Source organism: Primorskyibacter flagellatus, from assembly GCF_900176485.1.
GTDB lineage: Bacteria > Pseudomonadota > Alphaproteobacteria > Rhodobacterales > Rhodobacteraceae > Primorskyibacter > Primorskyibacter flagellatus.
This window is the reverse complement of record NZ_FWYD01000009.1, coordinates 19,516-116,051: the sequence shown is the minus strand read 5'-3', so window position 1 is coordinate 116,051 and position 96,536 is coordinate 19,516. Positions and strand designations below refer to the sequence as shown.

General features: G+C 62.0%; 93 protein-coding genes, 1 tRNA gene and 1 riboswitch. Of the genes, 44 read left to right on the top strand and 50 right to left on the bottom strand.

Annotation, left to right across the window (positions count from 1 at the left end; all coding sequences use genetic code 11):
• Positions 1-347 precede the first annotated feature (347 nt).
• From B8991_RS12795 to B8991_RS12775, 5 genes are all read right to left on the bottom strand, one after another.
• A complete protein-coding gene (locus tag B8991_RS12795) occupies positions 348-842 on the bottom strand; it encodes a lipocalin family protein (protein ID WP_084353376.1) in 495 nt (164 codons plus the stop codon).
• Positions 839-1,474 carry an SGNH/GDSL hydrolase family protein gene (locus B8991_RS12790; protein ID WP_084353391.1) on the bottom strand — a complete coding sequence of 212 codons (636 nt, stop codon included), beginning with the start codon at positions 1,472-1,474 and terminating at the stop codon, positions 839-841. Before B8991_RS12790 ends, B8991_RS12795 begins: the two co-directional genes overlap by 4 nt.
• 376 nt (positions 1,475-1,850) lie before the next feature.
• Positions 1,851-2,564, bottom strand: coding sequence for an RlmE family RNA methyltransferase (locus tag B8991_RS12785; protein WP_084353390.1), 714 nt, complete (start codon positions 2,562-2,564; stop codon positions 1,851-1,853).
• 266 nt (positions 2,565-2,830) lie between these two features.
• Positions 2,831-3,943, bottom strand: coding sequence for a Ppx/GppA phosphatase family protein (locus B8991_RS12780; RefSeq protein ID WP_084353375.1), 1,113 nt, complete (start codon positions 3,941-3,943; stop codon positions 2,831-2,833).
• 75 nt (positions 3,944-4,018) lie between these two features.
• Complete coding sequence (locus tag B8991_RS12775) at positions 4,019-4,678, bottom strand: sulfotransferase family 2 domain-containing protein (RefSeq protein WP_084353389.1); 660 nt, start codon at positions 4,676-4,678, stop codon at positions 4,019-4,021.
• Positions 4,679-4,960: 282 nt separating this feature from the next.
• Here B8991_RS12775 and B8991_RS12770 point away from each other — a divergent pair, with 282 nt between their 5' ends.
• The 4 genes from B8991_RS12770 to B8991_RS12755 all read left to right on the top strand — a co-directional run bounded on the left by B8991_RS12770 (position 4,961) and on the right by B8991_RS12755 (position 8,616).
• A complete protein-coding gene (locus B8991_RS12770; protein WP_084353388.1) occupies positions 4,961-5,257 on the top strand; it encodes a virulence factor in 297 nt (98 codons plus the stop codon).
• 26 nt (positions 5,258-5,283) lie between these two features.
• Positions 5,284-6,207 carry a methylenetetrahydrofolate reductase gene (locus B8991_RS12765; RefSeq protein ID WP_084353374.1) on the top strand — a complete coding sequence of 308 codons (924 nt, stop codon included), beginning with the start codon at positions 5,284-5,286 and terminating at the stop codon, positions 6,205-6,207.
• Positions 6,208-6,217: 10 nt separating this feature from the next.
• Positions 6,218-7,291, top strand: coding sequence for a dihydropteroate synthase (locus B8991_RS12760; RefSeq protein ID WP_084353373.1), 1,074 nt, complete (start codon positions 6,218-6,220; stop codon positions 7,289-7,291).
• Positions 7,292-7,482: 191 nt separating this feature from the next.
• The gene (locus B8991_RS12755) at positions 7,483-8,616 is read left to right on the top strand and encodes a glycosyltransferase (protein ID WP_084353372.1); all 1,134 of its coding nucleotides are present in this window, start codon (positions 7,483-7,485) and stop codon (positions 8,614-8,616) included.
• A gap of 13 nt (positions 8,617-8,629) precedes the next feature.
• Here B8991_RS12755 and B8991_RS12750 read toward each other — a convergent pair whose 3' ends face one another.
• Positions 8,630-9,046 (bottom strand): DUF1810 domain-containing protein, encoded by a 417-nt coding sequence (locus B8991_RS12750; RefSeq protein WP_084353371.1) that lies wholly within the window; start codon positions 9,044-9,046, stop codon positions 8,630-8,632.
• A 517-nt stretch (positions 9,047-9,563) separates the two neighbouring features.
• Between B8991_RS12750 and B8991_RS12745 the strand changes: the two genes are divergently transcribed.
• From B8991_RS12745 to ptsP, 5 genes are all read left to right on the top strand, one after another.
• A complete protein-coding gene (locus B8991_RS12745; RefSeq protein WP_235866622.1) occupies positions 9,564-10,769 on the top strand; it encodes a 3-deoxy-D-manno-octulosonic acid transferase in 1,206 nt (401 codons plus the stop codon).
• Positions 10,770-10,993: 224 nt separating this feature from the next.
• Positions 10,994-11,350: an NUDIX hydrolase gene (locus tag B8991_RS12740; protein WP_412780836.1), complete on the top strand. Its 357-nt coding sequence runs from the start codon at positions 10,994-10,996 to the stop codon at positions 11,348-11,350.
• A 61-nt stretch (positions 11,351-11,411) separates the two neighbouring features.
• Complete coding sequence (locus tag B8991_RS12735; RefSeq protein WP_084353368.1) at positions 11,412-11,846, top strand: DUF1178 family protein; 435 nt, start codon at positions 11,412-11,414, stop codon at positions 11,844-11,846.
• Positions 11,847-12,066: 220 nt separating this feature from the next.
• Positions 12,067-13,302 carry an aspartate kinase gene (locus B8991_RS12730; protein ID WP_084353367.1) on the top strand — a complete coding sequence of 412 codons (1,236 nt, stop codon included), beginning with the start codon at positions 12,067-12,069 and terminating at the stop codon, positions 13,300-13,302.
• Between the two features lie 122 nt (positions 13,303-13,424).
• The gene (ptsP, locus tag B8991_RS12725; RefSeq protein ID WP_084353366.1) at positions 13,425-15,665 is read left to right on the top strand and encodes a phosphoenolpyruvate--protein phosphotransferase; all 2,241 of its coding nucleotides are present in this window, start codon (positions 13,425-13,427) and stop codon (positions 15,663-15,665) included.
• A gap of 6 nt (positions 15,666-15,671) precedes the next feature.
• Here the strand turns inward: ptsP and B8991_RS12720 are convergent, their stop codons facing one another.
• Together B8991_RS12720 and B8991_RS12715 are read right to left on the bottom strand one after the other, a co-directional pair.
• Positions 15,672-16,412: an EcsC family protein gene (locus B8991_RS12720; RefSeq protein WP_084353365.1), complete on the bottom strand. Its 741-nt coding sequence runs from the start codon at positions 16,410-16,412 to the stop codon at positions 15,672-15,674.
• A gap of 49 nt (positions 16,413-16,461) precedes the next feature.
• The gene (locus B8991_RS12715) at positions 16,462-16,947 is read right to left on the bottom strand and encodes a GNAT family N-acetyltransferase (protein ID WP_084353364.1); all 486 of its coding nucleotides are present in this window, start codon (positions 16,945-16,947) and stop codon (positions 16,462-16,464) included.
• A 75-nt stretch (positions 16,948-17,022) separates the two neighbouring features.
• On the opposite strand from B8991_RS12715, the gene B8991_RS12710 reads away from it, so the two are divergent.
• The gene (locus B8991_RS12710; RefSeq protein WP_084353363.1) at positions 17,023-17,628 is read left to right on the top strand and encodes a flavin reductase family protein; all 606 of its coding nucleotides are present in this window, start codon (positions 17,023-17,025) and stop codon (positions 17,626-17,628) included.
• A gap of 168 nt (positions 17,629-17,796) precedes the next feature.
• Here B8991_RS12710 and B8991_RS12705 read toward each other — a convergent pair whose 3' ends face one another.
• A complete protein-coding gene (locus tag B8991_RS12705; protein WP_084353362.1) occupies positions 17,797-19,431 on the bottom strand; it encodes a SulP family inorganic anion transporter in 1,635 nt (544 codons plus the stop codon).
• On the opposite strand from B8991_RS12705, the gene B8991_RS12700 reads away from it, so the two are divergent.
• Together B8991_RS12700 and B8991_RS22155 are read left to right on the top strand one after the other, a co-directional pair.
• On the top strand, positions 19,430-19,705 hold the full coding sequence (locus B8991_RS12700) for a hypothetical protein (RefSeq protein WP_084353361.1): 276 nt from the start codon (positions 19,430-19,432) through the stop codon (positions 19,703-19,705). The two genes, B8991_RS12705 and B8991_RS12700, sit on opposite strands and share 2 nt — an antisense overlap.
• 173 nt (positions 19,706-19,878) lie before the next feature.
• Complete coding sequence (locus B8991_RS22155; protein ID WP_268876739.1) at positions 19,879-20,013, top strand: hypothetical protein; 135 nt, start codon at positions 19,879-19,881, stop codon at positions 20,011-20,013.
• 526 nt (positions 20,014-20,539) lie between these two features.
• Here the strand turns inward: B8991_RS22155 and B8991_RS12695 are convergent.
• From B8991_RS12695 to tldD, 6 genes are all read right to left on the bottom strand, one after another.
• The gene (locus B8991_RS12695; protein ID WP_084353360.1) at positions 20,540-21,166 is read right to left on the bottom strand and encodes a 3-oxoacid CoA-transferase subunit B; all 627 of its coding nucleotides are present in this window, start codon (positions 21,164-21,166) and stop codon (positions 20,540-20,542) included.
• On the bottom strand, positions 21,166-21,870 hold the full coding sequence (locus B8991_RS12690; RefSeq protein WP_084353359.1) for a CoA transferase subunit A: 705 nt from the start codon (positions 21,868-21,870) through the stop codon (positions 21,166-21,168). Before B8991_RS12690 ends, B8991_RS12695 begins: the two co-directional genes overlap by 1 nt.
• A 98-nt stretch (positions 21,871-21,968) precedes the next feature.
• Positions 21,969-22,526, bottom strand: a complete 558-nt coding sequence (locus B8991_RS12685) for a L,D-transpeptidase (protein WP_084353358.1) — start codon at positions 22,524-22,526, stop codon at positions 21,969-21,971.
• A 125-nt stretch (positions 22,527-22,651) separates the two neighbouring features.
• On the bottom strand, positions 22,652-25,372 hold the full coding sequence (gene topA / locus B8991_RS12680; RefSeq protein ID WP_084353357.1) for a type I DNA topoisomerase: 2,721 nt from the start codon (positions 25,370-25,372) through the stop codon (positions 22,652-22,654).
• 158 nt (positions 25,373-25,530) lie between these two features.
• Positions 25,531-26,724 (bottom strand): DNA-processing protein DprA, encoded by a 1,194-nt coding sequence (gene dprA / locus B8991_RS12675; protein ID WP_143514594.1) that lies wholly within the window; start codon positions 26,722-26,724, stop codon positions 25,531-25,533.
• 224 nt (positions 26,725-26,948) lie between these two features.
• The gene (gene tldD / locus B8991_RS12670) at positions 26,949-28,370 is read right to left on the bottom strand and encodes a metalloprotease TldD (RefSeq protein ID WP_084353355.1); all 1,422 of its coding nucleotides are present in this window, start codon (positions 28,368-28,370) and stop codon (positions 26,949-26,951) included.
• Between the two features lie 179 nt (positions 28,371-28,549).
• Between tldD and coxB the strand changes: the two genes are divergently transcribed.
• The 9 genes from coxB (at position 28,550) to B8991_RS12630 (ending at position 36,035) form a co-directional block, all read left to right on the top strand.
• Positions 28,550-29,434, top strand: a complete 885-nt coding sequence (coxB, locus tag B8991_RS12665) for a cytochrome c oxidase subunit II (protein ID WP_084353354.1) — start codon at positions 28,550-28,552, stop codon at positions 29,432-29,434.
• 80 nt (positions 29,435-29,514) lie between these two features.
• A complete protein-coding gene (gene cyoE, locus B8991_RS12660) occupies positions 29,515-30,456 on the top strand; it encodes a heme o synthase (RefSeq protein WP_084353353.1) in 942 nt (313 codons plus the stop codon).
• Positions 30,453-30,614 (top strand): hypothetical protein, encoded by a 162-nt coding sequence (locus B8991_RS21480; protein ID WP_179141489.1) that lies wholly within the window; start codon positions 30,453-30,455, stop codon positions 30,612-30,614. Before cyoE ends, B8991_RS21480 begins: the two co-directional genes overlap by 4 nt.
• The gene (locus B8991_RS12655; RefSeq protein WP_084353352.1) at positions 30,614-31,198 is read left to right on the top strand and encodes a cytochrome c oxidase assembly protein; all 585 of its coding nucleotides are present in this window, start codon (positions 30,614-30,616) and stop codon (positions 31,196-31,198) included. Before B8991_RS21480 ends, B8991_RS12655 begins: the two co-directional genes overlap by 1 nt.
• A 22-nt stretch (positions 31,199-31,220) precedes the next feature.
• Positions 31,221-32,021 carry a cytochrome c oxidase subunit 3 gene (locus B8991_RS12650; protein WP_084353351.1) on the top strand — a complete coding sequence of 267 codons (801 nt, stop codon included), beginning with the start codon at positions 31,221-31,223 and terminating at the stop codon, positions 32,019-32,021.
• Positions 32,022-32,120: 99 nt separating this feature from the next.
• Positions 32,121-32,807 carry an SURF1 family protein gene (locus tag B8991_RS12645; protein WP_084353350.1) on the top strand — a complete coding sequence of 229 codons (687 nt, stop codon included), beginning with the start codon at positions 32,121-32,123 and terminating at the stop codon, positions 32,805-32,807.
• Complete coding sequence (gene thrC, locus B8991_RS12640) at positions 32,804-34,192, top strand: threonine synthase (RefSeq protein WP_084353349.1); 1,389 nt, start codon at positions 32,804-32,806, stop codon at positions 34,190-34,192. The genes B8991_RS12645 and thrC overlap by 4 nt, the downstream gene beginning before the upstream one ends.
• Positions 34,189-35,451 (top strand): M16 family metallopeptidase, encoded by a 1,263-nt coding sequence (locus tag B8991_RS12635; RefSeq protein WP_084353348.1) that lies wholly within the window; start codon positions 34,189-34,191, stop codon positions 35,449-35,451. The genes thrC and B8991_RS12635 overlap by 4 nt, the downstream gene beginning before the upstream one ends.
• On the top strand, positions 35,451-36,035 hold the full coding sequence (locus tag B8991_RS12630) for a GNAT family N-acetyltransferase (RefSeq protein WP_084353347.1): 585 nt from the start codon (positions 35,451-35,453) through the stop codon (positions 36,033-36,035). Before B8991_RS12635 ends, B8991_RS12630 begins: the two co-directional genes overlap by 1 nt.
• A gap of 241 nt (positions 36,036-36,276) precedes the next feature.
• Here the strand turns inward: B8991_RS12630 and B8991_RS12625 are convergent, their stop codons facing one another.
• Both B8991_RS12625 and B8991_RS12620 read right to left on the bottom strand, forming a co-directional pair.
• Complete coding sequence (locus B8991_RS12625) at positions 36,277-36,606, bottom strand: YnfA family protein (protein WP_218673226.1); 330 nt, start codon at positions 36,604-36,606, stop codon at positions 36,277-36,279.
• Positions 36,603-37,031 carry a MerR family transcriptional regulator gene (locus B8991_RS12620; protein WP_084353345.1) on the bottom strand — a complete coding sequence of 143 codons (429 nt, stop codon included), beginning with the start codon at positions 37,029-37,031 and terminating at the stop codon, positions 36,603-36,605. The genes B8991_RS12625 and B8991_RS12620 overlap by 4 nt, the downstream gene beginning before the upstream one ends.
• A 168-nt stretch (positions 37,032-37,199) precedes the next feature.
• Between B8991_RS12620 and B8991_RS22150 the strand changes: the two genes are divergently transcribed.
• The 6 genes from B8991_RS22150 to B8991_RS12595 all read left to right on the top strand — a co-directional run bounded on the left by B8991_RS22150 (position 37,200) and on the right by B8991_RS12595 (position 43,393).
• Complete coding sequence (locus B8991_RS22150; RefSeq protein ID WP_268876738.1) at positions 37,200-37,334, top strand: hypothetical protein; 135 nt, start codon at positions 37,200-37,202, stop codon at positions 37,332-37,334.
• 105 nt (positions 37,335-37,439) lie between these two features.
• Positions 37,440-39,743 carry a heavy metal translocating P-type ATPase gene (locus B8991_RS12615; protein ID WP_084353344.1) on the top strand — a complete coding sequence of 768 codons (2,304 nt, stop codon included), beginning with the start codon at positions 37,440-37,442 and terminating at the stop codon, positions 39,741-39,743.
• Positions 39,740-40,207, top strand: a complete 468-nt coding sequence (locus B8991_RS12610; RefSeq protein ID WP_084353343.1) for a DUF411 domain-containing protein — start codon at positions 39,740-39,742, stop codon at positions 40,205-40,207. Before B8991_RS12615 ends, B8991_RS12610 begins: the two co-directional genes overlap by 4 nt.
• A 353-nt stretch (positions 40,208-40,560) precedes the next feature.
• Positions 40,561-41,976 carry an FAD-binding oxidoreductase gene (locus tag B8991_RS12605; RefSeq protein ID WP_084353342.1) on the top strand — a complete coding sequence of 472 codons (1,416 nt, stop codon included), beginning with the start codon at positions 40,561-40,563 and terminating at the stop codon, positions 41,974-41,976.
• A 52-nt stretch (positions 41,977-42,028) separates the two neighbouring features.
• Positions 42,029-42,988 (top strand): hypothetical protein, encoded by a 960-nt coding sequence (locus B8991_RS12600; protein WP_143514593.1) that lies wholly within the window; start codon positions 42,029-42,031, stop codon positions 42,986-42,988.
• Between the two features lie 328 nt (positions 42,989-43,316).
• Positions 43,317-43,393, top strand: a tRNA-Met gene (locus B8991_RS12595).
• A 166-nt stretch (positions 43,394-43,559) separates the two neighbouring features.
• Here the strand turns inward: B8991_RS12595 and B8991_RS12590 are convergent.
• Positions 43,560-43,937, bottom strand: a complete 378-nt coding sequence (locus tag B8991_RS12590; protein ID WP_412780828.1) for a DUF2147 domain-containing protein — start codon at positions 43,935-43,937, stop codon at positions 43,560-43,562.
• 145 nt (positions 43,938-44,082) lie between these two features.
• Between B8991_RS12590 and hisA the strand changes: the two genes are divergently transcribed.
• Positions 44,083-44,805: a 1-(5-phosphoribosyl)-5-[(5-phosphoribosylamino)methylideneamino]imidazole-4-carboxamide isomerase gene (hisA, locus tag B8991_RS12585; protein ID WP_084353387.1), complete on the top strand. Its 723-nt coding sequence runs from the start codon at positions 44,083-44,085 to the stop codon at positions 44,803-44,805.
• Here hisA and B8991_RS12580 read toward each other — a convergent pair.
• Both B8991_RS12580 and B8991_RS12575 read right to left on the bottom strand, forming a co-directional pair.
• Positions 44,802-45,251: a DUF302 domain-containing protein gene (locus B8991_RS12580; RefSeq protein ID WP_084353339.1), complete on the bottom strand. Its 450-nt coding sequence runs from the start codon at positions 45,249-45,251 to the stop codon at positions 44,802-44,804. The genes hisA and B8991_RS12580 overlap by 4 nt on opposite strands.
• A 99-nt stretch (positions 45,252-45,350) precedes the next feature.
• Positions 45,351-46,460, bottom strand: a complete 1,110-nt coding sequence (locus B8991_RS12575) for a THUMP domain-containing class I SAM-dependent RNA methyltransferase (protein ID WP_084353386.1) — start codon at positions 46,458-46,460, stop codon at positions 45,351-45,353.
• 162 nt (positions 46,461-46,622) lie between these two features.
• Between B8991_RS12575 and hisF the strand changes: the two genes are divergently transcribed.
• Both hisF and B8991_RS12565 read left to right on the top strand, forming a co-directional pair.
• A complete protein-coding gene (gene hisF, locus B8991_RS12570; RefSeq protein WP_084353385.1) occupies positions 46,623-47,384 on the top strand; it encodes an imidazole glycerol phosphate synthase subunit HisF in 762 nt (253 codons plus the stop codon).
• On the top strand, positions 47,381-47,692 hold the full coding sequence (locus tag B8991_RS12565) for a phosphoribosyl-ATP diphosphatase (RefSeq protein ID WP_084353338.1): 312 nt from the start codon (positions 47,381-47,383) through the stop codon (positions 47,690-47,692). Before hisF ends, B8991_RS12565 begins: the two co-directional genes overlap by 4 nt.
• Before the next feature lie 60 nt (positions 47,693-47,752).
• Here B8991_RS12565 and B8991_RS12560 read toward each other — a convergent pair whose 3' ends face one another.
• The 5 genes from B8991_RS12560 to B8991_RS12540 all read right to left on the bottom strand — a co-directional run bounded on the left by B8991_RS12560 (position 47,753) and on the right by B8991_RS12540 (position 53,534).
• A complete protein-coding gene (locus B8991_RS12560) occupies positions 47,753-48,229 on the bottom strand; it encodes a CoA-binding protein (protein WP_084353337.1) in 477 nt (158 codons plus the stop codon).
• A 219-nt stretch (positions 48,230-48,448) separates the two neighbouring features.
• Positions 48,449-49,510 (bottom strand): DUF2235 domain-containing protein, encoded by a 1,062-nt coding sequence (locus B8991_RS12555; RefSeq protein ID WP_084353384.1) that lies wholly within the window; start codon positions 49,508-49,510, stop codon positions 48,449-48,451.
• Entirely contained in the window at positions 49,488-51,785 is a 2,298-nt protein-coding gene (locus B8991_RS12550; protein WP_084353336.1) for a xanthine dehydrogenase family protein molybdopterin-binding subunit, read from the bottom strand. Before B8991_RS12550 ends, B8991_RS12555 begins: the two co-directional genes overlap by 23 nt.
• Before the next feature lie 218 nt (positions 51,786-52,003).
• Positions 52,004-52,603: an inner membrane-spanning protein YciB gene (locus B8991_RS12545; RefSeq protein WP_084353335.1), complete on the bottom strand. Its 600-nt coding sequence runs from the start codon at positions 52,601-52,603 to the stop codon at positions 52,004-52,006.
• A gap of 28 nt (positions 52,604-52,631) precedes the next feature.
• Complete coding sequence (locus B8991_RS12540; protein ID WP_084353334.1) at positions 52,632-53,534, bottom strand: EamA family transporter; 903 nt, start codon at positions 53,532-53,534, stop codon at positions 52,632-52,634.
• Between the two features lie 84 nt (positions 53,535-53,618).
• On the opposite strand from B8991_RS12540, the gene B8991_RS12535 reads away from it, so the two are divergent.
• Positions 53,619-54,098 carry an MgtC/SapB family protein gene (locus B8991_RS12535; RefSeq protein ID WP_084353383.1) on the top strand — a complete coding sequence of 160 codons (480 nt, stop codon included), beginning with the start codon at positions 53,619-53,621 and terminating at the stop codon, positions 54,096-54,098.
• 52 nt (positions 54,099-54,150) lie between these two features.
• Here the strand turns inward: B8991_RS12535 and ftsY are convergent, their stop codons facing one another.
• Both ftsY and B8991_RS12525 read right to left on the bottom strand, forming a co-directional pair.
• Entirely contained in the window at positions 54,151-55,521 is a 1,371-nt protein-coding gene (gene ftsY, locus B8991_RS12530) for a signal recognition particle-docking protein FtsY (protein ID WP_084353333.1), read from the bottom strand.
• A 339-nt stretch (positions 55,522-55,860) separates the two neighbouring features.
• On the bottom strand, positions 55,861-56,130 hold the full coding sequence (locus B8991_RS12525; RefSeq protein WP_084353382.1) for a DksA/TraR family C4-type zinc finger protein: 270 nt from the start codon (positions 56,128-56,130) through the stop codon (positions 55,861-55,863).
• A 119-nt stretch (positions 56,131-56,249) separates the two neighbouring features.
• Between B8991_RS12525 and B8991_RS12520 the strand changes: the two genes are divergently transcribed.
• Positions 56,250-56,771 carry a glutathione peroxidase gene (locus tag B8991_RS12520; protein ID WP_084353332.1) on the top strand — a complete coding sequence of 174 codons (522 nt, stop codon included), beginning with the start codon at positions 56,250-56,252 and terminating at the stop codon, positions 56,769-56,771.
• Here B8991_RS12520 and B8991_RS12515 read toward each other — a convergent pair.
• Positions 56,768-58,405, bottom strand: coding sequence for a chloride channel protein (locus B8991_RS12515; RefSeq protein WP_412780841.1), 1,638 nt, complete (start codon positions 58,403-58,405; stop codon positions 56,768-56,770). The genes B8991_RS12520 and B8991_RS12515 overlap by 4 nt on opposite strands.
• 121 nt (positions 58,406-58,526) lie before the next feature.
• Here B8991_RS12515 and B8991_RS12510 point away from each other — a divergent pair, with 121 nt between their 5' ends.
• Positions 58,527-59,894, top strand: a complete 1,368-nt coding sequence (locus B8991_RS12510; protein WP_084353331.1) for an FAD-binding oxidoreductase — start codon at positions 58,527-58,529, stop codon at positions 59,892-59,894.
• A 136-nt stretch (positions 59,895-60,030) separates the two neighbouring features.
• On the opposite strand, the gene recN is transcribed toward B8991_RS12510, so the two are convergent.
• The 13 genes from recN to ftsW all read right to left on the bottom strand — a co-directional run bounded on the left by recN (position 60,031) and on the right by ftsW (position 74,652).
• Positions 60,031-61,680: a DNA repair protein RecN gene (gene recN / locus B8991_RS12505; protein WP_084353330.1), complete on the bottom strand. Its 1,650-nt coding sequence runs from the start codon at positions 61,678-61,680 to the stop codon at positions 60,031-60,033.
• 137 nt (positions 61,681-61,817) lie between these two features.
• A complete protein-coding gene (locus B8991_RS12500; RefSeq protein ID WP_084353329.1) occupies positions 61,818-62,672 on the bottom strand; it encodes an outer membrane protein assembly factor BamD in 855 nt (284 codons plus the stop codon).
• A gap of 130 nt (positions 62,673-62,802) precedes the next feature.
• On the bottom strand, positions 62,803-63,723 hold the full coding sequence (lpxC, locus tag B8991_RS12495; protein WP_084353380.1) for a UDP-3-O-acyl-N-acetylglucosamine deacetylase: 921 nt from the start codon (positions 63,721-63,723) through the stop codon (positions 62,803-62,805).
• Positions 63,724-63,953: 230 nt separating this feature from the next.
• Positions 63,954-65,624 carry a cell division protein FtsZ gene (gene ftsZ / locus B8991_RS12490; RefSeq protein WP_084353328.1) on the bottom strand — a complete coding sequence of 557 codons (1,671 nt, stop codon included), beginning with the start codon at positions 65,622-65,624 and terminating at the stop codon, positions 63,954-63,956.
• A gap of 423 nt (positions 65,625-66,047) precedes the next feature.
• On the bottom strand, positions 66,048-67,382 hold the full coding sequence (gene ftsA / locus B8991_RS12485; RefSeq protein ID WP_084353327.1) for a cell division protein FtsA: 1,335 nt from the start codon (positions 67,380-67,382) through the stop codon (positions 66,048-66,050).
• A gap of 3 nt (positions 67,383-67,385) precedes the next feature.
• The gene (locus B8991_RS12480) at positions 67,386-68,189 is read right to left on the bottom strand and encodes a cell division protein FtsQ/DivIB (protein ID WP_235866621.1); all 804 of its coding nucleotides are present in this window, start codon (positions 68,187-68,189) and stop codon (positions 67,386-67,388) included.
• 50 nt (positions 68,190-68,239) lie between these two features.
• The gene (locus B8991_RS12475) at positions 68,240-69,118 is read right to left on the bottom strand and encodes a D-alanine--D-alanine ligase (protein WP_235866620.1); all 879 of its coding nucleotides are present in this window, start codon (positions 69,116-69,118) and stop codon (positions 68,240-68,242) included.
• A gap of 127 nt (positions 69,119-69,245) precedes the next feature.
• On the bottom strand, positions 69,246-70,175 hold the full coding sequence (murB, locus tag B8991_RS12470; protein ID WP_084353325.1) for a UDP-N-acetylmuramate dehydrogenase: 930 nt from the start codon (positions 70,173-70,175) through the stop codon (positions 69,246-69,248).
• 26 nt (positions 70,176-70,201) lie between these two features.
• The gene (locus B8991_RS12465) at positions 70,202-70,510 is read right to left on the bottom strand and encodes a hypothetical protein (RefSeq protein ID WP_084353324.1); all 309 of its coding nucleotides are present in this window, start codon (positions 70,508-70,510) and stop codon (positions 70,202-70,204) included.
• A gap of 16 nt (positions 70,511-70,526) precedes the next feature.
• Positions 70,527-70,784 (bottom strand): DUF2484 family protein, encoded by a 258-nt coding sequence (locus tag B8991_RS12460; RefSeq protein ID WP_084353323.1) that lies wholly within the window; start codon positions 70,782-70,784, stop codon positions 70,527-70,529.
• Between the two features lie 139 nt (positions 70,785-70,923).
• Positions 70,924-72,324, bottom strand: a complete 1,401-nt coding sequence (murC, locus tag B8991_RS12455; RefSeq protein ID WP_084353322.1) for a UDP-N-acetylmuramate--L-alanine ligase — start codon at positions 72,322-72,324, stop codon at positions 70,924-70,926.
• Positions 72,321-73,418 (bottom strand): UDP-N-acetylglucosamine--N-acetylmuramyl-(pentapeptide) pyrophosphoryl-undecaprenol N-acetylglucosamine transferase, encoded by a 1,098-nt coding sequence (locus B8991_RS12450; RefSeq protein WP_084353321.1) that lies wholly within the window; start codon positions 73,416-73,418, stop codon positions 72,321-72,323. The genes murC and B8991_RS12450 overlap by 4 nt, the downstream gene beginning before the upstream one ends.
• Before the next feature lie 67 nt (positions 73,419-73,485).
• A complete protein-coding gene (gene ftsW, locus B8991_RS12445; RefSeq protein ID WP_084353320.1) occupies positions 73,486-74,652 on the bottom strand; it encodes a putative lipid II flippase FtsW in 1,167 nt (388 codons plus the stop codon).
• A gap of 249 nt (positions 74,653-74,901) precedes the next feature.
• On the opposite strand from ftsW, the gene B8991_RS12440 reads away from it, so the two are divergent.
• Together B8991_RS12440 and B8991_RS12435 are read left to right on the top strand one after the other, a co-directional pair.
• Positions 74,902-76,095 carry a BaiN/RdsA family NAD(P)/FAD-dependent oxidoreductase gene (locus B8991_RS12440; protein ID WP_084353319.1) on the top strand — a complete coding sequence of 398 codons (1,194 nt, stop codon included), beginning with the start codon at positions 74,902-74,904 and terminating at the stop codon, positions 76,093-76,095.
• Between the two features lie 98 nt (positions 76,096-76,193).
• Positions 76,194-77,090 carry an aminoglycoside phosphotransferase/kinase family protein gene (locus B8991_RS12435; RefSeq protein WP_143514592.1) on the top strand — a complete coding sequence of 299 codons (897 nt, stop codon included), beginning with the start codon at positions 76,194-76,196 and terminating at the stop codon, positions 77,088-77,090.
• A gap of 28 nt (positions 77,091-77,118) precedes the next feature.
• On the opposite strand, the gene murD is transcribed toward B8991_RS12435, so the two are convergent.
• The 8 genes from murD to mraZ all read right to left on the bottom strand — a co-directional run bounded on the left by murD (position 77,119) and on the right by mraZ (position 86,417).
• On the bottom strand, positions 77,119-78,534 hold the full coding sequence (gene murD / locus B8991_RS12430; protein ID WP_084353317.1) for a UDP-N-acetylmuramoyl-L-alanine--D-glutamate ligase: 1,416 nt from the start codon (positions 78,532-78,534) through the stop codon (positions 77,119-77,121).
• Between the two features lie 177 nt (positions 78,535-78,711).
• Positions 78,712-79,794, bottom strand: a complete 1,083-nt coding sequence (gene mraY / locus B8991_RS12425; RefSeq protein WP_084353316.1) for a phospho-N-acetylmuramoyl-pentapeptide-transferase — start codon at positions 79,792-79,794, stop codon at positions 78,712-78,714.
• 4 nt (positions 79,795-79,798) lie between these two features.
• Positions 79,799-81,244, bottom strand: coding sequence for a UDP-N-acetylmuramoyl-tripeptide--D-alanyl-D-alanine ligase (locus tag B8991_RS12420; RefSeq protein WP_084353315.1), 1,446 nt, complete (start codon positions 81,242-81,244; stop codon positions 79,799-79,801).
• Positions 81,241-82,725 carry a UDP-N-acetylmuramoyl-L-alanyl-D-glutamate--2,6-diaminopimelate ligase gene (locus B8991_RS12415; RefSeq protein WP_084353314.1) on the bottom strand — a complete coding sequence of 495 codons (1,485 nt, stop codon included), beginning with the start codon at positions 82,723-82,725 and terminating at the stop codon, positions 81,241-81,243. Before B8991_RS12415 ends, B8991_RS12420 begins: the two co-directional genes overlap by 4 nt.
• Positions 82,726-82,798: 73 nt before the next feature.
• A complete protein-coding gene (locus tag B8991_RS12410; RefSeq protein ID WP_084353313.1) occupies positions 82,799-84,583 on the bottom strand; it encodes a peptidoglycan D,D-transpeptidase FtsI family protein in 1,785 nt (594 codons plus the stop codon).
• The gene (gene ftsL / locus B8991_RS12405) at positions 84,580-84,924 is read right to left on the bottom strand and encodes a cell division protein FtsL (RefSeq protein ID WP_179141487.1); all 345 of its coding nucleotides are present in this window, start codon (positions 84,922-84,924) and stop codon (positions 84,580-84,582) included. The genes B8991_RS12410 and ftsL overlap by 4 nt, the downstream gene beginning before the upstream one ends.
• The gene (gene rsmH, locus B8991_RS12400) at positions 84,924-85,910 is read right to left on the bottom strand and encodes a 16S rRNA (cytosine(1402)-N(4))-methyltransferase RsmH (protein ID WP_084353311.1); all 987 of its coding nucleotides are present in this window, start codon (positions 85,908-85,910) and stop codon (positions 84,924-84,926) included. Before rsmH ends, ftsL begins: the two co-directional genes overlap by 1 nt.
• A gap of 3 nt (positions 85,911-85,913) precedes the next feature.
• Positions 85,914-86,417, bottom strand: a complete 504-nt coding sequence (mraZ, locus tag B8991_RS12395) for a division/cell wall cluster transcriptional repressor MraZ (protein ID WP_084353310.1) — start codon at positions 86,415-86,417, stop codon at positions 85,914-85,916.
• A gap of 670 nt (positions 86,418-87,087) precedes the next feature.
• Positions 87,088-87,296: riboswitch (cobalamin riboswitch) on the top strand.
• Positions 87,297-87,436: 140 nt separating this feature from the next.
• On the opposite strand from mraZ, the gene B8991_RS12390 reads away from it, so the two are divergent.
• Genes B8991_RS12390 through tolA form a run of 8 tightly spaced genes read left to right on the top strand, consistent with a single transcriptional unit; the run spans position 87,437 to position 94,298 of the window.
• On the top strand, positions 87,437-89,239 hold the full coding sequence (locus tag B8991_RS12390; protein WP_084353309.1) for a TonB-dependent receptor plug domain-containing protein: 1,803 nt from the start codon (positions 87,437-87,439) through the stop codon (positions 89,237-89,239).
• Entirely contained in the window at positions 89,226-90,053 is an 828-nt protein-coding gene (locus B8991_RS12385; RefSeq protein WP_235866619.1) for an ABC transporter substrate-binding protein, read from the top strand. The genes B8991_RS12390 and B8991_RS12385 overlap by 14 nt, the downstream gene beginning before the upstream one ends.
• The gene (locus B8991_RS12380) at positions 90,050-91,039 is read left to right on the top strand and encodes a FecCD family ABC transporter permease (RefSeq protein ID WP_084353307.1); all 990 of its coding nucleotides are present in this window, start codon (positions 90,050-90,052) and stop codon (positions 91,037-91,039) included. Before B8991_RS12385 ends, B8991_RS12380 begins: the two co-directional genes overlap by 4 nt.
• Positions 91,036-91,794: an ABC transporter ATP-binding protein gene (locus B8991_RS12375; protein WP_084353306.1), complete on the top strand. Its 759-nt coding sequence runs from the start codon at positions 91,036-91,038 to the stop codon at positions 91,792-91,794. The genes B8991_RS12380 and B8991_RS12375 overlap by 4 nt, the downstream gene beginning before the upstream one ends.
• A gap of 22 nt (positions 91,795-91,816) precedes the next feature.
• The gene (locus B8991_RS12370) at positions 91,817-92,440 is read left to right on the top strand and encodes a MotA/TolQ/ExbB proton channel family protein (protein ID WP_084353305.1); all 624 of its coding nucleotides are present in this window, start codon (positions 91,817-91,819) and stop codon (positions 92,438-92,440) included.
• The gene (locus B8991_RS12365) at positions 92,440-92,817 is read left to right on the top strand and encodes an ExbD/TolR family protein (RefSeq protein WP_084353304.1); all 378 of its coding nucleotides are present in this window, start codon (positions 92,440-92,442) and stop codon (positions 92,815-92,817) included. Before B8991_RS12370 ends, B8991_RS12365 begins: the two co-directional genes overlap by 1 nt.
• A gap of 25 nt (positions 92,818-92,842) precedes the next feature.
• On the top strand, positions 92,843-93,223 hold the full coding sequence (locus tag B8991_RS12360; RefSeq protein ID WP_084353303.1) for an ExbD/TolR family protein: 381 nt from the start codon (positions 92,843-92,845) through the stop codon (positions 93,221-93,223).
• A gap of 34 nt (positions 93,224-93,257) precedes the next feature.
• Complete coding sequence (tolA, locus tag B8991_RS12355) at positions 93,258-94,298, top strand: cell envelope integrity protein TolA (RefSeq protein ID WP_084353302.1); 1,041 nt, start codon at positions 93,258-93,260, stop codon at positions 94,296-94,298.
• Positions 94,299-94,362: 64 nt separating this feature from the next.
• Here tolA and B8991_RS12350 read toward each other — a convergent pair whose 3' ends face one another.
• Positions 94,363-95,433: an Mrp/NBP35 family ATP-binding protein gene (locus B8991_RS12350; protein WP_084353301.1), complete on the bottom strand. Its 1,071-nt coding sequence runs from the start codon at positions 95,431-95,433 to the stop codon at positions 94,363-94,365.
• 225 nt (positions 95,434-95,658) lie between these two features.
• Between B8991_RS12350 and B8991_RS12345 the strand changes: the two genes are divergently transcribed.
• On the top strand, positions 95,659-95,874 hold the full coding sequence (locus tag B8991_RS12345; RefSeq protein WP_084353300.1) for a DUF1127 domain-containing protein: 216 nt from the start codon (positions 95,659-95,661) through the stop codon (positions 95,872-95,874).
• The last annotated feature ends 662 nt before the right edge of the window (positions 95,875-96,536 follow it).

Genomic DNA, 96,536 nt, shown 5'->3' with positions numbered 1-96,536 from the left:
GGCGTCCCCTTGGTGCATCTCTGCGCCGCCGGTGAAGGGGGTTCTACGGCCAGTGCACAAAACCCGCAAGCACTTTCTTATAGAAAATATGGATTACCCCCATTTTTTTGCTATTAGGGTCAAATTTCGACACCAAAAACACGATTATCTTATTGATTTACAATAATAAATTGAAGTTCGAAAAGATCGTCTTTTTTTACGCGACACACTTGGATTTCACCATTTTCAGCCCAAGATCAGACGAATCCCCGGCGACTCCCGAGTGAATCAGCGGGACTTCCCCAAGGGCAACCGCCGACAATGACGGTCGACCGATTCATTCGCGGACTCTGGCGCTCGATTTGGCGTCATTGACGCCTTTTGAGTCGGGAGGAGTCGTAACCGTTGAACTCCAACAGGTCTGCTGCCGCATTATAGCGATCGGGCTGGATGCGTGGCCCACGGTTCACAATCCAGCCAAAAGCCCCCGATGGTGTACCCAACACGGCCGTTCCGAAATCTTCAGCAATCCACAACACCCAGATTGGATCCGTCCCCTCCGCCTCAAGGCGGCCGAACGGTGCGATCGCGTACTGCATAGCCGCCCCGGCCCCTTCTCCGCAGCTTCGTAGCGCCATTTTATTGTCGGGCAGCGGGGTGAATCGCAGCGTGCCGCAGCCTGCATCAGTATAGGGGGAGCCGAAGTCTGCCAGACGGGTCCAGTCGCCCGCGAACCTTTGCGGATCGAATCTGGTGCTCGAAGAGATTGCAACCGAGGTGTCGCGAAAGCTGACGGTAGGTTTGTCTGGCTTTGCTGCAATGCACCCCGCGAGCAGAAGCGGCCAGACGATTGCCTTTCTCATGTTCCGCTCTTCAGGCGCGCCGCAACAAGATCGGCCATTGACGTGCCGAAGCTCACATGTGCCGGGGCTTCCCAGTGGACGCCATCGACCATCGACACTTCTATATGTGTACTCGCATCGACAAAGCCGCAGCCCTGCGTTTCCGCAACCCGCGCCAGATGGGCAGTTAGCCCGGACTGGCGCGCCTCGGCCCCGACAAAGACATCCTGAAGCGAACCGACCTCGCGCACAGGGGCTGGTGCTATGATTATTATGTCGAGCCCTGGCAATTCGGTGCGCGCCGTCACGACCAGCCGCTCGATCGCGCGCGCGATTTCCCATGCGGTGATTGAGAAGCGCGACTTCAGGTCATTCGTTCCCAGCATCAGCACCAGCAGATCAAGCGGTGCGTGGCTGAGCAGGACCGCTGGCAACACGGCAAGCCCATTGCGCGCGCCGCCCTCGATCGGATCATCATGTACGGTGGTCCGGCCCGGCAGCCCTTCGTCGATCACACGGATCTCGGGGCCCAACCTGTCGGCCATAACGGCGGGCCAGCGATGTTGGGGCGCAAACCGCACCGCCTGTCCCAACCGCTGCAATAGTATGGTGCCGTGACTGTTGCTGTCGCCATAGACGAGGATGGTGGTCATCGCTTGCCTCTCTGCTTTGTCTTTGCGCAGCATTGGCGGAGAAGCACGCCCTGTCCAGTCAGCAATTTCGCCCTGCCCCGCCAGCGCCAATCGACCGACCAAGTCGATTGTGTCGCAAATGCACTGCAAACTGACGCTTTAAGCCGTTCCCAAGGATTGGCGGCCATCATGTGACTGCAAAGAAAACGGCATGCAACGTCGCAAGGTCTTCAGTGTCCCGTAAGGAGAAACGACGCTTGCGGGTGACACCCCTGCAAACGCGAGTTTTGCACATGCAGGGCGTGACGACATATGACGCCGAGTATGCCTGCGTCTCACCGCATGTTACGCGCAGCTTTCAGGCAAACGCGATCGCATCCTTGCGATGGATGCCGGATCAGCTTTCTTCGATGCCCCGAAACCCAGTGGCGACCACGAATTTCTCTGAACTGTCCGAGCGTGAGGATGGAGGTTTGACGTTCGCGACCTTGGTGAAGCGCTGTTTGAGCAGTTTCTGAAGGTCGCCCTCTGCCCCGCCTGCCAGAACCTTGGCGACAAACGTGCCGCCCGGCGACAGCACATCAAAAGCAAAATACGCGGCCGCCTCGCATAGATGGATGATCCGCAAGTGATCGGTCTGCTTGTGCCCCGAGGACGACGCAGCCATGTCCGACATCACCACATCGGCCGAACCGCCCAGCCAGTCGCGTACCTGCGTGTCGGCATTTTCATCCAGAAAGTCGATGACGTGGATTTCCGCACCCGGGATCGGCTCGACTTCTTGAAGGTCGATGCCCAACACCGTGCCAACCGCCTTGCCGGATTTCTCACCCATAGCGTTCACCCGCTTGACGGCGACCTGACACCAGCCGCCGGGGGCACAGCCCAGATCGACGACCCGCGCACCGGGCACCAGAAAGCGGTACTTTTCATCCAGCTCAAGGATCTTGAACGCGGCCCGGCCCCGGTAGCCCTCGGCGGCAGCGCGCTTGACATAAGGATCGTTCAACTGCCGCTGAAGCCAGCGCGTCGAAGACAGCTTGCGTCCGCGTGCGCTTTTGACTTGGACTTTCAGGTCGCGCTGCCCGCGCCCGGAGGTGTTCTTTGCCATGGGATCCGTTTCGTGCCGTTCCTGCGGGCGGCGCCCGTGTTGGGGCTCCGGCATCCGGTGGCATATCCTACGAGGGTTGGCGACGGGTTTCAATCCGGCGCGGCACAACGAAGGCTGGGGGCGGCATGGCCGCGACGGCAAAGACCTTGTGAACGCGCGACCCCCAGCCATATCCGGCTGACTCGCGATAAGCATTGCGCGGCGTCGGGTCGGGGCGAATTTCTGCGAGACATATAAGAGTCCAACCTCGCCCCGTCAAAGACCCGTCAGTAAGGCCCGTCTTCCAGAACGCCGTGACTGCACATCTGCGCGTATAGAAGCCCTTCGCGCAGGCCTCTGTCGGCCACGGACAGCCTGTCGGTCGGCCAACACCGCAGCAAGGCCTGCAAGATCGCAGAGCCGGACATGATCAGGGCTTGCCTGTCCTGACCGATCCGGGGATCGCGGTAGCGCCCCGCGGGCCCAAGCTCCAGATAGCGATTGATCACCTTCTCGATCTGGTCGGATGTCATGCGCAGCCCGTCAACTTTTGTCCGGTCATAGCGTTTCAGCCCCAGATGAGAGGCCGCAACCGTGGTGACGGTGCCGGAGGTGCCCACGATCTGAAACCCCTCGCGCGCCTGTTCATCTTTATAGGGCGCGAATTCGGCAAGGTTTTCCTCGAAGAACCAGCTCATCAAGGCATAACGCGCGGCATCGTCCTCGACGTCCGAGAACTGGTCGCGCAGGGTGGCCACGCCAAGCGGCACGGATATCCAGTCCACGACCTTGGCGGCCGTAAACGGGCTGACGCTGGTGTGGAACCCGGCATGAAGCCGCATGATGGCGCGGGGCCGTTCACGGTTCGGCACAGAGGACAGGTCAATCCAGACCAGTTCTGTCGAGCCGCCCCCGATATCGACCACCAGCAATTGTTCGGTTTTTGTCGACACCAGCGGCGCACAGGAAATGACCGCAAGACGCGCCTCTTCTTCCGGCTGGATAACCTCAAGGTCCAAGCCCGTCTCACGTTTGACTTGCCGGATGAAGTCGCGGGCGTTGGAGGCCCGCCGACATGCTTCTGTCGCCACAAGCCGCATGTGGCGCACCTCGTGGCGCGACAGTTTCTGGTGGCAGACGCGCAACGCCTGTATGGTCCGGTTCATGGACGCACGGCTCAGCCGCCCAGACCTTTCCAACCCAGAGCCGAGCTGCACCGACTTGGAAAAACTGTCTACAACGTGAAACTGGCTGCCCTTGGGCTGGGCAATCAGCATTCGACAACTGTTCGTGCCGAGATCCAGCGCGGCATAAAGCTCGGATGGATCTGGCGGTTTGGGCGCGGACCATTCAACCGGTTTAGGGAATGCGCCCGCACCTTTGGGACGCTTTGGCGCCATGTGATGCGCCTTTCCGATTTTCAACTTGCTGTCACGATACGCAGCAAGCGCATGACCTGCAAGATTGTCGTGACGCTACTTCAGTGGATTCTCGAAATACTCGGACAGATGCCGGTATTCCATCTCCAGCAGGGGCCGGATCGCGTCGATGGTTTGCGGTGCCAGATCATCCAGTGTCAGCTTCATCTCGGACGGGTTTTCGCGCCGCATCTCGACCGGCTGCCCGGTCCGGTCCGACAGATCACGCGCCAGTTGGCCCATCTCTTCGGTCTTGTAGACGCGGTCATATTGCAGCGGCCGCGGACCGATGAACAGCTTTGTCCCCAGACAGTGATGCTTGATGACCGATGACCCTTTCATGTATTCGGGCAGGTGCTGAAAGAAATAATCCGGGTCTGGATCACGGCTGAGATGGGCGAATTCGGGACGGTCGCGCAACTTGCGGCTCATATGAAGGTCGCGCAGTTGGACCACCCTGTTGGTGTAGACCGACAGCATCCGCCGTACCGGATCGCGCACCACGGTAAAGCGCCAGTGGTCCGACAGATTGTGCCACGCTCGCCGCCGATAACGCACCGTCGGATAGATCGCATGCCATGTCATCACCGTGATCTCGTCCTCGGGCGGGATCGTGACGCCGGGATCAAGATGCGCCAGCGCGGCCTTGACCGAAGAACACCCCGCCTTGGGCACAGCCATATAGGCGATCTTGTACGCTGGAATGGCGATGGCCAATGAATGTTCCTGCATGCTGCCTGACGGTGCGGCGGCTCCCGCCCACCGTTCTTCGCGCGGCACTATCCGCATATGGCGGCGCAGGGTCAAGCGGCGCCTGACCGCCTAACATGAGCGAGGCTCATCATTTGTCCCCGGTTATTTCATTGCCCCGCCACTGGCCCCTGCCCGCGCCCAGCCGTAAGGTGGCAGCGTCGCTCAAAGCGTCACAAATGTCGAAAAACGTCGCCGGGATGCTGCTCCGGTGAATTACAGATGCCTAACTGGTCCGAGGATTCGAAAATGCCCGATGTCACTATCGTCTACTGGCGCGACATTCCTGCGCAAATCATCGTTGGCAAAGGCCGTCGCGGGGCGAAGGCGCAACTGCCCGAAAGGTTCGAGCAGGCCATCGACCGTGCGGCGATGAAATCCGGCGCGGCGGGAACGGATGACTACCTTGCGGAATGGCGCAAGGCCGCCCCCTATCCCGTCGAGGGCGCATCGGAAGAGGTGCTGGCCGCGGAAGTGGCGCGTCTGGACGCCGAATATGACCGGGACCGTATCAAGCAACTGATCGACAACAATGGCCGGGCATGAGTCCAGCCACGCTTTGGGAGGCCGCGATGGCGCTTTTGAATTTTCGTAAGAAGGCTGACGCAGCCCCCGGAATCGCGCCCGAGGTTCAGTCTTTCCTGCAAGGCTACTCTATCGAGGTGATGCCGCGCACCGCCGAAAAGGTCGAGGACTTCCGCGATCTCCTGCCCGAAGGCACTCGCGTGTATATCGCCCATATCGACGGCACGGATATTGCCGACATGGTTGCGACAGCCGCACGGCTGGCGCGCGATGGCTATAACGTCATGCCGCATTTCCCGGCCCGGATCATCAAGGATCAGGCAACGCTGGCCGATTGGATCGCGCGCTATCAGGGCGAGGCGAACGTGACCCAGGCGTTGCTTCTGGCTGGCGGTGTCTCGCAGCCTGTAGGCGCGTTTGACAGTTCCATGCAGCTTCTGGAAACCGGACTGTTCGACAAGGCGGGCTTTACGCGTCTGCATGTGGCGGGCCACCCAGAGGGCAACCGTGACATTGACCCGGATGGCAGCATGAAGAACGTCGGCGATGCGCTTCGATGGAAACAGAAATTCAGCGAACGCACCGATGCCAGGATGGCGCTGGCCACGCAATTTGCCTTTGACCCTGATCCGATCATCGCATGGGCCGACGGGCTGAAGGAGGCTGGTATCGACCTGCCCATCCATATCGGCATTGCCGGTCCTGCAAAGCTTCAGACGCTTATCAAATTCGCCATCGCCTGCGGGGTCGGGCCGTCAATGAAGGTGCTTCAGAAACGCGCCATGGACGTGACAAAACTGCTCCTTCCCTACGAACCGACCGACGTGATCGCCAAGCTCGCCGCCCACAAGGCCGCACATCCCGATTTCAATATCGAGCAGGTGCACTTCTTCCCGCTGGGCGGGATCAAGGCAAATGCCGAATGGGCCACCCAAAACGGTGGCGACGCCACCAAACCAGCCAATAGCTGAAAGGTTAAGAATGACCCGTACCATCGTTGAATCCAAATCGAAAACCGCCGTCATAGGATTTGACGAACCGTTCTGCGTGATCGGCGAGCGGATCAATCCCACGGGCCGCAAGATCCTGTCCGAAGAGCTTGAGCGCGATGACTTTTCCCGCGTCGAGGCCGATGCGATTGCGCAGGCCGCTGCGGGTGCCAACATCCTGGATGTGAACTCGGGCGCGGTCTTTTCCAACAAGATGGCCGAAGATCCGCGCTATGCCGACAACAACTTCGTCGAGCCGATGCTGATGCCGGAAATGATCCGCCGCATTCAGGCCGTGACCGATACGCCGCTTTGCATCGACAGTTCGGTGCCCGGCGCCTTGAAGGCGGGGTTGGAGGCCTGCGAAGGCCGTCCGCTGCTCAACTCCGTCACCGGCGAGGAAGAGCGTCTGGAAATGGTGTTGCCGCTGGTCAAGCAATACAATGTGCCCGTGGTGGCGATCTCCAACGACGACACGGGCATTTCCGAAGATCCCGACGTGCGCTTTGCCGTGGCAAAGAAAATTGTCGAGCGCGCCGCGGATTTCGGCATCCCCGCGCATGACATTGTCGTTGATCCGCTGGTCATGCCGATCGGCGCGATGGCCACTGCCGGCCTTCAGGTCTTTGCGCTGGTGCGCCGTCTGCGCGATGAACTGGGCGTGAACACCACCTGCGGCGCGTCCAATGTCAGCTTTGGCCTGCCCAACCGTCACGGGATCAACAACGCTTTCCTGCCGATGGCAATGGGCGCAGGCATGACGTCTGCGATCATGAACCCGGTGGCATTGGCGGTGAACCAGACCAAGATCGCCGAGAAGAAGGCACAGGTCATGGCAGCAGGCATCATTCTGCCCGACGATATTGACGACGAAACCTTCGTGACGCTTTTCGGACTGGGCTCCACCCTGCCGCGTCCGGGCAAAGAGATGGAGGCGATCCGCGCCGCCAACCTGCTGACCAACAATGATGCGCATGGCGGATCCTGGATCCAGTTCAACAAGGTCGGTGCGACGGCAGGCGAGGCAACCTCGGGTCGTCGCGGGGGGCGCCGTCGCCGCGCTTGATCGGCAATCAGGATCGCAATCAAGGGGTCTGCGGGAATCGTCTCGCGGGCCTTTTGCAATCACGCACCAAACCGTCATACTGCGCCTATTGGACGGAAATCCGCCATGTCTGACGCGCACCCGACATTGCCCGCAGCCGCCCGCGCTGCTACGGACCTGAGCAGAACACGTTCAGCCGGAGAAAATGGCGCATGCGCACGGCAATTGTCACAGGCGAATATTATATCGGCGGCGAAACCTTCATCAACCGCCACATCCAGCACCTGTTTGGCGGCGATACCGTGGTCGTCTGCGGGCGTTTTCACGGTGAAAACCCCTATGACAAGGCATGGTTTGCGCGGCGCGAAAAACCCTCTACCGCTGACCTGCTGACGGCACCCTACTGGATGCTGCACAACCGGATCGTGCACAACACGTCCCGCCTGCCGTTCGGCAAGGCCAAGCGTGATCTGGCAGATTTTCTGCGTACCCAGAAAGTGGAATTGATCCTTGCCGAATTTGGCACTCAGGCGCTTGCAATGGCACCGATCGCCAATGAGTTGGGCCTGCCGATATTCACTTATTTCCGTGGCACGGATGCGTCCAAGGCCATCCAGACCGAACGTATGCGAGAGGCTTACAGACGGATGATGCCGCGCCTGGAGGGTGTGTTCTCGGTCTCGCAATTCTTGCTGGATAATCTGGCAAAACACGGCATCCGCCATCTCAACTCCACGGTGATCCCGTCCGGCGTCGATGTCAGGCAATTCGTGCCGGGGCAGAAACAGCCGCTCAACTGTCTGGCCGTCGGGCGCTTTGTCGAGAAAAAGGCACCGCTGACCACGCTGCGCAGTTTTGCCGAAGCGACGCATGATCTGCCAGACGCGCATCTGGATTTCATCGGCGATGGTCCACTTCTGGAAGATGCGAAAAAGCTGGCCAACGATCTGGATGCAATGCCCCGTGTGAGCTTTCACGGCAGCCAGCCACATGCGTTTGTTCGAGGAAAACTGGCCACCGCGCAATTCTTCCTGCAACATTCGATCACGGCGTCCAATGGCAATACCGAAGGCCTTCCAACCGCGATCCAAGAGGCGATGGCCTGTGGATGCGTCACTGTTTCAACCCGCCATGCCGGGATTCCCGAAGCGATTGACGAGGGCAGCACCGGCTGGCTGGTGGAGGAACACGACGCGGCAGGCTTTACCGCAGCCATTCGCCACGCAATGCAAGCCCCCGATCTGCCGGAGATGGCAATCCGCGCCCGTCAGGTGGCCGAGCAGCGTTTTGACAATGACGTTCTGCTTAAGAAACTGGAAGCTAGGATTCTCGCGACCATCGCCTGACGGTCCCGTTTGTCTATTCCCGCGACAATAACTTCAACGTCAGGGGACAAGGTGTGCCACCGTAGAACGCGCCGAGGATGTCATCAAACACAGCATGATCGTTGCTTTGGGCCGCAAAGAGCGTCGCCGAGGACCGAAGCTTCAGCGCGTCCACTTTTCCCAGGATCTGAATCGGCGGGGTGCCTTCGTGCTGCATCATCGCGCGTGAAATCTCTATCAGCCGGGTGCCCAACACCGGATGGGCCAGATAGGCCGCCGCTTCGGCTCCGTCGCTAATCCCGAAAATTTCCGATGTTTGCGACCGGCCCAAGGAGGCGAGCTGGGGAAAGATAAACCACATCCAATGCGTCATCTTCTTGCCGTTGCGAATCTCGGCCAGCGCGACGGGGTAAGTCTGTGCCTGTACTTTCAGGAACCTGTCCAGCGACATTGATGTCTTCCACCTATCCCACAATCTCCGGCAGAGTAACGCGATTGGCACCGCTGTGAATGGAAAAAATCGCGACATTTTGCAGATGGCGTGCGCCGACATTAAAAATTAGCTGTAGCGCCTTAAATTATAACAGCGAATTGTCAGTACTTATAAATCTTCATCGGCAGATTATGACCATGAGGGCAATATTGCGGGGTGAATGCAGCGTGCAACACATATCGGATTGCATTTGGCACTCTTGCTTCGCGCGGGTCGGCTCTGCTGCTCAACGGTACTTCATGTCATAGCACCAAACATCAACCCGGCGGCCAGGACAGGCAGACCTGCAACGACCCGTCAATTGTTCACGAATCCCAACGCCGGAGCAAGCCTGATGCGCAGTCCGACGTCCGCCCTTGGTCCGCAGGGGCATGTCAAAGACTTGCCAAGTACCGCACCGCGCCATAGGTCCCTAACATTCACGTCACTCACCTTACGAGCGCTTTGATCCTCTGTGTTCCTGTATCGAATTCTCATGACCCTTGCGTCAGTTGTGCTGTTGGTCCGCCCCTGCTTACGGGGCGATTGGGCCCTGGCATCTGACCGTCTTGGACGCGGCCCGGCGGCTTCTGGACCGCACCTGTGGTTGCACGCCGCCTCCAACGGAGAACTGGCATCGGCGCGCGGCTTGATTGAGCATGTTCTGACGGTGCGGTCCGATATGGGCGTGCTGATCACGTGCAACACCGCCACCGCAGCCACTCTCGCACGGTCCTGGGGGATCAGCAGGCTTCACGTCCGCCTAGCGCCTTTGGATCTTGGTTTCATCAATCGGCGCATGCTGCGGCGATGGAACATTCAGTTGCATATCACAATGGAATCAGAGCTTTGGCCCGACAGGGTGATCCGCTGCGCTGCCGCAGGCATACCAGTGGCAATCTTCGGCGCGCGCCTGACAAAACGCACCGCGCGGGGCTGGGCACGGTTCGGGGGCTTGGCCCGCAAGGTGCTGGGGCGTATCAGCTACCTTTCCGCGCAGGACAGCCGGTCGCTGGCACGACTGCGGGCTTTGGGGTTGCGCGCCTCTGCCGTGGGTCCGGTGCTGGATCTCAAGGCCAGCTACACCCCACCGCAAGATCTGACACCAGACGCCACGCTGCGCGCCTGCTTTCCACGCGCGCAGACCTGGCTGGCAGCTTCTACCCATCCGGGCGATGAGGCGGTGGTGATCGCAGCCCATCTCGCGGCCCGCGCGGTCCGTCCCGGTCTGCGCTTGATCATAGCACCACGACATCCCGCACGCGGTGCCGGGATTGCCGAAGCCCTGACAGCGGCGGGCCTGAAATTCGCGCAGCGCAGCCGGTCGGACGCAATCGACAAAGAGGTCTTGCTTGCCGATACGATGGGCGAAATGGCGCTGTGGTATGCGGTGGCAGGCACGGTTTTCATCGGCGGCACGCTCAGCGATCGCGGTGGACACACGCCATACGAACCCTCAGCCTTTGGCGCGGCATTGATCCACGGACCGGATGTCGACAACTTTTCGTCGGCCTTCGGTCGGCTGCAACGCGCACGCGCCTCGATCTGCATCGGCAATGCCGAGGAGCTGGCAAAGGCGCTTTGCGATCTGGACACGACCGCCTCACAGGCCGAATTCGGCGCGGCCGCTCGAGCCGCGCTGATGCAGGGCGACGCTTTGAAGAAAGTGAAAGCGGATCTCGGGCACCTGTTGACGGGCTGAGCCAAAACGCGGGTTTCGCTAAATATCGGGCGCGCCAAATCTCTGGTCTGGTCAAGTCGGAATTTGACCTCTACCCTTCCTTCAAACGCTGATACAATGGTCCCCGGATGACGCTCATCGGAAAGCCTCAGACAACGCCGCTTCACACTGTCGGTCCCGGCGGGCTGCATACACAATGCGCGGCGCTTTGTTATCGGGTCCGGAAAGGCAAGCCTCAGATCCTGTTGGTCACAACACGCGGGTCCAATCGCTGGATCCTGCCCAAGGGCTGGCCGATTCGTGGGCACACGCCGGGTGAGGCCGCCCGGCAGGAAGCCTGGGAAGAAGCCGGCGTTAGGGGTGATCTGTACGATGCGTGTATCGGCATCTTCACCTATACGAAGTCCGGCCCGCAACAGGCCGGGATGACCTGCGTCGCCATGGTTCACCCCCTGAAGGTCAAAACCCTGGAGCAGACCTATCCAGAGGCGGGGCAGCGCAAGCGCAAGTGGTTCGGTCGCAAGAAGGCCGCCGCCGCTGTGCGCGAGGCCGATCTGGCACAGTTGTTGCTGCAATTCGATCCCAAGGCGTTGCAGCTCTAGTCCGGCTTGATCTTGTCGGGCCAGTGCTTATCTTTGACGGGCAACGGTTTTTTGGTTTCACATGATCCAGTACACACTCAAATGCACCGACGATCACCGCTTTGACAGCTGGTTTCAGTCCGCGTCCGCCTTTGAAAAACTCAAGGCGGCGAGCATGATCGTTTGTGCCGTCTGCGGCTCGTCCAAGGTGGAAAAGGCGATCATGGCACCGCGTGTCAGCCAATCGCGCGAGACCGCACAGTCTTCCAATGACCGTCCACTTTCCAAGCCGGCAAACCCTGCCGAACAGGCACTGGCGAAACTGCGCCAACATGTCGAAGAAAACGCGACCTATGTGGGCCGCGATTTCGCGACCCAGGCGCGGGCGATGCACGATGGCGATGCGCCAGCCCGCCCGATCTGGGGCGAGGCCAAGGGCGAGGACGCCAGGAAACTGTTGGAGGACGGCGTTCAGGTGGCCCCCCTGCCCTTCATGCCTTCGCGCAAGACCAACTGATCGCAGCACGGTCCGATCAAGAGTTCCACCGCGCAAGCCGGGCGACGAACACCCGCGTTTGGCTTCTTCCTGTATGTGCGTCATGCCCGATTGGACACAGCCTTACACAACATAATGCGCACGAAAGCGGCGCTTTGGCGCGTCTGTCCGCGCGGGTTGGCCTTGCCTATGGCGCATTGCTTGCGTAAATGGCCCCAGAAGCTGATCCCGAGGGCACACCATGCCAGTTCTTGTGATGAAATTCGGCGGCACGTCCGTCGCCACGCTGGACCGTATTCGGCGCGTCGCGAAACGCGTGGGCGTCGAGGTTGCCAAAGGCTATGACGTGATCGTCATTGTTTCGGCCATGTCGGGCGAAACCAACAAGCTGGTAGGGTTTGTCAACGAAACCTCGCCACTGTTTGACGCCCGCGAATATGATGCCGTCGTCAGCTCTGGCGAAAATGTCACCGCAGGCTTGATGGCGCTGACGCTTCAGGAAATGGACGTGCCCGCGCGCAGCTGGCAAGGCTGGCAAGTCCCGGTGCGCACCACATCGGCCCATTCCGCCGCGCGCATCGAAGAAATTCCCACCGAAAATATCAACGCGAAATTTGCCGAAGGCATGCGCGTGGCCGTGGTCGCGGGGTTTCAGGGCCTCAGCCACGAGGGCCGCATCACCACGCTGGGGCGTGGCGGGTCTGACACCACCGCCGTGGCCTTTGCCGCCGCATTCGGTGCCGAACGCTGCGACATCTACACCGATGTCGATGGCGTCTACACCACGGATCCCCGCGTCAGTCCGAAGGCGCGCAAGCTTGAAAAGATCGCGTTCGAGGAAATGCTGGAACTGGCCTCTCTGGGGGCCAAGGTGCTTCAAACCCGCTCTGTCGAGCTGGCCATGCGGTATAACGTGAAACTACGTGTGCTCAGCTCTTTCGGAGAGCAATCTGACGACGCAGGAACATTGGTCTGCGACGAGGAGGAAATTATGGAAAATCGGCCCGTCTCTGGTATCGCCTTCTCTCGGGATGAGGCGAAGATGACCCTCGTATCGGTCGCCGACCGTCCCGGCATTGCCGCGGCGATCTTCGGACCGCTGTCCGACGCGGGCGTGAATGTCGATATGATCATCCAGAATATCGCCGAGGAAGGTCGTACCGATATGACCTTTTCCTGCCCCACCGATCAGGTCCTGCGCGCCGAAAAGGCGCTGACCGAAGCCAAGACACGCGGTGAGATCAACTTTAATGAGCTGATCGCCGACAAGGACACTGCCAAGATCTCGGCCGTGGGCATCGGGATGCGCAGCCAGTCCGGCGTTGCTGCCAAGATGTTCAAGACGCTGTCGAACGAAGGCATCAACATCAAGGTTATCGCAACGTCCGAGATCAAGATCTCTGTGCTGATTGATCGCAAATACATGGAACTGGCCGTTCAGGCCCTGCATGATGCGTTCGAGTTGGAGAAAGCCTGACCGAGGTCCTGCACCCGCATAACGTGAATTTCGTGTAACAGCGTTGCATTACACGTTTCTCTTCCGGGGTTCATGTGGTCTAAGGTCGAGCGACCGTAGAGATTGGGAACGCCAACCACACGATGGTGCAAACGACTGAATCCGAAAGCCGCAAACTGCTTGGCCGTTTGCGAGACACCATGGCCGAGGACGCTGCCGGGCAGGCGCGCCTCGACAAGATCACACATCTTACAGCCGATTCGATGAAGACAGAGGTGTGCTCTGTCTACCTGTTCCGCGACGAAGACACGTTGGAGCTGTGTGCGACCGAAGGATTGAAACCAGAAGCGGTCCATCAGACCCGCATGCGCCTTGGCGAAGGTCTGGTCGGGCGCGTGGCGCGCACCAGCAACGTCATCAATGCGGCCGATGCGCCTTCTGAAAAAGGTTTCCGCTTCATGCCGGAAACCGGCGAAGAGATCTATTCCAGCTTTCTCGGCGTTCCGATCCAACGGTTGGGGGAAACTCTGGGCGTTCTGGTCGTCCAGTCGAAACAGGCACGGCAGTTCACCGCCGACGAGACCTACGCACTGGAAGTCGTCGCCATGGTGCTGGCCGAGATGACAGAGCTGGGTGCCTTTGCGGGCGAGGGTGCAGCACTGTCTGCACGCCATCAGCATCAGGTTGTCGTGCGTGGCACCACCGGTCAGGAGGGCTCGGCAGAAGGCCATGTCTGGCTGCACGAACCCCGCGTTGTTGTCACAAATCTGGTGTCCGACGATCCGGAACGCGAATTGGAACGTCTTCACGAAGCTGTCGAACGGCTGCGCGTCGGGGTCGATCAGATGCTGGAAGGCGCGGTCGGCGGCGACAATGATCAGCTTCAGGTGCTCGAAGCCTACCGCATGTTCGCCAATTCCAAAAGCTGGATGCGGCGAATGGAAGAGGACATCCAGCGCGGTCTTTCCGCTGAAGCCGCCGTCGAGAAAGAACAATCCACCGCCCGGTCACGCATGGCACAGGTGACGGACAACTACCTGCGCGAACGTCTGAGCGACCTTGATGACCTGTCCAATCGCCTGTTGCGCCTGCTGTCGGGACAAGGCAGCGAGACTGGCGCGGAACTGCCGGACGACCCGATTCTGGTCGCGCGTAATATCGGTCCGGCCGAACTGTTGGATTACGGCCGGTCGCTCAAAGGGGTAGTGCTGGAGGAAGGGTCTGTCGGCAGCCATGCGGCCATCGTGGCGCGCGCGCTGGCGATTCCACTGGTGGTCCATGCGGGCCGCATCACGACCGAGGCCTTGAACGGCGATCACATCATGGTCGATGGCGATCAAGGTCTGGTTCACTTGCGTCCCGACGACACCGTCGTCACCGCGTTTCGTGACAAGATGGCGATGCAGGCCGAAGCGCAAGAACGCTATGCCTCGATCCGAGACAAGCCCGCAGAGACCTTATGCGGCAAGACCATTTCATTGATGATGAATGCCGGTCTGATGGCGGACCTGCCGTCGCTTCAGGGGTCCGGTGCCCAGGGCGTGGGACTGTTCCGGACAGAGCTGCAATTTCTGGTGCGCAACAAGATGCCCAAACGATCAGAGCTGTCTGCGCTCTATGCCCGTGTGCTGGATGCCGCTCAGGGTCAGCGTGTGGTGTTCCGCACGCTCGATATCGGGTCGGACAAGGTTCTGCCCTATATGAAACCCAATGACGAACCCAACCCGGCGCTTGGCTGGCGCGCGATCCGGGTCGGACTGGACAAGCCCGGCGTGATGCGGATGCAGCTTCAGGCACTTCTGCGCGCCGCCAACGGGCGGCCCCTATCCGTGATGTTCCCGTTCGTCGCCCAATTCGAAGAGTTTCGCGCCGCGCGTGCCGAAATGGACAAGGCCATCGCCCGCGAAGAGAAACTGGGCCATGTCCTGCCGGAACGGCTGGAAATCGGCGCGATGCTGGAAACGCCGTCGCTTGCCTACGCGCCCGACCAGTTCTTTGACGAGGTCGAGTTCCTGTCGATCGGCGGCAACGATCTTAAACAGTTCTTCTTTGCCGCAGATCGCGAGAACGAACGTGTGCGGCGACGCTACGATACGCTGAATGTCAGCTTTTTGACCTTTCTCGAACAGATCGTGGCGCGCTGCAAGAATACGAATACCCAACTTTCTTTTTGTGGCGAAGACGCAGGTCGCCCGGTCGAGGCCTTGTGCCTCGCCGCCATCGGTCTGCACTCCCTGTCGATGCGTCCCGCCTCTATCGGGCCAGTCAAACATTTGCTGAGACGGTCGGACCTCAATGCTGTCAAGGCAGCCATAAACGAGGCGCGAGAACGCGGCGATCAATCGGTGCGCGGTGCGGTGATGGACTATCTGCGCTCTGCGTGATGCGCGTTACAAACGCCTGCGCAAATCCTCGATCAGCTCTACCGGCGCACGCCCACTGCGCCGTGCAAGCGATTCCAGCCCGAACTGAACATGCGCCATTTCCTGGTAGTAGCTGGTATAGGCATAATTTGTCGCCGCCCCGGCCACCGCGCCCAACAACGGAATGGTCTGCGCGGCCAGCTTCTGGCCCAGCACGGTGGCCAGTCTTGGTGCCACACGGGCGATCACCGAATGCATCGTTGCACCGGTCAGTGTGACCCGCGCCGACAGAAAGGCCAGATCGGCCCCGTCATCGCGCTCCAGAGGACCCGCGCTGGAGAAAACCGTCAGGCACAGCTTGCGCACTTCGGGGTCATTCGGGTCCAGACCATGTTCGGCAGCGATGCCCTGGATCACACGCAGCAGCACGGTCGTTGTCACCGGAAGCTCTGTCAGCGCCGTGGGCAAGCCGCCAAAGCCGCCCGCAGCGCCCATAGCTGTCGTCACCGCCGTATTCAGCCAGCCGCGCTGGTCCGGCACCACGCCACGCGACCTTGCAGCCGCGTCCATTGCGACGGTCAACGCGCGCGTTGTCGTGTCCTCCAACCGATCCTTGATGCTGTCAGGCAAGCGTTCCAGCAGGTTTTCCGCCTGCCCACCCAGAAGGTTAAGAACCTGCATGCCCATGCCACCAGCAGCCTTGTGCCGACGTGCAAGCCCGTCAAGTTCGGCATCCACATCCGTGGAAATCAACGCGGTTCCGGTCATCCTGCCCTCCTGACAACTCTAGGTAACATTGGCCCTCGGGCGTCCGCTTTCAAGCGTCCTTCTCGACCATGCCGACAACACCCTCCCAGGCACCTGGCACCAAGGACATCACCAGAACCCGTTCAGGGTTAGTGGGCGGTGGCATCTCGACACCCTGCCCGTGCTCGAATCCGAACCGGCGGTAATAGGGCAAATCCCCCACCAACAGCACGCGCTCCCAGCCTTCCTCGGCGGCCCCCGCCAGACTGTCACGGATCATCGCTGCTGCCAGCCCTTCGCCTTGTGTGGTCGGATGAACGGCGACCGGTCCAAGCAACAACACGGGCTTACCCGCAACCCGCACCGGCCAATAGCGCAGCGCCCCGCCCAGAATACCGCCCTCGTCCCGCGCGGTGCGCGACAGTGACGCGACCGGGGCCACATCCTCGCGCAAACGATACGACGACAGTGCCGTTCGACCCGGCGCAAAGCACAGATCATACAGCGCCTCGACTTCCCACCAGTCGTCTGGCTTCTCTTTCTCAAGATGGTACACGGGCGGCCTTTGGACTTCGCGGTTGACATTGGCCTAGCACGGTCCAAGGTCCCGTTCAAACAGGAGAAAGCACATATGTTCTATCGACCCCAGGACGGCCACGGACTGCCTCACAACCCGTTCAATGCCATTGTCACGCCCAGACCCATTGGCTGGATCTCGACCCGCGGCGCCGATGGAAGCGATAATCTCGCGCCCTATTCCTTTTTCAACGCCGTGGCGTATGAGCCGCCGCAGGTGATGTTTGCCTCCACCTCTGCCAAGCCCGACCGGGACGGCACGAAGGACAGCGTTTCTAATATCCGTGAAACCGGCGTGTTCTGCGTCAATATTGTCGAATTCGCGATGAAAGACGTGATGAACCAAACATCAGGCCCGTGGGATCGCGAGATCGACGAATTTGAACTGGCCGGGATCGAGAAAGCCGCATGCGACACCATTGCCTGCTCTCGCGTCGCCGCAGCGCCCGCCAACCTTGAATGCAAGCTGACACAGATCGTCCAGCTTCCGGGCGAGGCGAACTTCACCGTGTTCGGAGAGGTAACCGGCATCCATTTGCGCGATGATTGCCTGATAGACGGAGAGTTTGACGTCCTCAGGTTCAACCCGCTGACGCGTATGGGATACCGGGACTATTCGGTGGTCCGCGAAAAGTTCAGCCTGAAGCGGCCCGGCGACTAGACCCCTCGCCGGGGCATCCTCAATCATCTCAAGAGGCGCGGCCTTGCCATTTGGCTCGTATCGCTTGCTGTGTTTCGGCCCTGAAACTTTGATTTCAGGCAGCCCCATCGGGCCTGATTATGCAACGCACATACAAGGGTGCCCGCGTGGGCACCCTGACGTGCCGTATCAGTGACCGCCCAGAATGCCGGTGCGCACGTTGTAATCCACCGCGATCTCGTAATCGGGATCATCATCGCTATCGACCACCAGATGCCCGGCCTTGTTCAAAAGGCGATGACAATCCCGGCTGAGGTGACGCAGCTTGATGATCTTGCCTGCGGCCTCATACTTGCCCGCGACGGCCTCGATCGCCTGTAGGGCTGATTGGTCCACAACGCGGCTGTCGGCGAAATCGACAATCACCACATCCGGATCGCCCTCGACATCGAAAAGCTCGGCAAAGCCGTCAGCAGACCCGAAAAACAGCGGGCCCTGGATTTCGTAGACTTTCGCGCCGTGATCCGTCAGGGATTCGCGGGTCTTGGCATGAATACGGCGCGCATTGTTCCAGGCATAGGCCAGCGCCGAGACGATCACGCCCACGACAACCGCAACGGCAAGGTCGGAATATACCGTCACGACCGTGACCAGCACGATCACAAACGCATCCATCAACGGCACTTTGGCGAGAATCTTCAGCGAGTTCCACGCAAACGTCCCGATCACCACCATGAACATCACACCGACCAGCGCCGCCAGCGGGATCACTTCGATGATCGGCGAGGCGAAGAGGATAAAGATCAGCAGAAACAGCGCGGCGGCAATGCCGGCAACACGGGTTCGGCCACCAGATTTCACGTTGATCATCGACTGACCGATCATCGCGCAACCGCCCATACCGCCGAAGAAACCGGTGACGGTGTTGGCAAGCCCCTGCGCCACACATTCTTGGCTGGCTCCGCCACGCTTGCCGGTCATCTCGCCCACAAGGTTCAGCGTCAGCAAGGATTCGATCAGGCCAATCGCTGCAAGGATCACGGCATAGGGCAGGATGATCCGGAACGTCTCATAGGTCAGCGGCACCACCGGGATGTGGAACGCGGGCAATCCGCCCTGGATCGAGGCGAGGTCCCCGACCCGTGGCACATCCAGCCCCAGCACGATCACGATCACCGCGACGATGCCGATGCCTGCCAGTGGCGCTGGAAACGCCTTGGTGATCTTGGGTGTCGCCCAGATGATCGCCATGGTCAGCGCCACCAGCCCCAGCATCATCGCCAGTTGCATGCCGGACAGCCACTCGCCCCCGCTCATGCCGTGACCGTTGCTGACGACCGAGCCGGGCACCTTGAACTGCGTCAATTGTGCAAGGAAAATCACGATGGCCAGACCGTTTACAAAGCCCAGCATCACCGGGTGTGGCACCAGTCGTATGAACTTGCCCCATTGCATCACGCCCGCGAAGATCTGCAACAGCCCCATCAGAACCACCGTGGCGAACAGGTATTCAACGCCGTGCTGCGCCACCAGAGCCACCATGACGACCGCCAAGGCCCCCGTCGCGCCGGAGATCATGCCCGGACGCCCACCGATCAGTGCCGTGATCAAGCCCACCAGAAACGCCGCGTACAGCCCGACCAGCGGATGCACCCCTGCGACAAAGGCAAAAGCCACGGCTTCGGGCACCAGCGCCAGCGCCACCGTCAAACCGGACAGAAGCTCTATCCGCATCCGCGTCGGCGTCAGTTTTTCCTCTGGCAAAAGGTTCAGGTCAGAGGCAGCAATACGACGGGCAAACGAAGCCAGCATGGCTCGGGGCATGGACAATCCTTCGGGAAGATGTTGGCGCTATCGCGCGCTCTTACTGCAATCCCGTGCGATTGGCTACCTCCGCGCCCTCAAAAAAACCGGCGGCGTGGCGCGCCCATGTCAGTTGTCCGCCAAGCGCTCTTCTCGCCTCTACCGGATTGGCGGGCCGGACAATGCGCAACGGCGCGATGAGGACAGCCCTTGGCGCAAGCCGTCGGATCAGCTACTGGCCGGACATACCTGCGCGCTGCAAGCTTGGTCGAAACAGCAGACATCGCCCATGTGAGCCTTGCGCGATCCGACCTGCCCGCATCTGACGAATACCTGTGCCAGCGCCGCGCGCGACAGACGCCACCATGTCTCAGGGCGGCACCTACCTGATCATAAAGGACCCGCAATTTTCAACCCGGACGGAATCACGGATATTTCGCGAAAGCTGGGTGTGCCGACGTGATCGGCATGACCAACATGCCCGAGGCTCGGTTCGCCCGCGAGACATTGTTGTGCTACGCCTCCGCCGTACTGGCAACGGATTATGAAAGGTGGTATCCGGAACACGGCGAGGTGAACTCTCTGACATTGTCACCACCATGACAGGTAAAGCCGACAACGCGCGCACGCAGATCACGAGATTACTGCGGTTCACGACAAAGCAAACTCCCTGCCCTCCTGGCTGCGGCCAAGCGCCGGACGCTTCATCCTGACACTCTTCAAAAGCCGGAACAGCCCCCCGCTGATCAAACGCGACGCCGTGCGGGGCGGCTTTTAACTTAAAGCGCGGCACACATGTCGAATCCATGCCTATCCTCGGCAACCTGACGAACGCCGTTGGCTTGACAGAAGCCGTTACCCTTGTGGTGGAGCCGCTGCATGGCAACATCACCGGCGGTGTCACAATCTTCGAATTATCGGGTCTTAAGGTCGCACCGTTTCGAAAGAAATCCGCAGGAATGTCCATGCGCTCTGCGCTTTCGACCGACTCTGACACCATTTCTTCTCGGTCAAAATACTCCGGGGGAGTCTGCCGCAAGGCAGACGGGGGCAGCGCCCCCATCTGCGTGTACGTCAAACCGACAGAGCGTGCGCGCAACGCGCACTCCGCCAGGTCAAGCCTGCGAGATCAGTTGACGATCGTGGCTTCCGTCGCCGCGCGCAGCTCGTCTTCGGTCACACCTGCGGCGGTCTCGATGATCTTCAGACCGCCGTCGACAACGTCCAGCACGCCCAGATTGGTGATGATCCGGTTCACCACGTTCTTGCCGGTCAGCGGAAGCGTGCAGGCTTTCAGCAGCTTGCTGTCGCCATGCTTGTTGGTGTGGTCCATTACCACGACCACCTTCTTGACGCCCGCCACCAGATCCATCGCGCCGCCCATGCCCTTGACCAGCTTGCCGGGAATCATCCAGTTCGCCAGATCGCCATTCTCGGCCACTTCCATGGCCCCCAGTATGGCTGCGGCAATCTTGCCACCCCGGATCATCCCGAACGAGGTCGCACTGTCGAAATAAGAGGTCCGGGCCAGCTCTGTGATCGTCTGCTTGCCCGCATTGATCAGGTCAGGATCCTCCTCACCCTCAACCGGAAACGGGCCCATGCCCAGCATGCCGTTTTCCGACTGTAGCGTGATATCCTTGTCGCCGACATAATTGGCCACCAGCGTCGGAATCCCGATACCGAGGTTCACATACATGCCGTCTTCAAGCTCTTCTGCCGCCCGTGCGGCCATCTGGTTGCGATCCCAAGGCATTATGCGTCCTCCCGCTTGCGCGTGGTGCGCTGTTCGATGCGTTTCTCGTGCTCGCCCTGAACCAGACGATGAACGTAAATCCCCGGCAGATGGATGTGATCAGGGTCAAGGCTGCCACGCGGCACAATCTCTTCGACCTCGGCCACGCAGACCTTGCCGCTCATGGCTGCCGGAGGGTTGAAGTTGCGCGCCGTCTTGCGGAACACCAGATTGCCGGTATCATCGGCTTTCCACGCTTTCACGATGGAAAGATCGGCGACGATGCCACGCTCAAGGATGTAGGTTTCCCCGTCGAAATCCTTGTGTTCCTTGCCTTCGGCGATCTGCGTGCCGACACCCGTCTTGGTGTAGAACCCCGGAATACCACTGCCGCCGGCGCGCATGCGTTCGGCCAACGTGCCTTGCGGGTTGAATTCCAGTTCCAGCTCGCCGCTCAGATACTGGCGCATGAATTCGGCATTCTCGCCTACATAGGACGAGATCATCTTCCTGACCTGACGGGTTTGCAGCAAAATACCGATGCCGAAATCATCGACACCCGCGTTGTTGGACGCGAATGTCAGATCTTTTGTTCCGGCCTCCTTGATCGCCTGCAACAACAGCTCGGGAATGCCACAAAGACCGAATCCTCCGGCCGAAATGAACATGCCGTCGAACAGCAGCCCGTCGAGGGCCTCTGCCGCCGATCCGTAGACTTTCTTCATAAGACGCTCCTTGACTGATCGCGTGAGTTGTCGCCCGCAACCCGCAGAGAGTCAACGCGAGCCGCACCACGACGTCGGAGTTTTCGGCCGGTTCTGGGTCAGATCAAGCGGACCTGTGTGCCAATCGGCGTGATCGCAAAAAGCTCTTCGACCTTGGCGTTGTAAAGACCGATACACCCATCGGAGGACCGCCGACCGATCTTGCGCGTGTCTTGCGTGCCGTGGATCAGATATGCTGGCCAGTCGAAATACAAGGCATGTGTGCCAAGAGGGTTGTCTGGCGCACCGCCAGCCACCGGTTTCCAATCCGGGAAACGTTCCATCTGCGAGGCTGTCGGCGTCCAGGAAGGACCAACCTTCTTGCGCACGATTTCCGTGTAGCCGCGCTTGGTCAACTCGTCGGTCTTGGGCACGGAGGTCGGATAGACACGGTAATCGCTGCCATCGGCATTCCAGTAATGCAGCGCCCGCGACCCGGTGTCGCAAACGATCGCGCCCTTGCCAAGGGTTTCGAAATGGTCGCGCCAATCCTGCCCCGTAAAACCGGAGATGTTGGATCTTGCCACGTCTGGTGCTGCGCGCAGCACGGCGGGCATACACAGGCTTGCGGCGGCGCTGATCATCAGGGTTCGGCGGTTTATCGGGCTTCGTGACATTTTCTGGCCTCATTCTTTGCTCGTTTCCAGCCTCTTCTGAGGCCAGTCCCGGCATTTGGCCAGTAACATATTCTTGAAATGTGTTATGTTGCGTGCCCCCGCCGAAACAGGGGCATTTGCGACCCTCAGTCGTCCGTCTTCGCCGCAGGCTTCTTGGCTGCCGGCTTCTTCGCCGCGGGTTTCTTTGCAGCGGCTGTCTTGGTGGTCGTTTTCTTGGCGGCAGGCTTTTTGGCGGTGGTCTTCTTGGCGGCAGGCTTCTTCTTGCCCTTCGCCTTTGCAGCGATCAGTTCCAGCGCGGTTTCCATCGTCAGCTGCTCTGGCTCTGTCCCTTTGGGAAGGGTCGCGTTGACCTTCTCCCACTTCACATAAGGGCCATAACGTCCCTCCATGACAGAGATTTTCCCGCCATCCGGATGATCACCCATTTCGCGCAATGCCTTGGCGGCTGTGCCCCGCCGTCCCGGATTCGCGCGCTTTTCGGCCAGCAATTCGACCGCACGGTTCATGCCGATCTCGAACACATCCGCCGGATCCTTGAGATTTGCGTAAACCGGCTTTGCTTCATCGGGCAGCTGATGCTGAATATAAGGACCGAAACGGCCGAAATTCGTCCTGATCTCACCGCCATCGGGATGCATGCCAATAGGGCGTGGCAATGACAGCAAAGTCACCGCCTTTTCAAGCGTCATCTCGTCCTTGTTCCAACCGCGCGGCAGCGAAGACCGCTTGGGTTTCTTGTTCTCCGGCGTGACCTCTCCGCGCTGAACATAGGGACCGTAGCGGCCGGATTTCAGCCAGATCTCGTCGCCCGCATCCTCGCCCAACAGCTTTTCTTCGCCATCAGCGCCCTCGCCTGAAATCGGACGGGTATAGGTGCATTCGGGATAGTTGCCACACCCGACAAAGCCACCGGTACGCGACGATTTAAGGTGCAACTGCCCCTGCCCGCATTTGGGACAGATACGCGGATCGGTTCCATCCTCGCGCGGCGGATATAGTTGAGGCGCCAATGCGTCGTCCAACACGTCCAACACCTCGGCGATGCGCAAATCTGACGTCTCGGAAATTGCCGCCGAGAAATCGCGCCAGAATCGCGCCAGCAGCTCCTTGTAGTCCTTTTCGCCTGCGCTCACGTCATCCAGTTCGCCCTCAAGCGCAGCGGTGAAGTCGTATTCCACATAGCGTTTGAAAAAATTCAGCAGGAAAATCGTGACGATCCGGCCCTTGTCTTCGGGGATCAGGCGGTTCTGTTCCTTGCGAACATATTCGCGTTCCTGAATCGTGGTGACAATGCTGGCATAGGTCGAGGGGCGCCCGATGCCCAGCTCTTCCATCTTCTTGACCAGTGTCGCCTCAGTATAGCGCGGCGGCGGTTGGGTATGCGATTGCAGCGCCAGAACAGCCTGATTTTCGGCCAGCACGGCGGCACTGTTCTTGAGCATCCCGGCAGTGGTGTCGACCACGCTGTCGTCGCCCTTGTCATATTGCGTCCGAAGCGCGTCGCCATTGCCGAATTTGGCAGGCTCGCCCTGATGGACCTGCGGCAGCCGCTTGTCGTCATCATCGGCGGCCACATCGTCGCGGCCTTCCTCATAGACGCGCAGAAAGCCGTCAAACAGGACCACTTGCCCCGTGGCACGCAGTTCAACCTGACCGTCCTTGCTGGCGACGATCACGGTCGTGCGCTCCATCCGGGCGCTTTCCATCTGGCAGGCCAGCGTGCGCTTCCAGATCAGATCATACAGTTTGCGCTGATCGGATTCGGTCAATTTCAGCGCCGCCGCGTCCTTGGTCATCTCGGTCGGGCGAATACATTCATGCGCTTCCTGCGCATTCTTGGCCTTGTTTTTATAGACCCGCGGGCTGGAGGGCACATATTCCGCGCCGTAACGATCCTTGATGGCGTCACGCGCTTCGGTCACAGCCTCTGGCGCCATCTCGATGCCGTCGGTCCGCATGTAGGTGATGTGTCCAGCCTCATAGAGGCGCTGCGCCGCATTCATGCATTGCCGCGCGCCCATGCCGAACTTGCGGCTGGCTTCCTGCTGAAGGGTCGAGGTCATGAACGGGGCCGAAGGGTTGCGGCTGGCCGGCTTGGCCTCAACCGAGGCGACCGACAACTCGCGGCTGGTGACCGCCTGCACGGCCAGTTCGGCCTGCGTTTCGTTCTCGATGTCATAACGGTCAAGCTTCTTGCCCGCGAGCGTCGTCAGCCTTGCCTCGTATTCCTGCCCGCGCGGCGTGGTCAGCAGCGCCTTGACGGACCAGTATTCGCGCGGGCGGAACGCCTCGATCTCCATCTCGCGCTCGACAATGAGCCGCAGGCAGACCGATTGCACCCGCCCGGCAGAGCGCGCACCAGGCAGCTTGCGCCACAACACCGGCGACAGGTTGAAGCCCACCAGATAATCCAGCGCGCGGCGGGCAAGATAAGCCTCAACCAGTGGCGCGTCGACCTGACGGGGGTTTTTCATCGCCTCTGTCACGGCAGCCTTGGTGATGGCGTTGAACACGACCCGGCTGACAGGTGTGTCCTTCTTGACCGCACGGCGTTTGCGCAGCGTCTCTTCAAGATGCCAGCTGATCGCCTCGCCTTCGCGGTCAGGGTCGGTTGCGAGGATCAGGGCGTTATCCTTGGCCAGCGCATCGGCGATTGCCTTGACATGCTTGCGGCTGTCGGCGCCGACCTCCCATTTCATCTCGAAATCATGGTCGGTATCGACCGAACCGTTCTTCGCAGGCAAGTCCCGGACGTGGCCGTAAGAGGCAAGAACCGTGTAGTCGGACCCCAGATACTTGTTGATTGTCTTGGCCTTGGCCGGGGATTCGACGACGACGACGGGCATGTTACGGACAACCTCACTGATTGGTTACTTGGGGCGTATGGCGGCGCAACATGTGTCCTGCAAGAAGAAAAAGTCAATGCGTCGGTCCGCGCATCGCTTCGCCAATCGCCCGAAACAGCCCCTGCAATGGCGTCATCCCGCCGACATTGCGTCACGGTTCACCCCCGCGACAGCAAACCGCCGGGCTGACGCCGGACCTTTCCGTCAAGCTCCAGATCTATCAGCACCGGCGCCACCGACTGGGCAGGCGCGCCAAGGTCACGGATCAGCTGGTCTTCCGCCACCGGGGACGGCCCCAGACGGTCAAGGATCAACTGGTGCAGCGCCGCGATTTGCTTCAGGCTGCGTTTGGGCTTTGGCTTGTCGGCTGGCTGCGCGCGCGTTGGCCGGGACGCTTGCTGTTGCGTCTTTTGCGCGACGGGCTGCAAGTCCAGTTCAGCCTGTTTAGGCGCTGCGTCAATCTGCGGCAGCGCCTCGACGATATCCTCGGCAGAGCGTACCAGCGTCGCGCCGTCGCGGATCAGCATGTTGCACCCGCCTGCACGCGCATCGAAAGGATGGCCCGGCACTGCCAGCACCTCTCGCCCCTGATCCAGCGCGCACCGCGCGGTGATAAGCGATCCGGACCGGGCAGCAGCCTCGACCACGACAACCGCGCGCACAAGCCCGGAAATGATCCGGTTGCGCGCCGGGAAATGCCGCGCCTGTGGTTGCAGACCCATCGGCATTTCGGACAGGCGCAGCCCGCCATTGGCCAAGATATCTTCGGCCAGACGAGTGTTTTCAGCGGGATACATGACATCCACGCCCCCGGCCTGAACGGCGACGGTGCCACCCTGAAGGCTGGCCAGATGCGCCGCCGTATCCACACCCCGCGCCAGGCCGGACACCACGACATAGCCAAGATCGGACAGATCGCCGGCCAGCTTTCGCGCCATGCGTGTTCCCAGGGACGAGGCATTGCGCGCGCCGACAAGCGCCACCATCGGACGCGCCAGCAATGCCGGATCGCCCATCGCCCACAAAAGCGGCGGCGCGTCAGACAGATCGGAGATTTCTTCGGGATAGGCCGCATCGCCCCAGCACAGCAGCTGCGCACCGGCCGCCCTGCCCGCGCGGTATTCGGCCAAGGCCACGCCTTCGGGGCAAATTGTGTAATTCTCAACACCGGCAGCGGCGGCGATTGACGGCAGTGCATCCAGTGCTGCTGCGGCAGAGCCATGTTCCTGCATCAGCCGGTGGAATGTGGTCGCGCCAACCCGGCGTGATCGCAAGAGACGGAGACACGACAGCCTTTCGGCTTCCGTGGTGGGTGGGAGTGGGGGGTGAGTGGAAGGTGCGTCCTTGGTCATCATGTCCCCGTCGTCTTGCTGATCCAATTGGTACGCACGGGTGGTTAATGGGCCGTGAACGGTTGGTCGTCTCAGCCCTCAATCTTAAAATATAAATGCAACCAACTGAAAATAAAGGATAGTCTATTGACCCAAGGTGATGAGCAGACACCTGCGTCAGCCTGCGGTCGCACTGTCTCCGACCGGGCACCGCGAATCGACACGCCTCGATCGTTCAGTTCGACTCAGGCCGCAGCGCCACCGACCGTCAGTCCGCCGATCATGACCGTTGGTTGGCCCACGCCCACCGGCACCCACTGCCCGGCCTTGCCGCAATTGCCCATGCCCGGATCCAGCGCCATGTCGTTGCCAAGCGCCCGGATGTTCATCAGGGCCGTGGCCCCGTCGCCGATCAGCGTGGCACCCTTGACCGGGGCACCGACCTTGCCGTTCTTCACGCGGTACGCCTCGGTGCAGGAGAAAACAAACTTGCCGTTGGTAATATCCACCTGCCCACCGCCAAAGCCGACGGCCCAGATCCCGTCTTTCAGATCGCCGACGATGGCCGAAGGATCGGCATCGCCCCCCAGCATATATGTGTTGGTCATCCGCGGCATCGGCGCATGGGCATAGCTTTCGCGGCGACCGTTGCCGGTCGGCTCCACGCCCATGAGGCGCGCATTCTGGCGATCCTGCATATAGCCCACGAGGATGCCGTCCTCGATCAGCACATTCTTGGCGGACGGCGTGCCTTCATCGTCAACCGTAATGGACCCGCGCCGGTCGGGGATGGTGCCGTCATCCAGCACCGTCACCCCCGGCGAGGCAATCCGTTGGCCCATCAGCCCGGCAAAGGCCGAACTGCCCTTGCGGTTGAAATCACCCTCAAGCCCGTGCCCGATGGCTTCGTGCAGCAAAATACCCGGCCATCCCGGCCCCAGAACAATGTCCATGACGCCAGCGGGCGCAGGCTCTGCCGAAAGGTTGACGGTGGCAATTCGCAGGGCCTCGCGGGTTTTGGCCTGCCAGTCCGCCGGATCAAGCAATCCGTCCAGACCAAGCCGCCCACCACCGCCCGCGGTGCCGGCCTCGCGCCGACCGGCATCCTCGACGATTACGGACACGTTCACACGGGTCATCGGGCGCGTGTCCGACACTGTCACCCCGTCGGGGCGCAGAATGGTGATCTCTTGCAGGGATGCCGCGATCGAGGCCGTAACCTGTACCACGCGCGGATCAAGCTCGCGGGCGAAGGCATCGATCTCGCGCAGCGTATCCAGCTTCACGGGAAACGACGCGCCCGCAATTGGATCGGCATCCGTGTACAATCTGCGGTTGGTATGCCGGGGCGGATCGGCCAGGGTGCCGCCGCCATCGCCCACTGCCAGCCGGGCGGTTTCCGAGGCCCGCGCAATCGCGGATTCGGAAATCTCTGTCGAATGGGCATAACCGGCCACCTCGCCACGCACCGCGCGCAGGCCAAAGCCCTCGGACGCGTCATAGCTGGCGGTTTTGGCCCGGCCATCGTCGAACATCAACATTTCGGACCTGCGACGCTCCAGAAACAGCTCTCCGTCCTCGGCGCCGTCAAGCGCTGTACGCAGTTGCGCCAGCGAGCGTCCCTCGTCCAGCAGTGTATCAAAAGGGCGAAATGGTGTATCGGGCATGGAAACCTCTGGGAAAACTTGATCTAAATCAACGAAAGCGTCTGTTTGCCGCAAGCAACTTTCTTTATCTGTCCCACAGAATATGGTTTTAAGCAGCGACAACACAATGGGGTGCCCCACGGCAGATGTTCGTGGTATCGCCCTGACCGACTAAGACACGCAACCGATCAGGGTGACACATGCGACTGAAATCCACGCTGACTGGCCTCATGGCGGCCTTTTACGCAATGCCTGCTGCCGCGCAGGACGGCCTAGAGATCATTGGCAAACCGTTGCCCGGTCAAATGGGCTTTCAGCCTGCGGCGACCGAACTGGCCCGCGACCTGTTTTGGCTGGACGGGATGATTCTGATTATCATCACCGCCATCGTGGTCCTTGTGACCGGCCTGCTGTTCTACATCATTTTCCGCTACAACGAAAAATCCAACCCGACCCCGGCGAAGTTTACCCATAACTCGCCGCTGGAAATCGCCTGGACGGTCGTACCAATCGTCATTCTGGTTTTCATCGGCGCGTTCTCGCTGCCGGTGCTGTTCAAGCAGCAGGAAATTCCCGAAGGCGACATCACCATCAAGGTGACCGGCTACCAGTGGTATTGGGGCTATGAATATGTCGATCACGAGTTCGGCTTTGACAGCTACATGATTGGCCAACCCGCGACCGGCGGCAATTACGTCAAAACCCCCGAGGTCGTGGCGATGCTGGAAGAAGCAGGCTATGGCGCGGATGAATTCCTGCTCGCGACGGATACTGCGGTGGTCGTACCGGTTGGCAAGACCATCGTCATGCAGGTCACCGGCGGCGACGTGATCCATTCCTGGACCATCCCGGCCTTTGGGGTAAAGCAGGACGCCGTTCCCGGCCGTCTGGCCGAACTTTGGTTCACAGCCGAGAAGGAAGGCGTCTATTTCGGCCAGTGTTCCGAGCTTTGCGGCAAGGACCACGCCTATATGCCGATCACCGTGAAGGTCGTCAGCGAAGAAGCCTACGAACAGTGGCTTCAGGGCGCGATCGAAGAATATGCAGGCAAGCCGCTGTCTTATGACGTGGCAGCCGCGAACTAAGCCTGACACGGGCGGCGGATATTCCGCCGTCCCGCCCCTGCTTCGCGGACGGGCCAGCCCCCGCCGCACCGGAGACCGAGATGACCGATACGAGCATCGACAACCACGCCTATGAGAACGAAGCACAGTTTGGTGATTACTTCGCCTTGCTGAAGCCGCGCGTGATGTCGCTGGTGGTGTTCACCGCATTTGTCGGCCTGCTGGCCGCCCCCGTTCCGGTGCATCCGTTCATCGGGTTTGTGTCGATCCTGTTCATCGCCATCGGCGGCGGTGCGTCTGGCGCGCTCAACATGTGGTGGGATGCCGATATCGACGCGGTTATGAAACGTACGCGCAACCGTCCGATCCCCGCCGGCCGCGTCAGCGGCGACACGGCGCTGGCCATCGGCGTTGCTTTGGCCGCCTTTGGCGTCATCTTCCTTGGCCTCGCGTCAAACTGGGTCGCGGCGGGCCTGCTGGCCTTCACCATTTTCTTCTACGTCGTGATCTACTCCATCTGGCTGAAGCGCTGGACCCCGCAGAACATTGTGATCGGTGGCGCGGCCGGTGCGTTCCCTCCGATGATCGGCTGGGCTGTCGCGACCGGCGGCATTGCGCCCGAATCAATCCTGATGTTCACCCTGATCTTCATGTGGACCCCGCCGCATTTCTGGGCGCTGGCACTGTTCATGCGGTCCGATTATGACGATGCCGGCGTGCCGATGCTGACCGTGACCCACGGTCGCCGCGCGACCCGTAACCACATTCTGGGTTATACGATTCTGCTGGCAGCGCTTGCCATCGGCACCGGGTTCACCTCTGTCGGCGGGCCGGTTTATCTGGCCGTGGCCGTGGTGCTGAACGCGCTCTTCCTGAAGGGCGCGGTGGACATCTGGCGCCGCGACGAAGATATGAGCGAGGCCGACAACTTTGCGGCCGAGCGGAAATTCTTCAAGCTGTCCCTGCTGTATCTTTTCGCGCATTTCGGTGCCATTCTGGTCGAGGCTGGGTTGACCCGCTTCGGCCTGGGAGGTTGGGCATGAGCTTTGGTCAACAACATGAAATCCACAAACGCCGCTTTGGCCGCAACCTTGGTGTCGGTCTGGTGCTGGTCGCGGTGATCGCCATCGTTTTCGGCCTGACCGTGGTCAAGGTGACGCGCGGCGACTACGAAGCGCCTCGTTCGGAAGTGCAGAACTGATGACAATGAATCGACAAAACAAGACCGCAGTACAGCTGGTCGGCGTCGTCGTCGTGATGGGCGCGCTGGCTTGGGCATCTGTGCCCTTTTATAACTGGTTCTGCCGCGTAACCGGCTTTGGCGGGGTGACCAATGTCGCCACTGCCGCAGGGGCCGACATTCTGGATCAGACGATCAAGATCCGGTTTGACGCCAGCACCGACCGTGACATGCCGTGGGAATTCAAACCGATGCAACGCACGATGACGCTGCGCATCGGCGAAGAGGGTCTGGCCTTCTATGAAGCCTACAACCCCACCGACAAGCCCATCGCCGGTCAGGCCAGCTATAACGTCGCGCCCTATTCCGCTGGTAACTTCTTCTACAAGATCGAGTGTTTCTGCTTCACCGAGCAGGTCCTGCAACCCGGCGAACGCGTCGAGATGCCGGTCAATTTCTACGTCGATCCCGAAATCGTCGATGATCGCGACGCGAAACATACCAACCACATCACCCTTTCCTATACCTTCCACCAGATCGACCTGCCCGAACAGGCGCAGGCCGCGCTGGAAGACGGTCCCGCCAACGAAAAAAACGTAAACTGAGCCAAGCCACGAGGGAAACGCAATGGCCCATGTCAAAAACCACGACTACCACATCCTGAACCCCTCGATCTGGCCCCTTCTGGGTGCCGTCGCGGGATTTGTCATGCTCTTCGGGGCCGTGCTGATGTTCCACGACAATGGCCCTTGGGTCTTTGTGATTGGCGTCGTTGCCACACTTTACGTCATGTTCGGCTGGTGGTCGGATGTCGTGGTCGAAAGCCACGTTGGCGACCACACACCGGTTGTTGCCATCGGCCTGCGCTACGGTTTCATTTTCTTCATCACCTCCGAAGTGATGTTCTTCGCCGCTTGGTTCTGGTCGATCTTCAAACATGCCATGTACCCGATGGGTCCGCTCAGCCCTGCCGTGGACGGTATCTGGCCTCCCGCCGGGATCGAGACATTCGACCCTTGGCACCTGCCGTTGATCAACACGCTGATCCTGCTGTGTTCGGGTGCGGCAGCGACATGGGCCCACCACGCGCTAGTGCATGAGAACAACCGCGAGGATATGAAATGGGGCCTCGTCATTGCGATCGTTCTGGGCGTGCTGTTCACAATCTTCCAGGCATACGAGTACAGCCACGCGGCCTTCGGCTTCTCGGGCAATATCTATGGCGCGAACTTCTTCATGGCGACGGGTTTTCACGGCGCGCATGTGGTGATCGGCACCATCTTCCTGTTCATCTGTCTGATGCGCTTGCTGAAGGGGCATTTTACCCCGGAAAAGCATCTCGGCTTCGAAATGGCGGCCTGGTACTGGCACTTCGTTGACGTGGTCTGGCTGTTCCTCTTCGCCGTCGTCTACATCTGGGCCGGCTGAACGTCTCACCGATTGCGGTTGAATTCAGACACCGCACCGGCATAAACCAAGGCGCGTCCATCCGGGCGCGCCTCTTTTCATGGAACGGACCCGTCTTTAGTGAAGCGCCTCTATCTGACCCTGATTTTCGCTGCGGCCGGTGCCGCGATCCTGCTGTCGCTGGGCGTCTGGCAGATCCAGCGTCTGGAGTGGAAGCGTGGCGTGCTGTCCCGGATCGAGACGACAATCGCAGGCGATCCCATCCCCCTGCCCGTCACCCCCGACCCCGAAGCGCAGAAGTACCGCCCGGTCGATCTGCGCGGCAGCATCGGCGCGGGCGAATTGCATGTGCTGGTATCGGTCAAACGCGTCGGCGCAGGGTACCGGATCATCGCACCTTTCACCACCGACGAGGGCCGCACCATCCTGGTGGATCGCGGTTTTGTTCCGGTCGAGGATGAGAATCAGACCCACCGCTCCGGCGAGACTCATATCATCGGCAACCTGCACTGGCCCGATGACCGCAACAGTTCCACGCCCGACAATGACGTGCCGGGCAATATCTGGTTCGCGCGGGACATCGACGCAATGGCACAACAACTGGACACCGAGCCGTTTCTGGTAATCGCGCGCAGCGAAACCCCCGAAGCGCCCGGTGTGACGCCGCTGCCGGTGGACATCAGCGGGATTCCGAACGATCACTTGCAATATGCCATAACGTGGTTTTCGCTGGCCGCGATCTGGCTGATCATGACTGCCGCCTATGTGCTGCGGCTGCGCAAAGGCAAGGAAGGCTCTAAAACGTGAAATATATCTCGACCAGGGGCAGCGCCCCCGCTCTGACATTTGAAGAGGCGATGCTGAGCGGCTTGGCCCGTGACGGCGGGCTATATGTGCCCGAGAGCATTCCGCAAATGAGCGCCGCCGACATCCGCGCCCTGAACGGCCTGCCCTACGAGGAAATCGCCTTTCGTGTCATGCGCCCTTTCGTGGGCGACACGTTCAGCGACGAGACTTTTGCAGATCTGATTGCCAAGACCTATGCCGGGTTCGGCCATAATGCGCGCGCGCCACTGGTACAGCTGGCACCCAATCATTTCCTGCTGGAGCTGTTCCACGGGCCGACGCTGGCCTTCAAGGACTTTGCCATGCAGTTGATCGGTCAACTGTTCGAAGAGGCGCTGACCCGGCGCGGCGAGCGTGTGACCATTGTCGGAGCCACTTCCGGCGATACCGGATCGGCCGCGATCGAGGCGTTCCGTGGCTTGGATGCGGTCGATGTTTTCATCCTGTTCCCGCATGGCCGTGTGTCCGAGGTGCAGCGCCGCCAGATGACCACCCCGTCAGAGGCGAATGTGCATGCATTGGCGATGGACGGACATTTCGACGATTGTCAGGCGCGGCTCAAGGATATGTTCAACGATTTCGACTTTCGGGACGAGGTTCGGTTGGCCGGGGTAAACTCGATCAACTGGGCGCGCGTTCTGGCGCAGGTCGTCTATTACTTCTCTTCCGCTGTCAGCCTTGGCGCGCCGGATCGCAAGATCAGCTTTACCGTGCCCACCGGCAATTTCGGTGACATCTTCGCGGGCTATATCGCCAAGCGCATGGGCCTGCCCATCGACCGGCTGGTGGTCGCGACCAACCAGAACGACATTTTGCACCGGTGCCTGACGAGCGGCGATTATCACACTTCCGAGGTTCACCCCTCGATCAGCCCCTCGATGGATATTCAGGTGTCCTCCAACTTTGAAAGGGCGTTGTTTGACGCCTACGGGCGCGATGGCAAGGCCGTGGCGCAACTGATGGACGAACTGAAATCGGGCGGTTTCAAAGTCAGCCAGGGGGCGCTTCAGGCGCTCGCGGAAAACTTCGATTCCGGCCGCGTGTCCGAAGAAGAAACCTTGGCCACGATCAAATCCGCGCATGCCTCCATGGGCGAGCTGCTTTGCCCCCATTCTGCCGTGGGCGTCAAGGTTGCCGAGGCGCAGCGCGACCCGGCCACGCCGATGATCACATTGGCCACCGCACATCCCGCGAAATTCCCTGATGCGGTCGAAAAGGCCAGTGGCATTCGTCCGGGGCTTCCCGAACGCATGGCGGACCTGTATGACCGTCCCGAACGGGTCACCCGGATTGAAAACGACCTTGGTGCCCTCGAAACCCTCATCCGCGAAAGACTTGCCAATTGACCGTCAGAACCACCACGCTTGCCAATGGTTTCCGTATCGTCACCGAACACATGCCCAGCCTGCAATCCGCGGCCATAGGCATCTGGGTGACCGCCGGCGGACGGCATGAGCGACCGGAACAGAACGGTATCGCGCATTTCCTTGAACATATGGCGTTCAAGGGGACCAAGACGCGCAGCGCGCTGAAGATCGCCGAGGAAATCGAGGATGTGGGCGGCTATATCAACGCCTATACCAGCCGCGAGGTAACGGCCTATTATGCGCGCGTGTTGAAGGCCGATGTGCCGCTGGCCATGGATGTGATCGCGGATATTCTGCTCAACCCGGTTTTCGATGCCAAGGAAATCGAGATCGAGCGCGGCGTGATCTTGCAGGAAATCGGCCAGTCGCATGACACGCCGGACGATGTGATCTTTGACTGGTTGCAGGAACGGGCCTATCCCGATCAGCCGATGGGCCGCACCATTCTGGGCGAGGTTGACCGCGTCAGCGGGTTCAGCCGGGATGATCTGGCGGGCTTTGTGAACGAACATTACGGCCCCGACCAGATGATCCTGTCCGCCGCCGGTGCCGTGGACCATGACGCCATCGTTGCCATGGCCGAGGATCTTTTCGGCGACCTCAAGCCGCGCAATGCAGCCATCGCGCTGCCTGCACAGTTCTCGGGCGGTGATTTCCGTCGCGACAAGGATCTGGAACAGGCGCATTTCGCGCTGGCCTTCGAATCGCCGGGCTACCGCGATGATAGTATCTATACCGCGCAGATCTGGTCTGTGGCGCTTGGCGGCGGCATGTCCTCGCGCCTGTTTCAGGAAATCCGCGAAAAACGCGGGCTGTGCTACACGATCTTCGCCCAGACCGGCGCCTATGCCGATACCGGCATGACCACGATCTATGCCGGCACAAGCGGCGAACAGCTGGGCGAATTGATCGGGCTGACGATTGACGAACTCAAGCGCGCCGCCGATGATATGTCGCAGGCCGAGGTTGAACGTGCCCGCGCCCAGATGAAGGCCGGCATGTTGATGGGGCTGGAAAGCCCGTCCTCACGCGCCGAACGTCATGCCCGCATGATCCAGATCTGGGGGCGCGTCCCGTCGCTGGAAGAAACCGTGGCGCGGATAGAGGCCGTGACCCTGCCGGATGTCCGCGATTTTGCAGGCGCCATCGCCAGTTCCGCCCCCGCCGCGTTGGCGCTTTACGGGCCAATCGGCACCGCGCCGACGATTGATGACTTGCAGGCCCGCCGGGTGGCCTGATGCTGCTGTCCCGGCGCAAGGTCAGGATAGAGACCGAAAGACTGACCCTGCGCCCGCCGCAGCATTCGGACTTCAATGCCTGGACATCCCTGCGCCATGACAGCGCCGATTTCCTGACGCCCTGGGAACCCACCTGGTCCAATGACCATCTCAGCCGCAAGGCATTCACGAACCGTGTCTACTGGGCGTCCCGCTCTGTTTCCGGCGGCACGGCACTGCCGATGTTCCTGATCCGGCGCGAGGATGACATGCTGCTGGGTGCCATAACACTGGACAATATCCGCCGCGGCCCGTCGCAGTCCGGCACGCTTGGCTACTGGATCGGCGCACCATTTGCGCGGCACGGTTATATGCGAGAGGCGATCCGGGCGATCGAGCATCACGCCTTCACCCGGATGGACCTTAGCCGGCTAGAGGCCGCCTGCCTTCCGGAAAACCTTGCGTCGCGGGCGGTGCTGGAAGGCTGCGGTTTCAAATATGAAGGCGTGGCGCAAAGCTATCTTCAGATCAACGGACGCTGGCGGACACATGTTCTTTATTCCGCGTTGCGCATGGATCGGCGCGGCCGCACCGAAACCGGCTGACGTCTTTCTTCCCGATGGAATTGCCAATAGGTGCTGGTTCTTTGGTATCCGCGGTACCGCCTACCCTCTGACGGGTCGTTCGTCACATATAAGTTCAGCAGGCTTTCATCGGCGGTTCACTGGCGCTTACAGAATGAAACCGGTCATCCCTGATCGGCGCAGAGAGCCCATAAGCGCCGTTTTGACTAGCGCGGAAGCCTTGATTGCACCGCACTTAAACTCGGTATCTTTGAAGACTTTGTTACCCTGCGCGCGGGGCGACGAGGATCAAGCTGGCACCAATCAAGCACAGGGCTGCGCCAAAAAAATCCCAGAAATCCGGCCGTTGCCCTTCCGCACCCCACATCCAGAGGAGCGAGGCGGCGATATAGACACCGCCATAGGCCGCGAAGGCGCGCCCTGCGAAGCCGGCCTCGACCTGCGCAAGCAACCAGCCGAACAGCGCGAGGCTCGTAATGCCGGGAAGAAGCCAAAGCACGGATGCACCGCTCCGCCACCAAGCCCAGATGGCGAAACATCCGGCGATTTCGGCCAGCGCAGCGAGAGGGTAGATCAGCGCCGCCAACGTCAGATGCCAGTCCCGTCGTGATTGGACAGGCACTCTTCATGATCGCGCAGCACCTCGAGAATGCGGCAATCGGCAACCCGATCAGCACTGCATTCGTCAAGCATCCGTCGCAGCTCGATCCGAAGCGCCTTCAGCCGAGTGATGCGGGCCTCGACCTCGTGAAGCTGTCTCTGGGCGACCGCGTCGATCTGCGCGCAGGATCGTTCAGGGCTGTCCGAAAGGTCCAGCAACTCCCGGATTGCCTCGAGAGAAAATCCGAGTTCGCGAGAGTGGCGGATGAACGCCAGACGATCAAGCCCCGCATTTCCGTACCGGCGCTGACCGCCTTCGGTCCGACCCGGCTCCGGCATCAAGCCGATTTGTTCGTAGTAACGGATCGTCTGTACTTTCGCGCCAGTCCGCTTGGCAAGTGTGCCGATCGACAACATGGGAAGCCTCCTGATTGCTACAGCCATTGTAGGTTTCGTCGCTCGGACAGGCAAGGGTTTCACGAACAGACTATTTGCATGTTTGCGATCAGAAAAGAGCCCGAACCTCTACCTGCTGTAGCTTCTATGCAAGCGTCAAAATGAGGTACTGCAAAGCATTCCGAGCAGATGACCAGACTTCAGAAAGGGTTATGTACGGCCGTCGCTATCGCCGCGCCAGGCGCAGCGGAACTGGCCGTCTTCTACCCGGTCGAAGGGGGCGATGGATGCGCAGCAGCGCGGCACCAATTGATCTTCGGGTGAGGACGGGACCAGGCTATTTATCAAAAAACTGGAATTCAGCCTTGAACCTATAGTTGCTGTAGATCGTATATCGGGTTCCGACGGGAATCACGGCGGAGAGATATGATGGCGGACAGGAGTGAAGGACGACGCGAGTGGCGGGTGACGGGCATGGATTGCGGGGCCTGCGCCGCAAAGGTCCGGGGCGCGGTCGAGCGTCTGCCGGGCGTCGAAGGTGTCGATGTCGCGCTTATGGCCGAACGGCTTCGTCTGACGCTGGACGCCGATCAGACCTCCCCCGAACGAATTGAGAAGGCAGTGCGTGATGTGGGATTCGGCATCGCACCCAAGGGGGCACGGCCGGAGAAGCCAAAGGGAGGCTTTGTCCTGCCGGACGGGGCGTTCCCCGCTGCGGAAGAAGAATCGGAGCCGGAGGACGACAACACGGCAGGGACCGAGACGGTGCCGACACCGTCGTGGTATCAGACATCCAAGGGCCGTCTGGTGCTTGGCACTGGCGCATTGCTCGCGGCGGCTTGGGCGTCGCGTCTCGTGGTGCCTGCCGAAATCGCGCATTGGGCCTTCGTTCTTGCCACGCTGATCGGGATCGTGCCCGTGGCGCAACGCGCCTTCGCAATGACCCGGGCCGGTATGCCCTTCACCATCGAAATGCTGATGACGATCGCCGCCGGCGGTGCGCTCGTGATCGGCGAGCCGGAAGAAGCCGCGCTCGTCGTCTTTCTCTTCGCTGTCGGGGAGCTCTTGGAAGGCATTTCGGCCGGCAAGGCACGCGACAGCATCCGTGCCTTGTCGAAACTCGTACCCAAAACCGCGCGAGTTGAAGTCGGCGGAAGAACCCGGGAGGTTTCAGCCGAAAGGCTCCAAGTGGGCCAGATCGTTCAGGTCCGTCCCGGCGACCGGATGCCCTGTGACGGTGAGGTCATCAACGGAACATCAGGCGTCGACGAAAGCCCGGTGACGGGAGAGAGCGTCCCGATCCTCAAAGAGCCGGGTGCCGAGGTCTATGCCGGATCGATCAACGCAGAGGCGCTGCTGCGCGTACGGGTTACAAAAGCAGCCGAGGACAATACCATCGCCCGCATCGTGCGGCTGGTCGAGGAGGCCGAGAGCGCCCGAGCGCCGACCGAGCGCTTCATCGACCGCTTCAGCCGGGTTTACATGCCTGCCGTTGTCGGAGCCGCACTCTTGGTCGCGATCGTCCCGCCGCTGGCTTTCGGGCAAGAGTGGGGCGAGTGGATTTACCGCACACTTGCGCTTCTGCTGATTGGCTGCCCCTGCGCGCTGGTAATATCAGTGCCGGCCTCCATCACCTCGGCGCTGTCCACCGGGGCACGCAATGGCCTTCTGATGAAGGGCGGCGCGGTGATCGAAGCGGCGGCGCGGACCACCCATGTCGCCTTTGACAAGACCGGAACGTTGACGCACGGCAAGCCTCGGGTGACGGATGTGTCCGTTCTGACCGGGGACGAAGACGACCTGATGGCCCTTGCGGCCAGTGTCGAGGCCGGCGCGAGCCATCCGCTGGGCCAAGCGATCTGCGCAGAAGCGGAGCGACGAGGCATCGACGTGGCTGCGACCACCGACAGCCGGGCACTGCCCGGAAAGGGCGCGGAAGCGTCGATCGGCGGCGTGACCGTCTGCGTAGGTTCGCCGCGGCTTGCAGAGGAGCGCGCTGCGATCGATGACGTCCTTCGACGTCGCATTGCGGCGCTGGAAGCCGAGGGCAAGACGGTTGTGATCGTGCTGCGGGACAACGTGCCCCAGGGCATGATCGCGCTGAGGGATGAACCACGCGCCGATGCGGCGGACGCGGTGGCGCAGCTTCGCAGGCTCGGCATCTCGTCTGTCATGCTGACCGGGGACAATTCCCGCACCGCCCAGGCCATCGCCGACGGGCTTGGCATTGAACAGCGCTCGGAACTCATGCCAGAGGACAAGGTCACAGCCATCCGCGAGCTGACGTCCGACGCAAGGGTCATGATGATCGGCGACGGGATCAACGACGCGCCTGCGCTGGCCGCCGCCCATGTCGGGGTCGCTATGGGTTCGGGCACCGACGTGGCGCTGGAAACGGCCGATGGCGCGATCCTGCGCAACCGCGTGACGGACGTGCCGGGAAAGATCCGGCTTGCCCGTGCGACCATGTCGAACATCCGTCAGAACATCGCCATAGCACTTGGGCTGAAGGCGGTCTTCCTCGTGACCACCGTGCTTGGTATAACGGGCCTCTGGATCGCGATCCTCGCCGATACCGGCGCTACGGTTCTGGTGACGATGAACGCCCTGCGACTTTTGTTTTTTCGACCTTCGGACCCGAGAGATATGGTAGGTCCAGCCACAAAACAGACACCGGATACAGATCGCAAGACTGCATCCGTGACCACTCCACTTGAAAGGAAACACACATGACCCTTACCCGTCGCGCCATGATGGCCAGCGCTGCGAGCTTTGCCGCCGCGACAGCAACTGCCGGGCTGGCACAGGACGCGCTCTCGATTCACGTCTTGAAGGACCCGAACTGCGGTTGCTGCACGGCATGGATCAAAATCTTGCGCGAAGATGGCTTCACGGTCACCACCGAGCGCAGCTTCGGCACCCTTCTGATCCGGCACAAACTGGATAACGGCATCCCCCAGAAGATGACGTCCTGCCATACCGGCGAAATCGAGGGTTACATGATCGAAGGCCATGTGCCGACGGCCGATATCCGCAGGCTCCTTGCGGAGCGTCCCGAAGCCGTCGGTCTCGCCGTGCCGGGCATGCCCTATGGATCGCCGGGCATGGGACCAGTCGATGCGCGCGAAGCCTATGACGTTTTCCTGATCCGCAAAGACGGTAGCACGGAGGTCTTTTCCAGCTACGAGGCCGCGTAAGAAAACGGCCTTCACCGTTAGGGTCCCAAGCCGATTTGATCCGCGCAATTGCGGCGAAAGTCTGGAAAGTCCCGTACAACTGTCGCTGGCCCTGTTATTGTCTACGCCCGCCTCGGTGCCTTTGGCCTCCACCCCCGGTAGACGGTCATGCGGAACGTGCCGAGGGCACTCGATGCATTTCCGGCCCCACATCAACCTGCACGCAAGACGTTCCAAGTTTTGCCGCGCAGTTCTTTTTCCTGCCGACGACAGTGTGGGCCGATGTCCAACCCAGCGGTGGCAAGCGCAGCGACTCTGCTTGTAGCACTCGGGCGGTTTGGTAAAGATGACCCAGCAAACACCGGGGGATTAACATGCTGAACGCGGCCGATGCGGAATTTGTCGAAAGACTTGCTGGGGACCTTCCTGACGACACTCTACGCCCCGCAGAACCACGTTATCTGGAAGAGCCGCGCGGTGCCTGGATGGGCAAGTCCGAATGGGTTGCCCTGCCCCGCACCGTCGAAGAGGCCGCGACGATCCTGCGCGCCTGTCAGGCCGCGCGGGTGGGCATTGTGCCATACGGCGGCGGCACCGGACTCGTCGGTGGACAGGTGTCCGGAGACGGTCCGCAAACGCTCGTCCTGTCACTGGAGCGCATGTCCGCGATCCGCGCCGTCTACCCGCAGGAGAACGTCCTGATCGCCGAAGCTGGCGCGACTCTGGCTGATGTGCAAGCTGCTGCCGAGACCGAGTCGCGGTTGTTTCCGCTGTCGCTGGCGTCAGAAGGCACTGCGCGGATCGGCGGCAATCTGTCGACCAATGCGGGTGGCGTGAACGTGCTGCGCTATGGCAATGCCCGCGATCTCTGCCTCGGGCTGGAGGCGGTCCTGCCCGACGGTCAAATCTGGCACGGGCTCCGGCGGTTGCGCAAAGACAACACCGGCTATGATCTGCGCCACCTTCTGATCGGGGCCGAAGGCACGTTGGGCATCATCACCGCAGCCGCGCTGAAACTGTCGCCTATACCTGCCGGGCGCGGAACCGCGATCATGGCGGTGCGCGATCCCGCATCCGCATTGGCGTTGCTGTCGCTGGCCCGTGACCAGATCGGCGAAGCAGTCAGCGCCTTTGAGCTGATCGACCGCACCGGCACCGATTTTCTGGCCGAAAAGCTACCGGATGTCCGCCTGCCCTTTGACCCGATGCCCGAATGGATGGTCCTGATAGAAGTAGGCCTGCCGCGCGGATTGGTCCCCTCGGAAGCGCTGGAAGAGCTGTTCGTGGCCGCATTCGACGCCGGTCTGGTCACCGATGGGCTGGTCGCGCAGTCGGATACACAACGCGCAGAGTTCTGGACCATGCGCGAATCCATACCGCTCGCCAACCGTCAGATCGGCGCGATTGCCAGCCACGACACCTCTGTCCCGTTGGGCGCTCTGCCAGAATTCATTGCTCGTGGCCGCAAAGTCATTGCCGCCATGGGCGATTTCCGGGTGAATTGCTTTGGCCATGTCGGAGACGGCAATCTGCATTTCAACATCTTCCCGCCGAAAGGCCGTAACAAGGCCGAATTTTCCAATCTGAAACAGGCAATGACCCGCGCCGTCCACGACCTTGTGCATGACATGGAAGGCTCGCTCAGTGCCGAGCATGGCATCGGGCGACTGAAGGTCGATGATCTGGCCCGCTACGGCGACCCGGCAAAACTGTCAGCCATGCGCGCCATCAAATCCGCGCTGGACCCGGCAGGCATTCTGAACCCCGGCGCGGTGCTGCCAGCGGCATGAGACGCGCATCATTTCCGCGCCTTTGCGCCCACACGCAAGGCTTGCATGACGGTTGTTCGCCCTGTTCGCCTTGTATAAGGTCGGACGTGGATTTAGGAACCGTTCGAAAGTCGGTTCAATGGTAAGGAACATGGTCATGTTAGCGCGTTTAGGCTTGAAAAAGAGCGTTACGACAGAAGAGCCGAAAGACGAATGGTTCGACGCGTTTCAAGTCAATCCTCGGGCCTTGATATTCAGCAAACAGCGGATCGTCGTTTCCTTTTCGCCAAAATCGGCATGCTCGCATGTGGTGACGTGGTTCTTTCTGAAAGAACGCCTGTTGGCGGCTGCGAACTACTATCACCCCTGGCCGCATAATTTCCGCACCAAAGTCTATTATGACAGTGCGCAATTTAGACGGCGACGCAATGCACTTCTGGCCAACGGGCAACAAGACTGGACCTTGATCAAGGTCACGCGCGACCCGGTCAAGCGCCTTGTCGCGATTCTAAGACATGCTGTCAGATTTCCCATTGCGGACGAGATTGCCTTGCAACGCGGAATCAATATCAAGCGTGACGGCCTGTCTTTGCGAGAATTCGGAGAGGTTCTGAAAACAGTGGATCTGACGCGGGCGGCGCGACAGGTGGATACTCATCTTTGCTCTCAGATCCATCCGATATGGGACATGCCATTTGGCCGGACAATTACGTTGAACCTGGACGAAGTATCCCTGAACGATGGCTTGAACGACATTGAACGGAGCCTTGGGCTGGAGGTCACGAATTTCACCGCGCATCCCAAATTCGATGAAATCAGAGAGAGCCATTACGTCAATAATGACCAGGATCTCGACACCGAGCAGAACCCGGAAGACGTGAAGTTCCGTCGCAATCAGGTAGAGCGCCGGTTCCCGAAAACGGTGCTTCAGAAACTGCCCTATACAAGCGAACTGGCGCATCACCTCTATCCCGATGACTTTTCGCAGGTCGTCACCAATGACACCAAAGGTGAATTGTTCCGGACCAGGTAGCCGCAGCCCCATGTCCGGCTGCGATCCACCGATCTTTCGAACAGAATATCCGGTAGATGCCTGATGCCATGTATCAGCGCCTGTTTATTTTGGTGGATAATTCCTGATTTCTGAACACCGCCATCGAGCGATACGGAAAAACCGGAAAGGCATCCTTGTTTGCCGGTAATCCCGTGCTTGGAGCGAACTGGCGTATCGCATTGATACCCCGTTCTTTGTCATCTGCGTCGCAATTCGCCGGTCTCTCGCTCGGGCAGAAAAACCCGTCTTTCAGGGCAAAAAAGACGCTTGACGCCCTCCGAGTGCTGCACTACCTAGCGTCCACCGTGGCGGAGTAGCTCAGCCGGTTAGAGCAGCGGAATCATAATCCGCGTGTCGGGGGTTCAAGTCCCTCCTCCGCTACCATTTAATTCTACATCATGGCGCAGGCTGCAAACCGGGTCGGTTCCCGGCTATGCTGCACACGCTTCAGGTTCCGAGATTGGCGCGCAAAAGCGCACGCTCGCATGCTGTGCGAGGCAAGCGCTTGCCGCCCCGCACAGGCGAATTTCCCAAGTAAAACTGCGTCGGTTCAGTTCACCCGGCTCCAGGTTTGCCCCCGGCAAATGCCCAGCACGCAACCTTCCACCTTGAGCGAACTGCCGTTCAGCTGCATTCTGGAGTTGTAGGTCTTGTTGCGGTCGGGCGCCCAGATCTTGCCACCGGCATATTTGCCGTTGCCCTTAGGCTGCATCGCCCAGATCATCCGCTTGCCGATATTGGGCGAGCTGACTTTCTTGCCCGACTTGTCATAGCCCTGCCCCAACACGCCGCAGATCTCGGCACCGCAGGTGCTGATCTTGACCAGACCGAAATTACCGTTGTCGTCGGGCTGGGTTTGCCAGGTGCCCTCGACCGGATCTGCCAATGCCGCCCCTGCGACCAGCGCAACTGCAGCGGCCAATGCCATTATTTTCATCTCTGTTCCTCCCTGAGTGATGGGACAATCCTGACGTGTCGAAGCTGCGTTGATCAAGTCTGACGTCAGGTCGCGTTGCATTCTGTCCGTCCCCGGTGCAAAAGCCGAACCGGAACAGACAGACAGGAAGACGCAGATGATCCTTTATCCCGCCATCGACCTCAAGGACGGCCAGGCCGTGCGGCTTTTGCGCGGGGATATGGAGAAATCCACCGTTTTCAACGACGACCCCGCCGCGCAGGCGATGGAGTTTGTCGAGGCCGGCTGTGAGTGGCTGCACCTGGTGGATCTGAACGGTGCCTTCGCGGGCGAGCCGGTGAATGCGGCCGCGGTCGAGGCGATTCTCGCGCGGACAAAAGTGCCGGCACAACTGGGTGGCGGTATCCGCGACATGGCAACGATCGAGCGCTGGCTGGAACGGGGCCTCGCCCGCGTGATCCTTGGGACTGTTGCGGTGGAAAACCCTGCGCTGGTGCGCGAGGCAGCAGCCGCCTTCCCCGGCAAGGTCGCCGTGGGTATCGATGCGCGCAACGGACGTGTCGCCACCAAGGGCTGGGCCGAGGAAACCGATGTCATGGTCACCGATCTTGCGCGCAGTTTCGAGGACGCCGGCGTCGCCGCGATCATCTACACCGACATCAATCGCGACGGCGCAATGCAGGGCCCCAACATCGAGGCCACCGCGGCACTGGCCCGCGCCGTATCCATCCCGGTGATCGCCAGCGGCGGCGTGTCCTCACTGGAAGATATCATCGCGCTGCGCGACTGCGGGGCCAACCTGAACGGCGCGATTTCCGGTCGTGCGCTCTATGACGGGGCGCTCGACCTGAAAGCGGCCCTCACGGCGCTGAAGGCCTAGTTGCCAGCGGCGGCAGATGTCAGCTTGGCCAGCGCGCCGGTCATCATCTTCACATATTCGGCATCGTCGGGAATGGACAATTCGTCCAGCATTTCCTCGGGATCTTCATAAGCCAGCCAGACCTGGCCCTCGCCGTCCTTGTAGACCAACACCCGCAGCGGCAGATACAGTCCCGCCAACGCGTCATCCTGCATGGCAGGCGTACCAAGCTTGGGATTGCCGAAGATCAGCAGTTGCTCGTCATCCAGCACCATGTCGACCGAGGCCGCCCCCGCCGCGTGATCCACCCGTGCAAAGACGGTAGCACCAGCCCCTGTCACCGCCTCTTCCAGCCGGTCCATCGTTGTGGCGACATCTCCGGAAGCCTGCACTTTGATAATATCGTCATCACTGGCGAGGGCGGGGGCTGCGACAAGGCAGAAGGCGGCGGCAAGCAAGTGTTTCATAAAGCACTCCGATGGCTGTAAAACTTGCCCCTATCGTCGTGTAACCGCACGCGCCTGCCCATCAACAATTTCGTGAGGTGGCGTTCCGGCGGATTGCCGCTAACGCAACGGCCCCGTCCGAAACAGCCGCACCTTCAGCCCCCCGAACGACACTGGCGCGCCCTGCGGCGCGAATGGCAGTCCAGTCGCTTTCGCCAGCCCCGCCTCGCTGGTCACGATCCCGACGCGCCATCCCGCGAACCGCTCTTTCAGCACCTGCCCCAAAGACCCGTAAAGCCCGTAGAGCAGCTTTTTGTTGCCGATACGCCCACCATATGGCGGATTGACCATCACCAGCCCCTTTGGTCCTTCTGGCGGCTCCAGCGCACTGATGGGTTGGCAGTTGAATTGCGCCAGTGCAGAAACGCCGGCCCGCGCGGCATTGGCCTGGCTCATCCGGATCGCACCGGCATCACGATCAAATCCGTAAAACCGCACCGGCCCGTCAGCGAGGTCGGAAGGCCCGCGCATTGCAGCGAATGCCTCTGCATCAAAGCCTGCGAACTTCTCGAAGGCAAATGCCCGCGACCGCCCCGGCATCAGACCTACCGACCATTCTGCCGCCTCAATCGGAAATGTGCCCGACCCGCACATCGGGTCAACCACCGGCTCGGCCCCGTCATAGCCGCATTGCCGCAGGAACAGCGCCGCCAATGTCTCGCGCATCGGGGCCTTGCCAACGGCCTCTTTATGGCCGCGCTTGTGCAGAGCTTCGCCCGAAGTATCGACGGAAAAGCCGCAGAAATTATCCTCGATCCGCGCCAGCACCCGCACCGGCGCGTCATCGGCGACCGGCGCGCCAAGCTCTTCGGTGATCGCCCGCACGATCCGTTCGCTGGCCGCCCCTGCATGATAGATCTTTGACCGGCGGCAGGTGACCTCGACCTTCACGGGCACATCCGTCCGCAGGACGTCCCCCCAGGGAAATTTGCGCGCCCGTTTGTCCAGTTGCGCCAGATGGAACACCGGAAACCCGCCGATCCGTGCAAGCACCCGCCCGGCACCGCGAAGCGCAAGATTGGCCCGCCAGACCTCGGGCCAGCCGCCCTGAAAGCTCACGCCCCCCGGCACGGCCTCCAACGGTCCAAATCCCAGCGCGCCAACCTCCTCGGCCAGCACCTCTTCCAAGCCCGGCGCTGCCGCCAGAAAGATCTCAAACGTGTTTTCCATATGGCTGCCATAGATCAATCGCCCCGCCCCCGCGACAGGTTTTTCGCCAACTCCACCGACACCCGCTAACTGCAAGGTCGTGGCAGGTCACTCAGCCACGTCGCACCACCTGCGTGTTTTCCACGCTTGCCGCCCGCCCTGCCGCCGCGTATGACGTCGCCCATGTTGAAGACACGCATCATCCCCTGCCTTGACGTGGCCGACGGCCGTGTCGTCAAGGGCGTCAACTTCGTCGATCTGCGCGACGCCGGTGACCCCGTCGATGCCGCCCGCGCCTATGACGCGGCCGGAGCCGACGAGATCTGCTTTCTCGACATCCACGCGACCCATGAAAACCGCGGCACAATGTTCGATGTGGTCACCCGCACGGCAGAGCAATGCTTCATCCCCCTGACAGTCGGTGGCGGAGTAAGAACCGCTGCTGATGTCCGGGCGCTGCTGCTGGCAGGTGCCGACAAGGTCAGCTTCAACTCCGCCGCCGTCGCCGATCCGGACGTCGTGGCCCGCGCTGCGGACCAGTTTGGAAGCCAGTGCATCGTCGTAGCCATAGACGCCAAGACCACAGCCCCAGGCCAATGGGAAATCTTCACCCATGGCGGCCGCCGTCCCACCGGCATTGATGCTGTGGATTTCGCCCGGACCGTCACCGAGAAAGGTGCCGGAGAGATTCTGCTCACCTCAATGGACCGCGACGGCACGCGTGCAGGTTTTAACCTGCCGCTGACCCGCGCCATCTCGGATGCTGTTTCTGTCCCGGTGATCGCCTCGGGCGGCGTCGGCACGCTCGATCACCTTGTCGAAGGCGTCACATTGGGCGGGGCTTCCGCCGTACTGGCCGCCTCGATCTTCCATTTCGGTGACTATACGATTACCGAGGCCAAGGCCCATATGGCTGCCGCCGGCATTCCTATGAGGATGACATGACCCTCGACGATCTCGCCGCCACGATCGCGGCACGCGTCCAAGCCGACCCGGATAGCTCCTGGACGGCCAGGCTTCTCGCCAAAGGCCCGGAAAAATGCGCCGAGAAGTTCGGAGAAGAGGCGATAGAAGCCATTATCGAAGCCATCAAAGATGACAAATCGCGCCTCACGTCAGAAGCTGCCGATGTCCTGTTTCATCTCCTCGTCATGCTTCAGTCGCGCAACGTGCCGCTCTCGGATGTCATGGCGGAACTGGCGCGGCGGCAAGGCACTTCCGGCATCAGCGAAAAAGCGTCGCGCTCGGAATAGCTGACGACGGGACGGTGGGCGGGGCGCCTTCCGGCGCAGCCGGAACAGCGGCGCACGACGTCACGTTAGTTTCGACGACAATATCCCGGTGTTGAAGCCGCCCATACGCAACTCACCGAACAATCGCTGGTATTCGATCTTCGGGCAACGGTTCATGATCACATCGCAACCGGCCGCTCTGGCCGCCTGTGCCGCCTCATCATGCTGAACACCGATCTGCATCCAGACCGTACGCAGCGCAGGCAACACCTGAAGCGCTTCTTCAACAATATCGGGCACAGCCTCTGAGCGGCGAAATATATCAACCATATCGACTGGTTGCTTGATATCTGTCAGCGATGCCCGCACCGTTGCACCAAAAAGCTGTTTACCAACATGACCGGGATTCACCGGAATCACCTGAAACCCCTTCAGCGCCAGATACCGGGCAACATAGTGGCTGGGCCGCACCGGATTGGGCGACACCCCGACCACCGCGATGGTTTTCGTCCGGGTCAGTATCTTTTTCAGGAAGGCGTCGGAATATGTTTCACTCATGCGCCCAAGCTACCGTCATCATCGTGCCGACAAAAGTCGAAAAAGAAAAGGCGCTCAAGAACCAGTCTTGAGCGCCAGTAGCGGAACGAGGGACAGTGTAAAAGAGCTTCGGGGTTCCGGCCCGTGCTCTTGATACAGTAGATAGGCAACAGGCTGAAAATTATAAGGACCACTCAAGGAAATGTGATTGACAGCTGAATCCCAACACTTCGCGGACGATCAAATGGCCTGCGCTTCGCCGGGATGCGCAGGGTGATCTGACGCTCCCACCGACTCGTGCAGACGCTCCGAAGCGTCCCGCCCGACCGTGCGCGCCCTGCGGAACCAAAACAGCTTTCCCGTGCCATTCCATGTGCCAACCGAGGGTGCCGTGACATCGCAGGGAAACCGTGCACGCCAACCATCGGGCAAGGGCAGACCGCATGCCTCGGCCCGGCCCAACATCCAGACCAGTGGAATATTCGCCAAAGGCCGTGACGCGATATGCCCGTTCAGTTGTCCACCGACATCCCCATGGGTGCCGCGAAACCAGACCTGTTCGGCCTTGCCCGGCCAATCCGGCGGGCTTGTCCACAAAACCGGCGCATAGGCATGACGGGTCTCGTTCAGCGCCAGCGCGTGGTAGCCATGCCGGATACTCGCGCCCAGCTCATGGTTGTGAAACCCGTGCTTATCCTCGATCCAGCGCCACAACACGGGCAATCTCAAGCCAAGCGCCTTGACGGTATCCCACACGCCGATCATCTCGATCGGGGCTTGCGGATGGCAATGGACCTGACCAAACGACCGGGTGACCGGGCCTGCCGGGTCGCTTTCGTAAAGCCTGTAGATCGTCCGGATATTCCGGACTGTCGCCTCTTCGGCGCGAAGAAGTCCAACGCGGTCGATCAGACCCGCCAAAGACCGCACCGCATAGGCACCACGCGAATACCCGAACAGAAAAATCCTGTCTCCCGGTCTGTAGCGCGACGCCAGAAAACCGTAAGCCCTTCGGATCTGACGGTTTATGCCGCGCCCGGTCAGAACATCCGCGGTGCTGCGCCATTCCTGCCACTGAATGCCTGCCTCGTAATACAGCGACAGCTGGCCGTTCATCTCTTCCAGCAGACGGTAAGTGATGCCGGCATTGGTCTCTTCGCCGGGAACCAAGGACGACATCGTGCCATCCAGAACGATCACATGAGTGCGAATCCCACGCCGGGCGCTCAACGCCGAATGATCGGCCCGAAATGTCCGGCGCAGCCAGGTTACGAATCTGTCACTCAGCCGCGATGGCCACATCGTTCAACATTTCCCATACTCTGTGCGGCGTGAAGGGCATGTCGGCCTGACGTACCCCGCGCTGCCACAAAGCGTCCTGCACGGCATTGGCCACAGCCGCCATTGCCCCGACAGTTCCCGCCTCTCCGCAACCTTTCATCCCCATCGGGTTGGCCGTCGACGGCACCGGGCGCGTCGAGAAGGAAATCATCGGCACATTGTCGGCCCGTGGAACCGCATAGTCCATGAACGTCGCCGTGAGCAGTTGCCCATCCTCGTCGTAAACCACGCGTTCCGTGATCGCCTGACCAAGCCCCTGAGCGACCCCGCCATGCACCTGCCCTTCGGCCAGCATCGGGTTGATGAGGTTGCCGAAATCATCAACAACCGTATAGCGGTCGACCTGCACATCACCAGTTTCGGGGTCAATTTCGACCTCGGCAATATGCGCACCGTTTGGATAAGAGCGTCCCGGCAATTCGTCGCGCGCTTCGTGGCGCAGCAGATCATCGCGCCCGGCCTCGCGCGCCATCTGGGCCACTTCCAGCATGGTCGGCGTAACGTTCGACCCCTCGGCGCGGAATTGCATATCATCAAAGCTGACATCAGCCGCGTCGACGCCCAGTTTTTCGGCCAGAAACGCCGAAAATTCTGTCACGATCTTTGCGACTGCGGTCAGCGTCACGTTCGTCTGCGTGGTGACAGAGCGTGACCCGCCCGTGCCGCCGCCCTTGGCGATCAGATCACTGTCACCTTGCACCACACGGATCTGATCTGCCGGAATGCCGGACTGGTCGGACAGGAACTGCGCATAGACAGTTTCATGGCCCTGACCGTTCGACTGGGTTCCGACAAACAAGGTCACGCTGCCATCCTCCTCGAACTCTACTCTGGCACCTTCGGAAGGATCCCCCAAAATACTTTCGATATAGTAACAGATGCCCAACCCGCGCAGTCGCCCCTTGGCTTCGGACGCCGCCTTGCGCGCAGCAAGTCCGGCGTGGTCCGCCTCTTCCACGGCTCTGTCCAGAAGCTTGGCAAACTCGCCGACGTCATAAAGCTCCCCGGTGGCGGTCTTGTAGGGAAACGATGCCTCGGGGATGAAATTCCGTTTGCGCAATTCGATCGGATCAATATCCAGCTCGCGCGCGGCGCGGTCCATCATCCGCTCCAGCAGGTAGATTGCCTCGGGCCGTCCGGCACCGCGATAAGCGTCAACCGGCGCTGTATTGGTGAAATACCCTTCGGCACGCAGCCAGGTGTTCTGCACGTCATATGTGCCCATCAACACGCGGCCGAACAGAAAGGTCTGAATAGCCTGCGCAAATTGCGAATTGTAAGCACCAAGGTTGAATTTGCTATGCACGCGGTAGGCGGTGATCTTGAGGTTTTCATCAAAGGCCAGCTCGCCCAGGCTGACCAGATCGCGCCCGCCATTGTCCGACAGCATCGCCTCTGTCCGGTCCGACATCCAGCGCACGGGACGGCCCAACGTCTTCGCGGCAAAGGCCACAACATGATATTCCGGATAGGCAAACCCCTTCATCCCGAAGCCTCCGCCGACATCCGGGTTGGTCACGCGCACCTTGTCGTCGGGCAAGCCAAACGCCTTGGACAGCAGGTCCTTCTGCCCCCAGACGCCCTGGCCGTTGACCGAGACATGGAGCTTGTCAGCGTCCCATTCGGCGAAACATCCACGCGGCTCCATCGAGCAGACCATGATCCGGTTGTCGGGCACTTCAAGGCTGACCACATGGGCGGCAGCCTCGAACGCCGCGTTGCAGACCTCTTCATCGCCCAGACCGTAATCCAGCGCCCGGTTGTCCGGTGCCTCGTCATGGATCGCCACGTCGCCCGGCGCACAGGCCATCTGGGCGGGCAATTCGTCATAGTCCAGCTCGATCAGCTCTGCCGCGTCCTTGGCTTGCTGTAGCGTGTCTGCGACCACCATCGCCACGGCCTCGCCGACATGACGCAGCTTGACCCGCGCCAGAACCGGACGTTCGGGTGCGGCACCGTCCGTACCATCGCGATTGGGCTGCGTGGCACCGGGAATGTGAACATCCAGCCCACCATCCAGCAGATCCTGAACGGTCAGCACCGCATGCACTCCATCCGCATTGCGCGCCTCATCCACGTTCAACGTGGTGATCGTGGCATGCGCGACGGGCGACCGAAAGACATACGCAAACAGCGCCCCTTCCGGGGCTATATCATCGACATAGCGGCCATGCCCTGTCAGGAACCGGACGTCCTCGACACGTTTGACTGGCTGACTCTTGCCAAATTTATCCATATCCCATTCTCCCGTTGGCGTCCGTTGTTGTTTGTGGGCGAGACTAATCCCTGCGTGCAAACTGTCCAGCCCCGCCCCGCGGGAAGGCGGTTCCGGGCACCTGCGCGCAGGGATGAAAAGATCGTGATGTGCCCCGGCATATCTCAGTGATCTACCACGAAGCGGGCTGGCAATCGCTTATGCACAGGGGCGTTTTGGACAAAAGGCCGCCCCCGCTTTCAGGTGTCGTCCTCGATGGCGTAGCGGTTGAATACACCGCTTTGGGTCATGAAAAACACGAAGATCGCAGCCGTCAGCCCGAATGTCTTGAAATAGACCCAGGTCTCGGTGCTCATCGTGCGCCAGATCACCTCGTTCAGAATCGCCAGTGTCAGGAAGAACGCCGTCAGCCGCCGGGTCAGGATCATCCAGCCCTCTTGTTGCAGCGGCATGACCTCTTCCATCACGAATTTCAGATAGCTTTCGCCGCGCAGCAAGCCGATCCCAAGCGCACCCCCGAACAGCAGGTAGATCATCGTCGGCTTCATCTTGAAGAACTGATCGTCGTTGAACCAGACGCTCAGCCCGCCGAACACCACCACCAGAACCAGCGTGGTCACCTGCATCCGCGACAGCTTGCCGGTCAGCTTCCACAGCGCAAGCGTCGAAAGGATCATCAGTGGCACAAAGCCCGCCGTTGCCAGGATGAACCCGTCATACATGGTTCCGTTGATTTCATAGCTGTTCCCTTTCAGCCGTAGAAACGCCACGAAGAACACGACGACGGGGCCAAGCTCCAGCGCCAGTTTCAGTATCGGGTTGATCTTGCGCTCTGCCAAAACAGGCCTCCATTTCGGTGATGCGGGCTCAGCCGCCAAATTCAACTATGACCGCGCCTGCGGCAATCAAGGTCATCAACGCAATCCGTCGCGGTCCGACCGTCTCTTTCAGCACCAGCCAGCCGATCAGCGCCGCAAACACGGTCGAGGTTTCGCGCAGGACCGCCGCCTCGCCAACCTTGTCAAGCCGGGTTGCCAGCATGATCGACCCGAAGCTGAAGAACGCAATCACGCCGCCGACCACACCCCGCACCAGAAGCGGCGGCAGCGTCGGACGCTCGGACAGTTTTCGCCAGCGCATCACGCCCAGCACCGGAAATGCCACCCCATCGATCATGAAAAACCACGCCAGAAAGGTAAACGGGTCGGCGGTGGCCCGGATGCCATAGGCGTCGTAGGTCGTATAAAGCGCCACGAAGATCCCGGTGAGAAAGGCCAGCATCAGCGCCGCCCACAAGGTATCGCGCGCCTGGGTCAGAAAGATCAGATTGTAGACCGCAAGTCCGAAGATGCCCGCCAGCAGGACACCGACACCCAGCCACTGCGTGACCGAAAACACCTCGCCAAAGATCAGATAGGCCCCGATGACTGCAAAGAGCGGTCCGGTCCCGCGCACGACCGGGTAGACCACCGTATAGGCACCCTTGGTATAGGCCTGCGCCTGCAACAGCTTGTAGCCGGTGTGAATGACGAAGGCCCCCGCGAAGATCGGCCACATGTGTGGCTCTGGCCAGGGCACGACGAACAGCGCAAACGGCGCCGCCATCAACCCATAGCTGCCGTCAATTGCCGCGCGACTAAGCCACGGATCGTGCCGCCCTTTTTGCAATGCGCCGAATACGGCATGCAGGAACGCGGCGAGCAAGGCCAGCACAAGCGCAAGCTGGTGCCCCGCTTCGGTGCCTTCCAAAGAGATCAGCCAGGCGCTCATACAATACCCGACCTTTCGGAACCACGCGCCAAGCAAACGAGTTGACTGTCCATGATCCGGCCGGATCGCAATGCAGGGGGAGGCATGCTCGAAACAATTGTCAGTGAATTCAAAGGCAGCTTTGCCGCCATCCCGGCAGAGGTTGCCGCGGTCCGGCTGCTCGCAGCGGTCCTGTTCGGCGGTATGATCGGGTTAGAGCGTGAACGCCGCGAAAAACCGGCCGGGCTGCGGACACATATGCTGGTGTCGATGGCCGCCTGCCTTTTCATCGTCGTCAGCCAGCAGCTTGCCGCAATGTTCGCCGAGACCGACGGCCTGCGCGTCGATCCCCTGCGCCTGATCGAGGCGGTGACCGCAGGTGTCGCATTCCTCGCGGCCGGGATTATCTTCACCTCTGGCGACAAGGTCCGCAACACTACGACCGGCGCATCTATGTGGCTGGCCGGGGCTGTGGGACTTGCCTGCGGATCAGGACAACTGCCGCTGGCCGCGATGGCAACAGTGATCGTTCTGGCCGTCCTACTGCTATTGCGTGAGGTTGAGCGCTGGATGGGCACGCGGTAGCGCGCGTCTACAGGTGGCCTGCGCCTGCAAGGCAGCATCTGATTGTCGTCGGTCACGCCCGGTCTAGACCGGTCAGAGCGGCGGCAAAATCCTCGGGGTCAAACGGGGCCAGATCGTCGATCTGCTCGCCCACTCCGATGGCATGGATCGGCAGGCCGAACTTATCGGCCAATGCGACAAGCACGCCCCCCTTGGCGGTCCCGTCAAGCTTTGTCATCACCAGCCCCGACACATCGGCAAGCTTCCTGAAGGTTTCAACCTGACTCAGCGCGTTCTGGCCGGTCGTCGCATCCAGCACCAGAAGCGTGTTATGTGGCGCGTCGGGGTCTTTCTTGCGGATCACCCGGACGATCTTGGACAGTTCTTCCATCAGGTCAGCCCTGTTCTGCAAACGACCTGCCGTGTCGATCATCAGAAGGTCCGCACCATCCGCCTGCGCCTTGGTCATGGCGTCAAAGGCCAGGCTGGCCGGGTCAGAGCCTGCGGGCGCGGTCAGCACCGGCACACCCGCGCGATCCCCCCAGACCTGCAACTGCTCTACCGCGGCTGCACGAAACGTGTCGCCCGCCGCAATCACGACCGACTTGCCCGCCGCGCGAAACTGACTGGCCAGCTTGCCGATCGTCGTGGTCTTGCCAGAGCCATTCACGCCCACCACCAGCACGACCTGCGGTTTGGATGGGTACAGCGGCATCGGGCGGGCCACCGGATCCATGATCCGGGTAATCTCGTCCGACAGCAATTGTTTGATTTCCGGCACCGACAGCTTTCGCCCCATGCGCCCCTCGGCCATATTGGCGGTGACCCGCAAAGACGTATCAACGCCCATATCCGAGGCAATCAGCAGTTCTTCGAGGCTTTCGAGCATGTCGTCGTCAAGCGCGCGCCGCACCACAATGCGATCCTCGCGCCGTCCCAACAGGCGGTTGAGCAAGCCAGTGCTGCGGGGGGGCACTTCCTGCGGTGCTTCAATCGGGATCTCCAGCGGCGCGGGTGCGGGCACCCGATCAGGCGTGCGCACGGGCACTTCCTGCGGTGCCTGCTGTGGTACTTCGACAGGGCTGTTGCCGGGAATGTCCGGGCCGGGCGTGGGTTCGGGTGCCGGGTTTGGCGGCACCTCCGGCTCTGGCGGGGTCTGCGGCGGCAAATCTGGCTCCGGCACCGGCTGCGGCTCTTCCGGCAGATCAGGTTCCGGTGCAGGCGGCACTTCAGTGGGCGCGTCTGGCGCGGGCGGGGTGGGCGAAGGCGTCTCGCCCGGAGGTTCAGGCGCGGTTTGCACCGCCCGTTCCTGTTCCGCGCTGCGCAGTGGCTCGGATGGCGCTTCGTCTTCTTCGCCGCCCTCGCCAACGATTGCTTCCAGCCCCTCGTCCAGCTTTGACGACGACTTGAACAACCGGTTCTTCATCTTGCCGAAAAAAGACATACCCAACCTCAGCTTGTGATGCTTATCACCTAATACCACACTGGCTGAGATGAAAGTCCCAGTTGTCAAAGCGGATGCTGAAATAGTTGAGCCGCTGACCGCAATCCAACGCTGATGAGGCTTTGCCTCAACTACGCTCCACCGCCATGCTGCCCCGTAACCGCCGGTAGTCACCTTGTCGAAGATTGCACAACGAAGCCGTCATCGGATTTGCAGAAGCTGAAGGCAAAGCGACCGCCGCGCCGCATCGTTGCCCTGGCGCTGCTGCGACAGGTCCACGAAGCGCAGGCCAAACCAACGCGATCCGGCGAGACCGAGCGGCATCCGGACCGTGGCCGGTCACTTCAACTGACTGTCCTTCGACCCGCGCCGGTTCATGCCGCCGCGCGCCTTGAACGCGCCGTCGCGTTCCTGTTGACAGTCGATGCAAAGTTTCACCCCCGGCAAGGCGATACGGCGGGCTTCTGGGATTTCTTCCTCGCACTCGGCACAATGGGTCAGGCTTTCGCCCGTCGGCCCGCGCCGCGCCTTGAGACGTGCCAGCTCGTCATTGATCGACGCCTCGATCTGTTCGCTTACCGCGCCGTCGCGCGCCCATCCGCCTGCCATGCCATCCTCCGTCAGCCAGCCTGCCTTAAACATAAGCACCCGCACCGGTTCTGCAAAGGGTTTGGCCGCTTGACCTTTCGCCGCCGCCGCTATGTTTCAAGACAAAGGAGATTTTTCGCATGTTTCGTTTTGTCATTGCCCTGTTGTTGGCCGCTTTCACCGCCCTGCCCGGCCTTGCTGCGCAGGGGTTCACGTTCAAATCCATCGACGGCGGCACGCTGTCTCTGGATCAGTGGAAAGGTCAGCCGGTACTGGTGGTGAATACCGCGTCTCGCTGCGGGTTCACGCCGCAATTCTACGGGTTGCAGGCGCTTTATGACGACTACCGGGACCAGGGATTTATCGTACTGGCCGTGCCCTCCAACGATTTCAAACAAGAGCTGGCCTCGGAAGAAGAGGTCAAGGAGTTCTGCGAGTTCAATTTCAATCTCGACATGCCAATGACCACCATAAACCATGTGCGCGGGCAGGATGCGCATCCGTTCTACGGTTGGGTCGAGGCCCGGACAGGCTTTGTCCCGTCGTGGAATTTCAACAAGATCCTGATCGGACCCGAGGGCGACGTTCTGGGCACATGGGGCGCACTGACGACACCGCAATCCGCGTCCATCATCAACGCCGTGAAAGCTGCGCTGCGTTAACGGTGTTCTTCGGCCGCAGTCGCCGCCAGAGCCCGGTTATAGGCCTTGAGCGCGTCGACATGGTAAAGCGCGCCTTGCAGAACCGCCGCCTCACCCTCCAGCTTCACCACCGGCAGGAAGGCGACGCCGGATTTATCAAATACCGGCAGGGCCGTCTCCAGCGTCGCACTTTCCTGAACGTATAGGCCTTGCGCGATCATCTCCTGGCAGGTTTCCTCATCTGCGGTGTTTTCGTCCGTGACCCGGCGCATGACCCCCGTGACGCGGAACATCGCCAGAAGATAGGTCTGCGGTCCGGCGGCCAGCCGCACGTTGCGCTGTTCCAACTGGGTCAGGAAAAACGACCGGTTGACGAGACGTGACGCAAGCGCTGTTGACAGGGAGACCGAGACCATCACAGCCAGTCCCGTCTGCCAGTCGCCTGTCAGTTCGAACACGATCAGCGTGGTCGAGATCGGCGCGCCCAGCACCGCCGCCGCGACCGCGCCCATGCCCGCCAGCGCGTAAAGCGTGTCGGCACCAGAGCTGTCGGGGAAAAGTCCCGTGGCGATCCCGCCGAACGCCAGCCCCGTCAGCGCCCCCACCATCAACGAGGGCGAGAAGATCCCCCCACCCATGCGACCTGCCAAGGTCACCGCCACCGCGATGACCTTGAGAACGGCAAAGACAATCGCCTCATGCGTCAACAACTGGCCGGTCAGCGCCATGCTGGTCGTTTCATAGCCGACACCGATGATATGCGGGAACTTGATCGCCATCACGCCAAGGATCAGCCCTGCGAGCGTTGGCCGCACCCAGACCGGCAGGCCGATGCGGTTTTCCAGCCGGTTTTCAACGTCTTCCGCATAAAAGATCGCCCGCATCATCACCACGGCGACCAGTCCGCAGACCAGACCCAGAACAAGGAACGCAGGCAGTTCAAGGTAGAATTCTAGTGTCGTGGTTCCGGGCAGGGTGAATTCCGTGACGTCGCCAAAGGCCAGCCGGTTGATCACCGTCCCCGCAGCGCTGGCCACGACAATCGGCGCAAAAGCGTGCAGGGAAAAGTGGCGCAGGACAACCTCCAGCGCGAACAACGCACCGGCAATGGGCGCGTTGAAACTGGCCGAAACCGCCGCCGCCACGGCGCAGCCCATCAGATCGCGTCCGGTGATCCCATCGGCCCGGATCAGGTTGCTGATCCAGCTGGAAATCGTCGCCGCGATATGGACCACCGGCCCCTCCCGACCGGACGAGCCGCCGGTTGACAGCGTGATCAACGACGCGAATGCCGAGACCAGTCCCGCCCTTTTCTGCACCCGTCCGTCATTCAGCGCGGCCCCTTCGATCACATCCGCCACCGCGTGAACGCGCTTGTCGGACGTGAACCAATGCAGCAAGAGGCCCACGGTCAACCCACCCCCAACTGGCACCAGAAGCACCACATACCAAGGCAATGTCCCGGCAAAACTGTGCAGGCTGTTCACGTCTGACGTGCCGTAAAAAGCCGTTTGCAGGATGTCGATGCCGCTACGGAACAGCAGTGCCGCAAAGCCCGCCGCGATGCCGATCACCAGCGCGATGAACCAGAACTGGATCTGGCTGGGTCCGCGATTGCGCAGCAATTGCCAGCCGCGGCCGAACATCCGGGCCATATCCGCCAGTTGTGCTTGCAGCGCCGTTACATACCGTCCGCTCAAAGTCTTTGCCTCGCTTCGCCTTTCCCCACTGGCCGGGTCGGGATAGGATGCGCCCCGCCCCTACGGAGTGTCCCGCATGAACATCCACGCAGCGCTTGACGCGCTTGAAGCCTTCCTAGGCCAACGGCTCAGCCGGTCCAAGTCCGATCTGTCTCTGCATGGCGAATCAGAGACCCATTTTCCGCGAATGCCTCCCGATGCGGTCGCCTATCCCGAAACCACGGCAGAGGTCAGCCGTATCATGCAAATCTGTGCCAGGCATGGCTGCCCGGTGATCGCCTGGGGCGCTGGCACCTCGCTGGAGGGGCACACCTCGGCCGTCAAAGGCGGCGTGACATTGGATATGGGGCGCATGAATCGCGTGCTCGACATTCAGGCGGCGGATATGGATGTGCGGGTACAGCCGGGTGTGACGCGCGAGGCCCTGAACGCAGAGTTGCGCGCGACAGGTCTGTTTTTCCCGATTGACCCCGGTGCCAATGCCACACTTGGCGGGATGGCAGCAACCCGCGCCAGCGGCACAACAGCGGTGCGATATGGGACGATGCGGGACAATGTGCTGGCGCTGGAGGTGGTTCTGGCCGATGGCCGCGTGATCCGTACCGGGACGCGGGCGCGCAAATCCAGTGCGGGCTATGACCTGACGGCGTTGTTTGTCGGCTCCGAAGGCACGCTGGGTATCATCACGGAATTGACCTTGCGGCTGCACGGCCAGCCAGAGGCGATCTCGGCCGGGGTCTGCGCCTTCGAGGGTTTTCACGGGGCCGTGAACGCCGTGATCGAGACCATCCAGATGGGCCTGCCATTGGCCCGGATGGAATTTCTGGACGAAGCCAGCGCCGCCGCCGTCAACGCCTATGCGGGCATGACCTTTCCCGAAAAGCCGCACCTCTTGTTCGAACTCCACGGCAGTCCCGACAGTGTCGCCGAGGATGCGCAGCGTTTTGGAGATATTGTCACCGATCACGGCTCAAGCGGCTTTGAGTGGTCCGACCGGACCCAGGATCGCAAAACGCTTTGGGCGATGCGACACAACGCATTCTATGCGATTCTGGCACTGCGGCCCGGAGCGCGGTCTTTGGTGACAGATATTTGCGTGCCGATCTCTCGCCTCGCGCAAGCTGTCGAAGAAACCCGCGCGGATATCGCACAGTCAGGCCTTGCAGGGCCCATTCTCGGACATGTGGGCGACGGCAACTTTCACGCCATCCTGTTGGTGGATCCCGCAGAGCCTTCGGAAATGGCGGCGGCAAAAGCAGTGTCACACAGGATGGTCAAACGGTCTCTGGCGCTTGGCGGGACGGCCACAGGCGAGCATGGCGTGGGTCTGGGCAAGCGTGACTATATGGCAAAAGAGCATGGCGATGGCTGGGCGGTCATGGGCCAGTTGAAACAGGCACTGGACCCCTTGGACCTTCTGAATCCCGGGAAACTCGTCCCATAGCGAACAGGGACCGAGCTTGACCTCATTGAGCGCCTTTCGGCGCACAGGTCGGTTTTCTTGCAAGGGGCGTACCGCCCCCTCTTGGCCTCTCGGCCAATTCACCCCCACGCGCATGTGGTGCCGGTTGCGCAAGACCTCAGACCTTCAGCAAAACCCGCGCGGCTGCCCGTGCCTCATCGGTGATGGTATCGCCGGCCAACATCCGGGCCAGTTCATCAATTCTGTCTGGTGGGGTAAGCGGTGTGACAGTCGACGTTGTCATCCCGTCGGCTACCCGTTTTTCCACCCGCCAGTGATGCGCCCCAAGCGCGGCCACCTGCGGCGAGTGCGTGACGACAAGCACCTGCCCGTCTTCGGCAAGCGCCGCCAGCCTGCGCCCGACGGCATCTGCCGTTGCGCCGCCGACGCCTCGGTCAATCTCGTCGAAAATCATCGTGATGCCGGACTGGTGCTGGCTAAGACAGACCTTGAGGGCGAGCAGGAACCTGCTCAGCTCCCCCCCGGAGGCGATCTTGTTCAGCGGCCCGGACGGCGCGCCAGGGTTTGTGGCGACTGTGAAAGCCACCGCATCGCGCCCCTCAGGTCCAGCGGAACCGTCGTCGATCTGCGTGGTAAAGACCGCGCGGTCCATCTTCAGCGGTGCCAACTCGGCAGAAACCGCCGCATCAAGGGCGGCGGCGTTCTTGCGCCGGGCGTCTGTCAAGGCGCGCGCGGCGACATCATACGCGGCCTCAGCATCCGCCGCGACAGTTCTGAGATCGGCAAGTCCCGCATCCCCCGCATCCAGCGCTGCCAACCGGTCCATCAGATCGCGGGCGAGATCCGCCAAACTGTCCGGACTGACCTGATGCTTCCGCGCCGCCCCGCGTATGGCAAAGAGCCGCTCTTCGGTGTCTTCCAGCTCTCGCGGATCGAAACTGAGCGCGCGCAACGCATCCTCCACGCCCTGCGCCGCTTCGCCAAGCTCGACCATGGCACGTTCCAGCGCCGCAACAGACCCGTCAAGCCGCCCATCCGCCCGGTCAATCACGCCGTCGATCCAGCGCATTGCATCGCCCATCGACCCTTCGGCCCCTTCGGGACCTAGCGCCGACAGCGCCCGCGAAACGTCCGCACGGGTTCGTTCTGCCCCTTGCATCAAACGACGGCGGGCATCCAGCGCCGCCTCTTCCCCGGGCTGCGGATCAAGCTTTCCCAACTCATCCACGGCATGACGCAGGAATTCTTCCTCCGCGCGCATCTCGGACAGGTCTGCCTCTGCCTGCACAACCGCCTTGGCCGCCGCAGAGACCGCACGCCAGGCCTCTCTGACTGTGCTGACCAGACCGCCGTGGCCGCCGAAGTCATCCAGTAGCACCCGGTGGACGCGGGGGTTCAGCAATCCCTTGTCGTCATGCTGACCATGCAGTTCCACCAAGGTTTCCGACAGGGCCCGCAAGACATCGCCAGAAACGCGCCTGTCATTCACCCAAGCCGTCTTGCGCCCGTCAGGTGTATTTATGCGTCGCAGGATCAACTCGTCAGAAGCGGGCAAGCCAGCCTCTTCCAGCACCGCATGCGCCGCATGCCCTGCCACGAGATCGAATACCGCGACAACCTCTCCTTGCTCTGCGCCCGCGCGCACCAGTTCGGCGCGGCCCCGCCATCCCAGCACGAAACCCAGCGAGTCCAGCAGAATGGATTTGCCCGCCCCGGTTTCCCCGGTCAGCACGTTGAGGCCCGGCTGAAATTCAAGCTCCAGCCGGTCGATGATCAACATGTCACGAATTTCAAGCGCCCGAAGCATGGCCTAATCCCGCCATGACGGCGTCTCAGCCCCGACAGCGCTCAACGTCATCAGCAATAATCCGTAAGTCGCCACCCCGAAAGCGGGATGGCGGGCGGGGCGTCGCCGAAGGCGCGCGTCGTCTCGGCATCCATGGTTTACAACCACTGGCCTTTGACCATCTGGCGATAGATCTGCGCCAACCAATTGTCGCCTGCGGCCTTCAACTCAAGCCCCTGACCGGTCAACAGCTTGAAACTGTCCTGATACCAATCGGTGGATTGATAGTTGTAACCAAGGATCGCCCCGGCGGTCTGCGCCTCGTCCGTCAGACCCAGCGACAAATACGCCTCGACCAGCCGGTGCAGGGCTTCCGCCGTATGCGTCGTGGTCTGGAAATCCTCGACGACCACCCGGAAACGATTGATCGCTGCGGGGAAATGCTCGCGCCGTAGATAGTAACGGCCAATCTCCATTTCCTTGCCGGCGAGATGATCAAACGCCAGATCGAACTTCAGAATCGAGCTGCGGGCATATTCGCTGTCAGGATAGCGTTCAATAACGGTCCGCAGACTTTGCAGCGCCTGGAATGTCAGCCCCTGATCACGGCCGACTTCCTCGATCTGATCGTAATAGCTTAGCGCCAGCAGATATTGCGCATAGGCCGCATCGTCATCGGTTGGATAAAAATCGATATAGCGCTGCGCGGCACCCCGGCTGTTTTCGTAGTCCTTGTCCTTGTGATAGGCAAAGGCTTGCATGATCAAGGCCCGCTTGGCCCAGTCCGAATAGGGATAAAGCCGCTCTATCTCGGAGAAGTAAAACGCAGCATCTTCCGGCTTTTCACGATTCAGCTCGAATTCGCCACGTTCATAGATCTGCTCAGCCGTATAGCTCTCCAGCGGCGCGCCACCAGAACGGCCCGGTGCCTTCTGCAAGATGCCGCAGCCGGCTAGAAAAGCCGACACGAGCAATGCTGTGACCACCCCCGTACGCGATCCGACGCCTGCCATGCTTGCTCTTCCTCGTTCGACCTTGTGGGTTTCACCCACTTTCCTGCCCCGCTCCTAGCATAGAAAGTTCCGGTGCAAAACGCCTTTGCAACGATTCATGCGCAGGATGTGACCAAGGACACGCGTTGTGTCAGGCGACGGCGGGAATTTCGTGGCGTTCAACGCCCGATCCGGGCAGCCGTGCGGCAGTTTCCGGATCACAAACCGTCATCCGGAAAGCGCCCGGCGTTGCGAACAGCGCGTGCAGCAATGTGTTGGTCATCGCGTGACCGGCACGAAAGCCTGTATAACGCCCGAGGATCGGCGCACCGGCAAGGGCCAGATCGCCAAGCGCGTCGAGCATTTTGTGGCGCACAGCTTCATCTGCATGCCGGAACCCGCCGGGGCTCAGCACGTCGGCACCGTCAACGACAACGGCGTTTTCCAGCGTGCCGCCAAGCGCCAGACCATTGGCATGCATCATGTCCACGTCGGCTTTGCGACAAAACGTCCGGCTGTCGCACAGCTCGCGGACAAACGCCCCGTTTGCCATGTCCAGCGCCATTTCCTGTTCGCCGATCGCCTCATCCGCAAAATCAATATGGAAATCAATCACCAGACGATCCGCCGGATCAAGCCGCGCCCAGCCGTTCGGCGTGCGCACTTCAACGGGCTTCAGAATCTCAAGCGCGCGGATCGGCGCGTATTGTTCACGCACGCCGCGGGCAAGGATGCCCGACACGAAAGGTTGCGAGCTGCCATCAAGAATCGGAACCTCGGGGCCGTCAATCTCGACCAGTGCGTTGTGAATGCCACAACCGGCAAGGGCTGCCATGACGTGTTCGATAGTCGATACGGACACACCCGCCTTGTTGATGATGCGGGTGCAAAGGGGGGATTGCTCGACCACATCCCAACGCGCGGGGATCAACGTATCGCCCAAGCTGATATCAGTCCGTTTGAACCAGATGCCATGCTCTGCGCTTGCAGGGCGCAACGTGAGGCACGCGGGCTTGCCCGAATGCAGACCCACACCTTCGAAACTAACTGCCGATCTCAACGTCGTCTGCACGACAAACCCCCAAACATCTGCGCGCCTGAATTCGAACCAGCGCGTCTTGTGATTGGAAATAGTCTCTGGGGGCGGCGCGCTCAAATCAAACATTGCTACGCTTTGAAACATGCCCGCAACATGATGGGCGAGAACCCGCCAAAACTAGAAAAACGCGCTGCAAACTACTGTTTTTGAAATAAAAAAGCCCTCCTTTTCGGAGGGCTTTTCATCTCTGTTTATGACTGTTTTCAGTTCGCCTGACGCCTCAGAAAGGCCGGGATTTCGATCCGCTCCTGATCGGGGTCAGCCTCTGGCTCTGCCATCCGCTCGGGTTGATGGCCGTGAACCGGCGGTTGACGACGAGGTGCAGGAGCGTCGTGGCCATGCGCCTGCCCCTGACCGGTCATCCGATTGATCAGCGAATTGATCCCGAACCGGGGGCGCTCTGCGTCTGCGGGCTCCGGATCGGCGTCATAGCCTTGCGTCGCGGCTTGCGGACGGGCGCGGGCCGCAGCCTGCTGCAACCGGGCCAGCGCCTCGGGTGACGCTGCTCCGGCAGCCGGGGCGCGGGGTGCCACGAAGCTTCCGGCAGCCGGAGTGCGGGTGTCCTGCTTGCGGTGGATATGGGCCACGGGCTCTGCTGGCGGCTGATAGGCGGGGGCCGGCAGCTCGTCACCGGCACGCACTTCACGACGCGGCGCATATTGCGGCTGCGCCTCTTCGAAGACCTCCTCTTGCGCTTCTCCCGCATCGGCATATCCGTCATCGAGCGTCTCGAACAACGAAGGCTCTTCCGCTACGACAGCAGTTTGAGGCTCTGCCACGTCCTCGATCTGGGCTGCGATGGGCTGCTGTTCCGGCTCGTGATGGGCGAAGTCTTCTTCGACCGAGATCGGAGTGCGCAGCGGCTGTGCCAGCGAACGGCGTGGCACGGGCATTTCCAGGTTCACATCCGTTGCATCGATGCCGGTGGCGACGACGCTGACGCGCATCTTGCCTTCCATGCCGTCATCCAGCGTGCTGCCGACGATGATATTGGCCTCTTGGTCAACTTCTTCGCGGATGCGGTTGGCTGCCTCGTCCAGTTCGAACAGGGTCAGATCATGCCCACCGGTGATGTTGATCAGAACACCTTTCGCACCGCGCAGGCTGATTTCGTCGAGCAGCGGGTTCGCGATGGCTTTCTCGGCGGCCTGAATGGCGCGATCCTCGCCCTCGGCCTCGCCGGTGCCCATCATCGCCTTGCCCATCTCGTCCATCACGGCGCGAACATCGGCAAAGTCGAGGTTGATAAGGCCCGGACGGACCATCAGGTCGGTCACGCCCTTCACGCCCTGATACAGCACGTCATCCGCCATGCTGAACGCTTCGGTAAAGGTGGTTTTCTCATTCGCCAACCGGAACAGGTTCTGGTTGGGAATGATGATCAGCGTATCTACGACCTTTTGCAGCGCCTCGACGCCGTCTTCGGCCTGCTTCATCCGCTTGCCGCCCTCGAACTGGAAGGGCTTGGTCACGACACCAACGGTCAGGACGCCAAGTTCCCGCGCGGCTTGCGCGATGATCGGGGCCGCGCCGGTGCCGGTGCCGCCGCCCATACCAGCGGTGATAAAGCACATATGCGCGCCCGCCAGATAATCGACGATCTGCTCGATGCTCTCTTCAGCTGCTGCCGCGCCCACAGAAGCACGCGCACCCGCGCCCAGCCCCTCGGTCACTTTCACACCCAGCTGCACCTTGCTTTCCGACATGGATTGCTGAAGCGCCTGCGCGTCCGTATTGGCAACGACAAAGTCAACGCCGTCCAACTGTTTCTGGATCATGTTGTTGACGGCGTTGCCGCCCGCGCCACCAACGCCGAACACCGTGATCCGGGGTTTCAGTTCTTCGTGTCCTGGCACCGTTAGGTTCAATGTCATCAATACATCCGCCTGCTGTTTTGGCCCGTTATCGGACCCTTTTTCCGCCTATTCCAGCCAACTTTATCGACCCAAGCGCCTTTCGTCACGCAAAAAGCAGCCGAAAACCACGGAATATGGCCCCACCCCCCACGACATACGCGACATTTTGCCGACACACCCATATGCAGTGTACGACAAAAAAAGCACCACTAGAGGAACGCCAAGCATCACGAAGCGCGTGGCGAATCAAAAGGCTGCTTCTATTGGGAGTCTGCCCGACATCCCCTGACCACATCTTGTCGTGCGGTTCACGTTGAATCTAACAAAGAAATTCGGTGCCGTCACCCGCAATTGCACAAAAATATGACGCCCCGCGCCAATATAATGGTGCGGGTGATGTCCAATCGTGGAGGTCGGAAGAGTTTTGCGGAATTCGCGCGCCTACCAGTTGTCGCGGAACCATTTTACCGCGCGCTTAAGAGACCGCGCCGGGTATCTTTCCACGGGGATTGCAAAGTCCCACCATTCGTCCTGCGGATGCGCTGCGAACAGGCACAACCCGACCGCACTGGCAAAGCCCGGGCCGGTCGCGGCCTGCGGCAAACCATGCACCCGCATCGGCCGACCCAACCGCACCTGATGGCCGAGGATCTTGCTGGCCAACCCGTCCAGTCCGGGGATCTGGCTGGCGCCGCCGGTCAGCACGATCTGCTGGCTGGGCAGATGATCGAAGCCCGCCGCATCCAGACGCGCGCGCACCTCTTCGAGGATTTCCTCGACCCGCGGACGCATGATGCCGATCAGTTCGGCCCGGCTGACGGTGCGGCGATCATGTTCCCAGTCGCCGGTATCCCCGCCGATGTCGATCTTTTCGCGATCATCCATGCCCGTCGCGACAACGCCGCCGTAAAAGGTCTTGATCCGTTCGGCAGTGGCCATCGGGATCTGAAGCCCCATCGAGATGTCGCCCGTGACGTGATCGCCGCCGATCCGCACCGCATCCGCCGCGATCATGTGCTTTTTCATGAAGATCGAAACGCCTGTCGCGCCACCGCCAAAGTCGATACAGGCAGAGCCAAGCTCCTGCTCGTCCTCGACCAGTGCCGAGATGCCCGACACATAGGCAGAGCTTGCCACGCCGGCGAGTTCCAGATCGCAGCGCTTGACGCAATAGGCGAGGTTTTGCACGGCCAGCGCGTCCACCGTCAGCATATGCATGTCGGTGGCCAGTTCCTGGCCCATCTGTCCGCGCGGGTCTTGCAGGCCCGAACGATGGTCCAGCGCAAAATTCACCGGCTGGGCATGCAGCACTTCGCGGCCCTCGCCGAAATCAGGCACGTCGCAGGCCGACAAAACCCGGCCGACATCCTGTTCACTGACGGTCTGGCCTTCCAGTTCGACCTTGCCTTCCAGCCCGTAGCTGCGCGGGCCCGCGCCTGAGAAGCAGGCGATAACGTGATCGACCCGGATATTCGCCATTTTCTGCGCCGCCTGAATGGCGGTGCGGATCGCGCGCTCGGTCTCGGCCATGGCGCTGATCTCGCCGAATTTCACACCGCGCGACCGGGTCGTCGCAGCACCGATCACCCGGAACCCGGACTGCCCCGCCAAGGAGCCTATGCCGTCGATTTCCTTGGCATGCTCATTGCCGTCAAAACGCAGCACCAGACAGGCGATCTTGGACGATCCCACGTCCAGAATGGCAATGACGCCTCGCTGCATCGCCGCTTTGCGCATGTTGCGCATCGCGCGCTGGGTTTCATAGAGCTCGATCATGGTTCATTCTTCTCCAAACTCTAATGATTTCATTCGCCACAATTCCTCGACCGCGACGCTGGTCATCCGCACCGTCGGGCGGTTCGAGAGCCGCAGGTCCACCGTCACCAGATCACGCGACAGCATGTCCACGGCCTGATGCATCGCAATCACCCGCTCCAGCGCCTGAACGGCATCGGTTTCCGGCAACAGGATTCGTTGATTGCGGTTCAGGACCACGTCCCAACGACGCTCGCCGACACGCACCAATCCGCGCAACCGCGTCGTCAGCGGCCCGGCGGCGGCGACAAGTTCCAGTGCTTCGGCCACGTTTCTGTCCGCCCCCGCCCCGGCAATCAGCGGCAGGTCGGGGCGTTTGTCGCGCGCCAGAAGCGGGCCGACCAACACGCCGTCGGCATCCAGCAGTTCCAACCCGTCCTGTGTGCGCCACACCATGACCGGCACGCGTTCTGTCACATCCACCTGCAACACGCCGCCCTGACGGACGCGCAGGCTGGCGCTTTGAACCGCGTCCAGACCCGTGACCGTCGCGCGCATTGCATCCAGATCCAGATCAAAAGAGCTGACCGGGAAATCGAGCGGCAGAATATCGCGAATATCCTCGGACACCGAATTTGAGGCCCCGTCGATCGCCAGTAGCTTGACCATGAATTCCGGGCGTTCCTCAAAGGACCGACGATAGTCCTGAATGGTGGTGATGATCGCCTCGCGCCTTTCCTGATCGGCGAGATAGATGCCACCCGCCCCCAGCACTGCGGCCATCGGCAAGCCCACCCGCAGAACGACACGAAACAGCGGCGTCAACATCAGCCGTTGCATCCGGTAGCGTAGCCGTGAAGGCGCCGGATCGGGGCGGTTCACCGGTTGCAAGACGCGTCCTCCACCATCCAGCGGCACATCTCGCCAAAGCTGATACCCAGAACACCCCCCTGTTCCGGCGAAAGCGATGTAGGCGTCATGCCGGGCTGGGTGTTGGTCTCCAGCAGGATCAAGCCCTCCAGCCCGCGCGCCTCGTCCCAGCGGAAATCCGTGCGGCTGACACCACGGCAGCCAAGGGCGTCATGGGCGCGCAACGCGTAATCCATGCAGGCATCGAAAATGTCTTTGGGGATGTCGGCGGGGACAACGTGGCGCGATCCGCCTTCCTTGTACTTGGCGTCGTAATCGTACCAGCCATCGGTCAGAATGTCGGTGACGGTCAGCGCCCTGTCACCCATCACGGTCGTCGTCAACTCGCGCCCCGGCGCATAGGTTTCCACCATGACCACATCGGGCATCTCGTCCGACAGATGCGGCGGGCTGTTGGCCGCGTCATGCACCAGATAGACGCCGACCGACGAGCCTTCGTTATAGGGCTTCACCACATAAGGCGGCGGCAGAACATGGCGGGCCATGACCTCGGGTTTCGCCGCAAGGACGCTTTCGACGACGGGCAGGCCGACATCGCGGTAGACCTGCTTGGTCCGTTCCTTGTCCATCGCCATGGCAGAGGCCAGAACGCCGGAATGGGTATAGGGAAGCCGCATCCATTCAAGCATGCCCTGCACGCAGCCGTCCTCGCCCCACCGGCCATGCAAGGCGTTGAACACCACATCGGGCGCGGCGTCAGCCAGTTGCTGCGCCAAATTCGGGCCTGCATCGACCTCGACGACCTGAAATCCCTGATCCCTCAAAGCGGTGGCGCATTCACGCCCTGAACTCAGAGACACCTCGCGCTCTGCGGAGGGGCCACCCATCAGTACCACCACTTTCGGGCTTGTCCTGCTCGACATACCCAAAACTGCCTCGATATACCGGACCTTTGGCCCGTATTATTGTCGCAACCTGCCTGTGGCTGCGTTTTCACCGCCGTTTTTTCGGCGTTTATTCCGGTGCGGGTTTGCCCACACGCATGATTTCCCACACTAGCTCTATTCCACTGTGTTGGAAAACCTTTTTTCGCACTTCCTCGCCCAAACCTTCCAGATCGGCGGCAGTCGCGCCGCCGGTATTGACCAGAAAGTTAGAGTGCATCGGGCTCATTTGCGCGCCGCCCAGTGTTGCCCCGCGCATTCCCGCGTCATCAATCACCTTCCACGCTTTCAGGTCATGGGCGTCGTCGGCCCGCCCGGTGCTGGAAAAGCCAGCGGGGTTGCGAAACGTGCTGCCTGCGGTGCGGTCCTTGGTGGGCTGTGTCTCGTCGCGCTTTTTCAACTGCGCGTCCATCCGCGCGGCCAGTTCTTCGGGGTCACCCGAGACACCTTCGAACGTCGCCTGTGTAATCACGCAGCCCTCGGGCAGATCGGTCTGACGGTAGCGGAAATTGAGGTCATCGGCATCAAGGGTGACAACCTCGCCTGCCCGCGTCACCGCCTGCGCCTCGACAAAATGATCCGCCACATATGACCCATAGCATCCCGCATTCATCCGCACGGCCCCGCCGACAGCACCGGGAATGGTGCGCAGAAAGGTCAGGTCCACGCCTGCCTCTGCCGCGCGTCTGGCGACATGCGCATCCAGTGCGGCAGCGCCCGCCGTCACGCGGTTGCCCTCGACGGTGATCGCGTTGAACCCGCGCCCCATCCGGATTACCACGGCGCTCAGGCCGCCGTCGCGCACGATCAGGTTGCTGCCGACCCCCATCGAAAAAACGGCCACGGCGGGATCCAGTTCACGCAGAAACGTGGCAAGATCCTCGACATCCGCAGGCTGGAACAGCCAGTCGGCAGGCCCGCCGACGCGCAGCCATGTCAGTTCAGCAAGCGAGCGGCCAGCCGTCAGGCGGCCTTTGGGGGTGGGAAATCTCTTTGTCATGGCTGTCCTGCTACAAACTCGGCGCATCAAGAGCAAGCGCCGGAACCCTCAATCCGCCGTGGCCCCCGGCGAAACCGCCACCACGCAATCAGCGCGCCCAGGGCGGTTCCAATCACGGCGGGTGCCATCATCAGCACCGCAAAGATCGTATAGCCGATGCCGTCCCAGCCGACCTGCTGCCGTCCCTGCCAGATGCCCCAGACCATCCCGGTCAGCGCCATCCCGGCCATGGCAGCCGCGATCCAGCCCCGCCGCCCGCGCACCACGACATGCGCCACGATCAGCGTCGTCATCAGACTGAAAGCCGGGATGAGATAGACCATGCCCGCGATCATGCGCCACGATCCTTCGTCAGTCCACCACACTGCCAAACAGACGCCGCAGCAGAGTGTCGGCAAAGACGACGCGCCAGCGCAGAACGCTCATTCCCGCCGCCAGCACCAACAGCCCGACCCACGGGCCGTTCTGCCAGGTGGCAAAACCCAAAAGCGGCACCCCGGTGACGATCAGCAGATAAGCACTGTTCGGCTGTTCTTCTTCCGGCCACAGCATTGCGGTGACAGCGGCGGCGATCGCCCAGATACAAGCCAGCAAAAGCGATGTCGTCATCGCGCGCACTCCAGTGCTTCGCCGCGAGGCCGCTGCCGGATATGGCAGGGCGGATTGCGCAGCATCGTCAGAAAACCGGCCCGTCGGGCCAGTGCAAATGTCAGCAGCCCATCCCGGCGGGCGGCCATCTTGGCGCGCGTCACGTCGACAACCGGCCCGGCAGATTATTGGCCCAGGTGCTGATTGTGCCCGCCCCAAGACAGACGACCATGTCGCCCGGCTGGGTCTGTTCCCGCACAAGGCGTTCCAGATCGTCTTCGCTTTGCAAGGCGCGGGCGTGCCGGTGGCCGTGGCGGATCAGCCCGGCCACCAGATCGTCACGCCCTGCGCCTGCGATCGGATCTTCGCCGGCGGCGTAAACCTCTGCGATTGCAACCACATCAGCCTCGTTGAAACAGGCGCAGAAATCATCGAACAGCGAATGCAGGCGTGAATAGCGATGCGGTTGGTGGACCGCGATCACACGCCCATCACAGGCCTGACGCGCAGCCTTCAACACTGCGGCAATCTCAACGGGATGATGGCCGTAATCGTCGATGATCGCCACGCCGTCCACCTCGCCCACGCGGGTAAAGCGGCGATTGACGCCCCCGAAGGCCGCCAGTGCTTCGCGGATCTCGTCGCGTTTCATGCCCAGATGGCGCGAAACCGCCACGGCCGCCAGCGCGTTCGAGACGTTGTGATCGCCCGGCATCGGCAAGGTGCAGCCCTCGATCATCTTGCCCTCGGCCTGCAACGCGATGTCGAAATGCGCCACGCCGGTCTTGTAGGTCAGATTGACGGCGCGAATATCGGCCTGCGCGTTGAACCCATAGGTCAGCACCCGGCGGTCGGTGATCTTGCCAACCAGCGCCTGCACCTCGGGGTGATCGGTGTTGCACACCGCCAGCCCGTAGAACGGAATGTTCGACACGAAATCCAGAAAGCCCTGCCGCAGCGTGTCGAAATCGCCCCAGTGTTCCATATGCTCCGGGTCGATATTGGTGACAATGGCAATGGTTGCGGGCAGACGGTTGAAGGTGCCGTCGCTTTCATCGGCCTCCACCACCATCCATTCGCCCTGCCCCATCCGGGCATTCGATCCATAGGCGTGAATGATCCCGCCATTCACCACCGTGGGGTCGATCCCGCCTGCGACAAGCAGTTCCGCAACCAGCGTCGTGGTGGTCGTCTTGCCATGCGTTCCCGCCACCGCGATGTTGGATTTCAGGCGCATCAACTCGGCCAGCATCTCGGCCCGGCGCACGACGGGCAGGCCAGTGCGGCGCGCCTCGTCCAGTTCAGGATTGCCAGGCTTGATCGCGGACGAGATCACCACAACCTCTGCCCCGTCAAGATTTTCGGCACGCTGGCCTTCAAAAATCACCGCGCCCAGGTCTTTCAGCCGGTCGGTGATTTTCGAGGCTTTCAGGTCAGACCCCTGCACGGTGTAGCCCAGGTTCAACAACACCTCGGCAATGCCCGACATGCCGATCCCGCCGATCCCGACGAAATGAATCGCCCCGACATCTCCGGGTAGCTTTGTTGCGCTCGCGTTCATGTCCTGCCCTTTTCTGCCAACTCTTCAACCATCGTAACAAGACGCTCTGTCGCGTCGGGCATCCCGAACCCAAGGGCGGCACGCACCATCTGCAATGCCCCGTCAGGCTCTGTCAGGACCAACTCTATCTGTGCGGCCAAGTCCTCGACCGTCATGCGCGATTCCGGCAGCATGATTGCCCCCCCGGCATCGACCAGCCCCCGCGCATTTGCGGTTTGGTGATCGCCCGCCGCCGCGGCATAGGGGATCAGGATGGACGGACGCCCGATCACAGAAAGATCAGCCAGCGAGGACGCACCCGCGCGGCTGATGACAAGCTGCGCCTCTGTCATGCGGCGCGGAATATCATTGAAGAAGGGCTGCACATCGGCATCGATGCCATGTTCGGCATAGTAGGTTGCGACACGCTCTATATCCTCTTCGCGGGCCTGATGACTGACCCGCAGGCTGCGCAGCACCTCCATCGGCAATTGCGCGATTGCCGGCGGCACCACATCCGACAGGATGCGCGCGCCCTGACTGCCCCCGATCACGAGGACCGACATCGGATAATCGCCCGGTACGATATAGCCAGCGCCGGCACGTTCAATCACAGCGCGGCGCACCGGGTTGCCGACATGATACCCCTCGATCCCCTCGGGCAATTCGGTGGGCCATGTGCCGCAGGCCACCGCATCGACACGGCTGGCGAAGATCTGGTTCACGCGCCCCAACACGCCGTTCTGTTCGTGGATCATGCGCGGACGCTTCAGCAGCGTTGCCGCCGACAGCGCCGGAATGGAAGGGTAGCCGCCGAAGCCCACGACGACATCGGGCTTGTCGCGGATCATCCCCGCCACGGCCGAGGTGACGCCGCCCGCAATGCGGAACGGCACGCCTGCCTTGGCGATCAGCCCGCCGCGCGCGAAAGTGGCGCTGGAGATCTGGTCGATCTCAACCGTATGCGGGAAGCCACCGGTATAGCGCGCGCCGCGCGCGTCCGTTGACAGCTTCACCCGCCAGCCGCGCCGCAACATCGCCTCGGCCAGCGCCTGAGCGGGAAACATATGCCCGCCGGTCCCCCCCGCGGCCATCACAAGAAGCGGCTGTTTCATGCGTTCGCTCCGCGCGGCGGGACCGAAACGGCACCGGCAACGGCGCACCGGGCGTGTGTGATCACGGTCATCTTAGCCGCCCCCGCAGAATATCGCCAATCTCGCCCTGCGGTCGGTTGCGCGTGAAGGCCAGCAACATGCCAACGGCGATCCCGCCCGCAATCAGCGACGACCCGCCATAGCTGACAAAGGGCAGCGTCATGCCCTTGGCAGGCAGCAGCCGCACGGCCACGCCCATATTGATCATCGCCTGCACGCCGAACATGCAGGCCAGCCCTGTCCCGGCCAGACGGATAAACGGATCGCGTTCCCGCATCAGCCGCACCATCGAACGCACGACAACGGTCGTGTAAAGCGCGATGATGCACAGGACCAGAACCAGACCGTATTCCTCGGCCGCGACGGCGATGATGAAATCCGTATGCGCGTCAGGCAGCGACCACTTCACCTGCCCCTCGCCGACGCCGACGCCAAAGAAACCACCCTCGCGGATCGCGTTGGTGGCATAGCCCAGCTGCGTGGTCGGATCGACATCCGGGTTGAGAAACCCGTCAATGCGGCGGGCGAAGTGTTCAGAGTTGTTATAGGCAAACGATCCGCCCAGCACGACCAGCCCGGCCATGCCGACCAGCAGAAGCATTGGCGCACCGGCGACGAAATACATCACACCCCAGCCGAAAAGCACCAGACAGGCCTGCCCGAAATCCGGCTGCATCGCCAGCATCAGCACAATCGCCACGGCCAGCGCAAAGGACCACAACCGCCCCGGCGGGCCGTTGATCTCTTGCGCGGCGGCCATCATCCAGGCCGCGACCACGACGAAACCGGGCTTGAGAAACTCCGACGGCTGCAAGCTGGCAAAACCCAGCGAATACCAACGCACGGCACCCTTGCCGAAATCCGTGCCGAAGAACGGCAGAAAGGCCAGCGCCACGAAGGCAACAAGAAAGCCCAGCACCGCCAACCGTCGCACAAGTACAGGCGACATCATCGAGGTCAGGAACATCGCGGTCAGCGCAAGCCCGCCAAAAAAGGCCTGCCGCTGCACATAGTGGAAAGGGTCAAACCCGTTTTTGGCGGCCAGAGGCGGCGATGCTGCCAGCCCCAGCAAAATCCCCACGCCAAAAAGCATAAGAATGCACGACATCGACCACCTGTCGACCGTTCGCCACCATTTTGGTAAAATCGGCTCCCCGTCGCGAACGGGAACCGAGCCATAAACCATCTCCGTCATGGAACACCGCCAATACTGCCTCAAAGCGCCCCTTTTCGGGGTCTGCCTACAAGTGTAACCAATTTTTTATGTCCGGGCCAGTCCAAAGACGGCCCGATCCACCTGCCGGGTGGCACAAAATTCACCGCCCGACGCGCCGGGATGGAAAAGAGGAACGGCCAGTCCCACCGCGGCCTTTGACCGGATTTGCCAATCGGCGTTGGCACTTGCGCCCTTGCGGGACACGGCCGCTGTGTCTAATCCCCCCGGATGGAAGTTGATACCCTGATCATAGGCGCAGGCGCGGCCGGTATGATGTGTGCAGCCCATGCCGGGGGCCGCACCCTGCTGGTCGATCACGCGAAAAAGCCGGGCGAGAAGATCCGCATCTCTGGTGGCGGGCGCTGCAACTTCACCAATCTGCATGCTGGCCCGGCCAATTTCCTGTCCGGCAATCCGCATTTCTGCAAGTCCGCCCTCAGCCGCTACACCCAGTGGGATTTCATCGCGCTGGTCGAAAAGCACGGCATCGCATGGCACGAAAAGACGCTTGGCCAGTTGTTTTGCGACGACAGTGCCAAACAGATCGTCGCGATGCTGACCCGAGAGGCCGCGGCAGCGGGTGCAGACCTGCACCTCGAAACCGGTGTCGACGCGATCGAGCGTGGCCCGGATGGCTTCACCGCAACCCTCACTCCTGCGCGTGGCAAGAAGCGCCGCGTCAGCGCCCGCAATGTCGTGCTCGCGACGGGCGGCAAGTCGATCCCGGCGATGGGTGCCACGGGCTTTGCCTATGATATTGCCCGCCAATTCGGCCTGCCCGTTACGGAGACACGCGCGGCTCTTGTCCCCTTCACCTTTCCTGAAAAGCGTTTCGCAGATCTGTCCGGCACCGCCTTGCCTGTCCGCGCCACCACCGGCGGCACGACCTTTGACGAGGCGATGCTGTTCACCCATCGCGGCCTATCCGGCCCGGCGATGTTGCAGGCCTCTTCCTACTGGCGCGAGGGTCAGCCTCTGGCGATTGATCTAAGCCCCGGCCTGTCACTCTTCGATCATCTGCGGGCCCGCAGGCAGGTTCATGGCGGACGCAACCTGACGACCGAGCTTTCCGCCGTCCTGCCCGCAAAACTGGTGCACCACCTCGCAGCTCCGCTTGCGCTGACCGGCAATCTGGCCGATCAGAATGACGCGCGGCTGGCCGAGATCTGCGACAGCCTGCACGCGTGGCAGCTGCTTCCCTCGGGCACCGAAGGCTACCGCACCGCCGAGGTGACGCTGGGCGGGATCGACACCGCCGCCCTGTCCTCGCGCACGATGGAGGCGCGCGATGTCCCCGGCCTGTATGTCATCGGCGAGGCTGTTGACGTCACCGGCTGGCTGGGCGGATACAATTTTCAATGGGCCTGGTCGTCTGGCTGGGCCGCAGGACAGGCGATTGCACAGACATCACGCACAACGTGAAATCGGCGCCGCTGCTTGGGATCGAGTTCCAAAACCTCTTGCACAGACCCCACGCTGCGGCGGAAGATGCGGATCCCGGCCCTCAAAAAGGCGCATTCATGCCGACCACCCTCACCGATGCTTTCGACGCCCTCGGCTATTCCGCGCGCAACGGTTTCCGCTTTGAACGAATGCCACGGATTCGTCAGCGCGCCTTGCTAAATGCCGGGTCAAGCGTGTCCGAGCCATTCACGGTGTGCCGCCTGCCAGCCGAAGGACGGGGAAATATGGGATTGTACCGAATTGACAGTGCCGAGGTTTCCGTCTTCCAGAAGGTCACCACCAACACCCGTGAGTTTCGTATTGCCAAGGTCTTGATGCAGCATCAGGACGCGCCCTGCCATCCGCGTATCCTGCTATGTGCCATGCGCGGCCCGATGCTGCACATCTTTCAGGAATTCATCGGTGAAGATCCGCGTCCGATCAGCCCGGAGGCTTACGCCGCGCTGGCCTGCGACTTCTCTGCCATGGCCACACGGGTGCTGGCCGATGCCGCGCCAACATCGCGTCTGGATTGGCTCGACAGTCTGACCAGCCGCAAATTTGTCAAAGACCTGGCCCACAGGACGGGCCGGGATGAAGGATCCGTCCGCGACGCCCTGAATGACATCATTGCCCAACCCCGCGCGGTGGTTCACAACGACCTGCACAGTTCGAACATCCGGCATCGCAAGGACGGCAGCTCGGTCGCGATTGACCTGGGCGGCGTTGGCTGGGCCCTGCAAGGCGCTGAATATTATCGCCTGCTACCCAAAACCCTGACCGATGACAGCGATCTGGACCGGTTCGAGCAAACCACCGCCTGCGCCGCTGAACGTCTCGGCCGCCCCGTTGGCACGATCCGACGCGCCGCGTTCCTGGCGGCAGCAGCCCGACATGCCCGGTTCGCCAAACTGCGCCGCGGCGATGCGGTGCGCGAAGACCAGGCGCTTGCCTGCGCCGCGCGGGCGCTCTGACGCAAGACTTCCTGACCGCGCAGCCGTGTCAGGTGCCCCCCGCCTGTTCCAGCACCCGGTGCACCTGTGCGGCAAAATCCTCACCGCGCTGCTCAAAATTGTCATATTGGTCAAAGCTCGCCGCCGCGGGTGCCAGAAGCACAACATCGCCGTCCTCCGCATCAGCCGATGCGCGGGCAACGGCAGTCGCCATGTCGCCGCAAACTTCAGTCTCCATGCCGCCAAGCTGCATTGCAAACGCCGCCGCCTCACGTCCGATCACATAGGCCTTGACCACCGATCCGGAGGCTGCCGCCAACGCCTCCAGCCCGCCTTCCTTCTGCAAACCGCCGCAGATCCAGCGCACCTTTCCAAAAGCCGCAAGCGCCTTGGCCGCGCTGTCGACATTGGTGGCCTTGCTGTCATTGACATAGCGGACCCCACCGGCCTCGGCGACGGTCTGGCTGCGATGCGGCAAGCCCTCGAACGCGTGGAACGCCGCCTCGATCACACGCGGCGCAATTCCGAATGTGCGCACCACTGCATAGGCCGCGCAGGCATTCTGATGGTTATGCGCGCCCGGCAGGCCCTGCACGCCCCGCAGGTCGATCGAGGCAATCTGCCGCCCCTTGCGCCATTCCGCCAGAAACTCCTTGCGCGCAAAGACATGCCAACCCGGCCCGGTCAGCTTCTGGCCTGATGAGACGCGGATCACCCGCGCATCCACCGCCGCCTCGGAAAGCTGATTGGCAAGAAACCGGCCCTCGGCCTCGTCCACGCCGATCACCGCACGCTCCGGGCCGCCTTCGGCAAACAGTCGGCGCTTGGCGGCAAAATAGCCCCCCAACCCGCCATGCCGATCCAGATGATCGGGCGAAAGATTGGTGAAAACCGCCACATCCGGCGTCAGCGCCCGCGCCAGTTCGGTCTGATACGACGACAGCTCCAGCACCACGATCCCACCATCGCCCGGCGGATCAATATCCAGCACCCCGCGCCCGATATTGCCCGCAAGCTGCACATCGCGACCGGCATGGCGCAATACATGATGGATCAGAGCCGAGGTGGTGGACTTGCCATTCGACCCGGTGACCGCGATCACCCGTGGCGTGGCACCGTGATCGTCCCAATCCTCGACGGCGAGTGAACGGAAAAACAACCCGATATCATTGTCGACAGGCACCCCCGCGTCCCAGGCGGCCGCCACCACCGGGTTGGGCACCGGATAAAGATGCGGGATGCCGGGCGAGACGATCAGCCGGGAAATGCCGCGAAACCCGTCGACATGGCCCAGATCGCGGCAGACGAACCCTTCGGCTTCGGCGATGCTGCGGGCCGCGGGATTGTCGTCCCAGCATACCGGCTCCGCCCCGCCCGCCCGCAGCGCGCGCGCCGCCGAAAGACCGGATCTGCCAAGACCCAGAATGGCAATCTCCTGCCCCTCGAAACCATTCACCGGAATCATCTGCCTATCCTTTTTCTACGATAGCCCTTTCCATACCCCGATGACGCGCCCCACACCATGACCGGCAATTACCGACACGCCGCTCCGGCCTTCTTCTTGGCAAAATACTCTCCGGGGGTGCGGGGGTGGAAAACCCCCGCTGGTGCCACCTGAAACAGGCAGCAAATCCGAGAGGTCTCAGCGCACCTTCAGCGTCGCAAGACCCAGCATCGCCAAAATCAGCGAAATGATCCAGAAGCGGATCACGATCTGCGGCTCCGACCAGCCCTTCTTTTCGTAATGGTGGTGGATCGGTGCCATCAGGAAAACCCGCTTGCCGGTGCGCTTGAAATACAGCACCTGGATGATCACGGACAGCGCCTCGACCACGAACAGCCCGCCGACAATCGCCAGCACGATCTCGTGCTTGGTGGCAACCGCGATGGCACCAAGCGCCCCGCCTAGCGCCAGCGATCCGGTATCGCCCATGAACACGGCCGCAGGCGGCGCGTTATACCAAAGGAAGCCCAAACCGCCGCCGATCAGGGCTGCGGAAAAGATCAGGATCTCACCCGTCCCCGGCACATAATGCACGTCCAGATATTCGGTAAAGTCGGTGCGTCCTACCGCATAGGCAATCACCCCCAGCGTGCCGCCCGCGATCATCACCGGCATGATCGCCAGCCCGTCCAGCCCGTCGGTCAGGTTGACCGCATTGGCCGATCCGACAATGACGATCACCGCGAAGGGCACAAACAAATAGCCCAGGTTGATCAGCGTGTCCTTGAACACCGGCAGCGCCAACTGGTTGGTCAGTTCCGCCGGATGGTATTGCGCGGCCCAGAACCCCGCCGCCGCCGCGATCAGAAGTCCCAGAAGCAACCGGACACGTCCGGGCACGCCGGCCACGTTCTGTTTGCTGACCTTGGCGTAATCGTCGGCAAAACCGATAAGGCCGAAAGACACCGTCACGAACAGCACCATCCAGATATAGGGATTGTCCAGCCGCGCCCAGATCAGGGTCGAGGTCAAAAGCGCACCCACAATAAGCAGCCCGCCCATCGTGGGCGTACCCGCCTTGAGGAAATGCCCCTCGGGGCCATCATCCCGGATCGGTTGGCCCTTGCCCTGACGCTTGCGCAGCACGTTGATCAAGGGCACGCCGAAGATGAACCCGAACAGCAGCGCCGTCAGAAAAGCCCCACCGGCCCGGAAGGTGATATAGCGGAACAGGTTGAAAAAGTCGCCGCCATCAGACAGGGCCGTCAGCCAGTAAAGCATCCGTTCAGTTCTCCGTGGTCTCACTGTGGGCTGGGCCTTGGCGCAATTTGCGCAAGCCGTCAACCACGCGCGCCAACCCCATGCTCAGCGACCCCTTCACCAGAACAACGTCTCCGGCGTCCAGATCGTGGCGCAGCCCCTTGGCCATCTCGGCGCTGGTCTCGGTCCAGCGGCCGCGCTTTTCCTGGGGCAGTGCCTCCCACAGGTGGTGCATCAACGGCCCTACGGCATGAACCCGGTCGATCCGGTCCATCGCCGCCAGATCGGCAATCGCCGCATGCAAGGCAGCCTCGTCGTCACCCAGTTCCTTCATATCGCCCAGAAAGGCAATCCGTCGCCCCTGCGCGACACGCCCCAGATCGTGACGCACAGAAGCCGCCGCCAGCACTTCCAGCGCCGCGCCGACCGATGCCGGATTGGCGTTATAGGCATCATCAATCATCTCGAACGCCATTTGCGTATCAACCGCGTCAAGCCTAATGACCTCGCGCGCGCCCCGCCCCTCGACAGGATGCCAGCGGCCCAGAGCCAACATGGCAAGGGCGCGGTCCAGATGCAGCGCACTGACCACCGCGATCACAGCCATCGCGTTCACCGCAAAATGCCGCCCCGGCACCGCAACCTTGTACAAAAGCGGCGTGCGCCAGGCGCGCCCATGCACCACCGTCGCCTGATCGCCGATCTGCACATTGCTCACGCGGTGATGACAGGCCGCGCTTTCGCCAAAGGTGATCACCCGCGCAGCACGCGCCTGCGCGGCCTCGATAAGGATCGCCGAGGTTGCCAGATCGCCGTTGACGATTCCCGTACCACCCGGTTCCAGCCCCTCGAAGATCGCGGCCTTTTCACGCGCAATGCCCTGCACATTCTCGAACGCTGCCAGATGCGCAGGTGCCACGATGGTCACCACGGCGACATGAGGCCTTGCCAGCCGCGCCAGCGGGCCGATCTCACCGGGGTGGTTCATGCCGATCTCGATCACCGCGAAATCGGTGTCTTTCGGCATCCGCGCCAATGTCAGCGGCACGCCCCAATGGTTGTTATAGCTCTTCTCGGCGGCATGGACCTTTCCCTGCCCGCCCAGAACCTTGCGCAGCATCTCCTTGGTGGAGGTCTTGCCGACAGAGCCGGTCACCGCAACGACCTGCGCGTCGGTCCGCGCGCGTGCTGCTCCGCCCAGCCGTTCCAAACCGGTCAACACGTCATCGACGATCAGCAACGGCGCGTCCGCAGGCACATCCTCGGGCACATGATCGACCAGTGCTGCGGCGGCACCGCCTTGCAACGCCTGAGCGACAAATTCATGCCCGTCGCGCGCGGCTTTCAGCGCCACGAACAGATCGCCCCGGACAATCGTGCGCGTGTCGATGGAAACGCCCGTCGCCGCCCAATCGCCGACAGCCCGCCCGCCGGTGGCCGCGGCCGCCTCGGCGGCGGTCCAAAGCGTCATGGCAACCTCCCGTCCAGTGCGGCCACGGCCACGCTGGCCTGTTCAACGTCATCGAAGGGGTAGACAATATCGCCCACAGTCTGGCCGCTTTCGTGCCCCTTGCCGCAGATCAGCAGCGCGTCACCGGGGCCAAGCGCGTCGACACCGCGCAGGATCGCCTCGGCACGGTCGCCCACCTCTGACGCATCGCCCGCGCCTTCCAGCACGGCGGCGCGGATCGCGGCGGGGTCTTCAGAGCGTGGATTGTCGTCGGTCACGATCACCAGATCGGCATGTTCCGCCGCCGCCTGCCCCATCAGCGGACGCTTGGCGCGGTCGCGGTCGCCGCCCGCGCCGATGATCGCCACCAGACGGCCCATCACATGCGGGCGCAGCGCCTGAATGGCGGTGGCAATCGCGTCGGGCGTATGGGCAAAATCGACAAACACCGCAGCGCCGTTTTCGCGCGTCGCGGCCAGTTGCATCCGGCCCCGGACGGTGCGCAATTGCGGCAGCGCGTCGAACACCTGTTCCGGCTCTGCCCCGCAGGCGATGACCAAACCGGCGGCCAGCAACACGTTTTCGCCCTGAAAGCCGCCGATCAGCGGCAGGCGCAATTGTCGGGCGACGCCCTCATGCACGACGCGGATTTCCTGTCCGGTGGCATCGAACCGCTGCGCGCTCAGGCAAATATCGGCCCCTTCGGCATCGCCGACGGTCAGGACATGCTGGCCGCGTGCGCTGGCAATCGCCGCCATGTCCACGCCGCGCGCGTCGTCGATATTGATCACGGCCACACCGTCATCGGGCAGCACACGGGCGAAAAGCCCTGCCTTGGCGTCGAAATATTCCTCGAAACTGGCGTGGTAATCCAGATGATCCTGACTGAAATTGGTGAACCCCGCCGCGCGCAGATGCACGCCATCAAGACGGCGCTGCGCCAGCCCGTGGCTGGACGCTTCCATCGCGGCATGGGTCACCCCCGCCATAGCGGCCTGCGACAAGACCCGGTGCAAGGTGATCGGTTCGGGTGTCGTATGCGCGAGTGGCGCGTCCCAGTCGCCTTCGACGCCCGTCGTGCCGACATTGACCGCGCTATGACCCAACTCCTGCCAGATGTGACGCACAAATGTGGCGACCGAGGTCTTGCCGTTGGTGCCGGTGATGGCCACCATCACCTCTGGCTGCGCGCCGAACCACAACGCGGCCGTATAGGCCAGCGCCTGCCGGGGATCTTCGGCAATCACCAGAGCGGCGTCTGACGCTTCCAATTCGTCTGCGGCAATCCTTGCGCCCTCGGCATCGGTCAGGACAGCGCCCGCGCCCATGCGCAGCGCATATTGGATGAACTCACCCCCATGCACCCGCGTGCCCGGCAAGGCCGCAAACAAATGGCCGTCGCGCACCTCGCGGCTGTCCACGGCCAGGCCCGTCACCCGAGCCTCGCGCCCCCCCCGCGCTGTCAGCCCCAGCTCGCTCAGCGTCTTTGCACCGTTCCCCATACGCGTCTTCCCGTCTTTGACCATTGCCCGCAGGTGCCACCGGCAGCCGCGCATGACAAGGGCAGGCGCTGCGTCAATTGGACGTCAGCGTTATACCAGCAAGCTGTCCCGGCTCAACCTCGGGTGCCATGCCCAGAAGCGGCGCGATCCGACCGATCATCTCGGCCGCGACGGGAACAGCGGTCCACCCGGCGGTGCGGCGCGGCTTGTCGCCAGAGTTCTCGGACGGCTCGTCCAGCGTCACCACCAGCACGTATTTCGGATCATGCGCGGGGAACATCGCGGCGAATGTCGCGATCACCTTGTCCTTGTAATAGCCGCCCCCGCGTTCCTTGGGCTTGTCAGCGGTGCCGGTCTTGCCCGCAACCGCATAGCCCGGAACCTCGCCGAAGCTGGCCGTGCCCTCGGTCACCACCTTGCGCAGCATGGCACGCGAGCGTGCGGAAACCTCGGGGCGCATGATCCGCGGACCAAGCTGCGAGCCGGACTGTTTCAGCAAGGTCGGCGTGATCTGATAGCCGCCATTTGCAATCGCGGCATAGCCCGCCGCCAGATGCAGAGGCGTCGCGGACAGCCCGTGACCGTAAGAAATCGTCATGGTGGACAATTCCGACCATTGCGGCGGCAGCAAAGGCTTGCCGCCTTTCGATTCCACCATTTCCAATCCGGTTGTCTTGAAGAACCCCAGCGCTTCAAGGAACTGCTTCTGACGCTCTACCCCGATCATCTGGGCAATCCGTGCGGTGCCGATATTCGACGACTTCACGATCACCTTGGTGACCGACAACTCTTTGCCGTAATTGTGAAAATCGCGGATTCGGTGCCGACCCCAACGCAGAGGACCACGGATGTCGATCATCGTTTCGGGACTAACGAGGCCCAGTTCCATCGCCTGTGCCGTCGCGAAGATCTTGAAGGTAGAGCCAAGCTCGTACACCCCCTGCACCGCGCGGTTGAACAGCGGGCTGTCGGACGGGTTGCCTTCGGTCGGGGGGCGCGGGCGGTCATTGGGGTCGAAATCCGGCAGGCTGGCAATGGCAATCACCTCGCCGGTATGCACATCCATCAGGACCGAGGCGGCACCCTTGGCATTCATCAGCTTCATGCCGCCGTACAGCACGCGCTCGGTCGCCGCTTGAACGGTCAAATCCAGCGACAGTTCCAGCGGTGCGCCTTCGCGGGCCGGATCACGCAGCACATCGTCAAAATATTTCTCAACCCCGGCAGTGCCGATCACCTCTGCCGAATGCACGCCTTCACGGCCAAATCCAGCGCCCCCCAGAACGTGGCTGGCGATGGACCCGTTGGGAAACAGCCGCATCTCGCGCGGGCCGAACAGCAAGCCCGGCTCGCCAATATCATGCACGGCCTGTTGTTGTTCGGGGCTGATCTTCTTTTTCACCCAGACGAATTTGCGCTTGCCCGAAAAATCCTTGATCAGGCGCTCTTCCTTAAGATCCGGAAAGATCCCGGCCAAAGCCTTGGCGGCGCGTTCCGGTTCAACCATCTGCTGCGGATGCGCATAGAGAGAGTGGGTTTCCATATTGGTCGCAAGAATGCGGCCACGACGGTCCACAATATCGGCGCGCTGCGCGATGATCGACGCGCCCGCGGCCTGTGCGCGTGGCTCGCTCGCCTCGGAGGCCGACAAGACGCCCATGCGGGCACCGATCACCGAAAATGCGCAGAAAAACATCACGCCCAGCACCAACAGCCGCCCCTCGGCGCGGGTGCGGGACCGGTCGCGCATCTGCTCGTGGCGGATGCGCAGGTTTTCGCGTTCAATGGCATCGGGGTTTTCGCCCCGGCTGCGGGCTTCGAGAATACGGGCGAGAGGGCGCAGCGCGGTCCGGTTCATTCGTCCTCTCCCGAGCTGGCCACCGTGATCGCCTGTTCGTCAATCACCGCGGCACGCTGCGGATAGGACACCTGATCGACGCGACCAAACTGATCCGGGCGCAGCGGCAAAAGCCCCAAGCTTTCAAAGTTGACCTCGGCCAGATCGCGCAGCCTGTCGGGACGGTTGAGATAGGCCCATTCGGCCTTCAGCACGGCCAGGCGCGCGCGCGCGGACCCGATCTTGTGTTGCAGGCGTTCGGCATTCGACAGCGCCTCCTGCGTCTTGTAATTCTCGTGATAGGCCCAGAAGGCCAACCCGATCACGGAAAGCGCGGTCAGCACAAAAAACAGGCTACGCATTATCTCGCTCCTTTCAGCAATGGCATGGCAATGGATTTGGCGTCGATCTCGCCCGCAGGTGCGTCCGTCCGCGTGGCCACCCGCAACAAGGCGCTGCGCGCACGCGGATTGACATCCAGCTCTTCGGGATCGGCGCCGATGGCCTTGCGGTTGGCAATCTTGAATTGCGGGTCCGGCGCTTCGACCTCGGGCGCGAAACGGTTGGCATTGCCCAGCGCCCCGCCGCGCGCCTGAAAGAAACGCTTGACCATGCGGTCCTCAATGGAATGAAAGCTGACAACCGCCAGCCAGCCGCCGGGCCTCAGCACCCGTTCCGCCGCCAGCAACCCCTGATACAGCGCGCCATATTCATCATTCACCGCAATCCGCAGCGCCTGAAAGCTGCGTGTGGCGGGATGCGACTGTCCCGGCTTCTGCCGTGGCAGGCAGCCCTCGATGATCCCGGCCAGTTGCAGCGTCCGGGTGATCGGCTCTTTTTCGCGTTCGCGGACAATCGCACGGGCTATGCGACGAGAGGCGCGCTCTTCGCCGTAAGTATACAGAATATCGGCCAGATCGACCTCTTCGGCACTGTTCACCAGATCGGCGGCGCTGTCGCCCGTGACCCCCATCCGCATATCCAGCGGCCCGTCGCGCATGAAGGAAAAGCCACGCTCGGCCAGATCCAGCTGCATCGAGGACACGCCCAGATCCAGCACCACGCCGTCGACGCCCTCGGCATGTTTATCCATATCGGCGAAATTCGCCTCGACCAGCCGCAGCTTGTCGCCGTATTCCGCCGCCCAGTCCCCGGCCATGTCAAAAACCATCGGGTCGCGGTCAATGCCGATGACCTGATCGGCACCAGCCTCCAACAGCCCGCGCGCATAGCCGCCCGCACCGAAGGTGCCGTCAATCCAGATGCCTTCTACAGGCGAAACCGCCCGCAGAAGCGGGCGCAGCAAGACCGGGATATGCGGGGCAGAAGGCGGGGCGGCGGGTGGCATCTTTTACGCGCCTCCTTCATCTTCCAGGAAACTCAGCGGATCGAAATCGTCGGGCAGCTCGTCCAGGAATTCTTCGGTCTTGGCCAGTTCTTCCCGCTCAAAGGTTTCGGGATTCCAGATCTGGAACGTATCGCCCGCGCCAATGAAAAACGCCTGCCCGTCAAGGCCGATCTTCTGGCGCAGCTTGGCAGGCAGGACCAGACGCCCGGTCTCGTCGACATTGGTGGGATGGGACTGGCCCTGGAAAAGCTGTTGCAGAATCCGGCGTTGCCGCGATCCGCGCGGCTTTGCGTCGATCTTGCTGTCCACCTCTTCGATGGCCTCGATCGTGTAGCATTCCAGAAATTTGCGGCGATGGTCGCCATAGACAATCACAAGCTCGGGGTTCAGCCCTTCGGTCCAGTTCGGGTCGCACTCTTCCAGCACACGACGAAAAGAGGCCGGGATGGACACCCTGCCTTTCGCATCTACCTTGAGTTGGCTTTCGCCTCTGAACCTGCGACCCACTGCCCTGCCGCTTCCTTCGATTGCCCCACCCGGTTTTCCCGGCCCCTAAACGCGAAAGGGCGGGCTGATCTGCTGCCACTGATCAACCCGCCACCCTCGTCCCGCTTTGTGCGGATATGTCCAGCTACACGCGCCATCTGGGGGGATGTCTGCTCGCTCGCGCGCCGGATCTTTGGTCACGATGAAAGGCGGAGCCTGTATGAAACCTGCCGTTCTTGTTTTTGTTGGGAGAATGTTTCGGGGTTCTTTGTGTGCCCCTTCGTCCCGTCCCTCATCGTGCTTACAGGGATACTATGGGAATTGATGGCGATCAATAGGAATTTATGGTCCTGAGCCACCGTATCTAGTTTTCCACACCCCTACAAAACAACATATCGTTGCCATCCTGCAAAACTGGACGCGATTTGTAGCGGATGGACAGAAACTACACACCAGATATAGCGCCCAAACCGCGCCGCGTTTTTCCCATGAGTTTGTCGATTTTTTCTCGACTGGTGACCGCTTTCACACAGCGCTGGCCCAGCCATCGCCACGAATCGTGGCTGCATCTGTCGCTTTTGCGCGGAATCCCCCTGTTGGCGGCATGAATTCCCATCCGTCCCATGCAATCCCGTCTGACAGCCTTCTTTCGCCCTTATAATTCCACTCTTGCCTTGAAAATGCCTGCGCAGTAGAGCGTTCGTATCTCGGTTCGGGCTGTCAAACGTCCGACGAAGAGGGAACGCGGTGCGGGGCATGCCCTTATTCCGCGGCTGCCCCCGCAACTGTGAGCGGCGAGCGCGGTCGGATGATGTCACTGTGGTGTGTGCGCACCCACGGGAAGGCCCGGCCAAGCGACGACCCGCAAGCCAGGAGACCTGCCGGGAAGATCACCCTATTCGGGCGCGGGGGGCGCCGGGATAACGGTTCTCCGTTGCGGTGACAGACCTTCACCGTTCGCGGAAGGGCACCCCTTTCCCGAGCCAGACATAAAGCGCCGGTGCCCGGATTGCGCCGCTTCGATCTGGAAAGGATCGTCCATGAAACAAACCCTCGCCCCGGCCTCCCTGCTGGCGATCGGCCTCGCCCTGCCCGCAATGGCGCAGGACTACACCATCCTCGACACGATCACCGTTTATGCCAACCAATCCAGCCTGCCGCTGTCGCGCACAGGCGCTTCCGTGGATGTCATCGACAAGGATGATATTGCCGACACGCCCAGCGCGTCGCTGTCTTCGATCATCTCCGGCACGGCTGGCGTCACCTTTACCCAGCCCGACGGGCCGGGCGGTCTTTCATATAGCGGTGCAAACTACGTCCGCCTGCGCGGGCTTGACCAGAAATACGCCCCGGTTCTGCTGAACGGCATCGACATTTCCGACCCATCCGCCACCCAGACCAGCTTTGACTGGAAGAATACGCTGCTCGGTGGCATCAGCCGGGTCGAGGTCGTCAAAGGCGCGCAATCGGCCTTATACGGGTCCGAGGCCGTGGCAGGCGTCATCGCCATCACCGCCGCCCAAGCCCCCGAAGAACCGGGCCGCGAAGGCTCTGTCGCGATCGAAGCCGGGTCTTACGGAACCGCGCGCGGCACGCTGAGCTACGGTATCGCGACCGACAATGCAGGGTTCGCGGTCACCGCCTCGCGGGTGCGCACCGACGGCATCAGCGCCTACTCCAATGACGATGAGGAAGACGGCTTTGCCGGCGGCCAATACACGTTCGACGCCTATTACCGCGTCACGCCGGATATCAAAGTTGGCCTGACTGGCTTCGCCTTCGATTCCGAGTTTGACTACGACCCCGGTGCCAGCACCGGCGACACGCAACAACGGGGCCTGCGCGCCTATGTCGAGGCCGATACCGGTGCCGTGCATCACGAATTCGACATGTCCCGCTTTACCGTGGATCGCGACACGCCGCTGTCCTTCATTCAGGCTTATGAAGGCGAACGCGACAAGGTCGGCTATAACGGAACCTGGACCGCGACCGACGCCCTGACCGTGTCCTTCGGGGCCGACTGGACCCGCGAAACCGCTGAAAGCTTCACCGATGACGAGGTTGTGGTGCGCGGCCTCTTTGGCGAGGTTCAATACGCGGCGACGCCCGATCTGGATCTGGCCCTGTCCGTTCGCCATGACGACAACCTGCAATTCGGCGGTTTCACCACCGGACGTGCCGCATTGAACTGGCGGCTGCGCGATGACCTTACCATCCGCTCGACGCTGGCCAACGGCTTCCGCGCCCCGTCCCTGAACGAGCTGTTCGGCGGCTTCGGCGCGAACCCGAACCTTGACCCGGAGAAAAGCCGCAGCTTCGATCTGGGGCTGGAAAAGACCTTTGCAAACGGCGCAGAGGTGACGGCGACGCTGTTCTATACCGAGATCGACGATCTCATCCAGTACACCACTGCCTATAATCAGGTTGAAGGCACATCCGTGTCCAAAGGGGTTGAGCTTTCGGGCCTCCTGCCGATTTCTGACCGGGTGACATTGACCGGCGCATTCACCTACACCGATGCGCGCGACTCCGACAACGATCCGCTTCAGCGTGTGCCGCGCTATGCGCTTGACCTTGGCGTTGCCGCGGACATCACCGACCGGATCAGCGCGTCGGCCAGCCTGCAACGTCGCGCTGACTTGCCCGCAACCTTCGGCACGGGTTTCACGCCCGAGGATGTGGCAAATTACACCGTGGTCAACGCGCAGCTGGGCTACGCCTTCGACAATGGCATTGATGCCTATGTCCGCGTCGAAAACCTGTTCGACCGCGAATACGAGCCAATTCCGGGCTACGAGACCTCCGGTCGTGCCGCCTATGTCGGGATCCGTGCGTCCTTCTAGGCTCATATCGTTTGTCGCCGCGCTGGTTCTTTCCGGCGCGGCGGCGCTCGCGGCCCCGCAGCGGGTCGTGTCTCTGAACGTCTGCACCGACCAGATGGCGATGCTGCTTTCCGGTCCCGGCCAATTGATGGCGGTCTCCAAGCTGGCGTCGGACCCGCGCACATCCGCGATGGCCGAACAGGCCGAGGGCTGGCCCGTCACCGATGGCAGCGCCGAGGATGTCTTTCTGCGCGCTCCCGATCTGGTGCTGGCGGGCACCTACACCACCCGCGCCACCGTCGAGATGCTGGAACGGCTGGGCGTGCGCGTGGAACGCTTCGCGCCTGCGAACTCGCTTGCGGATGTGCGCGACAACCTGGCGCGGATGGGGGCGTTGCTGGGACGCGAGGTCGCCGCCACCGCGCTGATCGCGGCTTTTGACGCCCGGCTGGCCGCCCTGACGGAAACCCCCGACACCACCCCGCGCGTTGTCATGTATCAGGCGCTTGGCACCACGACCGGCACTGACACGCTTGCAGGCGATGTGCTGCGCGCCGCGGGCTTTCGCAATATCGCCGCCGAGTTGGGCCTGCCTTTCGGGGGCCGCCTGCATCTGGAAGAACTGCTGCTGGCGCAACCCGATCTGATCCTGATCGGCGCACCCTATGGCGGCCATGCGCGCGCCACCGAATTGCTCGACCACCCCGCCCTTGCCGCCACCGGCGCGCTGCGGCGGATCGACGATGGCGCCAAATGGACCTGCGAGACACATTATATACTGGATGCCGTGGCGCAGATGCGCGCCCTGCGGCTGGATTGGGAGGCCGCGCAATGAGCCCCCGCATCCTCGCCGCCTTGCTCAGCCTGCTTGTGCTGGCGCTGTTCGCCGCCTCGATGTTTCTGGGTCACGCCGCGATTGGCCCGATGGATGCGCTGCGCGCGCTGGCCGGTCAGGGCGAAGAGCTGACCACGTTGATCCTGACGCAGATCCGCCTGCCGCGTGCGCTGCTGGCGGCGATGGTCGGTGCCTCGCTGGGCCTGTCGGGTGCTGCGATGCAGGGCTATCTGCGCAACCCGCTGGCCGAACCCGGACTGATCGGCGTGTCCGGGTCCGCCGCCCTGGGCGCAGTGATCGCGCTGCAAACCGGGCTGGCGGCGGGTTTTGCGCTGGTCTTGCCACTGATGGCCCTTGGCTTTGCCTTCGCTGCGGTCCTGCTGATCCTCGCCCTCGCCGGCCCGCGAGGATCGTCGCTGACGCTGATCCTGGCAGGCATCGCGATCTCGGCACTCGCAGGCGCGTTCACGGCACTGGTGCTGAACCTGTCGCCCAACCCCTATGCCGCGTCGGAAATCATGTTCTGGATGATGGGCTCCGTCGCTGACCGCTCGATGGCGCATGTGGCGCTGGCCGCACCCCTGATGTTGCTGGGCTGGGCCGCGCTGTTCACGCTGGGCCGGGGGCTGGACGCGCTGACACTGGGCGAGGATGCGGCGCAGGCGATGGGCATTCCGCTATCGCGCCTGCGCCTGACCCTTTTGGCGGGCACCGCCGCCGCCGTGGGGGCCGCAACGGCCGTGGCAGGCGCTGTCGGCTTTGTCGGCCTGATCGTGCCGCATATCCTGCGCCCGCTGACCGGCGCGCGCCCGTCAACGCTGCTCTGGGCCTCGGCGCTTGGCGGCGCGGCGATGGTGCTGGCCGCCGACCTTGCCGTACGGCTGATCCTGCCCGATCGCGACCTGAAGCTTGGCGTTGTCATGGCGCTGATCGGCGCGCCGCTCTTCCTGCATCTGATCTACAAGACGCGGAGGGAAATGGCATGACCCTGCTCACGCTTCGTGCCCTGACCGTCCGGCGCGGCGACCGTCCGGTGGTGAATCGCGTGTCCTTCTCGATCGGCCCCGGCGAATGCGTCGGCCTGATCGGCCCGAACGGTGCGGGCAAGACAACGCTGATGCGCGCCGCCCTTGGCCTGTTGGCACACCAAGGCCGCAGCAGCCTTGCCGAGATGCCCGCACGCGACCGTGCCGCCACCGCCGCATGGCTGCCCCAGAAGCGAGAGATCGCTTGGCCCGTCACGGTCGAGGCGCTGGTGGCCCTTGGTCGCCTGCCGCATCTACCACGCGGCACAAGGCTGCGCGACGCCGACCGAACCGCCGTCGAGGCCGCCTTGACCCGCATGGGGCTGACCGCCTTCAGGGACCGGCTGGCGACGGAACTGTCCGGTGGCGAGCAGGCGCGGGTTCTCATCGCCCGCGCGCTGGCGCAGGAAACGCCCCTGCTGATGGCGGACGAACCCTCTGCCGGGCTTGACCCGGCAGCTCAGATCGCCACGCTGCGGGTGTTCAGGCAGCTGACGCGCGAAGGTCGCGCGGTGCTGGCCTCACTCCACGACCTCAACCTCGCAGCGCGCTATTGCACACGGCTGATCTTGCTGGGCGACGGGCTGCTCGTGGCCGACGGCCCCCCCGCCGATGTGCTGACGGCCGAGAATATCGCCCGTGTCTTTCACCTCGAGGCGCGGATGATCAACACCGATCACGGGCCGCTCTTCCAACCGCTGGACGTCCTGCCATGACTGCCCCGAAGGAGCCACTGCGATGCTAGGCCAGATCACCCCCCTCCTGTCGCGCGGCGGTCCCGCGCTTTGGGTCATCGCGGCGCTGTCCGTGGTCACGCTGGCGCTGATCCTGTGGAAGCTGTGGCGCCTGTCGGTGCTGGGCGCATGGCGGCGCGCGCGGGTCGAGTCCGCCCTGACGCTCTGGTCTGACGGTCAGCGCGACGCCGCCCGCGACCACCTGTCCGGCCGCCCCGGCCTGCGCGCCCGCGTGGCCCATGCCGCGATGCGGGCGCTCACAGGCGGCGTGGCCCCCGACCCCGCCCGCGAGGAAACCGCCCGCGTCGCCCGCGCCGCCCTGATCGAGGCGCGCACCGGGCTGCGCGCATTGGAACTGATCGCCACCATCGCGCCGCTCCTTGGCCTGCTCGGCACGGTTCTGGGCATGATCGAGGCGTTTCAGGCCCTGCAAGACACTGGCAGCCGCGCCGATCCCGCAGCCCTGGCAGGCGGCATATGGGAGGCGCTGCTGACCACCGCCGCAGGCATGGCCGTGGCCATCCCCGCAGGCGTTGCCCTGTCATGGTTCGACAGCATCGCCGAACGCCTGTCCCATGATATGGAGGACGCCGCCACCCGCATCTTCACCACCGGACCGCGCACCTGATGTTGTCCCTCGCCGCCCCCCCACGCCGCCGCAAGCCCAGCCTGACACCGATGATCGACGTGGTGTTCCTGCTGCTGGTCTTCTTCATGCTTGCCGCGCGGTTTGGCGGCGAAAACGCGGTGCCGCTGGATGTGGGCGGCGCGGGTGACGGTTGGACCGGCCCGCCACGGCTGGTCGAGATCAATGCCACCGGCCTCAGCCTCAACGGCATTCCGGTGGCGCAGGGCGCGCTGACGGATGCCCTCGCCCCGCTGATGCCCACGCCCGATGCGCCGGTGATCCTGCGTGGCGGCGAGGGCGCATCGGTTCAGGACATGCTGGACCTGATGGACCTGCTGCGCGCCGCTGGTCTGACATCGCTGGTGGTGGCGAAATGAGCAGATCAGACCGCAAAGCCCTGCCATGACCCGCCTTCTGCCCCCCACCCCCCGGCGCGCGACGTGCGAACCGGTCGTGCCGATGATCAACGTAGTGTTCCTGCTGCTGATCTTCTTTCTGATGACCGCCAGCCTGACCCCGCCCGATCCGCTGCCCCTGACCTTGCCGCAAAGCGCCAGTGAAACGGCGGCAGAGCAAGGCAACACGCTCTACCTTGCCAGCGACGGCCGGATCGCCTTTGGCACGTTGCGCGGCGCAGAGGCCGAAACCGCTGCCGCATCGGGTGCGTCGGTACTGCTCCGGGCCGATCGCGACGCACCCGCGCAGGCGCTCGCCGCCTTGCTGACCCGCCTTACCCGGCTTGGCGTCCAGCAGGTTTCCGTCGTCACCGAGGCCGCGCCGTGACCCGGCCCGCCGCTTGCCGCTTCGGCCTTGACCGATGAGGGGCGTGCTGGAAACCGCGGCGGCGCTATCGCTGGCCACCGCACTGCACGCGGCGGGCTTTTTCTGGGTCGGCGACTACCTGTCGCCAGAGCAATCCGCCGCACCGCAGACGGGCGACCAAGGCAGTGACAGCGTGACGCTTGCCGCCCTGCCGCCCAGCATGGCCGGGATGCTGGACCGCTGGGATGCGCCGCCGGAAACCTCGACGCCCATGGACCTGCCCGACGCGCCGGCGGTCGACGCTGCACCGGAGACGCAACCGGCCCTGCCCGCGCCTGCCATGGCACCGCGCCCGGACGCGCCGTATGATCCTGCCGGGGACAAAGCTCCGGTGCTGGACACAAGATCGCCCGCCCCCGCGGCATTGGACAGCGACGCCCCGCCGGGGCTGCGCGCGCCAGCAGCGCCCGCAATTGGCCTGCCGGATCTGCCAGAAGCCGCGCCCCAGGCGCTGCCAAGACCGCCAGCCGCGCCGCGCCCGCCCGAACAACGCGACACCGCGGCCTTGCCACAAGTGGACAGCGCGGCACCCCCTCAACCCCGTGGCCATGCGCCCAGCGTGTCACAGCGTCCGCAAGCGCGCCCGGCCCGCGCCACGCCCCCGACAGAGTCGCAAAAGAGCACGACAAAAGAGTCCCCGCGCAGGCCCGCAAGCTCTGCGCCCCCGCAAGCACCCTCCGCCGGGCGCGCGGCGCAGACCGCCGCCGGTGCAGGCAAAACCGCGCCGCAACAGCAACGCGCCAGCACCGCACAGATTGCCAACGCCAAGGCCCGCTGGGATGCACAGGTCGGCCAGCGCATCGCTCGCGCCCAGCGCTATCCGCGCGGCACCCGCGCCAGCGGAACGGTTGTCGTGAAGATAAAGGTGACGCGGCAAGGCCGGGTCGTGGGTGCCAGCATCGCGCGCGGCTCCGGCGATGACACGCTGGATCAGGCGGCCTTGCGCGCGGTCAATCGCGCCCGCCTGCCCGCCGCCCCGTCAGAGCTGACGGATGCGGCGTATTTCTTCCAGATCCCGTTGGCCTTCCGCCGGTAGCGCCCGGATCAGCAGGCGGCATCCGATTCAGCGGACGGCACCCGGTTCGGCAGGTAGCGCCCGGTCAGGCGATCCCGTCTTTGACCAGACGGTCCGCCAGCTGCGCAAAGGCCTGCGCCACCGGCCCGTCGCCTGCTGCAATCGGCTTGCCCGCGTCGCCCGACAGGCGCGTGTCCAGATCGACGGGCAGCGATCCCAACAGGGGCACGCCCAGCTTTGCCGCCTCTGCCGCGACACCCCCCTGCCCGAACAGATGCGCCTCATGCCCGCAGGAGGGGCAGATATAGGTGGACATGTTCTCGATCATGCCGAGGATCGGCACCTTAAGCGTTTGGAACATATCGATGGCCTTGCGCGCATCCAGCAGCGCCACATCCTGCGGGGTGGAGACGATCAATGCCCCGGTCAGATCGGCCTTCTGGCCCAGCGTCAATTGCACATCCCCGGTGCCGGGGGGCAGATCGACGAGCAGCACGTCCAGTTCGCCCCATTGCACCTGAGTCATCATCTGCTGCATCGCGCCCATCAGCATCGGCCCGCGCCAGACAGCGGCCTTGCCTTCCTCCAGCATGAACCCGATGGACATCAGGGTGACGCCATGCGCGTGCAAGGGAATGATCGTCTTGCCGTCGGGCGAGGCCGGGCGCTTGTTGATCCCCATCATGCGCGGCTGGCTGGGTCCGTATATATCCGCGTCCAGCAGCCCCACGCGCCGACCCGAACGCGCCAGCGCCACGGCAAGGTTGGCCGAGACCGTGGATTTGCCCACACCGCCCTTGCCGGAACCGATGACAAGGATCCGATCCACGCCGGGAGGGTTCATCGGCTGTGATTGCGGCTTGGCATGACCGCCGAATTTCAGACTGGGCGGCGGCGTCTTTTCCGCCGGTCCATGCGCCGTCAGCGCAACACTGGCCGAGGTCACACCCTCGATCCGCGTCACAGCTTCCTCGGCCGCGCGGCGCAAAGGCTCCATGTGACGCGCGACTTCGGGGCTTGGGGCCTCGATGACAAACCGCACGGTGCCACCATCGACACTCAATGCGCGCACCATATCGCTCGAAAAAAGATCGCCGCCATCCGGCAAGGCGAGTCCTGCCAAAACCCGCTCTACTTCATCGCGAATTTCATTCATGCTCAATTCTCCATCATCGTTGCTGCCGAAGGTGGCAGCTTTGCGAGCGAACACAACCCTAACCCGACAACCACAAAAAAATCACAATATTTTATGACGTTACGTCAGCCTCCACTATGCAATTGCTGCATAGCAGCATTGACCATTGGGGTATTGTGCATCTGCAGCATACGCCTATCTTGGTGTCAACGAAACGAACAACAACACACGAAAATGAGCATCACAATGGCATACGCAACGCACACATCAAACACTCAAAGCGCATTCGCTGCACGCGTCGGCGACGCTCTGGACACCATCCGCACCCGGTTCGAACGCCGTCGCGTCTACAAGCGCACATTGACAGAGCTGCAATCGCTGTCGACCCGCGAACTCGAAGATCTGGGCTTGAACCGCAGCTCGCTGAACCGGATCGCCTACCAGGCCGCATACGAGGTCTGAACAAGTTTCAAGGATCGAAAGGCTTTTCCTCCTCCCTGAGCCTTTCGTAACTGGCGACGGTCTCCATCCTCCCGGAGATCGTCGTCCGGAATTCCGGGCCCAAACGGTCCGACACAGTTCGGAAGACGCCTCTCCTCCTCCCTGGCGTCAACCGTAACGAGAGCGGCGGCACTCCTCTCCTCCTCCCTGGAGTGTCGCTGCTCAACCGTATTCGGGCCCAGATGGCCCAGCACAGTTCGGAAGACGCCTCTCCTCCTCCCTGGCGTCAACCGTAACGAGAGCGGCGGCACTCCTCTCCTCCTCCCTGGAGTGTCGCTGCTCAACCGTATTCGGGCCCAGATGGCCCAGCATAGTTCGGAAGACGCCTCTCCTCCTCCCTGGCGTCAACCGTAACGAGAGCGGCGGCACTCCTCTCCTCCTCCCTGGAGTGTCGCTGCTCAACCGTATTCGGGCCCAGATGGCCCAGCATAGTTCGGAAGACGCCTCTCCTCCTCCCTGGCGTCAACCGTAACGAGAGCGGCGGCACTCCTCTCCTCCTCCCTGGAGTGTCGCTGCTCAACCGTATTCGGGCCCAGATGGCCCAGCATAGTTCGGAAGACGCCTCTCCTCCTCCCTGGCGTCAACCGTAACGAGAGCGGCGGCACTCCTCTCCTCCTCCCTGG

Bases quoted from the DNA above. Each gene is read 5' to 3' on its own strand.
- B8991_RS12795 (WP_084353376.1), bottom strand. From the start codon at position 842: ATGAGAAAGGCAATCGTCTGGCCGCTTCTGCTCGCGGGGTGCATTGCA.
- B8991_RS12790 (WP_084353391.1), bottom strand. From the start codon at position 1,474: ATGACCACCATCCTCGTCTATGGCGACAGCAACAGTCACGGCACCATA.
- B8991_RS12785 (WP_084353390.1), bottom strand. From the start codon at position 2,564: ATGGCAAAGAACACCTCCGGGCGCGGGCAGCGCGACCTGAAAGTCCAA.
- B8991_RS12780 (WP_084353375.1), bottom strand. From the start codon at position 3,943: ATGGCGCCAAAGCGTCCCAAAGGTGCGGGCGCATTCCCTAAACCGGTT.
- B8991_RS12770 (WP_084353388.1), top strand. From the start codon at position 4,961: ATGCCCGATGTCACTATCGTCTACTGGCGCGACATTCCTGCGCAAATC.
- B8991_RS12765 (WP_084353374.1), top strand. From the start codon at position 5,284: ATGGCGCTTTTGAATTTTCGTAAGAAGGCTGACGCAGCCCCCGGAATC.
- B8991_RS12760 (WP_084353373.1), top strand. From the start codon at position 6,218: ATGACCCGTACCATCGTTGAATCCAAATCGAAAACCGCCGTCATAGGA.
- B8991_RS12755 (WP_084353372.1), top strand. From the start codon at position 7,483: ATGCGCACGGCAATTGTCACAGGCGAATATTATATCGGCGGCGAAACC.
- B8991_RS12750 (WP_084353371.1), bottom strand. From the start codon at position 9,046: ATGTCGCTGGACAGGTTCCTGAAAGTACAGGCACAGACTTACCCCGTC.
- B8991_RS12745 (WP_235866622.1), top strand. From the start codon at position 9,564: ATGACCCTTGCGTCAGTTGTGCTGTTGGTCCGCCCCTGCTTACGGGGC.
- B8991_RS12735 (WP_084353368.1), top strand. From the start codon at position 11,412: ATGATCCAGTACACACTCAAATGCACCGACGATCACCGCTTTGACAGC.
- B8991_RS12730 (WP_084353367.1), top strand. From the start codon at position 12,067: ATGCCAGTTCTTGTGATGAAATTCGGCGGCACGTCCGTCGCCACGCTG.
- ptsP (WP_084353366.1), top strand. From the start codon at position 13,425: ATGGTGCAAACGACTGAATCCGAAAGCCGCAAACTGCTTGGCCGTTTG.
- B8991_RS12720 (WP_084353365.1), bottom strand. From the start codon at position 16,412: ATGACCGGAACCGCGTTGATTTCCACGGATGTGGATGCCGAACTTGAC.
- B8991_RS12710 (WP_084353363.1), top strand. From the start codon at position 17,023: ATGTTCTATCGACCCCAGGACGGCCACGGACTGCCTCACAACCCGTTC.
- B8991_RS12700 (WP_084353361.1), top strand. From the start codon at position 19,430: ATGGACAATCCTTCGGGAAGATGTTGGCGCTATCGCGCGCTCTTACTG.
- B8991_RS12705 (WP_084353362.1), bottom strand. From the start codon at position 19,431: ATGCCCCGAGCCATGCTGGCTTCGTTTGCCCGTCGTATTGCTGCCTCT.
- B8991_RS22155 (WP_268876739.1), top strand. From the start codon at position 19,879: ATGACCAACATGCCCGAGGCTCGGTTCGCCCGCGAGACATTGTTGTGC.
- B8991_RS12695 (WP_084353360.1), bottom strand. From the start codon at position 21,166: ATGCCTTGGGATCGCAACCAGATGGCCGCACGGGCGGCAGAAGAGCTT.
- B8991_RS12690 (WP_084353359.1), bottom strand. From the start codon at position 21,870: ATGAAGAAAGTCTACGGATCGGCGGCAGAGGCCCTCGACGGGCTGCTG.
- B8991_RS12685 (WP_084353358.1), bottom strand. From the start codon at position 22,526: ATGTCACGAAGCCCGATAAACCGCCGAACCCTGATGATCAGCGCCGCC.
- topA (WP_084353357.1), bottom strand. From the start codon at position 25,372: ATGCCCGTCGTCGTCGTCGAATCCCCGGCCAAGGCCAAGACAATCAAC.
- dprA (WP_143514594.1), bottom strand. From the start codon at position 26,724: ATGACCAAGGACGCACCTTCCACTCACCCCCCACTCCCACCCACCACG.
- tldD (WP_084353355.1), bottom strand. From the start codon at position 28,370: ATGCCCGATACACCATTTCGCCCTTTTGATACACTGCTGGACGAGGGA.
- coxB (WP_084353354.1), top strand. From the start codon at position 28,550: ATGCGACTGAAATCCACGCTGACTGGCCTCATGGCGGCCTTTTACGCA.
- cyoE (WP_084353353.1), top strand. From the start codon at position 29,515: ATGACCGATACGAGCATCGACAACCACGCCTATGAGAACGAAGCACAG.
- B8991_RS21480 (WP_179141489.1), top strand. From the start codon at position 30,453: ATGAGCTTTGGTCAACAACATGAAATCCACAAACGCCGCTTTGGCCGC.
- B8991_RS12655 (WP_084353352.1), top strand. From the start codon at position 30,614: ATGACAATGAATCGACAAAACAAGACCGCAGTACAGCTGGTCGGCGTC.
- B8991_RS12650 (WP_084353351.1), top strand. From the start codon at position 31,221: ATGGCCCATGTCAAAAACCACGACTACCACATCCTGAACCCCTCGATC.
- B8991_RS12630 (WP_084353347.1), top strand. From the start codon at position 35,451: ATGCTGCTGTCCCGGCGCAAGGTCAGGATAGAGACCGAAAGACTGACC.
- B8991_RS12620 (WP_084353345.1), bottom strand. From the start codon at position 37,031: ATGTTGTCGATCGGCACACTTGCCAAGCGGACTGGCGCGAAAGTACAG.
- B8991_RS22150 (WP_268876738.1), top strand. From the start codon at position 37,200: ATGACCAGACTTCAGAAAGGGTTATGTACGGCCGTCGCTATCGCCGCG.
- B8991_RS12615 (WP_084353344.1), top strand. From the start codon at position 37,440: ATGGCGGACAGGAGTGAAGGACGACGCGAGTGGCGGGTGACGGGCATG.
- B8991_RS12610 (WP_084353343.1), top strand. From the start codon at position 39,740: ATGACCCTTACCCGTCGCGCCATGATGGCCAGCGCTGCGAGCTTTGCC.
- B8991_RS12605 (WP_084353342.1), top strand. From the start codon at position 40,561: ATGCTGAACGCGGCCGATGCGGAATTTGTCGAAAGACTTGCTGGGGAC.
- B8991_RS12590 (WP_412780828.1), bottom strand. From the start codon at position 43,937: ATGGCATTGGCCGCTGCAGTTGCGCTGGTCGCAGGGGCGGCATTGGCA.
- hisA (WP_084353387.1), top strand. From the start codon at position 44,083: ATGATCCTTTATCCCGCCATCGACCTCAAGGACGGCCAGGCCGTGCGG.
- B8991_RS12580 (WP_084353339.1), bottom strand. From the start codon at position 45,251: ATGAAACACTTGCTTGCCGCCGCCTTCTGCCTTGTCGCAGCCCCCGCC.
- B8991_RS12575 (WP_084353386.1), bottom strand. From the start codon at position 46,460: ATGGAAAACACGTTTGAGATCTTTCTGGCGGCAGCGCCGGGCTTGGAA.
- hisF (WP_084353385.1), top strand. From the start codon at position 46,623: ATGTTGAAGACACGCATCATCCCCTGCCTTGACGTGGCCGACGGCCGT.
- B8991_RS12565 (WP_084353338.1), top strand. From the start codon at position 47,381: ATGACCCTCGACGATCTCGCCGCCACGATCGCGGCACGCGTCCAAGCC.
- B8991_RS12560 (WP_084353337.1), bottom strand. From the start codon at position 48,229: ATGAGTGAAACATATTCCGACGCCTTCCTGAAAAAGATACTGACCCGG.
- B8991_RS12555 (WP_084353384.1), bottom strand. From the start codon at position 49,510: ATGTGGCCATCGCGGCTGAGTGACAGATTCGTAACCTGGCTGCGCCGG.
- B8991_RS12550 (WP_084353336.1), bottom strand. From the start codon at position 51,785: ATGGATAAATTTGGCAAGAGTCAGCCAGTCAAACGTGTCGAGGACGTC.
- B8991_RS12540 (WP_084353334.1), bottom strand. From the start codon at position 53,534: ATGAGCGCCTGGCTGATCTCTTTGGAAGGCACCGAAGCGGGGCACCAG.
- B8991_RS12535 (WP_084353383.1), top strand. From the start codon at position 53,619: ATGCTCGAAACAATTGTCAGTGAATTCAAAGGCAGCTTTGCCGCCATC.
- ftsY (WP_084353333.1), bottom strand. From the start codon at position 55,521: ATGTCTTTTTTCGGCAAGATGAAGAACCGGTTGTTCAAGTCGTCGTCA.
- B8991_RS12525 (WP_084353382.1), bottom strand. From the start codon at position 56,130: ATGGCAGGCGGATGGGCGCGCGACGGCGCGGTAAGCGAACAGATCGAG.
- B8991_RS12520 (WP_084353332.1), top strand. From the start codon at position 56,250: ATGTTTCGTTTTGTCATTGCCCTGTTGTTGGCCGCTTTCACCGCCCTG.
- B8991_RS12515 (WP_412780841.1), bottom strand. From the start codon at position 58,405: ATGGCCCGGATGTTCGGCCGCGGCTGGCAATTGCTGCGCAATCGCGGA.
- B8991_RS12510 (WP_084353331.1), top strand. From the start codon at position 58,527: ATGAACATCCACGCAGCGCTTGACGCGCTTGAAGCCTTCCTAGGCCAA.
- recN (WP_084353330.1), bottom strand. From the start codon at position 61,680: ATGCTTCGGGCGCTTGAAATTCGTGACATGTTGATCATCGACCGGCTG.
- B8991_RS12500 (WP_084353329.1), bottom strand. From the start codon at position 62,672: ATGGCAGGCGTCGGATCGCGTACGGGGGTGGTCACAGCATTGCTCGTG.
- ftsZ (WP_084353328.1), bottom strand. From the start codon at position 65,624: ATGACATTGAACCTAACGGTGCCAGGACACGAAGAACTGAAACCCCGG.
- ftsA (WP_084353327.1), bottom strand. From the start codon at position 67,382: ATGATCGAGCTCTATGAAACCCAGCGCGCGATGCGCAACATGCGCAAA.
- B8991_RS12480 (WP_235866621.1), bottom strand. From the start codon at position 68,189: ATGTTGACGCCGCTGTTTCGTGTCGTTCTGCGGGTGGGCTTGCCGATG.
- B8991_RS12475 (WP_235866620.1), bottom strand. From the start codon at position 69,118: ATGGGTGGCCCCTCCGCAGAGCGCGAGGTGTCTCTGAGTTCAGGGCGT.
- murB (WP_084353325.1), bottom strand. From the start codon at position 70,175: ATGACAAAGAGATTTCCCACCCCCAAAGGCCGCCTGACGGCTGGCCGC.
- B8991_RS12465 (WP_084353324.1), bottom strand. From the start codon at position 70,510: ATGATCGCGGGCATGGTCTATCTCATCCCGGCTTTCAGTCTGATGACG.
- B8991_RS12460 (WP_084353323.1), bottom strand. From the start codon at position 70,784: ATGACGACATCGCTTTTGCTGGCTTGTATCTGGGCGATCGCCGCCGCT.
- murC (WP_084353322.1), bottom strand. From the start codon at position 72,324: ATGAACGCGAGCGCAACAAAGCTACCCGGAGATGTCGGGGCGATTCAT.
- B8991_RS12450 (WP_084353321.1), bottom strand. From the start codon at position 73,418: ATGAAACAGCCGCTTCTTGTGATGGCCGCGGGGGGGACCGGCGGGCAT.
- ftsW (WP_084353320.1), bottom strand. From the start codon at position 74,652: ATGACGGAGATGGTTTATGGCTCGGTTCCCGTTCGCGACGGGGAGCCG.
- B8991_RS12440 (WP_084353319.1), top strand. From the start codon at position 74,902: ATGGAAGTTGATACCCTGATCATAGGCGCAGGCGCGGCCGGTATGATG.
- B8991_RS12435 (WP_143514592.1), top strand. From the start codon at position 76,194: ATGCCGACCACCCTCACCGATGCTTTCGACGCCCTCGGCTATTCCGCG.
- murD (WP_084353317.1), bottom strand. From the start codon at position 78,534: ATGATTCCGGTGAATGGTTTCGAGGGGCAGGAGATTGCCATTCTGGGT.
- mraY (WP_084353316.1), bottom strand. From the start codon at position 79,794: ATGCTTTACTGGCTGACGGCCCTGTCTGATGGCGGCGACTTTTTCAAC.
- B8991_RS12420 (WP_084353315.1), bottom strand. From the start codon at position 81,244: ATGACGCTTTGGACCGCCGCCGAGGCGGCCGCGGCCACCGGCGGGCGG.
- B8991_RS12415 (WP_084353314.1), bottom strand. From the start codon at position 82,725: ATGGGGAACGGTGCAAAGACGCTGAGCGAGCTGGGGCTGACAGCGCGG.
- B8991_RS12410 (WP_084353313.1), bottom strand. From the start codon at position 84,583: ATGAACCGGACCGCGCTGCGCCCTCTCGCCCGTATTCTCGAAGCCCGC.
- ftsL (WP_179141487.1), bottom strand. From the start codon at position 84,924: ATGCGTAGCCTGTTTTTTGTGCTGACCGCGCTTTCCGTGATCGGGTTG.
- rsmH (WP_084353311.1), bottom strand. From the start codon at position 85,910: ATGCCACCCGCCGCCCCGCCTTCTGCCCCGCATATCCCGGTCTTGCTG.
- B8991_RS12390 (WP_084353309.1), top strand. From the start codon at position 87,437: ATGAAACAAACCCTCGCCCCGGCCTCCCTGCTGGCGATCGGCCTCGCC.
- B8991_RS12380 (WP_084353307.1), top strand. From the start codon at position 90,050: ATGAGCCCCCGCATCCTCGCCGCCTTGCTCAGCCTGCTTGTGCTGGCG.
- B8991_RS12375 (WP_084353306.1), top strand. From the start codon at position 91,036: ATGACCCTGCTCACGCTTCGTGCCCTGACCGTCCGGCGCGGCGACCGT.
- B8991_RS12370 (WP_084353305.1), top strand. From the start codon at position 91,817: ATGCTAGGCCAGATCACCCCCCTCCTGTCGCGCGGCGGTCCCGCGCTT.
- B8991_RS12365 (WP_084353304.1), top strand. From the start codon at position 92,440: ATGTTGTCCCTCGCCGCCCCCCCACGCCGCCGCAAGCCCAGCCTGACA.
- B8991_RS12360 (WP_084353303.1), top strand. From the start codon at position 92,843: ATGACCCGCCTTCTGCCCCCCACCCCCCGGCGCGCGACGTGCGAACCG.
- tolA (WP_084353302.1), top strand. From the start codon at position 93,258: ATGAGGGGCGTGCTGGAAACCGCGGCGGCGCTATCGCTGGCCACCGCA.
- B8991_RS12350 (WP_084353301.1), bottom strand. From the start codon at position 95,433: ATGAATGAAATTCGCGATGAAGTAGAGCGGGTTTTGGCAGGACTCGCC.
- B8991_RS12345 (WP_084353300.1), top strand. From the start codon at position 95,659: ATGGCATACGCAACGCACACATCAAACACTCAAAGCGCATTCGCTGCA.